The sequence below is a fragment of the Nesterenkonia sp. DZ6 genome (genome assembly GCF_022565835.1).
Taxonomy (GTDB): Bacteria; Actinomycetota; Actinomycetes; order Actinomycetales; family Micrococcaceae; genus Nesterenkonia.
This window is the reverse complement of sequence record NZ_JAJOYW010000001.1, coordinates 457,247-572,589: the sequence shown is the minus strand read 5'-3', so window position 1 is coordinate 572,589 and position 115,343 is coordinate 457,247. Positions and strand designations below refer to the sequence as shown.

The following is a 115,343-nucleotide window of genomic DNA, read 5'->3' as shown; positions in this document are numbered from 1 at the left end:
GACGCGGAGACAGACCCGGAGCCGGGCACGCAGTCAGCCGCGGAGCCAGGCCCGACGCCAGGCGCGGCGTCCGACGCCGGCGCCAGCAGCCCTGCCCAGAGCTGCGGGAAGTCAGGCATGGTCTTCGCGGTGCAGGCGATGTCTTCGACCTCGACGTCGTCGAGCACCAGACCGAGCACCGCGCCGAAGGTGGCCATCCGGTGATCGGCATAGCTGCGCACCAGACCGCCATGGGTCACCGGTGAGGTGACCTCGAACCCGTCCTCGGTCTCCTCCGCAGACCCGCCGAGTCGGCGGATCTCCGTGACCAGGGCCGCGATCCGATCCGTCTCGTGTCCGCGCAGGTGCCCGACCGAGGTGAACAGTGTGGGGCTCTGGCACAGGGCGGCGAGGGCCGCCACCGTGGGGGTCAGCTCGGCGGTGCCGTCCACGGCGCCGGGGGTGCGCAGCTGCCTGCCGCGGACTCGCAGGGTCACCGTGGTGGGGGTCTCCGGGTCCGTCTCGATCTGGGCGCCGAAGGCCGGCAGCAGCTCGGTCCAGCGGCGTCCGATCTGGGCGGAGACGATCGGCCAGCCGCGCATGGTCACCTCTCCGCCGGTGACGGCGGCCGCGCAGAGGAAGGGTCCGGCATTGGAGAGGTCCGGCTCCACGCGGACGCTGAAGGCCCGGATCTCGCCGGGCTCCACCCGCCAGGTGTGCTTCGCGGGGGAGCTGACCTTCACCCCGACCTCGGTCAGCACCTGCAGCGTCATCTCCACATGCTCCAGCGAGGGCACCGATTCTCCGACATGACGCAGCGTGAGTCCGTACGGCATCCGTGCCGCGGTGAGCAGCAGCCCGGAGACGAACTGGGAGGAGGCTGAGGCGTCGATGGTGATCTCTTCCCCGGTGATGCCCGCCGGGGCGTGCACGGTGAACGGCAGATGGCCCTCGCCGCCGGGTGCGGGAGCGCCCGGGCCGGTGATCTCGACGCCGAGATCGCGCAGCCCGTGCTGGACCGCGCCCATCGGGCGGACGCGGGCCTCGGGGTCGCCGTCGAAGTGGACCCGTGCGTCGGTCAGCGCGGCCACGGCTGGCATGAACCGCATCACGGTGCCGGCCAGGCCGCACTCGATGCTCACCGCCCCGGTGGTCGGGGCGGTGACGGAGGAGTCAGCGGTGCCGGGAGAGTCAGCGGCGGAAGAGTCAGGGATGGGGCCGGGGTGAGAGGCGCTGGTGAGGGCCGGAAGCGGGGAGATCCGCACGGCGGGAACCCCGGAGTTCTCCCAGTCCGGGATGTGCTCCACGACGCTGCCCAGGGCCGCCAGCGCATCGAGCATCAGCCGGGAGTCCCGGGACCGCAGCGGGTTGATGACCACGGACGGGCCGTCGGCGAGGGCGGCCAGGAGCAGGTAGCGGTTGGTCAGGGACTTCGACCCGGGAACGGTGACCTCTGCGCGCAGAGGTGCCCCCGCCCGTGGCGCAGGCCACGGCTGCGGGGGCACCGATGCAGCGTGTGTAGATGTAGTGCTCACGTCGCTAGGTTCTACGCTCCGACCTTCTTCTTGGCGCTCTTGACACCCTTGTTGGCACCCTTGGAGGCGTTGGTGATCGCCTTCAGGGCATCCTTCTCGGCGCGCTGGAAGTTCTTCTTAGCGTGCTTCTCGAAGTCGCGCACCTTCTTGGTGGCATCGCTGCCGAGATCATCGGCCCACTTGAAGGTCTTGTCGCCGAACTTGGCGCCCTTCTTGCGGGTGGTCTTGGCCAGGTGCTCGGCGCGCCAGCCCAGCGACGGCTTGCCGTCGAGGTCCACCATGGCCAGGCTCAGGCCGCCCAGGATGGAGGCGTTCTTCAGCAGCGTCTTGCGCTGAGCGGTGACGTCAGAGTCACTCTCGATCTCAGCGTTGCGGTATTCGGCATAGCTGTTGAACTTGTGGACTCCTGCCAGCATCAGGGCCGAGGCGCGGGGGAACCGGCCCAGCGCCAGTGCGGTTCCGGCAACGACCTCGACACCGCCCAGGACCTGGGTGGTGAGCTTGGCGTTGGAGACCAGGGGTTCGGCCTGGGGGAGAAGTGAGCCGATCTCCTCGAGGGTGGACCCGATTCGCGCCGAGGCATCATCGGTGTTGCGCAGGCGGTCGACACCGCTGGCGATGAAGCTCGCGCCCAGCAGTGGGCGGGCGAATTTACGAAGCAGAGACATAGTGTCCTCCTGTAGGAGTGTGGCGCTGAAGCATCGTTCAAGGTCCAATCTACCCAATCAGGGCTGTCACGGGAATCAGCAGGCCCTATGGGCGCTCATCCGACGCGGATGCGGCGCTCATCCGGTGCGGACGTCAGGTGATGAGCAGGAATGCACAGCGCGGCGTCGTCGTTGTGCCCTTTATGACCACGCCGACTCTCACCCCGAAGCGCGTCCGCGCCCCCACACCTGACGCCCGACGACCGGTGTGCGCTGTGCGAGTAGACTCAGAGGTGATGGAAAAGCCCGCAGCCACCGGCACCGACGCTGATTCAAGCAGCGTCGTCGTCGCCGAAGAGACCGAACAGCAGCGTCGCGTGCGTTTTGAGAGCGAGGCTCTCCAGTACGTGGACCAGCTCTACTCAGCTGCCATGCGGATGACGCGCAATCCGCAGGACGCTGAAGACCTCGTGCAGGAGGCCTACACCAAGGCGTACTCCGCATTCCACCAGTACAAGCCCGGCACGAATCTCAAAGCCTGGCTCTACCGGATCCTGACCAACACCTACATCAACATCTACCGGAAGAAGCAGCGCCAGCCCCTGCAGGCCAACACGGACACCGTGGAGGACTGGCAGATGGCCCAGGCCGCAGAGCACACCTCTTCGGGGCTGCGCTCGGCTGAGGCAGAAGCGCTGGATCATCTGCCTGACTCCGACGTCAAGGACGCGCTGCAGCAGATCCCCGAGGAGTTCCGCCTGGCGGTCTACTTCTCCGATGTCGAGGGATTCGCCTATAAAGAGGTCGCCGAGATCATGAACATCCCGATCGGCACGGTGATGTCGCGACTGCACCGCGGCCGGAAGCTGCTGCGCGAACTCCTGAAAGACTATGCCCGCGAACGTGGCTTCAAGAAGCAGGAGGCCAAACCATGAACGACCAAGATCGCAGCCAGGCCACCGAGGTCAGCCCCGGGAAATGGCTTGATGAGAACTGCAGAGACGGTGACTGCACCGAGAAGCAGACCCGCATGGAGCGCATCTATGAGTACGCCGACGGTGCGCTGAGCCGGGAGGACATCGATGAGGTCGAGGCCCACCTGCATGCCTGCCCGGAGTGCGCCGACGACTACGACCTGGAGTGCATCATCCGCACCGTGGTCCGCCGCTCCTGCGCCGAGCGCGCACCGGAGACGCTGAAGGTCACGATCCTGGAGCGGATCAGTCAGATCCGCGTCGAGGCAGGACACCAGCAGGACGACGACCAGTCCTGAGCCGGCACCAGCCCTGAACCTCGGGCTCGCTTCAAGCCCTGAGCACGACAGAACCCCCTGCAGAGATTCTCTGCAGGGGGTTCTGTGTTCTGCGCTGCCGCTTCGAAACGCGTCAGCCGCAGCAAGGGCCTTGGACCACTGAGATCAGGAGTTGGGGCGCTTGCCGTGGTTGGCGTTCTTCTTGCGACGTGCGCTGCGCTTGCGTCCACGCTTGCTCATGATGAACTCCTTTCGTCGGCTGGGGTAATTCTAGGCCACGGGCTCTTGGAGCCCTAACCACGGATACCACCCGCGGTGCAGCACCAGCCAGGCGATCAGACCATAGCCTGCCTGGCCGGGGAGTCCGCCGTTGGCCGCGAGGTCGCTGCGCCACTGTTCGTGGCTGACCAGGGGCGTGTAGGCGTCCACATAGACATGTGAGCGCCGTGAGGCCACGTCCCGGTAGGCCGCGTTGAGCTCGGAGATCCGCTGGTTGCGCTCCGCATCCAGGGTCGGGACCGGCCCGAGCACCAGGCACCGGATGCCCTCCTGGGAGGCCCGGTCCAGGATATTGGCCAGGTTCAGCCGGGATCGGGCGGAGGAGGTGGCGCTGTAGAGGTCCGTGTCGTTCAGCGCGATGACCAGATGACGCTCGGGTGTGCCGCCGTCCGTCGTGGCGCCGGAGAACCGGGCGACGGCCTCGTCCTGCCACCGCTCGGAGAGCGCCTCGGTGCCCTCACCGGGCATGGCCAGGGCGTAGCTCTCCAGGGTGAGTCCCTCGATCGGAGTCTTGGAGATCACCCGACCGAACCACCCCAGCGCCCGGGGGTCACCGACGCCGCTGAGCAGCTCGTCGCCCAGGGCGACGATGCGCACGTGGCGCCGGTGACCGGAGGCTGCGGCTCTGAGATCCTGAGTGGAGTGTTCCATCCGGTTCACAGGTCCAGGTGCGGGAAGGCCTTGCTGAGCAGGCCCTCCAGCTCCTTGGCGTGACGCTTGGCCTGCCCCACCGAGGTGGCGGCAGACTCAGCGCGCGAGACCAGCTTGAGCTCCTGCTTCAGCAGCGGACGCAGGTTCATGCCGAGGAACGGCCATGGACCCTGGTTGACCGGCTCGTCCTGGGCGTAGACGACCTCCTCTGCCGAGGAGTAGCGGTCCAGCTCGGCCTGCAGCTCCTCCACCGGCATCGGGTAGAGCTGCTCGAGCCGCACGATGGCGGTGGCCTCGTCCTTGTGCTTGTTCCGGGTGGCGACGAGGTCGTAGTAGAGCCGGCCTGAGACGATCAGGACGCGCTTGACCTTCGCGGCGTCCACTTCCCGGTCTGGGATCACCTCCTGGAAGGTGCCCGTGGTGAAGTCCTCCACCGAGTTCGCCGCAGCCTTCAGGCGGAGCAGCTGCTTCGGTGAGAAGACGATCAGCGGACGGCGCGGACGCGCCACCGCCTGACGGCGGAGCAGGTGGAAGTAGTTCGCACCCGAAGAGGGCAGCACCACGGTCATGTTGTCCTCGGCGCAGAGCTGCAGGAAACGCTCGGGACGGCCTGACGAATGGTCCGGTCCCTGGCCCTCATAGCCGTGCGGAAGCAGCATGACCACCGAGGAGTTCTGGCCCCACTTCTGCTGGGCGGTGGCGATGAACTCGTCGATGATGATCTGGGCGCCGTTGACGAAGTCGCCGAACTGAGCCTCCCAGAGCACCAGCGCATTCGGGTTCTCCACGGAGTAGCCGTATTCGAAGCCCAGTGCGCCGTATTCGGAGAGCAGCGAGTCATAGATGAAGAACCGTGCCTGATCCTCGGTCAGGTTCTTCAGCGGGTACCACTCGTCGCCGTTGACCCGGTCGTGGAAGACCGCGTGGCGCTGCACGAAGGTGCCGCGGCGCGAGTCCTGACCCGCCAGACGGACCTCGGTGCCCTCCATCAGCAGCGAGCCGAAGGCCGCGATCTCCGCGAAGCCCCAGTCGATGCCGCCTTCGCGGGCCATCTTGGCCCGCTTCTCCAGCAGCGACTTCAGCTTCGGGTGCGGGGTGAAGCTCTCCGGGATGTTGGTGTGGACCTCGCCGATGTGCGCGAGGGAGTCCTCACTGATCTTGGTGTCATCGCCTTCACGGTCCGGGGTGCTGGTCTCGTCCTCGGAGGCGGTCGGGGCCATGCCCCGGGTGCCGGAGGCGTCGGGATCAGCCGTGGAGATCGGCTGGGTCTGGGCCGCGTGGGTCTCGGTGAAGACCCGCTCCAGCCGCTGGCGGAAGTCCCGCAGCGCCTGGTCGGCCTCTTCCTGGGTGATGTCGCCACGTCCGACCAGCGCCTCGGTGTAGAGCCGACGCGTGGTGCGCTTGGCCTCCACCAGGTTGTACATCTTGGGCTGGGTCATCGAGGGATCGTCACCCTCGTTGTGACCGCGTCGGCGGTAGCAGACCAGATCGATCACGACGTCCTTGTTGAACCGCTGGCGGTAGCGGAAGGACAGCTGGGCCACGCGGGCCACCGACTCCGGGTCATCGGCGTTGACGTGGAAGATCGGCGCCTGGATGGCCTTGGCCATATCGGTGGAGTAGGTCATGGACCGAGCCGCCGAGGGGGCGGTGGTGAAGCCCACCTGGTTGTTCACGACCACGTGCACGGTGCCGCCGGTGCGGTAGCCGCGCAGCTGGGACATGTTCAGCGTCTCCGCGACCACGCCCTGGCCGGCGAATGCCGCATCGCCGTGGACCAGCAGCGGCATCACCGAGAAGGAGTTCAGCGCATCCGCGCCCTGGTTGATCCGGTCCTGCTTGGCGCGCACCACACCTTCGAGGACGGGGTTGACCGCCTCCAGGTGTGAGGGGTTCGCGGCCAGGTAGACGCTGGTGGAGTTGCCGCGGTCCGAGGTGAAGGAGCCCCGGGTGCCCAGGTGGTACTTCACGTCGCCCGAGCCGGTGCCGGCCTCGCGGCCCTCGAACTCGCGGAAGACCTGTGCGTGGGTCTTGCCGGCGATGTTGGTGAGCACGTTGATGCGTCCGCGGTGAGCCATGCCGATCGCGACCTCGTCGAGGCCCTCATCGGCCGCCTCGGAGAGGATCGTGTCCAGCAGCGGGATCAGCGATTCGCCGCCCTCGAGCGAGAAGCGCTTCTGCCCGACGAACTTGGTCTGCAGGAAGGTCTCGAACGCCTCGGCCGCATTGAGCCGGCCCAGGATCCGGAACTGCTCGTCCCGGGTGGGCTTCTCGTAGGGATGCTCGATCTCGTCCTGGAACCACTGGCGTTCCTCGGGGGACTGGATGTGCATGTATTCCACGCCGGTGCTGCGGCAATAGGTGTCGCGCAGCACGCCCAGGATGTTGCGCAGCGGCAGCATGGAATTGCCGCCGAAGCCGCCGGTGGGCCATTCGCGGTCGAGGTCCCACAGGGTCAGCCCGTGAGACTCGATGTCGAGGTCCGGGTGGCTGCGCATCTGGTACTCCAGCGGGTCCACCGAGGCCATCAGGTGACCGCGGACCCGGTAGGAGTGGATGAGCTGCTGGATCCTGGCGACCTTGTTGATCTGGTCCTCAGGGTTGACCTGGATGTCGGCGGACCATGCGATGGGCTCATACGGGATCCGCAGGGCTTCGAAGATCTCCTCGTAGAAGCCCTCCTTGCCGAGCAGGTACTGGTGGATGGTCTTGAGGAACTCACCGGACCCGGCGCCCTGGATGACGCGGTGGTCATAGGTGGAGGTCAGCGTGATGACCTTGGAGACGGCGAGGTTGTTCAGCGTCTTCTCCGAGGCGCCCTGGAACTCGGCGGGGTACTCCAGCGCGCCCACGCCCACGATCACGGCCTGGCCCTTGGAGAGCCGAGGCACAGAGTGCACGGTGCCGATGCCGCCGGGGTTGGTCAGCGAGACGGTGGTCCCGGCGTAGTCCCCGGGGGTGAGCTTGTTGTCCCGGGCGCGCTTGACGACGTCGTCGTAGGCGGCCCAGAACTCGGTGAAGCTCATCTCCTCGGCGGCCTTCATGTTCGGCACCACCAGCGCACGGGTGCCGTCGGGGCGGGGCATGTCGATGGCCAGCCCGAAGTTCACATGGGCCGGGTGAACAGCCACCGGCTTGTTGTCCTGCACGTCATAGGTGACGTTCATCGACGGGTGCTTGCGCAGCGCCTTGAGCAGGGCATAGCCGATCACATGGGTGAAGGAGACCTTGCCGCCGCGGGTGCGCCTGAGGTGATTGTTGATCACGGTGCGGTTGTCGATGAGCAGCTTCGCCGGCACCGCGCGCACCGTTGTGGCGGTGGGCACGGTCAGCGAGGCGTCCATGTTCGCCGCGATGGCCTTGGAGATGCCCTTCAGCGGCATCACCTTGTCCTCCTTCTCCTCCTTCGTCGCCGACTCGGCCTTGGCGGCAGAGGGCTCGGAAGGGATGGGAGTGCTGGAGGAGCCTTCGGACTTCTTCGTCGTCGGGGTCCGCGGGGCCACCGGCTTGCTGACCGAGGGGCCCTTCTCGCCGGCCGGCTTCTGCGACTTCTCGGGCTCGGCGGGCTTCGCGGTGGCCGGAGTGGTCTCAGCGGTGGACTCGCGCTGGTTGTCCGCGCTGGGCTTGGAGTCCGCGGCAGGCTTCGCCGGAGACTTGGCGGCCGACTTCTCACCTGAGGCGGTGCTGGCCTTCGCGGCACCGTTGCTGTCGGACCCGGCAGCCTTGCCGGAGCTGGAGCTGCTCTTCGGCTCGGCGGGGGTGGCCGCCGTCGGCGCAGGGGCGGAGGAGGTGCCGGACGGACGGGAATCACCGTCGCCCTCGAGCTGGCGGAAGATCTCAGCCCACTTCCGATCCACCGAATCCGGATCGTCCTTGAACTTGTCGTATATGTCGGCGACCAACCATTCGTTCCCCGGGAATTCCTCGGCAAGACGGCTGGACGTTAGCTCTGGCACTGTGGATACGCCTCTTCCATTGTGTTGTGTAGTTATCCGGCACAGCTTCGTGCACGTGGATCTTCACCTCGTCCAAGCATAGTGACTTTGTGCACCGTGCCGCCACCGGCCACGGTATCGTGTCAGGGGCCGCTGCCTCAGCGCCTGCGCCGCTGAGCTGAACCGGCGGCGAGCATCGTCACCAGCACTACGAAGGGCGCGGATCCCCGTGAGATTCCTGAACGAGCCGATCACCGATCTGACCTACTCCGACGTCTTCCTGGTCCCTTCGCGATCCCACACCCAGTCACGGATGAGCGTCGACCTCTCCGCCGAGGATCCCACGGGCTCCACCATTCCAGTGGTGGCCGCGAACATGACCGCCGTCACGGGGCGTCGCATGGTGGAGACCATGGCGCGCCGCGGCGGACTCGGGGTCCTGCCCCAGGATGTCCCGCTCGAGGTCATCCGGCAGGTGACCGACTGGGTCAAGTCCTGTCATCCGGTGCTGGAGACCGCTCTGAAGGTCCATCCCACAGACACCATGCTCGATGTGCTGCACCTGCTGGACAAGCGCAACCACGACGCCGTCTGCGTGGTCGACGAGGACCTGCGCCTGGCCGGCGTGGTCACCGCCAACGACGGGCTCGGAGTGGACCGCTTCTCCTCCGTGGCGTCGGTGATGCGGATTCCCCCGCTCCGCTTCACAGCCGAGGAGGTGCTCACCGACGCCGGCCTGGAACAGGCCTTCATCGCGATGGACGCCGCCGGCGCCGAGTACGCCCCGGTGACCACCTCCGACGGCACTCTCGCCGGGGCGCTGACCCCGCGCGGGGCGCTGCGCTCCACGCTCTACCGGCCCAACCTCGACGCGAAGTCCCGGCTGAAGGTCGCCGCGGCGGTGGGCATCAACGGCGACGTCGCCGGCAAGACCGAGGCGCTGCTCGGCGCCGGAGTCGATGTGCTGGTGGTCGACACCGCTCACGGGCACCAGCAGAAGATGTTCGAGGCGCTCACCGAGGTGCGCGCGACCGTGGAGGCCTCCGGACTGCAGGTCCCGATCGTGGCCGGCAACGTGGTCACCGCCGACGGCGTGCGCGAGCTCATCGAGGGCGGCGCGGACATCGCCAAGGTCGGAGTCGGACCGGGTGCGATGTGCACCACCCGGATGATGACCGCGGTGGGCCGCCCGCAGTTCTCCGCGGTGCTCGAATGTGCCGCGGCCGCCCGCGAGATGGGCAAGCATGTCTGGGCCGACGGGGGAGTGCGCTACCCGCGCGACATCGCCCTGGCCCTGGCCGCCGGGGCCTCCCAGGTGATGGTCGGATCCTGGTTCGCCGGGACCTATGAGTCGCCCGGCGACATGCTCACCGGGATCGACGGACGGCGCTATAAGGAGAGCTTCGGGATGGCCTCCTCGCGAGCCGTGCAGAACCGCACCGCCACGGAGAGCGCCTTCGCGCGGGCCCGGAAGTCGATCTTCGAAGAGGGCATCTCAACCTCGCAGATGTACCTGGACCCGGCGAAGCCCGGAGTCGAAGACCTGCTGGACTCCATCACGGCCGGGGTGAGGTCCGCGATGACCTATGCCGGAGCCACCTCGCTGCACGAGTTCCGCCAGCGCGCCGTCGCCGGAGTCCAGTCCGCAGCCGGATATGAGGAGGGCAAGCCGCTTTCCGGTTCCTGGTGATCCAGGCGGTAAGCTCTGAGATCTCATGGAGCATCGACAACCTGGCCGCGGCCCGCACCTGATCCACGCCCACCCCCTGATCCACACGCCCGAGGCGCAGCGCCTCGGCCGGGGGTGGCTGCGCTAAGTGGAACTGCTTCTGCTCGGCCTGGGGTTCCTGCTGATCCTGGGCACCGGGTTCTTCGTCGCCGTCGAATTCTCGCTGGTCGCTCTGGACCAGCCCACCGTCCAGCACGCGATCGATCGCGGAGACAAGTCTGCTCCGGCGGTGATGCGGTGCCTGAAGTCGCTCTCCACCCAGCTCTCCTCCTGTCAGCTGGGCATCACCCTGACCACCCTGCTCACCGGCTATGTGGCCGAACCGGCGCTGGGCGCGCTGCTGGCAGCCCCGCTCGAAGCCCTCGGCGTGCCCGAGCAGGCGCTCTCCGCGGTCTCGCTGACCGTGGCGCTGATCATCGCGACCATGGTCACCATGATCATCGGCGAGCTGGTCCCGAAGAACCTCGCTATCGCCGAGGCCTACGGGGTGGCCCGGGTGCTGGCGAAGCCGCAGCTGGTCTTCACCGCCGTCTTCCGCCCGCTGATCAAGGTGCTCAACGGCTTCTCCAACAAGGTTCTCCACCGCTTCGGCCTGGAGGTCAAGGAGGAGCTCTCAGGGGCTCGCACCCCGGAGGAGCTCTCCTCCATGGTGCGCCGCTCCGCGATGCTGGGCACCCTCGACGAGGGCACCGCCACCTTCCTGGACCGCACGCTGCGCTTCTCCGACCAGACCGCCGCCGACGTGATGACCCCGCGCCCGCGGATGGCCAGCGTCGACGCCGACGCCTCCCTGGAAGCCCTCATCGATCTGGCCCGGCAGACCGGGTTCTCCCGCTTCCCGGTCCTGGGAGACAGCGTCGACGACGTCCGCGGGGTGACCCACGTGAAGAAGGCAGTGGCCGTGCCCCGCGAGAAGCGCCACGGCCTGGTCGCCGCCACTGTGATGTCAGAGATCACCCGGGTGCCCGAGACCATCCACCTCGATGCGCTGCTGCCGGTGCTGCGTGAGGCCTCGCTGCAGGTGGCCATCGTGGAGGACGAATACGGCGGCACCTCCGGTGTGGTCACCCTGGAGGACCTGATCGAGGAGATCGTCGGCGAGGTCGCCGATGAACACGACCGGATCGCTCCCGGAGTGCTGCAGAGCGCCTCCGGCGACTGGTTCTTCCCCGGGCTGCTGCGCCCCGACGAGATCAACGCCCAGATCCTGGAGCTCGCCATCCCCGAACATCCCGCCTATGAGACGGTGGCCGGCTTCATGCTGCTCACCCTGGGCCGGGTGGCCGGACTGGGAGACGCCGTCGAGGTCGACGGCGGCAGGCTGGCCGTCGTCGGGGTCGACGGTCGCCGGATCGACCGGCTCTGCTTCACCCCTGACCCACGGGCCCGCGACGCCGCGCTGCAGCACGCCGCCGCCCGGGCCGAGAAGCTGGCCGAGGACCGCGCGGACCATGTCCGTCATGCCCGCGAAAGGGGTGAACGACGATGAACCCCGACCTGATGGGCATCCTCTGGCTGGTGATCCTGCTCGGCGCCAACGCGTTCTTCGTCGGCGGCGAGTTCGCGGTGATGAGCGCCCGGCGGAGCCAGATCGAGCCGAAGGCCGAGGCCGGGTCCGCCCGCGCCAAGACCGCGCTCTACGCGATGGAACACGTCTCGCAGATGCTCGCCATCGCCCAGCTGGGCATCACGGTGTGTTCGCTGCTGATCCTGATGGTCTCCGAGCCTGCGATCCATCACCTGCTGACCGAGCCGCTGACCTCGTTCGGGCTGAGCTACACCGCCGCCAGCGTGATCGCCTTCATCATCGCCCTGGCGCTGGTCTCCTTCCTTCACGTGACCATCGGCGAGATGGTGCCCAAGAACGCCGCCGTCTCCGTGGCGGACCGCGCGGTGCTGCTGCTGGCCCCGCCGCTGGTCTTCCTCTACCGGATCCTGATGCCGCTGATCTGGGTGCTGAATCTCACCGCGAACCTGGTGCTGCGCGCCTTCGGGATCACCCCGCGCGACGAGGTGGTCTCCACCTTCACCCTGGAGGAGATGGAATCGATCGTGGCCGAGTCCAAGCGCGGCGGCACGGTGCGCGACGACGCCGGGATCATCGCCGGTGCCATGGAGTTCAGCGACTACACCGCCGCCGAGGTGATGATCCCGGTCGAAGAGGTGATCACGCTGCCGGCCGACGTCACCCCGCGCAAGGTGGAGAAGGCCGTGGGACGCACCGGGTTCTCCCGCTTCGTCAGCACGGATGATCAGGACGTCTACACCGGCTACGTGCACCTCAAGGACGTGATGAGCCTGCCCGCCTCCGCCTCCGGGGAGCCCATCCCGGTGACCGTGGTGCGCTCCCTGGGCAACATGGGCCTCACCGACGAGATCGAGGAGTGCCTGGCGCAGATGCAGCGCACCGGATCCCACCTGGCCCGCGTGATCGACGCCGAGGGCGTCACCCGCGGCATCCTGTTCCTCGAAGACGTGCTGGAGGTGCTCGTCGGTGAGATCCACGACGCCACCCAGTCCTGGGACTCCCGCCGACGGCACACGGTGAGCGCAGAGGAGAGCTGAGCGCAGAGGAGAGCTGAGCGACAGGTGGAGACGCGGCGCACCACGGCCTAGTTGAGATTTGTTCTCAACAAAGTCTGGCCGTACGCTGGTCTCAGCTGCTCACGCCCCGGCAGCGCCTCCCCACGACGAAAGTACGATCCATGCCCGCGCCACGTCTGCTTCCCTCCGCCGCCCTGCTGGGCGCCACGACCCTGTTGCTCAGCGCCTGCACCGGCTCGGCGGGCTCGCCCGACGAGGACGGCGGCGCCGCGGCAGATCAGGGCGAGACGCTGAGCGTGGTCACCTCCACCGACGTCTACGCCGACCTGGCCCAGCAGATCCTCGGCGACACCGCCGAGGTCACCGCGCTGGTGGACAACGCCGCGGCGGACCCACACTCCTACGAGGCCACCCCGCAGGATCGGCTGACCGTGGACGGCGCCGACGTGATCCTCGCCAACGGCGGCGGGTATGACCCCTTCCTCACCCGTCTGGCCGTCACCTCAGGCAAGGAGGACGCGGTCTATCAGCTCCTCGAGGGCGAGAATGCCCACGCCGAGGAGGACGAAGGGGAAGACGCCGAGGACGACCACGCTGACGACGAGCACGACGACGACCGTGCTGAGGACGATCACGCCGAGGACGACCGTGCTGAGGACGACCACGACGACGACCAGGCTGAGGATGCGCACGAGGGACACGGCCACTCCGACGATTTCGTCAACGAGCACATCTGGTATGACCTCGCCGCGATGAGCGACTTCGCCCGGGACTTCCATGAGCACATGGCCGAGATCTCCCCGGAGAACGCCGAGCTCTACCAGGACAACGCCGCCGCCTTCGCCGAGGAGATCGACGCCATGGATCAGCGGAACCGGGCCATCGACGCCGACGGGATGAGCTTCCTCGCCACCGAGGCCGTCTCGCAGTTCCTGCTCACCGACGCCGGCTTCGAAGACGCCACCGACCCGCAGTTCCTCGCCGCGATCGAACACGGTGACGACGTCTCGGCCCGGATCTACCAGCAGGCGCTGAGCGCCGCCGCCGATCAGGAGATCGATCTGCTCTCCTATAACCCGCAGACCGAGACCAACCAGTCCGCGCAGATCCGAGAGGCCGCCGAGGACGCCGGCGTCGCCGTCCTGGACTTCAACGAGACCATCGGCGACGAGCACGACTCCTACCTGGAGTGGATGGACGCCAACATCACCGCCGTCGAGACTCTGGTCGAGGAGTCGCGTGGCTGACCCGCTGGTGACGCTGCGCGACGCGAGCGTCGGGTTCAGCGGCCGCACCCTCTGGGAGGGTCTGGACCTTGATCTGGCTCCGGGTGAGTTCCTCGCCGTGCTGGGGCCCAACGGGGCCGGGAAGTCGACGTTCCTGAAGGTCCTGCTGGGACTGACCAGACTCACCTCCGGATCGGCAGAGATCGCCGGTGCCCCGGTGCGCCGCGGCAGCAGCCGGGTCGGCTACATCCCGCAGCAGCAGACCATGCCCGAAGAGACCCCGCTGCGCGCCCGTGACATGGTCGCGCTGGGTCTGGACGGGCACCGGTTCGGCATCCGACTGCACCCCCGCGCGCTGCGCCGCCGCGTCGATGAGCTGCTCGAGGCAGTGGGCGCCACCGCCTATGCGGACATGCCGGTGGGGCTGCTCTCCGGCGGGGAGCAGCAGCGACTGCGCGCCGCCCAGGCGCTGGCCTCGAACCCCGCCGTGCTGCTCTGCGACGAGCCGCTGCACTCGCTGGATCTGCACCATCAGCAGGCCGTCACCGAACTCATCCGACGCCAGGCCGTGGAGCGCGGCTCCGCGGTGGTCTTCGTGACCCACGAGATCAACCCGGTGATCGAACACGTCGACCGGGTGCTCTACTTCGCCCGCGGACAATACCGGATCGGCACCACCGCCGAGGTCATGCGCTCCGAGGTGCTCTCCGAGCTGTACGGCTCCTCGGTGGACGTCATCGAGCACAAGGGACGGCTTCTGGTCATGTCCGCCCATGACGAGGGCTGCCACCACCACCCCGAGGAGCTGGCGCTGCCATGATGGAGACGCTGACCGGCTCATTCACCACCGAAGGCTATTGGGAGCTGTTCTCCCTGGTCCGGAACTCGGTGATCACCGCCGGTGTGCTCGGCCTGATGGGCGGCCTGATCGGGGTCTTCATCATGCTCCGCCGGACCGCTCTGGTGGTCCACGGCATCGCCGAGATCTCCTTCGCCGGAGCGGCCCTGGCGCTGCTCATCGGAGTCGACGTCGTCGCCGGTTCAGCGCTGGGCGCCGTCGCAGCCTCGGTGCTGATCGGGGTGCTCAGCCTGAAGGACCGAGACACCTCCGCCGTGACCGGGGTGCTGATGCCTTTCGGACTCGGACTCGGCATCCTCTTCCTCTCGCTCTACCAGGGGCGCAGTGCGAACAAGTTCGGGCTGCTCACCGGGCAGATCGTCGGCGTGGACGACATCCAGACGCAGACCCTGGTGACCGGCGCCGTGGTGATCAGCATGGTGCTGCTGCTGATCTGGCGCCCGCTGATGTTCGCCTCGGTGGACCCGCAGCTGGCCCGGGCCCGCGGGGTCCGGGTCAACCTGCTCTCCATGGTGTTCATGGTGCTGCTCGGCGTCGCGGTGGCGATGTCGGTCCAGGTGGTCGGGGCGCTGCTGGTGCTCGCGCTGCTGGTGGTGCCTGCGGCGGCAGCGCTGAAGGTCACGGTGCGTCCGTATCTGGCAGTGCTGCTCTCGATGCTCTTCGCGCTGATCTCCTCGGTGGGCGGGATCATGCTCGCGATCACCGGCACGGTGCCGATCAGCCCCTACATCACCACGATCTCCTTCATGATCTACGTGGTCTGTGTGCTCGTCGGCCGCGGCGGTCGCAACCGCCGACGTCAAGCCGCAGCCGTGCTGACCGGCTGGCCGCTGACCGCCTGAGCCTCAGCTGCGGGCGATGGCGGCGCAGCTGGCGCAGAGCCCGAAGATCTCCAGCGTGTGCCGGACCTCGGTGAAGTCGTGCTCCTGCGCGAGCGTGGTCGCCCAGTCCTCGATGACGGGGGCCTCGAACTCAACGGTGAGGCCGCAGGAGCGGCACACCAGGTGATGGTGGTGCTCCTCGCGCTCACAGAGCCGGAAGATCGCCTCACCGTCGTCGGGGCGCAGCACGTCGACGAGTCCCTCTTCCTGATGTGACTGCAGCACCCGGTACACCGTGGCCAGGGAGACCTTCTCGCCGCGACCGTCGAGGATCTTGTGCAGATCCTGGGCGCTGACAAAGTCGTCGAGGGAGTGCAGGGCGGCCCAGACGGCACGTTTCTGTCGCGTGGATCGGCCGCGTGCCGGAGGGGTGGAGGTTCTCTCGTTCATGCTCGCTCCAGACTAGCAGTCAGGCTTAGAGTAGATGCATGAGCACAGTCTTCAGCAAGATCATTGCAGGTGAGATCCCGGGCCGCTTCGTCTGGCAGGACGAGACCTGCGTCGGGTTCCTGTCCATCGCCCCGATGGCCTACGGGCACACTCTGGTGGTGCCGCGGCAGGAGGTGGACAAGTGGACCGATGCAGAGGGCTCTCTGATGGCGCACCTGTTCCAGGTGGCGCACCGGATCGGCAAGGCCCAGGTCGAGGCCTTCGGCTCCCAGCGGGCCGGGCTGAGCATCGCCGGCTTCGAGGTGCCGCACCTGCATCTGCATGTCTGGCCGTCGAACTCGATGTCCGATCACAGCTTCGCCCATGCCGACGACGACCCGGACCAGTCCCGGATGGACGAGTCCGCCGAGAAGCTGCGGGTGGCGCTGCGCCTGATGGGCGACGCCGAGCACGTCCCCGCCGAGAAGGACTGACCCACCGGCCCAGCGGCCAAGAAGTCCAGCCGCCAGGACGTCCAGCGGCTCAGAAGCTCAGGGGCGCGAAGTCTTGATCGCGCGGCGGATCCGCTTGACCGAGACCGTCTGCGCGGTGCCCAGCTGTTGGGCAAAGAGGTTCACCCGAAACTCCTCGAGCATCCATTTCACCTGCGCGAGCTCCGCGGGCACCGGCAGCTGCGCCGGGACTGCCTCCAGCGCGGCGTCGTACTCATCCTCCAGCTCCTGGACCGCCGCCATGTCTTGGGCGTCCCGGGTCAGCCCCTGTCCTGACTCCAGCCGATCCAGCCGGGTCTTCATCGCCTGCAGGTAGCGCGGCATATGCTGCAGCTGCGCCTGGCCGGTGGCGGTGACGAAGCCGGGGTGGACCAGCTGCTGGAGCTGGGCGGTCATATCGCTCCGCGCGGCCTTCAGCGCCGGGGAGCTGACCCGCTCCAGGCGTGAGCCGAGCTCTGTGGAGAGGCTCAGGACCTGCGCGAGCACATCGGTGAGCCGCAGCACCGTCTCGATCAGCTCGGCCCGGCAGTTCCGGGCGATCACCTCGAACTCCGCCTCGCGGTAGGGCAGCTGCACGGGCACCAGGTGAGCCAGCGCCGCCGTCGTCGCATCGGAGACCAGCGATTCCACGGTGCCGTGCGGCGACTGGCTGAACGCCAGCCGCTCCCGGTTGCTCAGATGATCCAGCACGTAGCGCTGTGGGGAGGGGAGCACCTCGCGCAGCAGCGCGACGACGCCGGCCCGGTGGACCCGGGCCTGCTCGGCGGCGGAGTCCTGGATCGTGTAGGAGACGCCCTGGGCGGTCTGCTTCGCAGAGTCGGCCCCGGCCCCGGCACCGTCGCCGGAGCCGCCCCCGGCACCGTTGCCGACGCTGCCGGCCGGAGCCAGGGCGGGATAGCCGATGATCTGGCGCCCGGAGACCACCGTGGTGATCTCCTGGGGCAGATCACCGAAGGTCCACGAGGTCTGCTGCTGCCTGCCCGCCGGGACAGAGGCTGCGGGCTTCTGTGGCTTCTTGCCGCGACCGTTACGCGTCTGCGCGGCGGCGCCGGAGGTAGTCGAAGACCCGGACGGAGCCGAAGACCCGGACTGAGCCTGCGATGCAGCGCCGGGGCGACCCGGCTGCGGTGCTGGCTGCCGGCCGTCGGCGGTCTGCTCCTCCGAGAGGCTGCGCCCGATGGCCTCGCGGTTCTCCCCGGAGAACCGGATCTGGAGCTCACGCAGGTCGAAGCCGCTGTCCAGGACCCGGCCGCGCTCACTGATCACCGCGAAGGTGAACCGCAGGTGCTCGGGCAGCGCGCTGGTGTCGAAGACCTCCGGATCGACCACATGTCCCTTGAGCTGGCGCAGCACCGCGGCCAGCGAGCCGGTCAGCGAGTCCACGCCCGGGGTGAAGTCCTGCTCCAGCCCGGCGCGGGCCTTCGCGGCGACGTCGGGGGCGGGGACGAAGTTCTTCCGCACCGGTTTGGGCATGTTGCGGATCAGCGCGGTGATCAGCTCGGTGCGCAGCCCGGGGATCAGCCAGTCGAAGCGCTCGGGCTGGAGCTGGTTCAGGAACACCACCGGGACCCGCACCGTGACGCCGTCGGCCGCCGCGCTGGGGGAGGAGCCGGACTCGGCGGTGTATCGGGTGGGGTTGAACTCGTACTGCAGCTCGAGCGCCAGCCCGTCGTGATCGAAGTGCTCCGGGTAGGAGTCGATGTCCAGCTCGTCGGCCGCCTGCGCCATGAGCTCGACGTCGGTGAGGTCCAGCAGCTCAGGGGTTGTGACGCGCTGGTTCTTCCACCAGGAGTCGAAGTGCCGCTGCGAGACGATGTTCTCCGGGATCCGCGCGTCGAAGAAGTTGAACAGCTCCTCATCCGAGGCGCGCAGGTCCTTGCGGCGAGTGCGGTTCTCGAGCTCGTCGAGCTCGGCGAAGCGCTCCCGGTTGCGCCGGTCGAAGTGGTGCCGGGTGGACCAGTCCCCGTCGACCAGGGCGCGCTGGATGAACAGCTCGCGGCTGTATTCGGGGTCGACCTTGGAGTAGAGCACCTGCCGGTCAGCGATCACCGGGACCCCGAAGAGGGTGACCTTCTCGGTGGCCACCACGGCGCCCTGGCGGGCGGACCAGCGCGGCTCCGAATGGCTGGTCTTCACCAGGTGCGGGGCGAGCTCCTCCACCCACGCGGGGTCGATCTTCGCCACCGAGCGCGCCCAGAGCCGGGAGGTCTCCACCAGCTCGCTGGCCATCACCCAGTCGTGGTTCTTCTTGAACAGGTGCGAACCCGGGAACACCGCGAAGCGGGTCCCGCGGGCACCCTGATAGTCCCGGGTGCGGGGATTGTAGAGACCCACATGGCTGAGCAGCCCGGAGAGCAGCGACTGGTGGATCTGGTCATGCTTAGCCGCAGGATCCACCGCGGGCAGCTTCTTGCCCCGGCGCCCGGAGGAAGCATGACGCCGGCCGGAGCCCTTTCCGCTGAACTCCACCTGATCGGCGATCTCGGTGAGCTGGCTGACCAGCTCCTGCCATTCCCGCACGCGCAGGTAGTTCAGATGTTCGCGGTGACAGAGCTTCCTGAACTGGTTGCCCGAGAGCTCGGTCTGCTTGTCCTGCAGGTAGCGCCAGAGGTTCAGCAGCGCGGAGAAGTCGGAGTTCTCATCCTTGAACCGGGAGTGGAGCTCATCGGCCTGCGCCCGCTTCTCGGCCGGACGCTCCCGGGGATCCTGGATCGAGAGCGCCGCGGTGAGCACCGTGACCTCGGGCAGGCAGTCCCGGCGGGCCGCCTCGACCATCATCCGGGCCATCCGTGGGTCCACCGGCAGCTGGGAGAGCATCCGCCCCACAGGGGTCACCGCGCTGGTGCCGCGACCCTTCCTGCCACCCGCCTGGGATCCTGAGTCGGCTCTGAGGCTCAGCGCGCCGAGCTCGGTGAGCAGCCGGACGGCGTCGTTGACCGCCTTGGAGTCGGGCTTCTGCACGAAGGGGAAGTCCAGCAGATCTTCGGGGGTCCGCGTGATGCCCATGGAGGACATCTGCAGCAGCACCGAGGCCAGGGAGGTGCGAAGGATCTCGGGATCGGTGAAGGCCGGTCGGGAGTCGAAGTCCTCCTGTGAGTACAGCCGGATGGCGATGCCGTCGCTGGTCCGTCCGGACCGGCCGGAGCGCTGATTGGCGCTGGCCTGAGAGATCGCTTCGATGGGCAGCCGCTGCACCTTCGTCCGGGTGGAGTAGCGCGAGATCCTGGCGGTGCCGGTGTCGATCACATACTTGATCCCGGGCACCGTCAGGGAGGTCTCGGCCACATTGGTGGCCAGCACGATCCGGCGGCGGCCGCCGGGGGAGAAGACCCGCTTCTGCTCCGCCATGGAGAGCCGGCCGAAGAGCGGGAGGATCTCCGAGCCGCGCAGCCGTCGGTCCGCCGCGATGGTCTCGGTGAGCGCCTCCGCCGCGTCGCGGATCTCGCGCTCCCCGGGGAAGAAGATCAGCACGTCGCCGTCGGGTTCGGCGCTGAGTTCCAGCACCGCGTCGCTGACCGCGTCGAGGAGATCCCGCTCCTCATCGGCCGCGGCCGGGACCTTGGCACCCGGCTGCGAGCCGCGCTGGGGTGTGCGCTGGGGGATGCGCGAGTCGCCGTCCTCGGTCTCACCGAAATGCTCGGACTCGTCGAAGTCCTCGAGCTCCGCCTCTGGGTTCACCGGGCGGTATCGGATCTCCACCGGATAGGTGCGTCCGGAGACCTCGATGATGGGCACGTCGGAGGTCTCCCGGGTCCAGTTCTCCGGGTCCGGGCTGAAATGCCGGGCGAAGCGCTCCGGGTCGATCGTGGCCGAGGTGACGATCACCTTGAGGTCGGGCCGGGAGGGCAGCAGTCGACGCAGGTAGCCCAGGATCACGTCGATGTTGAGGCTTCGCTCGTGGGCCTCGTCGATGATGATGGCGGAGTAGCGCTGCAGGTTCGGGTCGCGCTGGATCTCCGCGAGCAGGATGCCATCGGTCATCAGCTTCACTGCGGTGGACCCGGAGACCTCGGCGTTGAACCTCACCTGGTAGCCGATGTCGCGCCCCACCGAGGTGCCCAGCTCCTCGGCCAGCCGCTCGGCCACGGTGCGGGCGGCCAGGCGGCGCGGTTGAGTGTGGCCGATCATCCCCTGGTTGTGCAGCCCGAGCTCCAGGACCATCTTCGGCAGCTGGGTGGTCTTGCCGGAGCCGGTCTCCCCGGCGACGACGATGACCTGGTGGTCGGTCAGGGCCTTCAGGATGCGTTCGCGCTCGCCGCTGACCGGAAGCGCAGGGGGATAGGCGAGGTCCTCGGGGGACCAGGACTCGCGGCGGGCTGTTCTGGGCTCAGACATAACCCTCCAATACTAGGGTTGATGCGGGGCGCGGCTGGCAACGCCGGGCGGGCGCAGCCAGGTGAGCCGCCCGGGGGTCCCTGCGGCAGCCCGGCGATTAGGCATCCGGTCCAGATTATGGGTAATATGTTTCTCGCTGCCGGGGAGCGATCGCCGGTTGTGAGACAGGCCCGAAAGAGCCTGAACAGCAGGTATGCGCGAGTGGCGGAATAGGTAGACGCGCTGGCTTCAGGTGCCAGTGCCTTCACGGGCGTGGGGGTTCAAGTCCCCCCTCGCGCACAGAGTATCGAACAACAGCGAAGGCCCCGTCTCCGATGATCACGATCATCGGAGACGGGGCCTTCGCTGTGTCCGGACCTCCTTTTCCTGCATCGGGGCGGGTCCTTGGGCATGGCGCATCCACGGCGCCCGCAAAGAATGTGTCTCTATGTGAACGCAAAGTTGTACATAGTTGAAGATAATGTCTCATAGTGGTGCTCAGCACACTTCGTCCCACTACGAGAGGCGCACCGATGAGCACCGATGAGACGACTGCCGGGCCAGCGGCCCCGGCGCCGAAGAAATCCCCGGGCAAGACCGTGATCGCCGTGGTCGCCGCGACGGCACTGGCCGGGACGGCTGGCTTCGTGGTGGCGAACTCCACGGGAGATGACCCGGCAAGCGGCTCGTCCACCGCATCCGGGGCCGCCGAGACCGGCGACGGCGAGACCGCCACCACGGTCGTGGCCGTGGACATTCCGGGGGAGAATCGCGGGTTCGACGACGTCCACACCGATGAGCCGCTGGTCAGCACCGACTGGCTGGCTGAACGCCTCGATGAGGGAGACCTCCACGAGCAGGACATCGTGCTGCTGGACGTCTCGGAGGACCTGCCCAGTTCCGAGCTCACCCCATACGCCGAGGCGCACATCCCGCAGGCACAGTATGTGGAATGGTCTCAGGAGTTCACCGCGCCGAACACTCGTGAGTTCATCTCCGCCGAAGCGTTCACCGAGCTGGCCCAGTCGCTGGGCATCAATGAGGACTCGACCGTGGTCCTCTACGGGGACAACAACAACTGGTTCGCCGCCTACGCCTCCTGGGTGTTCAACCTCTACGGCGTCGAAGACGTGGTGCTGCTCGACGGAGGTCTGCACAGATGGGAGCTCTATGACGAGCGCAAACTCGTCGAAAAGGTTCCCGCGGTTCCGGCGGGGAACTTCCAGGCCAGTCCGCAGAACCACGACATCCGCGCCTTCCAGCCTGAGGTGCTCGAGGTTGCGGAGCAGAACACCGAGGCCGACGGCGACGCCGTGGCCGCCGTCAACCTGGTCGACATCCGTTCGGCCGAGGAGCACGACGGCGAGGTCGGCGTGGACCCCGACATCTTCCAGGGCGAGGGCGCCGCGGTGTGGGGACACATCCCCGGCTCCGTGAACGTCACCTGGACCCAGATCGTCGACGAGGAGACCGGAGAGTTCCTCCCCGCCGAGGAGATCCGCAGCATCTACGAAGCGGCCGGGGTGGACTTCCAGAACCCGATCATCGCCTACTGCCGGATCGGGGAGCGCGCCTCCCACACCTGGTACGCGCTGAGCCAGATCCTCGGCGAAGAGGTCAAGGTCTACGACGGCTCCTGGTCGGAATGGGGCAACAGCGTCGGGGTGCCGGTGGCGAACAACTCCGGGCAGCGCGCCGGACTCTGGGGCCAGTCCGGAGACTGACCTCTGCCACGTGACCTCTGAGCGTGGAACATCGGAGCGTGGAACATCTCAGGAACCGGGCCCGCCGCGGTGGGCCCGGTTCCCCTGTGCAGGAAGGGAACCTCATGACCGTCGACGTCAGAGCAGACCGAGAGCTGGGCTGGACCCGTGCGGACACCGTCCGCACCACGATCGCGGTCGCAGTCGCAGCGGTGCTGCTGGGACTGGCCTGGTATCTCTCCGCCACGGAGGGGGAGGGGGTCGGTGGCTCCAACGCCGCCCTGATGCTGCTCGTCGGTGCAGGGCTGGGCATCCTGTTCGAGCGCGGCCGGTACTGCTTCTTCTGCGTATTCCGAGACCTCTTCGAGAAGCATGACAGCAGAGGGATGTACGCGATCCTGGTCTCGATCGCTGTCGGCACGATCGGCTACGCGGTGATCTTCTCCACCCGGATTCCCACGCCCACCGCGGACAACGTGCCGACGGACGCGCATATCGCCCCGGTCTCGCTGGCGCTGGTCATCGCCGGACTCGCCTTCGGGCTGGGCATGGTGATCTCCGGGGGCTGCATCGCCGGGCACCTGTACCGTCTCCCGGAGGGTCACCTGCGGTCCATACCGGCCCTGCTCGGCGTCGTCCTGGGCTTCGGTCTCGGGTTCCTCAGCTGGGACACCATGTACTCCCGGTTCATCCTCGGCTCCCCGGCCACCTGGCTGGCGGCGGACAACGGGTACGCGCTCGCGGTGCTGCTGCAGCTCGGCGTGCTGGTGTGCCTGGGGGTCTGGCTGCTGCGCTGGAACCCGCCGGTCCAAGGTCGAGGCGACCGGACGGTGGACGCCACCGAAGTTCGACGGCTCGTGTTCTTCAAGCGCTGGCCGGCGCTGTTCACCGGCTCCAGTGTCGGAATCCTGTCGATTCTGGCCTACTACAAGGACCAGCCGCTGGGGGTCACCCAGCAGATCTCCTCGATGACCCGGACGTCCATGAGCGAGGCCGGCTGGATGGAGCGCCTCATGCCGGGGCTCGACGAGCGCCTGGCCGGATGCGTGGCCATCGTGGTCCACACCATCACCACCAACGGCTGGCTGATCGTCGGGATCGTATTGGCTTCGCTGGCCGTGGCGCTGCCGGGTCGGCGCGTGCGGCTCGAGAAGACCACGGCGTTCAACTCGGTCACCGCCCTCGGCGGAGGAGTGCTGCTGGGCTGGGGTGCGATGATCGGGCTGGGCTGCACCATCGGGGTCCTGCTCTCCGGGACGCAGGCGCTCGCGCTCTCCGGATGGGTGTTCGGCGCGGCGATCGTCCTCGCGGCCGGCCTGGGGTTCCGCTTCGGCCTGCACCGGAAGGCTGCGCCGGGGGTGTTCTGAGCGCCCCGGGATGTGGGTGTGCCTCGCCTAGTCGGCGGACGGGTCCACGGTGCGGCGCCCGCTGTGGTGGCGCAGCGCCTTGCGCGCCGCCTTCGCGTCGGCCTTCTCCGCCTCAAGCTGACGCTTCACATCCGAGGCGTACACATCGACGTATTCCTGGCCAGAGAGCCGCATGATCCGGTACATGATCTCGTCGGCCACGGCGCGCTGGGCGAAGCGATCCTCGGCGTTGTCGTAGTACGACTCGAAGGTCATCGGTTCGCCCACGATCATCCCCACCCGGCCCAGCCGGGGGATGTTCTTCCCGATCGGCTGGACCTTGTCGGTGCCGATCAGGGCGATCGGGATCACCGGAGCGCGGGTGTTCAGCGCCAGCCGCGCGATGCCGAGCTTGCCGCGGTAGAGCCGCCCGTCCGGGCTGCGCGTGCCCTCGGGGTAGATGCCCAGCACCTCTCCGTCGCGCAGCGCCTGCTCCCCGGCGTTCAGCGAGTCCTGGCTGGCCTTGCCGCCTGAGCGGTCCATCGGGATCTGGCCCGAGAGGTCGAAGAACTTCCGCATCCCCCACCCGTAGGCGCCTTGTTTGCCCCAGTAGTCGTCCTTCGCCATGAAGTGCACCTGCCGAGGCACCTTCACCGGCATGAACACCGAATCGGAGAAGGACATGTGGTTCGACGCCAGGATCGCCGGACCTTCGCTGGGGATGTTGTGCAGGCCGCGGACCCAGGGGCGGAACACCGTGTTGACCACCGGGGCCACGACGAATTTCTTGGCGACGCTGTAGAACGACACGGTGTGAGGGGGTCCTTTCAGGCGGCTGAGCTTGGAGACCACTGTAGAGGCAATAGAGTGAAGGAATGGACATGTCCGGCTTCGGAGTTTCCGTCTTCCACGGATTCACCTCCACGCCCGCTTCGATGCGCCCGCTCGCCGACGCGCTGCAGGCGGCAGGCTTCACGGTGGATCTCCCGCTGCTGCCCGGTCACGGCACGAGCTGGGAGGAACTGGCGAGCACCCCGCGCGCTGAGATCATGCGCGCGGCGCTGGCCAGCTACGACCGGCTCGCCGCCCGCTGCCCCCGGGTGGCGACCGTGGGCCTTTCGATGGGAGGGTCGCTGGCGCTGCATGTGGCAGCCCACCGTGGGGTGGAGGCCGTCTCGGTGATCAATCCCGGACTCCGGCTGGCGCCGCTCACCGGACCGAAGGCCTGGGCGCTGGGCCGGATCCGGCCATCGGTGGCGAGCATCGCCGGAGACATCGCCAAGCCCGACGTCGTGGAGGAGGCCTACGCGCAGACCCCGCTGCGCGCCGTCGTCGAGCTCGACCGACTCTTCGCGCAGGTCCGCCGCGAGCTTCCGGTGCTCGCCCGTCGGGGCACGCCGGTGCTGCTGTTCCGCTCAGGCGTGGACAACGTCCTGCCCCCTTCCTCAGCCGATACCCTGGGCAGGGCGCTCTCGGCGGAGCAGCTCGAGGTCGTGGCGCTCACCCGCAGCCAGCACGTGGCGACGCTTGACCATGAGGCCGAGATCATCCACGAGCAGCTGATTGATTTTCTTCACCGACGGCACCACGCCGCCGAGCCCCCTGAGAGGATGGCGCCATGAGCACCTATCGCGACGACGAACCCAGCAGAGTCTTCGGTCGAGGCGGCCGCTCACGGCCGCTGCCCGGCCAGGGAGGTCCGGGCCAGGGTCAGGGCGGCCCGGGTCAGGGTCCCCGGGATCACAGCGTGGATGACTCCGCGCTCGAAGAGATCGACGACTTCCAGCCGCCCAACCCGAAGAACCCGCTCGCCGGCGCCAAGCCTGCCGTGGTGCTCGGGGCGGTGCTCAGCATCGGCGCGATCCTGGCGCTGATCATCGTGCCGTTCCTGCCGCTGAATGCGCCCGGCTGGACCGTGCCTGCGCTGATCGGCGTGGTGCTGGCCGGACTGGTCATCCTCTTCCTGCAGATGCCGCGCAGCCGCACCGGGTCAGGCGACGGCGCACAGGTCTGAGCAAGTTTTCCGCGGGGACACGAATCATCCAGCTACCGTTCAGTAATGAGCTGTGAGACGATGATGTGAGATAGCACACACGATGGAGGAGTCCCCGTGAAGGAAATCGCAACACCGCCCGCAGTCGATGTTCCCGCCGAGCTGAACATCACTGACCTGCTCGAACGTCAGGTCACCGCGGACCCGCAGAACATTCTCTTCGGTCGCCAGCTCACCCCGGGCCAGTGGACCGACGTCAGCGCCGCCGAGTTCCGCGACCAGGTGGTGCAGCTCGCCAAGGGCATCATCGGTTCCGGCGTCGAGGTCGGTGACCGGGTCGCCATCATGGCCCCCACCCGCTACGAGTGGACGCTGCTCGACTTCGCGATCTTCTACGCCGGCGCCGTGACCGTGCCGGTCTACGAGACGTCTTCGCCCTCCCAGGTCGCGTGGATCATCGAAGACGCCGGCGTGAAGCTGCTCGTCGCCGAGACCCCGGCCCACCAGAAGATCGTCGAGCGCGCCGTCGCCCAGGAGAACCTCACGGGTCTGGGCAACGTCTACACCATCGAAGGCTCCGGCCTGGATCAGCTGCGCGCCAAGGGCGCTGAGGTCACCGAGGCGCAGGTCGCCACTCGACGCAGCGCCGCCGTCGGTGCTGACCTCGCGACGATCATCTACACCTCCGGGACCACCGGGCGGCCCAAGGGCTGCGAGCTGACCCACTCGAACTTCACCGAGCTCTCGCTCCAGGCGCTGGGCTCCTCGCTGGGCACGGTGGTCGACAAGAACGCCTCCACGGTGATGTTCATCCCGCTGGCCCACGTCTTCGCCCGCTTCATCTCCGTGCTCGCCGTCGCCGGCGGCTCCCGGGTCGGACACACCTCCGACATCAAGGAGCTGGTGGACGACCTGGGCACCTTCCACCCGACCTTCCTGCTGGCGGTGCCGCGGGTCTTCGAGAAGATCTACAACGCCGCGATGCTCAAGGCCGAGTCCGACGGCAAGGGAGCCATCTTCGAGAAGGCGGCGAACACCGCCATCGAATGGTCCCGCGCCAGGCAGAACGGCAAGGTCCCCTTCACCCTGGGGCTCAAGCACAAGGTCTTCGACAAGCTCGTCTACTCCAAGCTGCGCGCCCGGATGGGCGGACAGGTCGCCCATGCGGTCTCCGGCGGCTCGCCGCTGGGGGAGCGGCTCGGCCACTTCTTCTACGGCGTGGGCGTGCAGATCCTCGAGGGCTACGGGCTGACCGAGACCACGGCGCCGCTGACCGTGAACACCCCTGCGCTGAGCAAGATCGGCACCGTCGGGGCGCCGCTTCCCGGATGCGCGGTGAAGATCGCTGAGGACGGCGAGATCCTCGGCCGCGGCATCTGCGTCTTCCGCGGCTACCACAACCGGCCCGAGCTGAACCAGGAGATCTTCACCGACACCGGCTGGTTCCGCACCGGCGACGTCGGCACCCTGGACTCCGACGGCTGCCTCACCATCACCGGCCGCAAGAAGGAGATCCTGGTCACCGCGACCGGGAAGAACGTCTCACCGGCCCAGCTGGAAGACCTGATGCGCTCCGACGCGATCGTCTCCCAGGCTGTGGTGGTCGGCGACAACCGGCCCTTCGTGGCGGCGCTGATCACCCTGGACGAGGAGACCCTGCCGCAGTGGCTCGAGCGCAAGGGACTGGACCCCAAGACTCCGGTCTCCGAGCTGGCGAAGCACGAGACGATCATCGCCCACGTGCAGTCGGTGGTCGACCGGGCGAACGAGTCGGTCTCCCGCGCCGAATCGATCCGCGACTTCCGGCTGCTGCACACCGACTTCACCATCGAATCCGGCCACCTCACCCCCTCCCTGAAGATCAAGCGACCTGTGGTGATGAAGGACTTCGCCGAAGAGGTCGAGGCGCTCTACACCGAGGCTGCCGCCAAGAAGGGCTGAGCAGCAAGAGACGCTGAAACCTTCAGACGTCGATCGATGCAGAACAGCTGAGGAGCCCGGGGGCGCACACCGCCCCCGGGCTCACTCCGTCCGCATGATGGAATGGCGCTCCGCCATTAGGTGCGCCCGTGCGCGGCGGACTACCCTGAACAGGTGACTACCACGCCAGAGCCCCGAACCGACGCCCCGCTGACCGCCCCCGGAGAGATCCTCCACGTCGGGGCAGCAGACTATCCGGGCCTGGACGAGTGGCGTTCATTGCCGCTGAGCCAGCAGCCGGACTGGCGCAGCCACGAAGACTTCGACTCCGCCTATGCGGAGCTCTCCGCGCACCCTCCGCTGGTCTTCGCCGGGGAGGTCGACAAGCTCAAGCGACGCCTGGCCAAGGTTGCCAACGGTGAGGCGTTCCTGCTCCAGGGCGGCGACTGCGCCGAGACCTTCGACGGCGTCACCGCCGACCGGATCAGTGCCAAGATCAAGACCATCCTGCAGATGGCCGTCGTGCTCACCTACGGCGCCTCGCTGCCGGTGGTGAAGATGGGGCGCATGGCCGGGCAGTACGCCAAGCCGCGCTCCTCCGATGTGGAGACCCGCGACGGCGTGACGCTGCCGACCTTCCGCGGCGAGATCGTCAACGGCTTCGAGTTCACCGAGGAATCCCGCGTGCCCGACCCCAAGCGGATGGTCGCGGCCTACCACAAGTCCGCCGCCACGCTGAACCTGGTCCGGGCCTTCACCGAGGGCGGCTTCGCCGACCTTCGCGCGGTGCAGCAGTGGAACAAGGGATTCATGGAGAACCCCGCCCACGCCCGCTATGAGCAGCTCGCCGGGGAGATCGACCGCGCGGTGCGCTTCATGGAGGCCTGCGGTGCTGACTTCGAAGGACTCAAGCGCACCGAGTTCTACGCCGCCCACGAGGCGCTGCTGCTGGACTACGAGCGCGCACTGACCCGGATCGACTCCCGCACCGGAAAGCCCTACGTGACTTCCGGCCACTTCGTCTGGATCGGCGAGCGGACCCGCGAGCTCGACGGCGCACACATGGACTACCTCTCCCGGGTGCAGAACCCGGTCGGGGTCAAGCTGGGCCCCAGCACCACCCCGGAGACCGTCCTGGCGATCATCGACAAGCTTGATCCCGAGCGGGAGCCCGGACGGCTGACCTTCATCGTGCGGATGGGCGCCTCCAACGTCCGGGAGAAGCTCCCGCCGCTGGTGACCGCGGTGCGCGACTCCGGCGCCAAGGTGGTCTGGGTGACGGACCCGATGCACGGCAACACCATCACGGCCGACAACGGCTACAAGACCCGCCGCTTCGACGACATCCTCGACGAGGTGCGCGGCTTCTTCGAGGTCCACCGCTCGCTGGGCACCTACCCGGGTGGGCTGCACGTGGAGATGACCGGCGACGACGTCGCCGAGTGCCTCGGCGGCTCCGATGTGGTCGACGAATCAGCCTTCGATCAGCGCTATGAGTCCCTGGTGGACCCGCGGCTGAACCACAAGCAGTCCCTGGAGCTGGCGTTCCTGGTGGCGGAGTCCCTCACCCAGGTGAGATAGGCCCCAGCGGCAGGTTCTCGGGACGGGTCGCTGACGCGGGCCACAGGCGAACCGGTCCCAGGCCGCGCGCAGGTCCTCAGCCCCCGAGGCTGGGGATCAGCGCGCTGCTCACGCCGATCCAGCCGGCCAGCAGCACCAGCAGGGCGCTGCCGATCATGATCGCGGCGATCATCAGCCAGACCCGGGTGGCATCGGGGCCGGCAAGCTCGACCGTGGGGCGCTGACGCTCGCGCTTCTCCGTGCGGACCCGTTCCACCGGCCGTCGGGCGCCGACGGAGGGTTGCATGCCGGTCGCCGGCTCTGCGACGCTGAGCCGGGGCGGGCGCAGCTGCAGCCCGCTGGTGGGCACCTCGGTGACCAGCTGGCGATCCTCCTCGGCCAGGCTCGAGGGGCGCCCGTGGGCGGCGTCGCGATGCTCGGCCTCCAGGTGGGTGGTCCGCGCGTTGCCCAGGGCCGCGTCGATGTCCTCGTCCCAGGGCTGCGGGTCGTCGGGCTGCGGCTCGGCCCCGGGAGTCTCGAACTGGGAAGCCGATGCCTGCTGCGCGCCGGTCTCCAGGAAGGCCTCGTCGGAGTCCCCGGGCAGCATCGTGGTGGGCCGCTGGCCGGTGCGCTCGGACGCTCGTGCGGAGACGCCCATGGCGGGGATCGGTCGCGTCGCGGGGCTGCTGAGCGCGCCGTCGAAGTCGAGCTCGGCGTCGCTGAGCAGGCCGCGGGTCTCACGCAGCATCTTCAGCAGCTCATCGGCGTTCTTCGGCCGCAGCGCCACCTCGGGCCGGGTGGCGATGCTGACCAGGTCATCGAGCTCGCCGGCGAGTCCCTGGACCTGAGCCGAGGGGACCGGCACGGTGGAGTTCACGTGCTGGTAGGCGACCCGCACGGGGGAGTCTCCGGTGAAGGGCTGCACGCCGGTGAGCATCTCGTAGAGCAGGATGCCGATGGCGTAGATGTCGGAGCGCTCATCGGCTCCCTCTCCGGAGAGCAGCTCCGGAGAGATATAGGCCACGGTGCCCATCAGCGTCGAGGTCCCGGAGTGGTGGGTCGCGGCGCGGGCCAGCCCCAGATCGGCAAGCTTGATCCGCCCGTCATGGGAGACCAGCACGTTCTCCGGCTTGATGTCTCGGTGGACCAGGCCGGCGCGGTGTGCCGCAGCCAGGCCCTGCAGGATCGAGTCCATGTAGGTCAGCGCGAGCCGAGGCGTCATCGCCCCGTGCTTGAGCAGCGTGCGCAGGGTGGCGCCGGGGACGTACTCCATCACCAGGTAGGCGGTCTCCTGGGCCTGTCCCTGATCGAGCACCTGGACCACATTGGGGTGGGCGATCAGCGCGGAGTTCCGGGCCTCCTGCTCGAATCGCTCCACGACCTTGCGATCCTCCGCCATGTGCGGGAACAGCACCTTCAGGGCGACCTCTCGGCCGAGCCGCTGGTCCTGGGCGCGGTAGACCGTGGACATGCCGCCACGTGCGATGCGCTCATCGATCACATAGCGGTCATCGATCCTGGAACCTATCCACGGGTCAATCTGTTCAGAGCTCACAGCCCCAGGGTATCGAACCTGCCCAACTCCGAGTTGCCGCGGCGCGAGTCGATCCCGGGCCCCGCGCGGGTCTCGACGCTAGACCGTGCGCAGCACCAGGTGTCCGCGCAGCTGGTCGAACTCCTCGAGCACCTCCGCGGAGACGCCGAGATCCACGAGGTGCTGCGTCCGGGCGACGCTCTCGCCGGTGAGCTTCTCGATGCTGCGCTCGACCTCGTCGACGGCTCCAGACTCGGTGAGGATGGCGCGGGCCCGCTCCACCTGCTCCTCGCTCAGCGCCGGGTCTCCCAGCATCTGGCTGAGCTCCTGGGCTCCCGCCGCGGAGGAGCGGAACAGCCCGTAGGCGATGAGCTCGGTGCGCTTGCCCTCACGCAGATCATCACCGACCGGCTTGCCGGTGGTCTCCGGGTCTCCGAAGACCCCGAGCAGATCGTCGCGCAGCTGAAACGCCTCTCCTACCGGCAGCGCCGCCGCGGCGAAGGCGCGGCACAGCTGGTCCGAGCCGCCGGCCAGGGCCGCGCCGAGGACCACCGGGTACTCGGTGGAGTACTTGGCAGCCTTGTAGCGCAGCACCCCGCGGGCCCGACTGACCGCCTCGGTCTCGGTGTCGGCGGGGGTGCGCACCTCCTCCAGCACGTCGAGGTACTGCCCGGTGATGACCTCGGTGTGCATCTGATGGAAGGTCCGCGCGGCGAGCGGACTGCTCGCCAGCCCGTCCTGGGCGGCGGTGGACTGGGCATGGAAGAAGGCCTCCGAGGCCCAGGCGAGGGCGAGGTCGCCGGAGAGGATCGCACCGGTGGTCCCGAAATGACCGCGGTCTCCGCTGAAGCCGGATTCGCGGTGGAGCTGCTCGAAGCGGATGTGCGCGCTGGGCAGACCCCGGCGGGTCGCGGAGCGGTCGATCACGTCGTCGTGGACCAGCGCAGCCGCCTGGAACAGCTCCAGCGCCACCCCCAGCTCGACGACGCCCGCGCCGCGCCCGGAGGCCGCCTGCCAGCCCAGTCGTGCCAGGGCGGGACGCATCTTCTTCCCACCCCGGGTCAGTGACATCAGCGCCGTGACCAAGGGGACCGCGTGTTGGGAGACTGCATGGACCTCTGCGTGCCGCGACTCGAGAAAGCCGGCGCACCTCGCGTTGACCTCGCTGATGAATTCTTCGCGCTTCATGGCGGATAGCCTATCGGTATGGCACCGTCCCCACCGGCTGATTCACGCGTCCTCGCGCATGTGGATATGGATGCCTACTACGTGGAGGTCGAGCTGCTCACCCGCCCCGAGCTGCGCGGGCGCAAGATCATCGTCGCGCAGGACTCGGGTCGCTCCGTGGTGCTCTCGGCCTCCTATGAGGCCCGCGCGGACGGGGTGCGCTCGGCGATGCCGCTGGCCCGGGCGCGCCGGGCCAGTCCCGACGCCGTCGTGATCTCGCCCCACATGGACGTCTACCGAGAGCTCTCGCGGCGGATCATGAGCTATTTCGACACCGTCACCGACGCCGTGGAGCAGCTCAGCGTGGACGAGGCCTTCCTCGATCTCACCGGGGCTCGACGGCGGTTGGGCGGACCCGAGCAGATCGGTCAGAAGATCCGCCGTGAGATCCGTGGGGAGTTCAACCTTCCCGCCACCGTGGGGATCGCCGACCGCAAGTTCATCGCCAAGATCGCCTCCACCCGGGCAAAGCCGGACGGGCTGATGCTGGTCCCGCCGCACCGCCGCCTGGAGTTCCTGCATTCCCTGCCGGTGACCGCGATGTGGGGCGTCGGGGGAAAGACCGCAGAGTCCCTGAAGGCCTTCGGGATCACCACGGTGCTCCAGCTCGCAGAGACCCCGGAACCGGCGCTGCGCCGTCGCTTCGGGGTCACCGGCACGGCATTGCACCGGCTGGCCTGGGGAGAGGACGCCCGCGAGGTCCAGCCGCACCGGATCGAGAAGTCCATCGGGGCCGAAGAGACCTTTGCGGTCGATGTCGAGGATGAAGCGGCGCTGCGCGCAGAGCTGCTGCGACTCAGTCACCGGGTCGCCGCGCGGCTGCGCGAGTCGGGGGTCTCCGCCGAGGGGATCAGCCTGAAGCTGCGCTACAGCGACTTCGAGACGCTGACCCGTTCGTCCACCCTCTCCCATCCCACCCATTCCGCACTGGCCATCTACGCCCGCGTGCTGGGGATGCTGGAACGGCTGGGGGAGCGGCCGCAGCCGGTGCGCCTGGTCGGAGTCCGGGCGGAACGGCTGGTGGATGAGGGAGGCTCGCTGCAGCTGAGCTTCGATCGCACGGAGACGAACTGGCTCGACGCCGAGAGTGCGCTCGACGCGATCGCGAAGAAATTCCCACAGGTCCAGACTGCTCCTGCCTCGCTGCTGCGCGCTCGCCGCGAGGATCCATGACTGGAGGGTTCCTGGGCACCAGCCCAGAGATCGCCGCAGGGCGGACTGCGGGCTAGGTCTGCGGTGACGAAACCGCTAGACTATACACCTAGGCGTATCCAGATCGTCCACCACGCCATACGACGACCGCGAGGAGCTTCACGATGCCACTGTCGGAGCGTGAACAGCGCATGCTCAAGCAGCTCGAAGAACAGCTGCAGTCGGAGGATCCGAGCTTCGCAAGCTCCATGCAGGACTCCCCGACGGGAAAGCTCAACGTGCGCAACATTGTGCTCGGCGCTCTGGTCGCAGTCCTCGGCATCGTCGTCCTGCTGGTCAGCATCTACAACCAGTGGATCCCTGTCGGTGTGATCGGCTTCCTGATCATGGGTGCAGGCGTCTACTACGCCACCACCGGAGGAACCTCCGGAAACTCCCGCGGCAACGGCGGCGGCAACGGCAACGGCGGTGGAGGCGGCGGCGGCGGACCCCGCAGCTCGGCCCCGAGTCCGTCCGGAAACTTCATGACCGGACTCGAACAGCGCTGGGAAGAACGACGCCGGCAGGACTGACTCCTCCAGGCATCACCTGACTTCGAAAGGCCCCTCTCCGGAGGGGCCTTTTTCGTGCCTGATCGCAGCGCCTCCACTTCCCACCATCGGGTACCTCCACTTCCCACCACACAACACCCCCACTTCCCACCCCACAGCACCCCACATCCCGTCACAACGGTCCTCAGGTCCCGCCGCTGCGCCCGTCTCGCCTGGTCAGAGGCGGATCATCCAGGCTCTCGCGACGCTGCTCCGGGTCGCTCCGCACGGCGCGACACCTCACCCGGCGCACCCGGAGCGGGCCTGTCCGGGAGAAGCCCTCCACCGCCCTCCACCTGCACCTGAGTGGTATCACTCCAGGTCAGAGGCTTGAAATCGCCGACGTGGGGGAAGTGTCGGCCGTGCGACGGCAGATTTTGGTTGCAAGTGGGGGGAAGTGGGGTAAAGTGGAGCTCGGTAGAGGGAGAAGGAATGATTCTCCTCAACAAGTGAGGTGGTGAGTGTCCTTTGTTCCTGGGCACATACACGCCTCGCATGGATGAGAAGGCTCGCCTGATCCTTCCCGCGAAGTATCGCGAAGAACTGGCCAACGGCCTGGTCCTCACCCGCGGGCAGGAACGCTGCATCTATGTGTTCAGCACGGAAGAGTTCAAGAACGTCCATCAGCAGATGCGGCAGGCTCCTCTGACCTCACGCCAAGCACGCGACTACATCCGCGTATTCCTCTCCGGAGCCTCTGACGAGATTCCGGACAAGCAGGGCAGGATCACGGTCCCCGCCGCGCTGAGGGAGTACGCCGGACTGGACCGCGATGTCACGGTCATCGGAGCGGGAGACCGCGCCGAGATCTGGGACACCGCAGCCTGGAACGAGTACCTGGAGGCGAAGGAGTCGGAGTTCTCATCCACCGATGGGGACGCCATTCCCGGTCTCTTCTGAGCACCGAAGGCGCTCGACGCGACACGCCGACCGAACAAAGTACGACAAGTGAAGACGGTTCGAACACTTCAAGGGGATCCTTGGGTGAGTTCTTCCGCCGCCCGGCCGCACTCCTGACTTATCTTCCCCGATGTCAGGCAGCAGGCCGGAGCGGAGGAGGAGCTGGTCCAAGGATCCTTTCCCATGACGGAGGCAGTATGGCGCAACGAGAGACAGCAGACCGGCACGTGCCGGTGATGCGAGATCGCTGCATCAGACTGTTGGCCCTCGGAGTGGAGAACATCCGGGCCGCCGGCCACCGTCCCGTGGTCATCGACGCCACCCTGGGCATGGGCGGCCACGCCGAAGCCATGCTTGCGGCCGACTCCGAGGTGCTCGTGCTCGGCCTGGACCGGGATCCCCAGGCGCATGCCCTCGCGGCGCAGCGCCTCTCCGCCTACGGCGACCGCTTTCGCGGCATCCACACGGTCTACGACCGCGTGGACGAGGTCGCCGCAGAGGAGCTGGACTCCGATCAGCGAGTCGCCGGGGTGCTTCTCGACCTCGGGGTCTCCTCGCTGCAGCTGGACGAGGCCTCCCGCGGCTTCGCCTACTCCTACGATGCCCCGCTGGACATGCGCATGGATGCCTCGGAGGATTCCCCCGACGAGTCGGTCGCCGAGCTGCTGGCGCGGATCGAGGTGCCCGAGCTGAGGCGGATCCTGCGCGAATACGGCGAAGAGCGCTTCGCCGGACGCATCGCCTCGGCCATCGTCTCCCGGCGAGAGAGCCGCCCCTTCACCACGACCGCGGACCTCGCCGCCGTGGTGGACCGCGCGGTCCCCGCGGCCTCCAAGCGCACCGGGGGACACCCCGCCAAACGCACCTTCCAGGCCCTGCGCATCGCGGTCAACGAGGAGCTCGAGGTCCTGCAGCGCACCATCCCGAACGCCCTGGACGCCGTGGCGCCGGGCGGTCGGATCGTGGCGATGAGCTATCACTCGTTGGAGGACCGCATCGTGAAGCAGGCCTTCGCTCGACGCACCAAGTCCTCGGCGCCGACGGGGCTGCCCGTGGAGCTCGAAGAGCACAAGCCGACATTCAGATCCCTCACCCGCGGGGCAGAGCTGCCCGACGAGGCCGAGATCGCCGAGAACCCCCGCGCAGCGTCAGCGAAGCTGCGTGCAGTGGAGAAGCTGACCGACTCCAGGAGAACCGCCGCATGAGCGCAGAAGCACATTCCCTCGCCCCGGCCAGCCGCGGGTCACTGGCGCGCAGCCTCTCCTTCCCCGGACGCACCGACGACGCAGGCTCCCCAGCACGCCCCAGTCCGATGCTCCGCGCCCTGCCCAAGCTCCGGGGGCGGCAGAAGGGACTCATCGGCGGGATCATCGCACTGCTCGGGCTCGCGCTGACGATCGTGCTCGCGGTGAACATCCACGTGGCCAACGCGCAGTACACCGTCGTGGACCTGCAGAACCAGCACCTCTCGCTGGTCCAGGCGAACCAGGCGCTGACCGAAGAGGTCCAGCACCTGGAATCGCCGCAGGCGCTCTCCAGCGCCGCCGTCGGACTGGGCATGGTCATGCCTGCCGAGGCCGCGGCCCTGGATCTCGGCAACGGTGAGGTCACCGGCACCGCGGCGCCCGCGGACAGCGGCGACCGTCCCTCCAGCTTCGTGGCCTCGCCCGCAGTTCCCGGAGGCGACTCCGCCGCTGCGCTGAACGTCTCGGATGCCGTGACCGGCGCGCCGTCAGGGATTCTCGGCGGGGGCGCGTTGAACACGCTCATCGAGGCTCCCAGCGGGCAGAATGGCCAGGAGGCATCTGCAGGGACGCAAGACCAGTTCAGCCCTGCTGAACTCAACGGCGGGACCATACCGGCGCCCTCATTCGACTGATCGACTTGTTGGGAGAACGCTGACGCCATGGCAGCCGCTCAGAAGAAACGCGCAGAACGGGTCCTTTCGTTCCGGATGCGCATCGGACTCACCCTGATCCTGGTGATGCTGCTCCTGCTCGGAGGACGCCTCTTCCACGTGCAGGGCCTGGACCCTGCAGGAAACGCCCAGGCGGCGGTCTCCGAACGGCTGCGCAGCGTCCCGCTGCCCGCACACCGCGGGGACATCCTCGACACCGAAGGTCGAGTGCTCGCCGCCTCGGTGAACCGCTATGACCTGGTCGTCGACCAGGCGGTGGTGGAAGACTTCGAGCGCAGCGACGAGGCCACCGGGCTGCGCGAGGAGATCTCGGTGCAGGCCGGGATCGCCGAGCTCGGCGAGGTGCTGGATCGCAGCACCGAGGAGCTCACAGACCTCATCGTGGGCGAGAGCCGCTATTCGGTGGTGGCTCGATCACTGACGCCTGAGCAGAGCGAGCAGGCCGTGGACATCGGGCTCCCCGGCCTCTACGCCGAGCCGGTGTCCCAGCGCAGCTACCCGTCCGGCGCCGTGGCGGGTTCGATCATCGGATTCATGGGCGCTGACGGCCCCCTCGAAGGAATCGAAGCCGCCCAGGACGAGGCGCTCAGCGGCGTCGACGGGGAACGGATCTATGAGGTCGGCGGCGACGGCGTGCGGATTCCGGTGGCCACCTATGAGGAGCTCCCGGCCGAGGACGGCCAGGACGTCCGTCTGACCATCGATCAGGACCTGCAGTGGTTCGCCCAGGAGGCGATCGCGAAGAAGTCGAACCAGTACAACGCAGCCTGGGGCAATGCCACCGTCGTGGACCTCACCACTGGAGAGATCCTGGCCATGGCCGACTCCGAGACGGTCGATCCGGCCGAACCGGGAGAGACCGACGAGCTCTTCCGCCGACCGCTCGCGCTGACCCAGGACTTCGAACCAGGCTCCACCGGCAAGGCCATCACCTTCGCCATGGCGCTCGAGGAGGGGACGCTGAACCCCACCGACGGCTTCACCGTGGACAACCGCTACGAGGTGGACGGCCAGACCATCAGCGACGCCACCCGCCACCCGACCCTGGACATGACGGCCGCAGGCATCTTCGCCCGCTCCTACAACACCGGCACCGTGATGATCGGCGGAGAGATCCCCGAAGAGACCCGTTACGACTACATGCGCCGGGTCGGCCTCGGCGAACCGCTCGACATCGGGCTCGGGACCGAAGCGAACTCGGTGCTGCGGCCCCCCGAGGAATGGGACGCCCGCCAGCACCTGACCACCCAGTTCGGGCAGGGCTACACGACCTCGGTGCTGCACAATGTGCAGGCCTTCCAGACCATGACCAACGGCGGAGTCGACGTCCCGCTGCGCCTGATCGACGCCTACGTCGACGCCGACGGCACCGAGCACCCGGTTCAGACCCAGCCGGGTGAGCGGATCTTCTCCGAGGAGACCTCCGCGGAGATGCTCCGGATGTTCGAAGGCGTGGTGGACTACGGAACCGGCGGCCAGGCCGCCGTCTCCGGATACCGCGTGGGCGGCAAGTCCGGGATCGCGGAGGCAGCCGGTGCTGGCGGAGGGTTCGACGGCCACACCCAGTCCTTCATCGGAATGGCGCCGCTGGATGACCCGCAGTATCTGGTCTCCGTCACCGTGCACCGCCCGCAGGGCTACTGGCGTGACTGGGAGGTCACCGACACGTTCCGTGAGATCATGGCCTACGTGCTTAGCAGTTATGACGAGGCGCCCAGCGGGGCGGAGAGCGAGGCCTACGACGGCTTCGAAGGCGAGAATCAGGATCAGCCCTGGTGAGCGCGGTAGAGGCAGGGCTGAGCGTCGCGCAGCAGGACCGAGTCTTCCGTCCAGACGGCGTGCTCGGCACCAGTGTGGAAGAGCTCGTCGCCGAGCTCGCCAGCACCGGCTATGACCCGCTGGTCACCCCCGTGGGTCGTGCCGCAGGCGAGATCCGGCTCACCGGTGCCGCCATGGACCCCAAGGCCGTAGGCCCCGGGGACCTCTTCGTCGCGGTCTCCGGCTCCCGCGCTCATGGTGCTGACTTCGTGATGACCGCTCTGGACGGCGGGGCGGCAGCGATCCTCACCGACGTCGCCGGCGCCGAGAAGGTCCGTGAACGCGTGGGCTACCGCATCCCGGTCATCGAGGTGCGCCGCGTGCGCGAGGCGGCGGGCCCGTCGGCCGCGCTGATCTACGGCAACACCGCCACCTCCGGGCCGGCGCTCTTCGGGGTCACCGGCACCAATGGCAAGACCACCACCACCTACTTCCTGCGCTCCCTGCTGGACACGCTGCTGCGCCTGCACCAGCGCGCCACCGGCCTGATCGGCACCATCGAGATCGCCTCCGGTGCGGCGACCATCCCCTCGAAGATGACGACGCCGGAGGCCGTGCAGCTGCACAGCCTGATGGCGCTCTTCCGCGAGGCCGACGTCGCCGCCGCCGCGATGGAGGTCTCCTCCCACGCCATCTCCTATCAGCGCACCTCCGGGCTCTTCTACGCCGTGGCGGGCTTCACCAACCTCACCCAGGACCACCTGGACCTGCACGGGTCGATGGAGGAGTACTTCGCGGCCAAGGCGGCGCTGTTCGCCCGTCGCCGCACCCGCAGCAGCGTGGTCATCGTGGATGATCCCTGGGGCTGGCGGATGGCTGAGACCGCAACCGGCCACGTCGTGACGCTTGCCACCGCAGAGGTGCCGGACCCGGCCGCGGACTGGAGCGTCACCGAGGTGACCCCGCATCTGCTCGGCAGCGCCTTCACGCTGCGCAACCGCCACACCGGGGAGAGCATCCGCTCCCGCACCGGGCTGCCCGGCCGGTTCAACGTCGCCAATGCGGCGCTGGCCGCCGTGATGGTGCTCACCGCCGATGAGTCCACCGCGCTCGGAGTCAGTCGCGACGAGATCGTCACCGCGCTCGAGCAGGCCGACCCCTTCACGATCAGCGTCCCAGGCAGGATGCAGGTGATCGGCACCGAGCCCGCCGCGATCGTCGACTTCGCGCACAACCCCGATGCCATGATCCGTACCCTCGAGGCCGCCGCGAGCACCTCGCGCGGGAAGACCATCCTGGTCGTCGGCGCCGCGGGGGAGCGTGACAGCGCCAAGCGCCCGCTGATGGGCGCCATCGCGGTGCGCATGGCCGATCACGTGATCATCAGCGACGACGATCCGCACGGCGAGGACCCCGCGCAGATCCGCGCCGGGCTCCTGGAGGGCGCCCGTGAGGCCCTGGCCGAAGAGGATCTGGACACCACGTTGGAGGAGATCTCGCCGCGACTCGACGCGATCACCCGCGCCGTGGCGGTGGCCGAGCCCGAGGACACCATCATCCTCGCGGGACGCGGACATGAGGTCCACCAGGACTTCGCCGGGACGAAGCACCCGATCGACGACCGGGTGGAGCTGGCCCGGGCGCTGCGCCTGCGCGGATTCCCCACCGCCGACGATGCTCCGCAGACCGAGTCCGCTCCGAACACCGACAAGACCCACAGCCTTTCCACAGCAGAAGGAGGCGACAAGGCATGATCGAACTCTCAGCCGAAGAGATCGCCGAGATCACCGCAGGGACCCTGCGCGGCGTCCCTGACCCCGCCGCGGTCCGCGTGCGCCACGCGGACACCGACTCGCGCAGCATGGTCGCGGACTCGCTGTTCATCGCCAAGCCCGGGGAGACCACCGACGGTCACCGCTTCATCGACGTCGCCCTCGCCGCCGGCGCCACCCTCGTGCTGGCCGAGCGCGAGACCCAGACCCCACACGGAGCCCCGCATCCCAGCGTGATCGTGACCGACGTGGTCACCGCCATGGGACAGATCGCCGCGGCGATCCTCGACCGGGTGCGCGCCCATTCGGCCACCACCGTCATCGGCATCACCGGGTCCGCCGGCAAGACCACCACCAAGGACCTGCTGAAGTCGATCCTCGAGCCCGAGGGCCCCACCGTGGCGCCCCAGGGCTCCTACAACGGCGAGGTCGGAGTCCCGCTGACCATCTTCACCGCTGAGCTGGACACCCGGTACGTGGTCGTGGAGATGGGCGCAGACGCCCCCGGCAACATCCGCGAGCTCGCGGAGATGGTCCGCCCCGACATCGGGGCGGTGCTCATGGTCGGATCCGCCCATGCCGGCAAGTTCGGCGGCGCGGACAAGATCGCCGCCGTCAAGGCGGAGCTCGTCGAGGAGATCAGCGCCACCGGCGCCGTCGTGCTCAACCGCGACGACGCCCAGGTCGCCCCCATGGCGAAGGCCGCGAAGGCTCCGATCACCTGGTTCAGCGAAGACACCGGCCAGGAGACGGGTCCGGACGCCGGTCAGGCCGCCGGCGGTGACCACGCCGCCGGGACCCCGGACCAGGTGCGCGCTGTGGACCTCAGCCTCGACGAGGCCGGGCACCCGAGGTTCCAGCTGCGCTTCACCGAGTCCGGCGAAGAGTTCCCGCTGGTCTCCGGCCTCACCGGCGCCCACCACGTCTCCAACCTCCTTGCCGCGGCGGCCTGCGCGCTGCGCGCAGGCGTCGCCCCTCACGCCATCGCCGAGCGGCTGAACGGGCTCGGCCCGGCGAGCCGCTGGCGGATGGAACGCACCGAGCGCGCCGACGGGGTCACCCTGATCAACGACGCCTACAACGCCAACCCCGAATCCATGCGGGAGGCGCTGCGCACCCTGGCGATGCTCACCAGACCCGGTCAGGGCCGCCCGGCACGCCGCTCGGTGGCCGTGCTCGGCGCGATGCTCGAGCTCGGCGACGTCTCCATCCCCAAGCACACCCAGCTGGGGGAGACCGTGGTGCGGCTGAACATCGACAAGACCCTGGTGGTGGGCGATCTGGCCTACCCGCTCTACCGCGGCGCCATCGCGGAGGGAAGCTGGGGCTCTGAGGTGCACTGGGTCGCCACGGTCGAGGAGGCCGAGGTCTACCTGGACCAGGAGCTCGCTCCCGGTGACATCGTGCTGTTCAAATCCTCCAACAGCGCAGGGCTTAGACTCCTGGGTGACAAGATCGCCGCAAAGGAAGGGGCCCTGTGATCGCTGTAGTCATCGGTGCCGTCTTCGGCCTGGGACTCACCCTCGTCGGGACGCCGTTGTTCATCCGCTTCCTGGTGAAGCGAGGATACGGCCAGTTCATCCGTGACGACGGCCCCACCACCCACCATGTGAAGCGCGGCACGCCCACGATGGGCGGAGCGGTCATCATGATGGCCGTGGTCGCCGCGTACCTGCTGACCCACCTGCTGCTGAGCATCACCGGCGACACCGCCGGACCGACAGCCTCCGGGCTGCTGCTGCTGATGCTGATGGTCGGCATGGGCCTCGTCGGCTTCGCCGATGACTTCGCGAAGATCAGCAGGAAGCAGTCGCTGGGACTGACGCCCTGGCGCAAGATCGCCGGGCTGGTCGCCGTCGGTGTGCTCTTCGCCGTGCTGGCGCTGAACTTCCCCGACGCCGACGGGCTGACCCCTGCCTCGACGAACATCTCCTTCGTCCGCGAGACGGTGCTCGACCTGGCCTTCGCCGGCCCGATCATCGGCATGATCCTCTTCGTGATCTGGGCGAACCTGATCGTCACCGCGACCACCAACGGCGTGAACCTCACCGACGGCCTCGACGGGCTCGCCACGGCGGCCACGGCAATGGTGACGGCCGCCTACACGATCATCTCGATCTGGCAGTTCAACCAGGCCTGCGGCAGCCGCAGCGCCGTGGAGAGCGTCTGCTACCAGGTGCGCGACCCGATGGACATGGCCATGATCGCCGCGATCATCACCGGCGCGCTGATCGGCTTCCTCTGGTGGAACACCTCACCGGCGAAGATCTTCATGGGCGACACCGGCTCCCTCGCCCTCGGCGGCGCTCTGGCCGGCTTCGCGATCCTGACCCATACCCAGCTGCTCTTCGTGATCCTGGGCGGGCTCTTCGTGCTGATCACCCTCTCGGTGATCATCCAGGTCGGCTACTTCAAGTTCTCCGGCGGCAAGCGGGTGTTCCTGATGGCCCCGCTGCAGCACCATTTCGAGCTCAAAGGCTGGGCAGAGGTCACCGTGGTGGTCAGGTTCTGGATCATCGGCGCCCTCGCCGTGGGCATCGGTCTGGCCGTCTTCTACGGCGAATGGGTGATCCGTCAGTGAGCGTGTCCGACTCTCAGGACCCACAGCACGCGCAGCACCAGAATTCCCGGCAGCCGCAGATCCGCCCCGAGCTTCGCGGCTGGGACGGCCCCTGGAAGGGACTGCGCGCGATGGTCACCGGGCTCGGCGTCTCGGGATTCGCCGCCGCCGACACCTTGGCCGAGCTGGGCGCGCGCGTCGTCGTCGTCGATGGAACCGATGCACCCAAGACGCGCCGCGACGCCGAGACGCTGCGGCTGGTCGGGGTGAGTCAGATCCTGCTCGGGGAGGAACACCTCTCCGAGCTGCCGCTGCTCGACGGTGAGCCCGTCGAGCTCGTGGTCACCTCTCCGGGCTGGCGGCCCGACTCCGCGCTGATCAGTGCGGCGCGCACCGCCGGGATCCCGGTCCTCTCCGAGGTGGAGCTGGCCTGGCGGCTCGGACCCCGCCCGGGCGCCACGAAGCCCAGCTGGCTCGTGGTCACCGGCACCAACGGCAAGACCACCACCGTCACGCTGCTGGAGTCGATGCTGATCCACGACGGTCAGCGCGCCATCGCCTGCGGCAACATCGGTGTGCCGGTGCTCGACGCGATCCGCGATCCGGAAGGCTATGACGCCCTGGCCGTGGAGCTCTCCAGCTTCCAGCTCGAATACACCGAGCTGCTCTCCCCGCTGGCCTCAGCGGTGCTCAACATCGCCGAGGACCATGTCGACTGGCACGGCAGCTTCGAGGACTACCGCGCGGCGAAGGCCAAGATCTACGAGAACACCGAGCTGGCCTGCGTCTACAACGCCGACCAGCGGGTCACCGAGGACATGGTCGCCGAGGCCGACGTCCAGGAGGGATGCCGAGCCGTCGGCTTCACCACCGGAGCCCCCGGACCCTCGATGCTCGGCGTGGTCGATGACCTGCTGGTGGACCGAGCGTTCCTGGCCAATCGTGCGCACCAGGCGCTGGAACTGGCGGAACTTGCCGACTTCGGCCCGCTCGCCCCGCAGCACCTCATCGCCAATGCCCTTGCCGCCGCCGCCCTGGCGCGCGCCGCCGGTGCCGCACCGGACGCGATCCGAGCGGCCGTGCAGGCCTACGAGGCCGGTGATCACCGCATCCAGCCGGTGGCGAAGGCCGACGACGTGCTCTGGATCAACGACTCCAAGGCCACCAACCCACATGCCGCCGCGGCCTCGCTGCGCAGCTTCACCGATGTCATCTGGATCGCTGGGGGACTGCCCAAAGGGGTGGTCTACGACGAACTCGTCCGGGAGATCGCCCCACGGCTGCGGCAGGTGATCCTGATCGGCACCGACTCCTCCCAGCTGAGGTCCAGCCTCGAGCGACACGCGCCGGGAGTCCCGGTGATCGGTGGACGCCTGCGGGAGGATGAGAGGCGCAGCGAGTTGGACGCGTCGCTGGCGGGTGAGGACGGGGTGCGCGCGATGCGGACCGCCGTCGCCGAAGCCGCCAAGGCGCTTGCGCCGCACCACACGGTGCTGATGGCCCCGGCCGCCGCCTCGATGGACCAGTTCGCCTCCTACGCAGCCCGCGGGGAAGCATTCATCGAAGCAGTGGCAGAGCTCATGACCGATTGATCGCAGACGTGGAGCCCCGCAGGGGACTTCACCAGGAGGAGGACTGGATGGACAAGCGGAGACCTCGAGTCCCAGCCTCCCCCGAACAGCGCAGGTCCCAGCTTCGCGCCGTGGACGACCAGACCGACCCGGGCGACGAGCCTGTCGAACCGGTGGCTGAGCGGCGCGTGCATCGATCGACTGCGGCCAAGACCTCGGCCCCGAAGACCGCCGCCGCCAAGACCTCCACCGCCAAGACCTCCACCGCCAAGGGCCCCGCCGCGGACACCCGGGACGCCGACACCTCCGACGGCGCCGCAGGTCGGCGCTGGAAGGCGGAGCGGGCGGACTCCCGGCAGAACCGGGTCCAGCGCTTCTGGAGCTTCCTGGAGATCGGGAACCCCTACACCACGTTCTGGCTGATCCTCGGCTCCACCCTCGCCCTCTCGATCATCGGGCTGACCTTCGTGCTGTCCTCGACCTCGGTGGATCCGACCGGGGGAGCCTTCACCACAGCGACCCGCCAGGCCACCTGGGCGGCCATCGGGCTCGTCGGCATGCTGGTCATGATGGTCCTGCCCACCCGCTGGCTGCGCGCCATCGGCTGGTTCCTGATGCTGCTCTCCGCCGTCCTGCTCGCCCTGGTCGCGTTCACCCCGCTGGGCCATACCGGCGGCGGCTCGACGAACTGGCTCCGGATCGGACCGGTCCAGGGACAGCCCTCCGAGGTCGCCAAGCTGGGCCTGGTGATGTGGGGCGCCGCGGTGCTGGCCAAGAAGGGCCGGCTGCTCTCCCAGTTCGCGCACTGGGTCACTCCCTTCGTGGCTCCCGGCGCCCTCTCGGTGCTGGTCCTGGTGCTCGCCGGCGGCGACCTGGGCACCAGCCTGATCATCATCCTGATCGTCGGGACGCTGCTCTTCGCCGCCGGGGTCGCCATGCGGTACTTCGTGATCGCGGCCAGCCTCGCCGCGGTGATGGTGGCGCTGCTGATGCTGGTGACGCCCTACCGCATGATGCGGGTCTGGGCGTGGCTCGGGGTCAACTGCGACCACCCCACCGATCCCTGTCACCAGATGCAGCAGGGCTACTACGCGCTGGCCTCGGGCGGCTTCTGGGGCGTCGGCCTGGGCCAGTCGCGGCAGAAATGGGACTACATCCCCGAGGTCCACAACGACTTCATCTTCACCATCATCGGAGAGGAGCTGGGACTGCTCGGCACCCTCACGGTGCTGGGCCTCTTCGCGGTGCTCGCCGTGGGGATGTTCCGCGTGGCCTACAACACGAACGACCAGTTCACCCGACTGGTCTGCCTCGGGGTCATCGCCTGGATCAACGGTCAGGCCTTCATCAACATCGGCATGGTCACCGGGCTGCTCCCGGTGGTGGGCGTGCCGCTGCCGTTCATCTCCTACGGCGGCTCGGCGCTGACCGTGACCCTGATCGCCGTCGGGGTGGTGCTGAACTTCGCCCGCAGGCAGCGCCTGGACGGCCGACCCCGGCCTCGTCGGAGCAGCTCCCCGTCGAAGGCCACCAAAACCTCCCACCGAAACCCCATGTCCGTCTGATGGCTGCCGAAGGAAAACCCATGAATGAGCTCTCCATAGTTCTCGCAGGCGGGGGAACCGCCGGGCACGTCAGCCCGATGCTGGCAGTCGCCCGGGCCCTCGATCGCCTCGCCCCCGAGGTCCGCCAGACCGTCATCGGCACCGCCGCCGGACTCGAGACCCGGCTGGTCCCCGAGGCCGGCTACCGACTGGAGACCATCGACAAGGTCGCCATGCCCCGGCGGCCCTCCCGTGACATGCTGCGCTTCCCCTCCCGCTTCGGGCAGGCCGTGCGCGACGCCGCCGGGATCCTCCGCGCCGAGCAGGCCGACGTGGTCATGGGCGTCGGCGGGTACGTGTGCACCCCGGTGTTCGTAGCGGCCCGCCGGCTGGGCATCCCCGTGGTCATCCACGAGGCCAACGCTCGTCCCGGTCTGGCGAACAAGCTGGGCCACCGGTTCGCCGCCTTCACCGGCGTCGCCTTCGAAGGCACCCCGCTGAAGGGCTCCGAATGGGTGGGCATGCCGATGGCCCGAGAGATCTCCCAGCTCGACCGCGCCCAGCAGCGGGAACAGGCCCGCAAGACCCTGGGCCTGGATCCGGAGAAGGTCACCCTGGTGATCACCGGCGGCTCCTCCGGGGCGCTGTCGCTGAACAACTCGATCAAGGCGGCGCTGACCGATCTGCTCGGCACCGGGGCCCAGGTGCTGCACCTGACCGGCCGGGACAAGGCGCTCACCGGTGAGCACGGCGCGCTGATCCAAGCCCCCGGCTACCACCAGCGGGAATACCTCGACGGCATGGAGCTCGCCTACGCCGCCGCGGACCTCATCATCGCCCGCGCCGGCGCCGCCACGGTGAGCGAGGTCGCCGCCGTGGGGCTTCCCGCGATCTTCGTGCCGCTGCCGGTGGGCAACGGCGAGCAGGAGCTCAACGCCCGCGAACTTGTCGCCGCAGGCGGCGCCCTGCTGGTCAAGGACGAACATTTCAACAAGTCCTGGATCCGGCGCAACATCGTTCCGCTGCTCGAGGACCCGCAGCTGCTGGCCACCATGGAGCAGCAGTCGGCCTCGCGCGGGATCACCGATGCCGACGATCGGATGGCCCGCGCCACCCTCGTCGCCGCCGGCCACCCGATGAGCAAGTCCGAGACCGCGAAGTGACCCTGCCTCCCATGAATCCTGCTCACGCCGCGGAGCCCACCGCCCGGCCCAGCTCCGCTGAACCTCCCGCCGCCGGACTCGGGCACGTCCACTTCCTGGGGCTCGGCGGAGTGGGCGTCTCCGCCGTCGCACGCCTGATGGCCGCCGACGGCGTGCCGATCTCCGGCACCGACGCCAAGGAGCTCCCCGTGCTCGAGGAGTTCCGTCGCGGCGGCGCCGCCGTGCAGGTGGGCTACCGCGCCGAGAACCTGGCCGCCGCGGAGGAACAGCTGGGCCACCCCATCACCGCGGTGATCGCCTCCTCGATCGCCGCTGCCGGCAATCCCGAATACGACGAGGCCGTGCGCCGCGGCCTGCCGGTGCTGCACCGCTCGCAGGGTCTGGCGGCGCTGATGCGGACCCGCCGCGCCGTCGCCGTCGCGGGCACCCACGGCAAGACCACCACCTCCTCGATGGCCACCGTGCTGCTGGAGCAGGCCGGACTCTCTCCGACCTTCGCCGTCGGCGCCAACGTCGCCGGACTCGGCGTCAACGCCGCGGCGGGCACCGGGGAGTGGTTCATCGCCGAAGCCGACGAGTCCGACGGTTCGCTGCTGAACTACGCCCCAGAGGTCGGTGTGGTCACCAATGTCGAAGCCGACCACCTCGATCACTACGGCACCGCGGAGGCGGTGGAGCAGGTCTTCGTGGACTTCACCGAGCGGATCACCGACGGCGGGGCGCTGATCATCTGCGCCGACGACTCCGGTGCCCGCGAACTGCTGGCGAAGGTGGAGCAGCCGCTGGCCGCCCGCGGCGTGAGCATCACCAGCTACGGCACCCGCGAGGACGCCGACCTTCGGCTGAGCAGCGTCACCCGCGACGGCGGGGTGGTGCGTGAGGGCGCCGAGGAGGCGCTGCTGCGCCTGGCGGTGCCCGGAGTGCACAATCAGCTCAACGCCCTGGCCGCCATCGCGGTGGGGCGCCGAGCCGGACTCTCGCTGGGAACCAGCGTCGCGGCCGTCTCGCACTTCCAAGGCACCTCGCGCCGCTTCGAGCTGCGCGGAGAGGTCTCCGGGGTGCGCGTCTACGACGACTACGCCCATCACCCCACCGAGGTCGCCGCCGTGCTCCAGGCCGCGCGCGCCTCGCTGACCGCTGCTGACGGGCAGGTCCATGTGATCTTCCAGCCGCACCTGTTCAGCCGCACCGCCGCCTTCGCCGCTGACTTCGGGACTGCGCTGACCGCGGCGGACACCGTGGCGGTGCTGGAGATCTACCCGGCCCGGGAGGAGCCCATCGAGGGCGTCACCGCCGCCCTGCTGGGGCACCCGGTGCGCAGCGTCGCCGAAGCCGTCGACGCCGTGGCCTCGGCCGCCCGTCCAGGAGACCTGATCATGACCCTCGGCGCCGGTGACGTCACCGCATTGGGCGCAGACGTCCTCCGCGCGCTCACGGAGCGCCGATGAGGCTGCGGTTCCCCCGCCGCGCCCCGGACCACGACAAGCCCTCCGACGCGGACCACGATGAGTTCTCCGACACGGACGACGATGAGTTCGGTGACGCGTCCCCGCTGGACTTCCCCGAGCCTGCCGCCGTCATCGGCAGGCGGCGCCGGCGCCGACGGATCCTCGCCCTGCTGATCAGCCTCGCGGTGCTGCTCGGCGTGGTGGCCACCCTCTACTTCTCCCCGCTGCTGGTGGTGCGCGCGATCGCGGTTCAGGACAACGACCTGCTCACCGATCAGCGCGCCCAGGAGCTGCTGGCGCCGCTGCACGGCACGCCGCTGGCTCAGGTCAGTCAGCGCGACGTCGAGCGGCTGCTGCAGGACGAGCGCGCGGTCGACGAGGTGATCGTCGCCGCCCGGCTCCCCGAGGGCCTGGACATCGTGGTGATCGAACATCCCCCGGTGGCAGAGGTCCACGTGGGGGAGGAGATCCTCTTCTACAGCCAGGAGGGAGAGCTGATCAGGACCTTCGACGAGTCCCAGGCTGAGGATGCGCAGGGCTACGCCACCCCGGTGATCTCCGCGGAGGCCGCCCTGGAGAACGAGGCGGTCTTCCAGACCATCGTCTCGGTGCTGGGCCAGCTGCCCGAGGGTGCCCGCGAGTCTCTGGAGTCCGCCACCGCGGAGTCTCGGGATTCGGTGCAGCTTGAGCTGCAGGACGGGCGGACCGTCGTCTGGGGCGACGACCAGCGCGGGGACGAGAAGGCCACGGTGCTTGAAGCGATCCTGGGCTCCTCGGCGGGCGAGTTCGAGGGCGTCGAGGTGCTCGACATCTCAACTCCGAGCGCGCCGGTGACGCGCTAGGCGCGTGTGGCGCGTAGGCTTATGACCGAAAAGGACATCAGACAGGGACTGCCTACCTGGGATCCCCTAAGGTTCAAGTAAAGCTTGAACCTTGCTGTTGGTTCGCAGGCAACAGAACAATGTCTCAGGTACGGAGGCTCCCGTCCGCTGAAGAGCCGCTGCGACGTCACGGGCTGCCGCCCATGATTGAACCGATGTACCCGCGAATGACATCGGCACGATCAGGTGGCCCGAGACGGGTGAAGACAGTGAGGAGTCGCGCTGCGGCTCACTCAGCGACGGGGGTCTCCGTACATTTGAGACCAGAGACGAGCAAGGGACACACAACGTGGCATCACCGAACAACTACCTGGCCGTGATCAAGGTCGTCGGCATCGGTGGCGGCGGCGTCAACGCCGTCAACCGCATGATCGACGTCGGTCTCCGTGGCGTGGAATTCATCGCCATCAACACTGACGCGCAGGCGCTGCTGATGAGCGACGCCGACGTGAAGCTCGACGTCGGCCGAGAGCTGACCCGTGGACTGGGAGCCGGTGCCAACCCTGAGGTCGGCCGCCAGGCCGCCGAGGACCACTCCGAGGAGATCGAAGAGGTCATCCGCGGCGCCGACATGGTGTTCGTCACCGCAGGCGAAGGCGGCGGCACCGGAACCGGCGGCGCCCCCGTGGTCGCCCGGATCGCCCGCTCGCTCGGCGCGCTGACCATCGGCGTGGTCACCCGCCCGTTCACCTTTGAGGGCCGCCGGCGCGCCGGCTCGGCCGAAGAGGGCATCGAACAGCTCCGCGACGAGGTCGACACGCTCATCGTGATCCCCAACGACCGGCTGCTCTCGATCTCGGACAAGAACGTCTCGGTCCTGGACGCCTTCCGCTCCGCGGACCAGGTGCTGCTCTCCGGCGTGCAGGGCATCACCGACCTGATCACCACACCGGGTCTGATCAACCTCGACTTCGCCGACGTGAAGTCGGTCATGCAGGGTGCCGGCTCCGCCCTGATGGGCATCGGCTCGGCCAACGGTGAGGACCGTGCGGTGAAGGCCGCGGAGCTCGCCATCGCCTCGCCGCTTCTGGAAGCCTCCATCGACGGCGCACACGGTGTCCTGCTCTCCATCCAGGGCGGCTCGGATCTCGGACTCTTCGAGATCAACGAGGCCGCCAGGCTGGTCCAGGAGGTCGCCCACCCGGAGGCCAACATCATCTTCGGCGCCGTCATCGACGACGCCCTCGGTGACGAGGCTAGGGTGACGGTCATCGCCGCCGGCTTCGACCAGGTCGACGCCACCTCCCGTCCCGCGCAGCCGCTGCAGAACCAGGCGCCTGCTCGCAGCGTCGGCTCCGCAGCCCCGCCCGCGCGCACCGCCCCGCCCGTCCCCGGAACCGTGCCCGGCACGATCCCGATGGGCGGCTCAGGTGCTGCACGCTACGCCGGCTCCCAGGACACCGCACCTCAGCAGCGGTTCGACCCCTCGCGTCGTCGTCATGAGAACGAGGAGCAGCAGGACATCCCGGACATCGTCGAGTCGGACTACACCGGAGGTCGCAACGACGACCTCGATGTGCCTGACTTCCTGAAGTGACCTCGGCCCCCACGAACAAGGGGGCCAGGTCCGCTGTGTCCCCGTCGCCGTTCTGGTGGCGGGGCCACGCCGGTGACTCCGTGCAGCTGGGCTTCACCTCGGTGGATGCCGGGAATCTGGCGCGTCACGCAGGTTCCCAGCAGCGGGTCTCCGAGGATCGCCGCCGTCTCGAGGCGGCGATGGGCGTGCCAGCGGGGTCCCTGCGCTTCCTGAACCAGGTCCACTCCGCAGACGTGCTCGACGCCGAGGCCGCGGCCTCCGCGCAGGAAGGCGTCAGCTCCGCCCCGGTGCCCACCGGGGATGCCTGGGTCTGCGCCGACGGCTCGGTGCCGCTGGCGATCATGGTCGCCGACTGCCTGCCGGTGCTGCTCTACGGGCAGCGCGCCGGCAGCGATCCCGAGCATCAGGTTCCGGTGACAGCTGCGGCCCACGCCGGGCGTCCAGGCCTGCTGGCCGGGGTCCTGGAGAACACCGTGGCCGCCATGCGGGAGCGCGGCGCCGTCGCGATCACCGCGTGGATCGGCCCGGGAGCCTGCGGCGCCTGCTACGAGATTCCAGAACCGATGGTCGCCGAGGTCTCCCGTGACCGTCCCGCCATCGCCTCCACCACCAGCTGGGGCACCAGTGCGCTGAACCTGCGCGCCGAGGCCCAGGCCGTCCTCGCCCAGCAGGGAGTCACCGTCGAGGACCTCGCCGGCTGCACCCTCGAGGACGACTCGCTCTTCTCCCATCGCCGAGAGCCTGACCGCGGACGGTTCGCCGGTGTGATCTGGATGCCAGCATCCTCATCCCGGTCAGGATCCCCGGCAGAGCTCCCGGCTCGATAGGCTCTCCTCGTGCAGACCAGACCAGATCCCGCCGGCCCAGATCCCGCCGGCCCAGACCCCGCTTCCACGGATTCGGCCACCGACCCCGCAGCCCGCGACCCCGCAGCCCAGGACCCGCGGAGCGAGGAGCTCGCAGCGAACCTCGCGGCGGTCCACGCCCGGATCGACCGGGCGATGGCCGCCGTCGGACGCCAGGATCGGCCGAAGCTCATCGTGGTCACCAAGTTCTTCCCCGCCGCGGATGTGCTCAGGCTGTACCGGCTGGGCGTTCGCGACGTCGGCGAGAACCGCGATCAGGAGGCCGCCGCCAAGGCCGCGGAGGTCACACAGCTGCTCGGCGGTGACACGGACGCCCTGCACTGGCATTTCATCGGCCAGCTGCAGTCCAACAAGGCCCGCTCGGTCCTCGGCTACGCCGATCACCTGCACTCGGTGGACCGGTCGTCCCTGCTGAAGGCGCTGGTCAAGGCCGCACCTGCAGCGGATGCGCCGCCGCTGACCTGCCTGATCCAGGTGGACCTGCGTGACCCCGTGCCGGCCGACGGCAGGGGAGGGGCGGACCCCGCGTCGATCCCCGCGCTGGCCGCCGGGATCGCTGAGGCACCGGGGCTTGAGCTCGGCGGACTCATGGCTGTCGCGCCCCTGGATGAGCCGGCCGCACCGGCCTTCGGCCGACTTGCGCAGCTCTCCGCCGAACTGCAGGACGCCCACCCTCAGGCGCACATGATCTCCGCCGGAATGAGCGGTGACCTGGAGGAAGCGGTGGCCCACGGTGCGACACACCTGCGGGTCGGTCGAGATGTCCTGGGTGAGCGTCCGCTTCAGCGATAGTCTCGAGACCGCGCAGTGACAAATCAACCTTTCCTCAGGAGAACCCTCATGGCCGGTGCCTTCAAGAAGACCATGATCTACCTCGGCCTCGCCGACGGAGACGACTACAGCGAGGACAGCTTCTCCAAGGAGCCCTCCTCCACGACCCGCAGCCCCCAGGGCTCGGCCTCCGAGCCCAGCTCGGTGAGCCGCAGCTCCTCCATGGCGGCCTCGGTCCGCGAGACCCCGGCGCCGACGAGCGCCACCTCCTCCGCGCGCGGAAACGAGGTCGTCTCCCTCGGCATCGACCACGCCGACGACAGCTCACACACAGGCCAGTACAACAGCTCCAACTTGGCAGTGGACCCGGACTACCGTGCTCCGGTCACCCCGATCAAGCGAGCCCCCTCATCCCGGGATGAAAGTTCACCGATGCGAAAAATCACCACCGTTCACCCGCGCTCCTACAACGACGCGAAGGTCATCGGCGAGTCCTTCCGGGACAACATCCCGGTGATCATGAACGTCACCGACATGGGCGAGGCCGAGGCCAAGCGACTGGTGGACTTCTCCGCCGGGCTGGTCTTCGGCATGGGCGGATCCATCGAGCGTGTCACCAACAAGGTGTTCCTGCTGACCCCGAAGAACATCGAGGTGCTGGCTGAAGAGCGCGCCGCCGCAGAGACCCCGTCCTCGGCCCAGTTCTTCAACCAGAGCTGAACCAAGTACGCTTCTGAGCTGTGGATCTCTTAACCGCGCCCCTGTACCTGCTGCTGACCATCTACCAGTTCGCTCTGGTGGTCCGCATCGTCTTCGACCTCACCCAGCAGTATGCCCGCAGCTGGCGACCCAAGGGCTTCGCGCTCATGATCGCCGTCGGGGTCTACACCATCACCGACCCGCCGATCCGCTGGATCCAGCGCAAGGTGCCGCCGCTGAACCTGGGCGGAGTGTCCCTGGACATGGGGTTCCTGCTGGTGTTCCTGGTCGTGGTGATCGCGAAGATGGTGCTGCGCGGATTCGCCTGACCCGAAGGTACCTCGCGGGCGAGCGTCCAGCACTGCGCCGTTGGACGGACCTCGACGCGTGAAAGCCGCACTTGAAGGTTGTAGTCGAAGGCAACGAATCGCAATGGGTATCCTGATGGATGACCCAAAGACCAGCTTCACAGCTTCCCCAGCCACTCGATGAGGTGACACCGCATGGCCCTGACCCCCGATGACCTCCTGAACAAGGAATTCCCCGAGACCAAGTTCCGTCCCGGTTACGACAAGGACGAGGTCGATGACTTCCTTGACGAGGTGGTCGTCGAATGGCGGCGCCTGGCCCAGGAGAACGAGGAGCTCACCGCCAAGGTCGCGGCTCTTGAGGAACAGCTCGAGGAGAACCCGGCGAACCTGGAGCCCGATGAGCTCAAGGATGCGGGCCTCTCGGGCTACGCCGGCACCACCTCGACGATGACCGGCTCCGCGGACCCCAGCACCGAAGAGCACGAGCTCAGCGCCGACTCATCGGTCACCGCGCACCCCGAGTACGCGCTCGGAACCCGCCCCGCACAGGAGCGTCCCGTCGCCGCGGAGCCCGCTGCGAGCGACCAGGCCACCTCCGCCACCGGCGTGCTCGCCATGGCGCAGCAGCTGCATGACCAGTACGTCTCCGAGGGGGAGCAGACCCGCGCGGCCTACATCGCCGAGGGCGAGGCCAGGCGCACCGAATACATCACCGAAGGTGAGCAGACCCGCAGCGCCTACATCGCCGAGGGCGAAACCACCCGGGATGCCTACATCGCCGAGGGTGAGACCCGCCGCGACGAGCTGGTCAGCACCGCAGAGGCCACTCACGCCCAGCTGCTGGCCGAGGCCGAGCGCCGCCGCAACGAGATCGTCACCGAGGCCGAGACCCGCGCCGAGAACGTGATCGAAGAGGCGGAGCTGACCTCGACCCGCACGCTGAACGCGCTGGAGCGCAAGAAGGCCGACCTGGAGTCCAAGGTCGGCGAGCTGACCAGCTTCGAGCGGGACTACCGGGCACGGCTCAGGGACTACATCGAAGGTCAGCTGGCAGATCTGAACAGTCGCGGCTCCATCGAGAAGGAAGCCACCGTCAACTGATCCAGCTCCTCGACGCCGAGCGCTCAGGGTGACACCTGACCTGTAGAATCCAACGGTGTCGAAACAGCTCTCAGATGACCATCAGCGGTCCATGCGAACCCCGTCCCGCCGAACTGCGCTCATCGTGGCAGCGGCCCTGGCGGTGTTCGCCTGGGCCGCTGATCAGTTAACGAAGGTGTGGGTCGAAACCACGATGACCCTGGGGGAGCGGACCGAGGTGCTGCCCCCGGTGCTCTACTGGCGCTACCACCTGAACCCGGGTGCCGCATTCTCCATGGGCACCGACTACACCTGGGTGTTCACGCTGATCATGATCGCGGTGCTCGGCTATGTGGTCTTCAAGAGCCGCGACCTCGGCGGCTCCTGGCTCTGGACGCTGGGCCTGGGCGGGCTCGCCGGCGGAGTCGCCGGCAACCTCACCGACAGGATCTTCCGCGACCCCTCCCTGAACGGGGAAGGGATCAGCACCTTCGGTCAGGGCCACGTGGTGGACTTCATCGCCGTGCCGAACTTCGCGATCTTCAACATCGCCGACTCCTTCATCGTGTGCTCGATCATCGCGATCTGCACGATGATGGTCTTCGGGCTGAACCTCGACGGCACCCGGGAACAGAGCGGGAAGACGTCTGACACGGCGAACACCGACACGGCGAACACCGACACCCGGAAATCTGACCACCGGAAGTCTGACCACCGGAAGTCTGACACCGCGACCATCGACGCTGCGGAGACCGACGCATGAGCACCCAGGACATCGCAGTGCCCGCAGAGCTCGACGGCGGCCGCGCCGACGCCGTGCTGGCCACCCTCTTCGAGGTCTCCCGCACGGACACCACCCAGTGGCTCAAGGACGGGCGGGTCACCTGGGCGCAGGACCGCACCCAGGGGCGCTCCGCCGGGCGGACGGTGAAGAAGTCTGACCGGCTTGCCGCCGGCACCGAGCTCGCCGTCGTCGTGCCCGAGAAGCATGACCCCTTGGAGGTGAGGATCGAAGCTGTGGAAGACATGACCCTGTTGCACCAGGACACCGAGATCGTGGTGGTGGACAAGCCCGTCGGCGTGGCCGCGCATCCCTCACCCGGCTGGACCGGGCCCACCGTGATCGGGGGCCTGCTCGCCGCCGGGGTGGAGATCTCCACCTCCGGGGCCCAGGAGCGCCGCGGGATCGTGCACCGCCTCGACGTGGGCACCTCCGGGGTGATGGTGGTGGCCAAGACCGAGCACGCCTACACCCTGCTCAAGGACGCCTTCCGCCAGCGCACCACCCATAAGAGCTACCACGCGCTGGTCCAGGGGCTGCCCGATCCGGTGGACGGGACCATCGACGCCCCCATCGGCAGGCACCCCGGACACGACTGGCGGTTCGCGGTGCTCGACGGCGGCCGTGAGTCCCGCACCCACTACCGGCTGCAGCAGGCCTATGGCCGGGCCAGCCTGATGGACGTCACGCTGGAGACCGGCCGGACCCACCAGATCCGGGTCCACTTCTCCGCGCTGGGCCACCCCTGCGCGGGAGACCTCACCTACGGCGCCGACCCGCAGCTGGCCGCCGATCTCGGACTGACCCGGCAGTGGCTGCACGCGGTGGAGCTCGGGTTCCACCACCCCGGCAACGGCGACTGGGTGAGCTACCGCACCGACTACCCCGCGGACCTCGCCCAGGCCCTCGAGATCCTGGAGAACGGCTGAGCATGGCAACCACCGGCGATTTCGTCCACCTGCACAACCACACCGAGTACTCGATGCTCGACGGCGCCGCGAAGATCGGGGAGCTCTTCGAACAGACCCAGAATCTCGGCATGCCCGCAGTGGCCACCACTGACCATGGGTTCCTCTTCGGCGCCTACGAGTTCTGGAAGACTGCCCAGAACTACGACGTGAAGCCGATCATCGGACTCGAGGCCTACCTGTCTCCGGGCACGCATCGCTCCGACCGCACCCGGGTGAAATGGGGCGACGGGGTCATCGGGGAGAAGGACGTATCCGGCGGCGGCGCTTACACGCACATGACCATGTGGGCGGAGAACACCACCGGGATGCACAACCTCTTCCGGATGGGCTCGCTGGCCTCCCTGGAGGGCTACTTCTACAAGCCGCGGATGGACCGGGAGCTGCTGGAGACCTACGGCAAGGGGATCATCGCCACCACCGGCTGCCCCTCCGGAGAGATCCAGACCCGGCTGCACCTGGGCCAGTACGAGGAGGCGAAGAAGGCCGCCGGGGAGTACCAGGACCTCTTCGGGCGGGAGAACTTCTACTGCGAGCTGATGGACCACGGCCTGGACATTGAGCGCAAGGTCAAACAGGACCTGATCAAGCTCGCCCGCGAGCTGAACATGCCGATGGTCGCCACCAACGACCTGCACTACACCCACCAGCATGACCACAAGGCCCACGGGGCGCTGCTGTGCGTGCAGTCGAACTCCACCCTGGATGACCCGAACCGGTTCAAGTTCGGCTCCGAGGAGTTCTACCTCAAGTCCGCCGCCGAGATGCGCGACCTCTTCCGCGACTTCCCCGACGCCTGCGACAACACCCTGGCCATCGCCGAGCGCTGCCAGGTCGAGTTCAACGAGTCCGCCTCCTATATGCCCCGGTTCCCGGTGCCCGATGGAGAGTCCGAGGAGTCCTGGTTCATCCAGGAGGTCGAGAAGGGTCTGCACTACCGGTTCCCGAACGGCATCCCGGACGAGGTGCGCAAGCAGGCCGAGTACGAGATCGGCGTCATCACCCAGATGGGCTTCCCGGGCTACTTCCTGGTCGTGGCCGACTTCATCACCTGGGCCAAGGAGCAGGGCATCCGAGTGGGTCCGGGCCGCGGTTCCGGGCCCGGCTCGATGGTCGCCTTCGCGATGCGCATCACCGACCTCAACCCGCTGCAGCACGGGCTGATCTTCGAGCGCTTCCTCAACCCCGACCGCGTCTCCATGCCTGACTTCGACGTCGACTTCGATGACCGTCGGCGCTCCGAGGTCATCCAGTACGTGGTCAACAAATACGGCGACGAGCGCGTGGCCATGATCGTCACCTACGGCACGATCAAGTCCAAGCAGGCGCTGAAGGACTCCGCCCGGGTCATGGGGGAGCCCTTCTCCACAGGCGACCAGCTGACCAAGAAGATGCCGCCCGACGCCATGGGCAAGCCGATGCCGCTGGGCGACATCTACGAGTCCAAGTCGGCCCGGTACTCCGAGGCCGCCGAGATGCGGGAGTTCGTCGACTCGGACCCGCGGATGAAGGAGATCTTCAACCTCGCCTCCGGGCTGGAGGGGCTGAAGCGCCAGTGGGGCGTGCACGCGGCAGGGGTGATCATGTCCAGTGACCCGCTGATCGACATCATCCCGATCATGAAGCGCGAGCAGGATGGCGCGATCATCACGCAGTTCGACTATCCGATCTGCGAAAACCTGGGTCTGATCAAGATGGACTTCCTGGGTCTGCGCAACCTCACGATCATCTCCGACTGCCTGGAGAACATTCAGCTCAACAAGGGCATCGAGCTCGACCTGGAGAACCTCGAGCTCACCGACCGGGCCGCCTATGATCTGCTGGCCCGCGGAGACACCCTGGGAGTCTTCCAGCTCGACGGCGGCGGCATGCGCTCGCTGCTGCGACTGATGCGCCCGGACAACTTCGAAGACATCTCGGCCGCCCTGGCGCTCTACCGCCCGGGGCCGATGGGTGCGAACTCGCACACCAACTATGCGCTGCGCAAGAACGGGCATCAGGACGTCAGCCCGATCCACCCGGAGCTGGAGGAGCCGCTGCTCGAGATCCTGGGCACCACCCACGGGCTGATCGTCTACCAGGAGCAGGTCATGGCCATCGCGCAGAAGGTCGCCGGCTACTCGCTGGGCCAGGCCGACATCCTGCGCCGCGCCATGGGCAAGAAGAAGAAGTCCGAGCTGGACAAGCAGTACGTGAACTTCTCTTCCGGCATGGAGTCCCACGGCTACTCCGCCCCGGCGATCAAGGCGCTGTGGGACGTGCTGCTTCCGTTCTCCGACTACGCCTTCAACAAGGCCCACACCGCCGCCTACGGGCTGATCGCGTATTGGACCGCCTATCTCAAGGCCAACTACCGGGCCGAGTACCTGGCCGCCCTGCTCACCTCGGTGGGTGAGAACCGCGACAAGCTCGCGCTCTACCTCTCCGAGTGCCGCCGCATGGGTGTCACGGTGACCTCCCCGAGCATCAACGAGTCCGCGCTGACCTTCACCCCGGTCGGTGACGACACCATCCGCTTCGGCATGGGCGCGGTGCGCAACGTCGGGTCCAACGTGGTCGCCGGGATGGTCTCCGCGCGGGAGGAGAAGGGCCGCTACGAGACCTTCGCCGACTTCCTCAAGAAGGTGCCGATGCAGGTGTGCAACAAGCGCACCGTCGAATCGCTGATCAAGGCCGGCGGATTCGACGAGCTCGGGCACACCCGGCGGGCGCTGGTGACCATCCACGAGCAGGCCATCGACCAGGCGATCTCGGAGAAGAAGGGCTCCCAGGCCTATGAGACCGACCTCTTCGGCAGCGCCGACATGGAGCTCGGAGACTCGCTCTCGGTCAGCGTCCCCGACCTGCCGGAGTGGGAGAAGATGGACAAGCTCTCCTTCGAGCGCGAGATGCTCGGCCTCTATGTCTCTGACCATCCGCTCCAGGGCCTGGAACGGGTCCTGGCCCACCATGCGGATCGCTCCATCTCCTCGGTGATGGGGGAGGACGGCCCGGCCGACGGCGCCGGGATCACGATCGCCGGGATGATCACCTCGCTGCAGCGCCGGGTGGCGAAGTCCTCGGGAAACCCCTACGCACGCGCCGAGATCGAGGACATGGCCGGCACCATCGAGGTGATGTTCTTCGGCAAGACCTATCAGGCGGTCTCGATGATCCTGGCCGAGGATCTGGTGGTCTCGGTGAAGGGTCAGATCGACCGGCGTGAGGACGGCAGCGTCACGCTCAAGGCCATGGACGTGACCGTGCCGGAGATCAATGAGGACGGCAACGCCGGGCCCGTCGTCGTCTCCGTCTCGTCCCAGCGGGCCTCGGAACACCTGGTCATGGAGCTGGGACGGACCCTGCGCGCGCATCGCGGCAACAGCGACGTGCACGTGCGGCTGCTCTCCGGGGACAAGATCGAGCTCATGCGGCTGGGCCACGAGTACCAGGTCAGTCCCTCGCCGGCGCTCTTCGGGGATCTCAAGGTGCTGCTCGGCCCAGGCTGCCTGGAGCTCTGAGCGGACTGCGGCACCCGGTCGGCGCCAGCAGACGCAGGCCGACAGCGTCACAACATCTTGTGGTCGAAGATTTGAAGCACACTATATGTGGTGGGTAGACTCGGGGCATGTACTGCCCCTATTGCCGCCATGACTCCTCCCGAGTCGTCGACTCCCGCATGCTCGATGATGGCTCCGGCATCCGGCGACGTCGGCAGTGCCCGCAGTGCTCCAAGCGGTTCACCACCATGGAGACCACCAGCCTGAACGTGATCAAGCGCTCCGGAGCGGCCGAGCCCTTCGATCGGTCCAAGGTGATCAACGGCGTCCGCAAGGCGTGCCAGGGCAGGCCGGTCTCCAACGATGACCTCGCCGTGCTGGCCCAGGAGGTGGAGGAGAACATCCGCGCCGCGGGCAACGCCGAGGTGGATGCCAACGACGTCGGGCTCGCGATCCTCGGCCCGCTGCGCCGCCTGGACGTGGTCGCCTATATGCGTTTCGCCTCGGTGTACCGCGGGTTCGATTCGCTGCAGGACTTCGAGAACGCGATCGCGGAGCTGCGCCGCGAGGAGCTGCACGGACCTTCAACCTCAGGTGCAACCGTGGTGCAGCCCAGATTCGGATTCCGTTAGACTCAAGTCTGTACCGGTGGCGGTCTCTTCTGGGGAAGGTTGAGAGCGCCACCGGTCTTTTCATCCCCGGTGATGGTCCCGACATGCCGTGCGGTGCAGGACTCACCGCAGGCCCGCGCAGAACCTCCTGCGGGAGACCCCGGACGCACGGATGGTCCGGAGAGAACCCCCTGAACTTTCTCTCCGGACCACCTGCGCCTCCGAGGAGGCCCTTCCATTACACGCCGCGTGCGCAGGCGCCTCGCGCAGATGAAGCAAAACCACGTAGTTCGACCGGTGAAACCCAGTAGAAGATACGGGCCGGTATAGTTGACGGGCATCTGATCCATCAATAGAGGAGCCCACGGTGCACCGCAGTGACCCTTTTGTGGGCAGGCGCGAAGAGATCGAGCTGATCCGCAGGGCTGCTGAGCGCGCGCGGACGGGCACGGCACAGTTCGTGGTCATCGAGGGTTTCACCGGCTCAGGGAAGACCCGTCTGCTGCATCAGGCGATGGAGTCGTATCCGGAATGGGACGAACGCACGATCCTGCTCGACGAGTCCTTCAGCGCCCGCGCCGGATCCGCGATCCGACATCTTCTCGGCGCCGGCTCCACCGGCCCCGACGAGCTGGAGGATCTCCTGGCCGCCAGCTTCGATGCCGGGCAGAACCTGCAGGTGCCCTACCTGGTGAGCGTCAAGAACCTGCACCTGATCGACGAGGTCTCCGCCGATGCGCTCTGGCGCGGGCTGAGTCTCTTCCAGAACGGCCCGGTGCTCGTGGTGCTGAGCACCCAGGGCTCAGTGCGGCCCGAGGTTCAGCGGCTCATCCGGCTCGCTCAGGCCAGCCCGCGCGGCACCTACATCGGCCTGCAGCCGCTGCCGCTGCGGCAGGTGGGTGAGCTGCTGGAGGCGCACTCCGAGCTGCCGATCGCGACCTCGGTGGCGGCTCGGGTGCTGCGCGAGACCGATGGATACCCAGGCCTGGTGGAACAGGTGGGGCGCTGGCTGCGCCGGGTCCCCTCCGGGGCCCGCAGCATCGACCAGGCGTTGGCGGCCACCGTGCGTTCCGCGGACTACAGCGGAATGCACCGAGACGTGATGACCCAGATGAGCGGTCTGGAAGAGCCCGACCGCCGCGCCGTTGCGCTGCTGGCCGCCGCTGACACCTCGCTGAGTCGCAGCCAGCTCGAAGCCGCGGTGGGAGCCGCCGTGGACCCCGCCGCACTGCTGAGCACCGCGCTGCTGAGCTGGGAGGAGCTCACCGGCCGCTATGCGGTGCCGCGTCGCTCGCTGAGCCGCGCGGTGCTCAGCGGCACCGCGGAGCTGGAGCAGGCCCAGCTGCTGCTGGCGCTTGCGGGCGTGCTGGAGGGGGAGGAATCGGTGCGCCACCTGGCCGAAGCTATCCGGCGGGACCCTTCCCTGGGTGAGCAGGAGGAGGTCGTCGCGGCGCTGCACGGCTACGCGCGGCAGGCCGCGAGGCGTCACGAGTTCTGCGAAGCCTTCGACCACGTCATGCTCGCCGTCTCGATGGCCCTCGACGACGAGGAGTCGCTCCACCTGCTCGCCGGACTCGCCGTGCGGACCAATCGGATCTCCGCCCTGCTGGCCCTGGAGCCCGTGATGCGCGCGATGCCGGAGTCGACGTCTCGCTCCGGGATCCTGGCGCTGATCATGCTGGAGCAGTCGGACCTCGAGGGTGCGCTCCAGGAGCTGGAGTCCGTGACCCCGCAGCCCGACCGAGGGCTGCCCATCTATGCCGAGTCCGTCATCGAGGTCAGCGCCCGACTGTACGCCGCGGCGCGCCGCCGCCGCGGCGCCGCGCTGGCGAAACAGGTCTCCTCCGCGCTCGCCGAGGTGCTGGGCCGGGGGGACGGCCTCGACCTGCTCGGTGACATCTGGGATCTCGGCCAGCTGCAGGGCATGGCGTCGCTGAACAGCTTCTGGATCGAGTTCTCCGCGGAGGATCCCGGTGATGCCGCCGCAATGATCGACCACGTCTCGACCGCGCTGAGGAAGCTGCAGGGCCGGGCCGGCGTCGAGCGGTTCGAAGGGGCGCTCTACGCGGTGCGCGGGGGACTGCACCGGCAGATCGGACACATGGGCTGCGCCTATCAGGATCTCAGCGTCGCCGCCGCCCAGGACGGCACCAGCAGCTACGTGATGTATGCCCGTTCCCAGCTGGCGCTGCTGCTGTTCAGCTCTGCCTACTGGGACGAGGCCGCACAGATGGCCGATCGCGCCGCGGGAGAGGGTCTGGCACGCGGGGAGAATGCCGCCTCCCATGTCGCCTACGCCGTGTCGGCGGTGCTCCCCGCCGCCCGCGGGGAGATCGAGACGGTCCGCACCCGGCTGGAGGTGCTGCGCGAGAGCCAGTTCGCTTACCTTCCGCTGGCCACCGGGACCATCGACTGGGTGGAGGCCTCCCTGGCGGCCTCGCAGAACGATTTCCGCGGAGTGGCCCGGAACCTGCTGAGCATGCGCAACGACGGCACCGTGTGGTGGGCGATGGAGCCCCAGGCGATGAGCATGCTCGCCCGGGCGCTGCATGTCAGCGGCTGGGCGGCGATGTTGCCGGCCCTGCTGCGCAGCGCCGAGGGCGAGTCCGGCGTGGTGGACTTCCAGCGCCACCTCACCACCCCCTACCTGCGCGGCTTCGAACGCTGGGGAGCGGGTGCTCCGCTTGAGGCGATGGAGAGCTTCCTCCAGGTGCTGCGCGGCTACGACGCGGCCGAATCGATCCGGCCCACCCAGCCGCCGGGGGAGGGCGGCGGGTTCAGGATCTTCCGAGCGATGCTCAGCATCGACATCGCCACTCTGGTCACGGCCTACCCGCAGGAGCTGTCCCGGCACCGGGCCACCGCGCTGGAGCTGGCCGTGTGGGCAGCCTCGGTGCTCCAGTCCTGCCGCGCCGAGGCGCAGCTGGACCGGGCCAATCAGCTGATGGAGGCGCTGCGCCCGCGGATCTTCGCCGGGGAAGCGGACGGCTTCGGGGTACCGGGACCGGGCGTTCGGGGACACGACGTTTCAGGGCGCGAGGTTTCCGGATCAGGCGTCGCCGGGCCCGAGGCGTCACCGACCAGGACTCCGGCAACCAGGGCGCCGGCAACCAGGACACCAGCGGTGAGGTCAGCCGCGGCAATGTCGAGCGCTGCCAGGACGACCACCACAGGGACCGCGGCGGCGGCCGGGGGAGCGGGCGGCCCGGCGTCCGCGGCGAACCCTCGACGCTCGGCGGGTCAGCTCACCAGCCGGGAACCTGGAGGCCCTCCGGGGAAGTCCGAGCCGGTGCTGAGCCTCCGCGCGGAAGAGGCGCTGCGTGGTCTCTCCCGACGCGAGCGGCAGGTCGCGATGCTGGTTTCGGAGGGACTGACGAACCGCGAGGTCGCCGAGCGGCTGGTGCTCTCGGTGCGCACGGTGGAGTATCACGTGGCCAACGCGATGGCGAAGCTGAAGATCCGTTCTCGCCGCGAGCTCCGCGGGCTTGTCGGCGGCTGAGTCCGGCGGCAGCCACCGCTGGCGTCAGCTGGCGAGTCTGCGCAGCTCGGCGATGGCGGAGGCGGCGTCCTCGGCGGAGTAGACCGCCGAACCGGCGACGAAGGTGTCTGCACCCGCCTCGGCGGCCCGCTGGATCGTCTCGGTGCTGATGCCGCCGTCGACCTGCAGCGCCACGTTCCCGCCCAGGTCATCCACGGCCTGGCGGGCGCGGCGGATCTTCGGCAGGATCAGGTCCAGGAAGCTCTGACCACCGAAGCCTGGCTCCACGGTCATCAGCAGGAGCATGTCCAGCTCTCCGAGCATGTCCAGATACGGCTCGATCCCGGTGGCCGGCTTCAGCGCCATCGCCGATCGGGCGCCCTGGGAGCGCAGCTCGCGGGCGAGCCGGATCGGTGCCTGCGCAGCCTCGGCGTGGAAGGTCACCGATTCGCAGCCGAGTTCGGCGTACTGCGGCGCCCAGGTGTCCGGATCCTCGATCATCAGGTGGATGTCCATGGGCAGCTCGGTGGCCGCGCGCAGGGACTTCACCACCGGCAGTCCGATGGTCAGGTTCGGCACGAAATGGTTGTCCATCACGTCGACGTGTACGGCGTCGGCGGAGCTGATCCGCCTCAGCTCGCTCGCGAGGTTGGCGAAGTCGGCGTTGAGGATGCTGGGGTGGATGCGGGGGCTGATCACAGGGCGATCCTATCGGCCCGGTCATCCGCAGCAGCGTCCGCCTCGGCCGCAGGCGCCTCGGTCTTCGCGTCCACCGGGCGCTGAAGCAGGGCGAAGAACATGGCATCGGTCCCGTGCACATGCGGCCAGAGCTGGACACAGCGTGCGGCGGTCTCGGTGCTGGCGCTGCCCTGTTCATCGCGCAGCAGCGCCGCGCCGGCGTCTTCGGCCGCGGCACGCATCGGCTCGTGGGCGTCGCGCAGCACCAGCTCCGGGTGGCGACGCAGCAGGTCATCGACCTGGATCACGGTCTCGGCCATATGTGGGGAGCAGGTCACATAGGCGAGCAGCCCCCCGGGAGCGAGGACCCCGACGGCGGCGTCGAGGAGCTCCTGCTGGAGTGCAGTGAGCCCGGAGAGGTCCCCGGGGGTGCGCCGCCAGCGGGCCTCCGGGCGGCGTCGCAGAGCACCGAGGCCGGTGCACGGCGCGTCGACCAGGATGCGCTGGAAGCCGGAACCGACCGATGCCTCCGCGATGGTGCGGCCATCGCCGGTGCGCACCGTCCAGGCCTGCGGGTCCACCGCGGCCAGTGCCTTGGTCACGAGCTTCGCGCGGTGGGCGGCGGGCTCATTGGCGAGCACCGAGGCTCCGCGCTGGGCTGCCAGTGCCGCCAGCAGCGCGGCCTTTCCGCCAGGGCCTGCGCAGAGATCGAGCCAGCGCTCCGCGGTGTCTGACTCCCCGGGAAGCTCCGCGTCAGCCAGGGCGCGGGTGACCCACTGGGAGCCGATGTCCTGGACGCGCAGCTGGCCCTCCCGGGTCCCGGGAAGTCGGGCGACGTCGCCGCCGCGGAAGATCGCGGCCCCGGTCAGTGCGGTGGATGCCACGGCGCCGGCCTGCTGTGCACTGCGCAGCCGGTCACCCTCGGCCGGGCTGGTCCCCGGAAGCTCGACCAGATGGACCTCGGGGGCGGCATTGTCGGCGCGCAGCAGCGCCTCGAGCTCGGTGCCGCGGCCGTGCAGGCGCAGTGACTGGCGGAGCGCACGCACCACCCAGGCGGGGTGGGCGTGGGTCAGCGCGAGCGCGTCGTCGCCGCTGAGCTTGCGATCGGCGGAGAGCTTCTCGGTCCATTCGCTCAGGGTCTTGGCGCTGACCTTGCGCAGCACGGCGTTGACCAGCCCGCTGGGGCCGGCGCCGATCTCGGCGCGCACCAGCGCCACGGTCTCATCCACCGCGGCGTGGGTCTCGACCCGCATGTTCAGCAGCTGATGCGCCCCGAGTCGCAGAGCGTCCAGGACTGGGGAGTCGAGCTCGCCCAGCGGACGGTCCACGCAGGCGCTCAGGATCGCGTCGTAGGTGCCGGTGCCGCGCAGCGTGCCGTAGGTCAGTTCGGTGGCGAAGCCGGCATCACGCTTGTCCAGGCGCTTAGCCCTGATCTCGGCGGGAAGCGTCAGGTTGGCGTAGGCGTCGTCGCGGCTGACCGCGCGCAGCACGGTGAAGGCGGTGAGTCGCGCAGGATCAGCGCGACGCTTGCGCTGTGCGGGTGCCGCGGCGCTGAAGCCGCGTGCCGCCGCACCCTTGCCCTGATCCGCCTTGCCCTGACCGGCGGCGCCCTTTCCGCCGCGGTTGCGTTCGCGGCCCTTCTCGTTCCTGCGACTGGGCGGCTGTCCTGCGTCTCGGCCGCTGTGGCTCATCGGGTGCGCTCTTCCGTGGGGGTCGTGGAGGTCGTCGGGGAGGTGGGTGTGGCGGAGGTGTTCGCGGCGTGGTCTGGGAGCACCTGGTCGGGTCGCTCCTGCTCCGGCCCACCCAGCAGCACCTGGCCGTGCAGGCCGCGGTACCAGTCGGCGGCGTTGAGCATCTGCTTGCCGGCGGGCTGGACGCTGGTGAGCACCACGTCGGCACCGTCGCCGGCGCGGAACCCGATCAGCGCTTGGGCGCCGGGCTGCTCGGGGTCGAGCTGGCGCACCTCGCCGATCGGGGGAGCGGCCTGGACGGGCTCCGGCTCGGCCGGCTGCCCGGGCTGTCCGGGCTGTCCGGACGCATGGGCGGCGTCGGCCTGCCCGGCGTCGGTGATGCCCGGCTCGGGGCGGTAGAGCCTCGCGACGCCGAGCTTGATGCGCTGATCAGCGCTCAGCGTCCAGGCGCCGGGCTCGGGAATGGTCGCATTGATCCGGTGCACCAGCTCCGCGGCCGGGCGGCGCGGGTCGATGAAGGCATCATCGGCAGTGAGCTTCGGCGCGTAGCTGGGCTCACCGACCTGCTCCTCAGGCGTGGAGCTGCCAGAAAGAAGGTCAGGCAGCAGCACCATCAGCAGCGAGGCGCCGAGGACCGTCAGCTCCTCCAGGACCGTGCCGGCGGAGGTGGCGTCATCGATCGGAAAGCTGCAGGTGCCGTGGATCGGTCCGGTGTCCATGCCGCGCTCGAGCTGGAACACCGTGGCGGCGGTCTCGGTCTGGCCGGCGAGCATCGTGTGCGGCACCGGCGCTGCGCCGCGGTGCAGCGGCAGTCGGGAATAGTGCAGGTTCACCCAGCCACGGGCGGGGGCCTGAAGCGCAGCAGTTGGCAGCAGGGCGCCATAGGCGACGACGACGCCGAGCGTGGCCTGAACCGCAGTGAGCTCGGCGGTGACCTCGGCGTCGACGGTGTCGGCCTTGATCACCAGGATGCCGGCCTCTTCGGCCACCTGCGCCACCGGGGAGGGGGTCAGCTTCCGGCGTCGTCCCACCGGGGCGTCAGGTCGGGTGAGCACTGCCGCGACCTCGGCGCCCGAGCGCAGCAGCGTCCGCAGCGCCGTGGCGGCGATCTCAGGGGTGCCGGCGAAGATGATCCGGCCGGGCCCGGGGATGGTGCCGCGCGTCTTGGCGCGGGCCGCGGCCAGGGTTTCTTCGGTGAACTGCTGCATGGTCTGTATCGGCCTTTCAGGAGGCGAAGAAGCTGCTGTGGCTGGACTTGCGGGAACCGAGAGTCTGATCGATGGCCTGGCCGTACTCCCGTGAGCGCAGCGCCCGGGCCGCGGCGACCTTGTCTGCGCCGGTGAGTCGATCCACGAAGAGTCGGCCGTCGAGATGATCCACCTCGTGCTGGAAGCACGCGGCCAGCAGTCCGGTGGCTTCGAGTCGGACCGCGGAGCCGTCGGCGTCGGTGCCGGTGAGCAGCACCTCCTGGGCGCGCGTCACCGGGGCGTAGATGTCGGCCACCGAGAGGCATCCCTCGCGGAGCAGGTTCTCGCCCTCGGCAGCGCCGTGCTCAGGCTCCCGCGCGGTGAAGCTTCGCTCCCCGAGCAGCGTCAGCTCGGGGTTGATCACAACTCCACGCTCTCCGACCACGTCGAAGGTGAAGATCCTGCGGCTCACCCCGACCTGCGGAGCCGCCAGACCGATGCCGGCAACGGCGTCCATGGTCTCGAACATGTCAGCGATGAGCTCCGCCGTGCTGTTGTCCACAGTCTTCACGGGGGCCGCGGGGGTGCGCAGCACCGGATCGCCGATCATGCGGATGCTCAGGACAGTCATGGGGGACATTCTGTCATTGTTCAGCGCCGGAGCCGGCTGGGGCGGGCAGCGGCGGCGGCGCGATCGGACGCAGCGCGGTGCCCGCCGACTCGGCGGATCTGCTGTGCTCCCAGACCTGGCGCAGCGCCCAGAACTTGTGCCAGTGCGATTTCAGCACCGCCGGATTGGCCTGGTTCGGCACCACTTCGGCCTCGGAGACCGCGACCGCCAGCAGGATCGGGTCCTCGCCGTAGGGCCAGGGCTTCCATTCGCCGGCCCTGGCGTCGACCAGCATCTCCTCGGCCTGCATGCCAGCGACCAGCTGCATCACCACGGAGTCGCTCAGCGGCTTGGCGCGACCAGCACGGGTCAGTCCCTTGGTCTTGAAGTCGATGATGCAGGTGCGCCCGCCGATGTCGGCGACCAGATCCAATGTGCCGGCATAGCCCAGGGCGTGGTTCCAGACGGTCACCTCGGCGGCCAGCGGGGTCACGTCGTAGAGCTGCCACCATTCGTCGAAGCGGTCGGCGAAGCTGGTCTCGCGGTGCTCGGCGAGCGCCTCGCGGGCCTCATCGGCGCCGTGAGTCAGCCCCAGGGAGTCGAGCGCCACCTGTTCGGCGTAGTGGTGGACTCGATCCCCGCGGGCGGCGGCGGCGTCACGGAAGCGCTCGGCGGCCGAGGAGGCCTGCCGTGCGAGTCGCTTGAGCTCGGCGGGGGAGCCGACGGCGCTGGCCAGCCGCTCGTCTCCGGCGAGCTCTGCGCTGGCCATGTGCCCTGCCCAGCCGGTCAGGTCCTTGTGCTCCTGCGAGATCACCGTGGTGATCGAGGGCACCTCAGGGGTGCCGCTGAGAGAGCGTGAATACATGCGGCCGTGATCTGTGGCGTGCGCGAGGCTTGGCTGTGTCATCGCCTCCAGTCTGCCACCTGGGTCGGACACGGCCCGGAGTGAGTCGGACCGGGGCGCTGCGGGGCTCAGTCGGAGGCCAGGCCGGTGTCCTGCCGGGGCGCGGGGGCCGGTGCCGCGTCCCGATTGGACGTGCGGGCGAGACCTGCGCTATCGTTTCAAGTCGTTGAAACGCCGCGAAAAACTGCGGTCGGGACAGCACTGCGGATGTAGCTCAGCTGGCTAGAGCATCACCTTGCCATGGTGAGGGTCGCGAGTTCGAATCTCGTCATCCGCTCGTAAGATCAAGCACGTGAGGTATGAGAGGATTCATTATGAGTTCCTCTCAAGGTGTGAGGGCCTGATCAGGCCTTACCACTGAATGTCAGCTCAAGACTCGTCAAGTCGGCGGTTGACTGCGGTGGGGTGGCCGAGTGGCGAGGCAGCGGCCTGCAAAGCCGTTAACGCGGGTTCGATTCCCGTCCCCACCTCGCAGGTGCATCCGGTTCGCCGGACGCGGCGGCGACGAGATGCAGTGACACAGCAGAATGATGGATGCAGCACAGAACGACACGCCACGGTGGTGGAGACACCACGCATAGGCGCGATTAGCGCAGCGGTAGCGCGCTTCCCTGACACGGAAGAGGTCACTGGTTCGATCCCAGTATCGCGCACTGAGTGCAGGAAATGCGGCCGTCCTCCGGGACGGCAGGGCATCCTGAACTCATGCGGATGTAGCTCAGCTGGCTAGAGCACCACCTTGCCATGGTGGGGGTCGCGAGTTCGAATCTCGTCATCCGCTCAGATGGGCCGCCCGGCAGGCGGCAGATGAAGAGGGCCCGAGACCACCAGGTCTCGGGCCCTCTTCTCGTCTCGTCCGCGCCGCCGTGATCCTCCACCCGCGTGATGCTCCAGCCGCGGCGACACCTCACCGGCCGCGACGGCTCAGCCGAACCGATATTTCACCCTCAGCGGCATCGATCCCGTGCGAGACGCGCATGTGGCACACTTGGTGCTACACATTTCGTGCTCCGGGATCGGTGAAAGTCCGAACCGGCGGTCATAGTCCGCGACCCGAATCATGCGCAGTCCGCTGCGCATGGCTTGGTTGAACCGGTGGAATTCCGGTACCGACAGTCACAGTCTGGATGGGAGAAGCACGAGAGTCCGTGTGGCTGTTTCCGCGACCCCGCGAGCCCGCCATTCGTTCTCGACCGACGCCACCGCGGCGTCGGCCTCCCCGGAGTGCGTCGACACGCCGGGAAGGACGATGCGGTGCCAGACGAAGCTGTGATGCACCAGGCCCTCGAGGCGGCCCTCCTCGGCGTTCGCGGAGCCAACCCGCTGGTGGGTGCGATCCTGGTCTCCGCCGAGTCTGAGGTCCTGAGCATCGGTCACCACCGCGGGGCCGGCACCTTCCACGCCGAGCGTGACGCACTGGTCTCCTTCTTCCGTGAGCACCCCGGCGGGGCGGACCTCAGCTCCGCCACCCTGTACTCCACGCTCGAGCCCTGCCGACATCAGGGCCGCCAGCCCGCCTGCACCCAGCTGATCATCGACGCTGGCGTGGGACGTGTGGTCCACGGCGCGGCGGACCCCTCGAGCAACGGCGGGGGAGCCGGTGTGCTGCGGCGCGCCGGCATCGACGTCGTCTCCGGGGTGCTGGCGCAGCAGTGCGAGGCGTTGAACCACCGCTGGGTCGCAGCCGCCCGGCAGGCCCGTCCCTTTGTCACCGCCCATCTGGCGCAGACCCTCGACGGGCGCATCGCCGCCGCAGACGGCACCAGCCAGTGGATCACCTCCAAAGCGGCACGAGACCACACCCACATGGTGCGCAGCCGGACCGACGCGATCCTGGTCGGGACCAACACCGTCGCGGTGGATGACCCCCGGCTCACCGCACGCACCCCCTCCGGGGAGCTCGCCCTGCGTCAGCCGCTGCGGGTGGTGATGGGGATCACTCCGGTGCGTCCGGGGATGAAGCTGACCCAGGGTCTTCCCGAGGGTGACGGCTGGCTGCAGCTGCGCACCCGAGACCCGCTGGCGGCCCTGCAGGAGCTCGCGCAGACCACTCACGGCGGCTACCCGATCAAGCATGTCCTGGTCGAAGGCGGTCAGAGCGTGCTCTCGGCCTTCTTCGCCGCCGATCTCGTCGATGAGGTATTCGCCTACCATGCGCCGCTGCTGCTCGGAACAGGCCGTGACAGCATCGGTGACATCGGTGTGAGAACGCTGAGCGAGGCGCCCCGCTTCGCTCTTGACCCCGCGGAGAGCGGGCCGGTGCAGATCATGGACTCCGATGTCTGTGTGCACCTGCAGCCGAAAGGAGATACATGTTCACCGGAATCGTGACTGGTCTGGGAGAGGTCCTTACACGTCGGTTCGATCCGGCCAAGGGCGTGGAGCGGCTGAGCTTCGCGGCCCCGGGACACACCGAGGGGCTCGGGCTCGGCGGCTCGATCGCCGTCAACGGCGTCTGTGTCTCTGCGGTCGCCATCGAGGCCGAGCAGGTCAGCGTGGAGCTGATCCGCGAGACCCTCTCGCGCACCACGCTGGGACAGCTGAAGGTGGGGGACCCGCTGAACCTTGAACGCTGCCTGCCGTCCGGCGCCCGGCTGGACGGGCACGTGGTGCAGGGACACGTCGACGGACTCGCGCAGCTCATCGAGGCAGATCCCCGGGACGGCCGGCACCGCTTCCTGATCAGCCCCGAGCTGGCGCCGTACATCGCGGAGAAGGGCTCGATCGCGATCAACGGGGTCTCGCTGACCGTCACCGCGGTCTCCGCCCCGGGGGCGACCGACCCCTGGTTCGAGGTCGGCCTGATCCCCACCACGCTGGCCGAGACCACCCTGGGCAGCACCGGGATCGGTGAACAGGTCAACATCGAGGTCGACGTGCTGGCGAAGTACGCCCGCCGGATGCTCCAGTTCGACCAGCACCTCGCCGCTGACCGGACAGCCGCCGTCGCCCCTGCCGCCGCGCCGGACGTCGAATCCGCCGATTCCGCCGCCGAGCCGCGTGCGGCCGATGAGCCGCCCACGACCGACCAGAAGCCGGGGTCGGTGCCCGCGATTCCTCAGCCGGAGACCCCTGCTCCGGTGCTGGACCGGATCGACGTCGCGCTCAACGAGCTCGCCGCGGGGCGCCCGGTGGTCGTCGTCGACGACGCCGATCGGGAGAACGAGGGCGACATCATCTTCCCGGCCGCGATGGCCACGAGCGAGCTGATGGCGCTGACCATCCGCTACACCTCCGGCGTGATCTGCACCCCGATGACCGCTGAACGCGCCGAGCACCTGGGACTGCCCCCGATGGTGGTGGACAACGAGGACCCCAAGGGCACCGCGTACACGATCAGCGCCGACGCGACCATCGGGGTCAGCACCGGGATCAGCGCGGCCGACCGGGCGCTCACCGTGAAGGTGCTGGCAGACTCGGCGAGCACCGCGGCGGACCTCAGCCGCCCGGGGCACATCTTCCCGCTGATCGCCGATCCGCAGGGAGTCCTCGGGCGCGACGGCCACACCGAGGCCGCCGTCGACCTCTGCCGGCTCGCCGGGCTCCCCGAGGTCGGCGTCATCGCCGAGCTGACCCACGACGACGGCCGGATGATGCGCCTGCCCGCGCTGCGCAAGTTCGCCGATGAGCACGAGTATGCGCTGATCTCGATCGCCGATCTGATCGTCTACCGCGGCGGCACCCCCAAGCCGGGCACCGCGATGGACTCGGTGGCCGCCAGCTGGGAGGCGCCCGGCGACGAGCTGTCCAAGCTGGTGACCCCCGGACCGGTGGTCACCCTGCCCACCGATCACGGAGTCTTCGCCGCCCAGGTCTGGACCGAGCACGCCACCGGACACGAGCACATGCTCATCTCCGCCCGCTCCGAGGCTCCCGGTGAGGGCAATGAGGCCACCACGCGGCCGCTGATCCGGATGCACTCGGAGTGCGTCACCGGAGACGTGCTGGGCTCCCGGCGCTGCGACTGCGGCACTCAGCTGGCCTCCGCGCTGGAGTCCATCCAGCACGACGGCGGGCACCTGCTGTATCTGCGCGGCCACGAGGGCCGCGGGATCGGTCTGGCCAACAAGATGCGCGCCTATAAGCTCCAGGAGCAGGGCGCGGACACCGTGGAGGCCAACGAGATGCTGGGGCTGGCCGCGGAGCTGCGCGACTTCTCCGGCGCCGCTGCGATCCTCTACGCCGCCGGCATCCGCCGGCTGCGGCTGATGACGAACAACCCGCTCAAGGTGCAGACCCTGCGCAGCGCCGGGCTCGACGTCGAGCTGGCGCCCTCCACCGGGGTGGTGCACGCGACCAACCGCCGGTACCTGGAGACCAAGCGGGACCGGATGAACCACACGCTGGACCACCTCCAGCTGCACGAGCAGTGAGACGTCACGAACCCTGAGATGTCACGAACAGCGAGATGTCACGAACAGTGACACCTGACCGGCAGTGATCCCCATGACACCGACCACCACAGCAGAGGAGCCCGCATGAGCGGCACCGGAACACCCCAGATCGAGACCTCCGAGCTGGCGGCGCTGCGCACCGCTGCCGCCGAGCAGGACCTGCGCGTCGCCGTCGTCGCCTCGCGCTGGCATGAGGTGGTCATGGACGGGCTGATCGCCGGCTCGCGCCGCTTCTGCGCGGAGATCGGTCTTGAGCACGTCACCGTGATCCGGGCTCCCGGCTCCTTCGAGCTGCCGGTGATCGCCTCCCATGCCGCGAGGAGCTTCGACGTCGTCGTCGCCTTGGGCGTGGTGATCCGCGGCGGGACCCCGCATTTCGACTATGTCTGCACCGCCGCCACCGACGGTCTGAGCCAGGTCGCGCTGAGCACCGGCACCCCGGTCGGCTTCGGACTGCTCACCTGCGACGACGAGGCGCAGGCGCTGGACCGCGCCGGTCTGGAGGGCTCCAAGGAGGACAAGGGCTTCGAGGCGGCCCACGCCGCCGTCGCCGCAGCCGTGGAGATCGCCGCGCTGAACCGGTGAGATACCCTGGAGCGGTGAAAACCTTCGATCAGCTCTACGCCGAACTTGCCCAGAAGGCCGAGACCCGTCCGGAGGGTTCAGGCACCGTCGCAGCCCTCGATGCAGGCGTCCATCAGATCGGCAAGAAGGTCGTCGAAGAGGCCGCCGAGGTCTGGATGGCGGCCGAGTATCAGAGTGATGCGGAGACCGCCGAGGAGATCTCCCAGCTGCTCTACCATCTGCAGGTCATGATGATCGCCAAGGGCATCGCTCCCGAGGACGTCTACAAGTACCTCTGAACCTCCCGGGCGAGTTCGCCGACACCGCCGTCACCTGCACACGAAAAGACGAGATCCCTATGCTGCGCATTGCTGTTCCGAACAAGGGCGCCCTCTCCGAGGCCGCCATGGAGATGCTCTCCGAGGCTGGCTACGTCCAGCGCCGCGACCGGCGCGAACTGGTCATGCTCGATGAGGAGAACGGGGTGGAGTTCTTCTACCTGCGGCCCCGCGACATCGCCGTCTACGTCGGCGCCGGCACCCTCGACGTCGGCCTGACCGGCCGCGACCTCTTCCAGGACGCCCGGGTGGACCACGGCGCCGAAGAGGTCCTCGGGCTGGGCTTCGGCAAGTCCACCTTCCGCCTGGCCGGACCCGCCGGACGATTCACCAGCGCCGCAGACCTCGCCGGCACCCGGGTGGCCACCAGCTACGACGGCCTGCTGGCCCAGTGGTTCCAGGACCAGGGCGTGCCCGACGTCGAGGTCGTCCACCTCGACGGCGCGGTCGAGACCTCCGTGCGGCTCGGCGTGGCCGACGCCATCGCCGACGTGGTCGAGACCGGCAACACGCTCAAGGCCGCCGGGATGGAGACCTTCGGCGAGCCGATCATGCGCTCCGAGGCGATCCTGATCTCCGGCCGCGACCAGCACCCCGAGGGCCTGGACCGGCTCATCCGCCGTCTGCAGGGCGTGATGGTCGCCGCCCAGTACGTGATGATGGACTACGACGTGCACCGGGACCTGCTGCCGGCGGCCGCCGCGATCACCCCGGGCCTGGAATCGCCGACCATCTCTCCGCTGGCGGACGAGAACTGGGTGGCCGTGCGCTCGATGGTCCCCGCCAAGAAGACCAACCAGCTGATGGACGAGCTCTACGAGCTCGGCGCCCGCGCGATCCTGGTCTCCTCCATCCACGCCTGCCGCATCTGATCGCGGGACAGCAGATGACACTTTCAATCCGAGTCATCCCCTGTCTCGACGTCGACGCCGGTCGCGTGGTCAAGGGGGTCAACTTCGAGAACCTCCGCGACGCCGGTGACCCGGTGGAGCTGGCCCACCGCTACAACCGGGCCGGCGCCGACGAGCTGACCTTCCTCGACGTCACCGCCTCCTCGGCCGACCGGGAGACCACCTACGACGTGGTCACCCGCACCGCCGAAGAGGTCTTCATCCCGCTCACCGTCGGCGGAGGCATCCGCTCGCCCCAAGATGTGGACCGGCTGCTGCGCACCGGGGCCGACAAGGTCTCGATCAACACCGCCGCGGTGTCCCGCCCCGAGGTGATCAACGAGATCGTCGGCCGCTTCGGCAACCAGGTCCTGGTGCTCTCCCTCGACGCCCGGCGCAGCGACGCCACCGAATCCGGCTTCGAGGTCACCACCCACGGCGGCCGCACCGGCACCGGGATCGACGCGCTGGCGTGGTGCCGCGACGCGGCCGAGCGCGGGGTGGGGGAGATCCTGCTGAACTCCATCGACGCCGACGGCACCCGCGACGGCTTCGACACCGAGATGATCTCCGCGGTGCGCGCGGTGACCCGGGTCCCGCTGATCGCCTCCGGCGGCGCCGGAGTCCCGGCCCACTTCCCGCCCGCCATCGCGGCCGGCGCCGATGCGGTGCTGGCCGCCTCGATGTTCCACTTCGGGCCCGATGACATGATCGCCCAGGTCAAAGACGCCATTCGATCCGCCGGATACCCGGTGAGATGAGGTCCGCATGAGCAGCAGCGAAGAAGCCGAGATGCCACTCCTCCCACGGGCGGTGCGCGAGGCCGTGCGCTTCAACGCCGACGGACTCGTGCCGGTGATCACCCAGGACGCCGAGACCTCCGAGGTGCTGATGCTGGCCTGGATGAACGAGGAGGCGCTGGGGATCACCCTGGCCACCCGACAGGGCGTCTACTTCTCCCGGTCCCGCCAGGAGCTCTGGCGCAAGGGTGCGACCTCCGGCAACGTGCAGCAGGTGGTCTCGCTCGCGCTGGACTGCGACGGCGACACCGTGCTGATGCGGGTCCAGCAGTCCGGACCGGCCTGCCACACCGGCACCACCGCCTGTTTCACCGGACGGGAGATCACCGATGCATGACCTCGGCACCGTGGTCCCCGGAGCGAAGGAGTTCCTCGAGCTGGCCCACGATCACCGGGTGATCCCGGTGTCCATGACGCTGCTCGCCGACTCCCACACCCCGCTGAGCATCTACCGGGCGCTGGCCACCGACGACGCCGGAGCCGCCCGCCCGGGCACCTTCCTGATGGAGTCCGCCGCCCCCGGCGCCGCCTGGTCCCGGCACTCCTTCATCGGCGTGAGCTCCTCCGCCACGCTCAGCGAGAAGGACGGCGCCGCACACTGGATCGGGGAGCCCCCGGTCGGGACTCCGCGCGAGGGCACCACCGCCGCGGTGCTGCGCGACACCCTGGACTTCCTCTCCGGCACCGCCACGCACAGCCCGGACGCCGCCACGCACAGCCCGGACGCCGCCACGCACAGCCCGGACGCCGCCACGCACAGCCCGGACGCCGCCACGCACAGCCCGGACGGCACCGCCGCTGGAGCCGCCGAGGCCGCCGCACGCGCGACCCCGGGTCGGCCCTTCATCGAGGAGCTGCCGCACCTGACTTCGGGCCTGGTCGGCTACGCCGGCTGGGACGTCATCCGACACTGGGAGAAGCTGCCCCACCCGCCCACCGACGACCTCCACGTCCCGGAGATGGCGATGAACCTGGTCTCGGACCTCGCGGTGCATGACAACCGCGACGGCACCGTCACCCTGGTGGCCAACGCGATCAACTTCGACGGCCAGGACACCGGCGCCGAGGGAGCCTACGCCGACGCCGTCGCCCGGCTGCACCGGATGAGCGCGACGCTCGCCGAACCGGTCGCACCGGTGATCTCCACCGCCCAGCCGCACTGGGGTGCGGCCGTGAAGCAGGACCTCACCGACCGGGTCGTCCACGCCTGGGACCAGAACGAATACCTGGCCACCCTGGGCAAGGCCAAGCAGGCCATCATCGACGGCGAGGTCTTCCAGATCGTGGTCTCCCGACGTTTCGAGGTCGAGACCGACGTCGACGCCCTCGCCGTCTATCGGATGCTGCGGCTGCTGAACCCCAGCCCGTACATGTACCTGATGCACTTCGAGACCCCCGACGGCGAGCCCTACCAGCTCGTCGGGGCCTCCCCGGAGGCGCTGGTCACCGTGGAGGACACCACCGTGATCACCCACCCGATCGCCGGCACCCGCCCCCGCGGGGAGACCCCGAGGCAGGATGCTGAGCTCGCCGAGGACCTGCTGGCGGACCAGAAGGAGCGCGCCGAGCACATCATGCTGGTGGACCTGGCGCGCAACGACCTGGCCAAGGTCTGCGTTCCCGGCTCGGTCCAGGTCACCCGGTTCATGGCGGTGGAGCGCTTCAGCCACGTGATGCACCTGACCAGCCACGTGCAGGGCGAACTCGCACCCGAGCACAGCGCCTATGACGTGCTCTCCGCGACCTTCCCCGCCGGCACGCTCTCCGGGGCGCCGAAGCCGCGCGCGCTGCAGCTGCTCGACGCCTGGGAGCCCACCCGGCGCGGGATCTACGGGGGAGTGGTCGGCTACTTCGACCTCTCCGGACGGATGGACGCCGCCATCGCGATCCGCTCCGCGCTGCTGAAGGGCGGTCGGGCCTACGTGCAGGCCGGCGGAGGCATCGTGGCCGATTCCGACGACGACGCCGAACGTGAGGAAACCGTGAACAAGGCCGCCGCACCGCTGCGCGCGGTGCTGGCCGCCGATCGTCTGGAGCACACATGAGCAAGACCACCCCGTCCCCGGAGAACCCCGGCCCCGAAGGCCGCGGCTCCTCGATCGCCTCGCGACTCCGCAGGATCATGACACGTCGCGGCGTGGTGCTGATGTCCCTGCTCGGCGGCGCGCTGCTGCTGATCTCATCCACCATGACCTGGGTGCACGCCTACGGCCTGGGCTCCACCTCCACGGTCCAGGAAGTGGCCATCACCGGCGCCGAGCTGGTCGAGACCGTCACCGCCATGGGCCTGGTCGGGCTCGCCGCAGGCGTCGCGGTCACGATCGCGAAGCGGCTGGGCCGCGTCGTCATCGGCTCGGTGCTCTTCGGCGCCGCCGTCATCGCGCTGCTGGCCATCCGCTCGGTGCTCGCGGACCCGGCCAATGCGGCCTCCGCGGCGCTGGGCGACATCACCGGCACCACCGCCGACGCCGCGCGCTACGAGCTGAGCATGGCCGTCTGGTTGGGCTTCATCGGCGCGCTGCTGCTGCTCATCGCCTCGCTCGCGCTGCTGGTCGTCTCCCATCGCTGGCCGGACCGCAAGTCCCGCAGATACCAGGTCAGCACCGCCGAGGACGGCGCTCAGGGCCAGCTCGACGGTGATGCCCCCGACGGCGGGGCGGTCGAGGCCGGCCAGGAGGGCACCTCACAGACTCAGGCCGCGAAGCGCGGTGACGGCGGCCCCGAGTCCGGACCCGACGAGTTCGACCTCTGGGACGGGCTCTCCGACGGCCAGGACCCCACAGACCCCCGCCGCTGAAACCCCGGCGGCCCTGGTCGCTGAAGGTTTCGCGTCGCGACGTCACCGACGACGAGGCGCATCCATACGTGGCAGAATGGGTCGCAGAATTGAATGAGCACTGCCGCACGTTCTAGAGAGGACCAGAATGGCCAACACCAATGCTCTGCGCGACACCGAGCCAGCTCCCGGCGAGAAGATCGATGATGAGTTCATCCATCACGATCACATCGGCCACGGCTCCACCCCTGCAGCCTGGGCGCTGAGCCTCACCCTCATCGTCGGTTCGATCATCGCCGGGCTCGGCATGGTGCTCGAGGTCTGGGTGTTGGTCTGGATCTCGATCCTCTTCCTCCCGCTGGCGATCATCCTGGGCCTCGTGCTCAAGGCCAAGGGCTACGGCGTGGAGATGGATTCCACAGCGGTGCTCAAGAACGGCGAGAGCGCCCGTGCCCACCAGGGTCCGGCCAGCCCGGACAACACCCGCGGCGGCAAGGACAAGCGGCGGCCAGAAACCGCCGCACGCTGAATGGTGAGCGTCCTCGACTCGATCATTGCAGGGGTCCGCGAAGACCTCCAGGCGCGCCGCGCCTCGGTTCCGCATGAGCAGATCGTCGCAGCGGCGGCCGCTGCGCCTCCCGCGCTCGACGCCCATGCCGCGCTCCTGGCGGGACGCGAGGACCCGCACGGCGTGCGGATCATCGCCGAGGTGAAGCGCTCCTCACCCTCGAAGGGTGCGCTGGCCGAGATCCCCGATCCGGCCAAGCTCGCCCGGTCCTACCAGGACGGCGGGGCCGCAGTGATCAGCGTGCTCACCGAAGGACGGCGCTTCAACGGCAGCCTGGCCGACCTCGACGCGGTGCGCGCCGCCGTGGAGATCCCGGTGCTGCGCAAAGACTTCATGGTCGAGGAGTACCAGTTCTACGAGGCCCGCGCCCACGGCGCGGACCTGGTGCTGCTCATCGTCGCGGCCCTCGACGACGACACGCTGCGTGACTTCCTCGCCCTGACCCACGACCTGGGCATGGAAGCCCTGGTCGAGGCGCACACCGAGGAAGAGATCGCGCGCGCCGTCGCGCTGGGCGCCAAGATCGTCGGAGTCAACGTGCGCAACCTCAAGACCCTGGAGGTCGACGTCGCGCACTACGCCACGATGGCCCAGCACCTGCCCGAGGATGTGGTGCGGATCGCCGAATCCGGCGTGACCTCCGCGCAGGTGGTCGCCGACTACTCCGCCCAGGGCGCCGACGCCGTCCTGGTCGGAGAGGCCCTGGTCAAGGACGGCGAGCCGGAGACGGCGCTGCGCAGCTTCCGCACCGCAAGCCTCGTCTGAGCTTCGTCCACGCAGAGCTTCAGCAGGTCTGAGCATCCGCCCTTCTCGGGCGACGCAGAATTCCACCGGCGCCGTGCTGGATGACCAGAGCGGCGGAGAACATCGAGGAGAGACCATGAGCGCTCCCGCTGAGGAGACACAGAAGTACCGCGACCACGAAGGGCCCTATTTCGGGAACTTCGGCGGACGCTGGATGCCGGAATCGCTCGTCGCCGCCCTTGATGAGGTGGAACAGACCTTCCGTGAGGCGAAGCAGGATCCGGAGTTCCTCGCCGAGGTCCACCGCCTCGGCCGGGACTACACCGGGCGCCCCTCGCTGCTGACCGAGGTCTCACGCTTCGCCGCCGAGGCCGGCCCCGCCCGGATCTTCCTCAAGCGCGAGGACCTCAACCACACCGGCTCGCACAAGATCAACAACGTGCTGGGTCAGGCGCTGCTCGCCAAGCGCATGGGCAAGACCCGGCTGATCGCCGAGACCGGCGCAGGCCAGCACGGCGTCGCCACCGCCACCGCCGCCGCGCTGATGGGCATGGACTGTGTGGTCTACATGGGCTCCGAGGACACCCGCCGGCAGGCGCTGAACGTGGCCCGGATGCGGCTGCTCGGCGCCGAGGTGATCCCGGTGGACCACGGCGCGAAGACGTTGAAGGACGCCATCAACGAGGCGCTGCGCGACTGGGTGGCCTCGGTGGAGCACACCCACTACCTGCTGGGCACCGTGGCCGGCCCGCACCCGTTCCCCGAGATGGTCCGCTGGTTCCACCAGGTGATCGGCGACGAGGCCCGTGAACAGATCCTCGCCATGGAAGGACGCCTGCCCGACGCCGTGGCGGCCTGCGTGGGCGGCGGCTCGAATGCGATGGGCCTCTTCCACGGGTTCCTCGACGATCCCGAGGTGGCGCTCTACGGCTTCGAGGCCGGCGGCGACGGGATCGAGACCGGCCGGCACGCCTCGGCCATCACGCTGGGCCGCTCCGGCGTGCTGCACGGTGCGCGTTCCTTCCTGATGCAGGACGAGGACGGCCAGACCGTGGACTCACATTCGATCTCCGCCGGCCTGGACTACCCCTCGGTCGGTCCTGAGCACGCGTACCTCGCCGAGACCGGACGCGCCATCTACGAGCCGGTGACCGACGCCGAGTGCATGGCCTCCTTCGAGCTGCTCTGCCGCACCGAAGGCATCATCCCTGCCATCGAATCGGCGCACGCGCTGGCCGGTGCGGCCCGGCTCTCCCGCAAATGGGGCGCGGACGGCGAAGGCAAGATCATCATCATCAACCTCTCCGGGCGCGGCGACAAGGACGTGGAGACCGCCGCCGAATGGTTCCGGCTGCTCCCGGGCCAGGCCAACGACCCGATCGCCGAAGCCGAGGCGCAGCAGCGCACCGGCGACAGCGCCTCCGAAGCACCCGAGACGGGAGTCCAGTCATGAGCACCGAAGCCACCCCCGCCCAGTCGAGCGCACCGGTGTCCCAGGCCACCTCCACGACCGCCCCATCCACCATCGCCCCCTCCAAGACCGCGGACGCGATCGAGGCCGCCCGCGCGCAGGGCCGGGCCGCCTTCATCGGCTACCTGCCGGCCGGCTACCCGGACAAGGAGACCTCCATCGCGGCCGCCATCGAGCTGGCTCGCAACGGCGCCGACGTGATCGAGATCGGGGTTCCCTACTCCGATCCGGTCATGGACGGCCCGGTCATCCAGCAGGCCACCACCGAGGTGCTGGCCCGTGGATTCCGGCTGCCCGAGGTCTTCGAGATCGTGGCGGCCGTGGTCGAGGCGACCGACGCCGCGGTGCTGGTGATGACGTACTACAACCTGATCGACCGGATGGGCGCCGACGAGTTCGCCCGGCGTCTGGCCGAGGCCGGCGGCGCCGGCGCGATCACCCCGGACCTGATCCCCGATGAGGGCGGCGACTGGATCGCCGCCACCGAGAAGCATGGACTGGACCGGGTGTTCCTCACCGCTCCGACCTCCTCGGCGGAACGGGTGGCGCAGATCGTCTCGGCCTCCCGCGGCTTCGTCTACGGCGTCTCCGTGATGGGCGTGACCGGAGCCCGCGACCAGGTCTCCGACGCCGCGGAACGCGTGGTCAGCGCGGCCCGCGACGCGGGCGCCGAGCGGGTCTGCGTCGGACTCGGGGTCTCCACCCGGGCCCATGTCGAGGAGATCGGCCGCTACGCCGACGGCGTCATCGTGGGCACCGCACTGGTCGCCGCGCTGCGCGACGGCGGCCCCGCCGCCGTGGCCGCCCTGACCGCCGAGCTCACCGGGGCCGAGACGCCTCGATGACTCCACGGACGCCGGCACGGACTCGGATCCGGGAGAGCTTCAACTCCCGGACCGTCTTCATCCTGGCGGCCGTGGGCTCCGCCGTGGGTCTGGGGAACATCTGGCGCTTCCCCTACGTCACCTACGAGAACGGCGGCGGGGCGTTCCTGATCCCCTACCTGATCGCGCTGCTCACCGCCGGGCTGCCGATCCTGCTCTTCGACTACGCCCTGGGCCACCGGTTCCGCGGGTCCCCGCCGCTGGCCTTCAAGCGGCTGCACCGGCACGCCGAGCCGATCGGCTGGATCCAGGTCGGGATCTGCTTCCTGATCTCCATCTACTACGCGGCCATCATCGCCTGGGCGGCCATGTACACCTGGTATTCCTTCACCCAGGCCTGGGGCGATGATGCCGAGAGCTTCTTCTTCACCGAATACCTCCAGTACGACGGGGCGGGCACCGAAGGCTCCGGGCTCTCACTGGACTTCGTGGCGCAGGTGGGATGGCCGCTGATCGCCGTCTGGATGGTGCTGCTCGTCGCGCTTGGGCTCGGCGTGCGGCGCGGCATCGCCCGGGTCTCCATGTATGGGATACCGGTGCTGTTCGTGATGTTCCTGATCCTGGTCGGCTACTCGCTCACCCTCGACGGAGCGCTCACCGGGCTCAACGCCCTGTTCACCCCCGACTGGTCCGCGCTGACCAGCGGCACCGTCTGGATCCAGGCCTACGGACAGATCTTCTTCAGCCTCTCGGTGGGCTTCGGCATCATGATCACCTACGCCTCCTATCTGCGGCGCAGGTCCAACGCCACCGGCTCGGGACTGGTCGTCGGGTTCGCGAACTCCTCCTTCGAGCTGCTCGCCGCCATCGGGGTCTTCTCCGCACTGGGCTTCATCGCCGTCGCCGCGAACACCGCCGTGGACGAGGTCGCCTCCTCCGGGCTCGGGCTGGCCTTCGTCGCCTTCCCGACCATCATCACCGAGGCCCCGGCCTCCGCCCTGCTCGGCGTGCTCTTCTTCGGCTCGCTGACCCTGGCCGGCATCACCTCGCAGATCTCGGTGCTGGAGGTGGCGATCTCCTCGGTCAAGGACAAGACGGGTTGGTCCCGACCGGTGACGGTCGGCCTCGTCGGAGGATCCAGTGCGCTGATCTCCGTGGTGCTGCTCGGCGGGGTCTCCGGGCTCACGGTGCTCGACGTGATCGACGCGTTCTCCAACAACGTGGGCATCGTCGCCGCAGCCTTCATCGCGGTCGTCGCCGTCACCTGGGGCTTCCGACGCCTCGATGTGCTGGCCGCCGGGATGAACGCCTACGGCTCGATCCGGCTGGGACTGATCTGGAAGTCGCTGATCGGCGTGGTCATCCCGGTGGTCCTGGGCGTGCTCCTGGTGATGGACATCCGCTCCAAGGTCACCGAGGGCTACGGCGGATTCGACACCTGGGTCGTGATGACCTTCGGCTGGGGAGCCCTGGCCTTCGTGGCGGTGGCCGCCGTCGTGATGACCGCTCTGCCCTGGCGAGAAGGCTCCGCGCTGCATGCCGAGGCGCTCGAGGAAGAGCCTGAGACCGAGAACCTCGTCGACCGAGAGGGAGGCATGAGCTGATGGAGACCGACGCACTGATCATGATGATCGTGGCCCTGGCCACGGTCTGGGGCGGCCTCGCAGCCGCCATCGCCCACCTCAGGCGGTACCCGGACCGCTCCTAGGGCCGTTCCTGGGTGCGCCCCGCCCGCTGGTCGCACTGAGCAGGCTCAGGCCATAGACTGCACCGGATCACGAATTCAGCTCGTCCCCAGCTCAGCCGGGGGAGGGTGACCCACCACCGCGAAAGGACACCGTGTCTCTCACTTCAAGTCCGGTCAGCGCCCTGCAGACCGCCGCTGAGGCCACCGCCTCGGCGACGGCGCAGATCAGCGCAGCCTTCCCCTCCCCGCCCACAGACGGGATCGACATCGTCGGCCCGCTGCGGATCGGGTTCTACGGTCTGGCGATCGGTCTGGGCATCCTGGTGGCGTACTTCGTCTCCAGCCGGCTCTGGAAGTCACGCGGCGGCAGTCCCGAGAACGTCTTCGACGCGCTCATCTGGGCCGTGCTGCTGGGCATCGTGGGCGGTCGGCTCTATCACGTGATCACCTCCCCAGACGCGTACTTCGGGGAGAACGGCGACCTCTCGCTGATCCCGCAGGTCTGGCTGGGCGGTCTGGGCATCGTCGGCGCCGTCGCGCTGGGCGCCGTCGGGGTCTGGTTCGCCTGCCGTCGCTACGGGATGAAGTTCGGCGCGTTCGCCGATGTGATCGTGCCCGGCGTGATCCTGGCCCAGGCCATCGGACGCTGGGGCAACTACTTCAACCAGGAGCTCTACGGTGCTCCCACCAACCTTCCCTGGGGTCTGGCGATCGACACCACCCAGCGCCACCAGGCGCCGCCGCTGGGCGCGAGCGAGTCCACCCTGTATCACCCCACCTTCCTCTACGAGAGCATCTGGAACCTGATCGGGTTCTTCCTGCTGATCGCGCTCTACCGCCGCTTCGCCGTGAAGCAGGGCCTGCTCACCTGGACCTACGTGGCCTACTACTCGCTGGGTCGCTTCTGGATCGAGTCGCTGCGCGTGGATGAGATGAACAAGTCCACCCAGTGGATCAACATCTTCGGCATCGAATGGCGCTTGAACATGTGGATGTCGGTGTTCCTGTTCCTGCTGGCGCTGAGCATGCTGATCTGGCTCTGGAGCCGACGCCCGCGCACCGAGGCGGCGCTGGCCGAGGAGATGGAGATCTACCGTCCCGGGCAGGGTCCGCGCGGATCCGAGGACCACGCCGCGCTGGCGGCTGACTCCAGGACCGGAGAGGCAGCCGGCGAGGCCCCGCTGGAGACCGCTGACGTCTCCGCGCAGCCCGGTGCTGGCACCGCGCAGCCCGGTGCTGGCACCGCCGCGACCGGCGTGACCACCGGTGTGACTACCGCTGACACGACCGGTGTGACCACCACCGACACGCCCGCTGACAGCACCGCTCCCGGCGCGGTCGACAGCGGCGAACCGGGTGCTGATCCTGCCGGTTCGACTGAGACGGACAGTCCCAGATCCTGAGATCGGACTTGCCACCGGCAGGTCAGGGTTGGAAGATTGGTCTCATCCCCTGGCGTCAGCGCCAGGGCCACGACGGCGGCGCGCCGACCAATCCGCGCCGTTGCCGTCAAGCGCCGGGACACACCCCCGTATAGCGCGAACGTCACAGTGTGGCTGGGTCACAGGGTGACTGCGTCATGCAGGACCGAAGACCGACGGAGCCTGAGGAGTTCTTCGCAGACCGGGACGCCACAGTCCCGAAGAACTGGGAGAATGAGCTCAGACACCGTGCACCATAGAAGGGGCCGACGATGTCCCCTCCCCATGAAACGTCCGCATGCGGAGGAAGGAAGACCTTCATGTCTACTCTCGGATCACCGGGAACAGGCGCGGCTGCCACGGCAGACCCGCTCCAGATCATGAGTCCCTATCAGCGCTTTGCCGCTTTCCCTGAGAAGTCTGGGCTCTACGACCCCGCCAACGAGCACGAGAACTGCGGCATGGCCGCCGTGGCCACGCTGCGCGGCGAGCCGGGCCACGACATCGTGGACCACGCCCTCGTGGCGCTGCGCAACCTCGAACACCGCGGCGCCGTGGGCGGCGACGTGGGCACCGGCGACGGTGCCGGGCTGCTCACCCAGATCCCGGACGAGTTCTTCCGCGCGGTCACCGAGTTCGAGCTCCCGCCGATGGGGGAGTACCTCGCCGGCACCGCGTTCCTGCCGCAGTCACCCGCCGAGCGCGAGGCGATGTGCGTCAGCTTCGGCGACCTCGCCGAGGAACAGGGCCTGATCGTGCTGGGCTGGCGAGATGTCCCGGTGGACGCCTCGATGATCGGCACCCTGGCCAAGGAGTCGATGCCGTACTTCCGGCAGGTCTTCCTCGGCTTCGCCGCCGAGGACTCCATCGCCTACCAGGAGTCCGGCTCGGGCACGCTGGACCAGCGTGGATGGCGGCTGCGCAAGCGCGGACAGAACCGGCTCGGGGTCTACTTCCCCTCGCTGTCCTCGAAGACCATCACCTATAAGGGGATGCTCACCACCGCGCAGCTGGAGCCCTTCTTCCCGGACCTCTCGGACGAGCGGTACAAGACCACCCTGGGCATCGTCCACTCCCGCTTCTCCACCAACACCTTCCCCTCCTGGCCGCTGGCCCAGCCGCTGCGCAACATCGCGCACAACGGCGAGATCAACACCGTCAAGGGCAACCGCAACTGGATGCGCGCCCGGCAGTCCATGATGGCCTCGGAGCTGCTCGGCGAGGACCCGGAGTCGCTGTTCCCGATCTGCACCCCCGGCGCCTCGGACTCCACCAGCTTCGACGAGGCCGCCGAGCTGCTGATGCTCTCCGGCCGGCCGCTGGCCCAGGCGATGCGGATGATGATCCCCGAGGCCTGGGAGAACCACGAGACCATGGACCCCGATCTCCGGGCGTTCTACCAGTACCACGCGCAGCTCATGGAGGCCTGGGACGGCCCCGCCGCGATCGCCTTCACCGACGGTCAGCAGGTCGGCGCGATGCTCGACCGCAACGGACTGCGCCCGGCCCGCTACTGGGTCACCGACGACGGCCTGGTCGTGATGTCCTCCGAGGTCGGTGTCCTGGACCTGGAGCCCTCTTCCATCGTGCGCAAGGGCCGTGTCGCCCCGGGCATGATGCTGCTGCTCGACACCGTTGAGGGCCGGATCATCGAAGATGCGGAGATCAAGGCCGATCTCGCCTCCTCGGCACCCTGGGCCGACTGGGTCCAGGAGAACCTGGTCAAGCTCGCCGACCTCCCGGAGCGGCTGCACGTCCGCCACCCCTCCGAGTCGGTCCGGCTGCGCCAGCAGACCTTCGGCTACACCCACGAAGAGCTCCGCGTGCTGATCGGGCCGATGGCCACCGCCGGCGCGGAGCCGCTGGGCGCCATGGGCACCGACACCCCCATCGCGGTGCTCGCCGACCGGCCCCGGCTGCTCTTCGACTACTTCATGCAGACCTTCGCCCAGGTGACCAACCCGCCGCTGGACGCCATCCGGGAGGAGCTGGTCACCTCCCTGGCGCTGCACATCGGTCCCAACGGCAACCTGCTCTCCAACGAGCAGGTCCGCTCCCGGCAGGTCGCCCTGGACTTCCCGGTGATCAACAACGACGAGCTCGCCAAGATCGCTAACATCCGCAACGAGGACGGCGCGAAGATCGCACTGAAGGTCCGCGCGCTCTACCGCGCCGGGTCCAGGGAGGAAGAGCTGCGCCAGCGGATCCGCGAGATCTGCGAGAAGGTCTCCGCCGCGGTCAACCGCGGGGTCAGCTACATCGTGATCTCCGACCGCGACTCCAACGCCCAGTGGGCGCCGATCCCGTCGCTGCTGGTGCTCTCCGCGATCCACCACCACCTGCTGAAGTCCGCCAACCGCACCAAGGTCTCGCTGATCGTGGAGGCCGGAGACGTGCGTGAGGTCCACCACGTGGCCTGCCTGATCGGCTACGGCGCCGCAGCGGTGAACCCCTACCTGGCCATGGAGACCGCCGAGGACATGGTCCGCCGCGGCGACCTGACCGCGGTCGACGAGGAGCAGGCGGTGCACAACCTGCTCACCGCGCTGGGCAAGGGCGTGCTGAAGATCATGTCCAAGATGGGCATCTCCACCGTCGCCTCCTACTGCGGCGCGCAGACCTTCGAAGCCGTGGGCCTGGCCCAGAACGTGGTGGACCAGTACTTCTCCGGCACCCACTCGCCCATGGGCGGGGTGGGGCTCGACGTGCTCTCCACCGAGACCCTCGAGCGGCACGCGCGCGCCTACCCGGCCGACGGCAACGACCTCGGCCGGGGCAACGAGCTCGAGATCGGCGGCGAGTACCAGTGGCGCCGCGAAGGCCCGCCGCACCTGTTCAACCCGCAGACCGTCTTCAAGCTGCAGCACTCCACAAAGACCCGCCGCTACGACATCTTCAAGCAGTACTCCAAGGCCATCGATGACCAGTCCGAGGCGCTGCTGACCCTGCGCGGACTCTTCAAGCTCAGCTCCGAGCGCCCGCCGGTGCCCATCGAAGAGGTCGAATCGGTCGCCGAGATCGTCAAACGGTTCAACACCGGGGCGATGAGCTACGGCTCCATCTCCCAGGAGGCCCACGAGACGCTCGCGATCGCGATGAACCGGCTCGGCGCACGCTCGAACACCGGTGAGGGAGGCGAGCACCCGGCCCGGCTGGAGGACCCCGAGCGGCGCTCGGCGGTCAAGCAGATCGCCTCCGGACGCTTCGGCGTCACCAGCCAGTACCTCACCCACGCCGATGACCTGCAGATCAAGATGGCCCAAGGTGCCAAGCCCGGCGAGGGCGGCCAGCTCATGGGCAAGAAGGTCTACCCCTGGGTGGCCGAGACCCGGCACTCCACCCCCGGCGTCGCGCTGGTCTCCCCGCCGCCGCACCACGACATCTACTCCATCGAGGACCTGGCCCAGCTGATCTTCGACCTCAAGCGCGCCAACACCGGCGCCCGGGTCCACGTGAAGCTGGTCTCCCTGCACGGAGTGGGCACCGTGGCGGCCGGCGTGACCAAGGCCAAGGCCGACGTCGTGCTGATCTCCGGGCACGACGGCGGCACCGGCGCCTCGCCGCTGAACTCGCTCAAGCACGCGGGCACCCCCTGGGAGCTCGGGCTGGCCGAGGCGCAGCAGACGCTGATGCTCAACGGGCTGCGCGAACGCGTCACCGTGCAGGTGGACGGTCAGCTCAAGACCGGCCGTGACGTGGTCATCGCGGCGCTGCTCGGTGCCGAGGAGTACGGCTTCGCCACCGCCCCGCTGGTGGTCTCGGGCTGCATCATGATGCGGGTCTGCCACCTGGACACCTGCCCGGTGGGCGTGGCCACGCAGAACCCGGTGCTGCGCGACCGCTATACCGGTCAGGCCGACCACGTGGTGAACTTCTTCGAGTTCGTCGCCCAGGAGGTGCGCGAATACCTGGCCGAACTGGGCTTCCGCACCCTGGACGAGGCGATCGGCCACGTCGACGCCATCGACATGGACGACGCCAAGCGGCACTGGAAGACCACCGGGCTCGACCTCGGCGCCGTGCTGGACAGCTACGACCCCAACGACCCGGTGACCGCCTCGATGCTGCGCCGCACCCGCGGGCAGGACCACGAGCTGGAGAAGCACTTCGACATGGGTCTCATCGAACTCGCCGGTTCGGCCATCTCCCACGGCGAGAAGGTCCACATCGAGAAGAAGGTCATCAACACCGACCGCTCGGTGGGCACCATGCTCGGCCACGAGGTGACCAAGGCGCAGGGGCTGAAGATGCTGGAGAACAACACCATCGTCGTCGAGCTCACCGGTGAGGCGGGCCAGTCCCTCGGGGCCTTCCTTCCCCACGGGATCACCCTGCACCTGGCCGGGGACGCCAACGACTACGTGGGCAAGGGACTCTCCGGCGGGCGGATCATCGCCCACCCGGACCCCTCGGCCCCGCTGGTGGCCGAGAAGAACGTCATCGCCGGCAACGTGATCGGCTACGGCGCCACCGCCGGCGAGATGTTCCTGCGCGGCCAGGTCGGCGAACGCTTCCTGGTGCGCAACTCCGGCGCCACCGCCGTGGTCGAAGGAATCGGCGACCACGGCTGTGAGTACATGACCGGCGGTCAGGCGCTCATCCTGGGACCCACCGGACGCAACTTCGGGGCAGGCATGTCCGGAGGCACCGCGTTCCTGGTGGACTTCGACGAGGAGAAGATCAACTCGCAGGCCCGCATCAACGGGGACCTGCTGCTGCTCGAGCCCGATGAGGAGGATCGCGCCATCATCGGCGACCTGCTGCGCCGCCATCACGAGGAGACCGGCAGCACCGTGGCCGAAGCCCTCCTCGACGACCTTGAGACCACCTATTCGCGCATCACCAAGGTGCTCCCGCGCAACTACGACGCCGTGCTCCGCGCCCGCTCCAGCGCCCTCGACGAGGGCCTGGATCCCGATGGCGACGCAGCATGGCAGAAGATTCTGGAGGCGACCCGTGGCTGATCCGCGTGGATTCCTGAAGCACCGAGAGCGCCAGGACCGGCCCTCTCGCCCCATCCCGGTCCGAATCATGGACTTCAACGAGGTCTATGACCGCAACGAGCGCGGCATCGTACAGACCCAGGCCAGCCGCTGCATGGACTGCGGCATCGCCTTCTGCCACACCGGCTGCCCGCTCGGGAACCTGATCCCGGAGTGGAACGACCTGATCTGGCGCGACCAGTGGGAGGAGGCCTCCTCCCGGCTGCACATGACCAACAACTTCCCGGAGTTCACCGGGCGGATCTGCCCGGCACCCTGTGAGACCTCCTGCGTGCTGGGGATCAACCAGCCCGCAGTGACGATCAAGCAGTCCGAGGTCTCCATCGCCGATGAGGCGATCGCTCGCGGCTACGTCGAACCGGTTCTGCCCCAGCGGCTCACCGGCAAGACCGTCGCCGTGGTGGGCTCCGGCCCGGCAGGCCTCGCCGCCGCCCAGCAGCTCACCCGCGCCGGGCACACCGTGGCCGTCTACGAGCGCGACGACCGGCTCGGCGGGCTGCTGCGCTATGGCATCCCGGACTTCAAGATGGAGAAGCACCACGTGGAGTTCCGCATCGACCAGATGCGCGCCGAGGGCACCCGCTTCTACACCTCCACCGAGATCGGCGCCGACATCACCTGGGACGCCCTGGAGGCCAGCTACGACGCCGTGATCCTGGCCACCGGCGCCATGGTCCCGCGCGACCTGGGCATCACCGGGCGCGAACTCGACGGGGTCCACTTCGCCATGGAGTACCTGGTCCAGTCCAACAAGGCCACCTCCGGAGACGAGGTCGCCGACCAGATCCGCGCCGACGGCAAGCACGTCGTGGTCCTCGGCGGCGGTGACACCGGCGCCGACTGCATCGGCACCGCCCACCGCCACGGAGCGGCCTCGGTGACCACCCTGGCCATCGGCAAGGAGCTCCCCTCGGAGCGTCCCGAGAATGAGCCCTGGCCGATGGACCCGCGGGTCTTCGAACTCACCAGCGCCGACGAGGAGGGCGGGGAGCGCAGCTACCTGGCCTCGACCGTGGAGTTCGTCGCCGATGAGCTCGGCCACGTGCGCGCCCTGAAGGTCGCCGAGACCCAGTACAACCCCGACGGCTCCCGCTCGCCCAAGCCCGACAGTGAGCACGAGATCCCCGCTGACCTGGTGCTGCTCGCCCTGGGATTCACCGGGGCGGAATCTGACACGCTCACCGAGCAGCTCTCCCTCGACTTCGACCGCCGCGGGAACATCACCCGGGCGGAGGACTACCAGACCTCCGTGGAGGGCGTCTTCGCCGTCGGCGACGCCGGACGTGGAGCCTCCCTGGTGGTCTGGGCCATCGCGGAGGGCCGCGCAGCAGCCGCGAAGGTGGATGAATATCTCGAAGGCGCGACCAGGCTTCCGGCCCCGGTCAAGCCCTCGGATCGTGCCATTTCACTCACAGGCTGACTGTTATAGGCTCGAGCACGAACCATCCTGGTCCAGTGTCGTGCCAGTCCATCAACTCGCTTATCAGCACAATAGATAGGACAAGGTGAGACATGAGACACGCCAAGATCGTCGCCACATTCGGCCCCGCCACCGCAGGCTATGAGATGACCCGCAAGCTCGTGGAGGCCGGTGTCGACGTCGCCCGGGTGAACATGAGCCACGGCGACTACAGCGTCCACGAGGACACCTACAACACCGTCCGCGAGGTCTCCAAGGACCTGCGCCAGGCCGTCGGGATCTTCGCCGACCTGCAGGGGCCGAAGATCCGGCTGGGTCGCTTCGCCGAGGGTGAGCACTCCCTCGCCGTCGGCGACCGCTTCACCATCACCATCGATGACATCCAGGGCACCAAGGAGCGCTGCTCCACCACGTTCAAGGGCCTGCCCGGAGACGTCAACGTCGGTGACACGCTGCTCATCGACGACGGCAAGGTCTCGCTGCGCGCGCTGGAGGTCACAGACACCGACGTCGTCACCGAGGTCACCGTGCCCGGCAAGGTCTCCAACAACAAGGGCATCAACCTGCCCGGCGTCGCGGTCTCCGTGCCGGCGATGTCGGAGAAGGACGAGGAGGATCTGCGCTGGGCGCTGCGCACCGGCTTCGACATGGTCGCGCTCTCCTTCGTCCGTGACGCCGCAGACATCGAAGCCGTGCACCGGATCATGGATGAAGAGGGACGCCGCGTCCCGGTCATCGCCAAGGTCGAGAAGCCCCAGGCGGTGGAGGCGCTGCAGGACATCGTCGACGCCTTCGACGCCGTCATGGTCGCCCGCGGCGATCTCGGCGTGGAGCTGCCGCTGGAGGAGGTTCCGCTGGTGCAGAAGCGCGCCGTGGAGCTCGCCCGACGCTGGGCCAAGCCGGTCATCGTCGCCACCCAGGTGCTGGAATCCATGATCGACAGCCCCCGGCCCACCCGCGCCGAGGCCTCCGACTGCGCCAACGCGGTGCTCGACGGCGCGGACGCGGTCATGCTCTCCGGAGAGACCTCCGTGGGTCAGTTCCCGGTGGAGACCGTGGAGACCATGTCCAGGATCATCGAGACCACCGAGACCAAGGGTCTGAGCCGGATCCCCGAGCTGGGCACCAGGCCGAAGACCCGTGGTGGTGCGATCACCCGCGCCGCCAAGGAGATCGCGGACCAGCTCGACATCGAGCACCTGACCACCTTCACCCGCTCGGGAGACTCCGCCCGTCGGCTCTCCCGGCTGCGGCCGAAGCAGAACATCTTCGCCTTCACCCACGTGGAGCACACGCACAACATCCTGACCCTCTCCTGGGGCGTGCAGCCGCGCTGGGTGGAGTTCGCCACCCACACCGACACCATGACCGCCCAGGTGGACAAGCTGCTGCTGGAAGAAGATGCCGCCGAGCTCGGCCAGCTCGTCGTGATCGCCGCCGGGTCTCCTCCAGGACAGGCCGGGACCACCAACATGGTCAAGGTCCACCGGATCGGTGACCTGCACGACGCCAGCGACATCGAGACCCTGCGCCGCGGCGACACCGCCCCGGCGAACAAGGAACCGGTCGGACCCTGGCCCGCGGCCAGCGCCTCAAGCCCGGTCTAGTCGGGCCGGCACGGCCGAGATTCAACGCCCGGGCGCAGGCCCGGGTAAGCTGGTGCCGTCCTCGCCGGGAAGTCTGAGAAGACTGCCCGCGGGGACTGCATGAGCGCCGGGGAGGCCCTGACCTCCTTGGTCCAGCCCGAATGGCGGAATAGGTAGACGCGCCGCACTCAAAATGCGGTACCACTGGTGTGTGGGTTCGAGTCCCACTTCGGGCACCAAGACGACGACGACCAGCCCAGCACGGGGATCATCCCCTCCGGGGGATGCCCCCGGCACGGTGGTCAGGGACCAGAAGGAGAACGGTGAGCGAACAGACTCCGGGCACCGGTGCCCATGAGAGCGGATCCGCAGCGGGCGGCGACGCCGCCACCTCCGACGCGGTCACCTCCGACGCGGCGGCCCAGCACGGCAGCGCGGTGCGCCGTGTGCTGGTCGCCGAGGATGAGACGCTCATCCGGCTCGACATCGTCGAGATCCTCACCGGCGCCGGCTACGACGTGGTCGGTGAGGCCGACAACGGTGAACGCGCCGTGGAGCTGGCCCGCGAGACCGAGCCGGACCTGGTCGTGATGGACGTGAAGATGCCCATCATGGACGGCATCACCGCGGCGCAGCTCATCGCGGAGGAGCGGATCGCCCCGGTGGTCATGCTGACCGCGTTCTCCCAGCGTGACCTGGTCGAATCGGCCCGTGAGGCCGGCGCCATGGCGTACGTGGTCAAGCCGTTCACCGAGAACGATCTGATCCCGGCCATCGAGGTCGCCATGGCGCGCTTCGACGAGATCCGCGCCCTGGAGGACGAGGTCACGTCGCTGGCCGACAAGTTCGAGACCCGCAAGCTCGTGGAGCGGGCCAAGTCCCTGCTCACCACCAAGATGGGCCTCACGGAGCCGGAGGCCTTCCGCTGGATCCAGAAGACCTCGATGGACCGCCGGCTGTCGATGCGCGAAGTCGCCGAGACCGTCGTCGACCAGATGACGGATTCTCCGCCGTACCTCAAGTGAATCTCCCGTTGAGGGACGGATTCTCCGAGTATCTGTGGCTGTTTTCGGCCCTAACTGGTCGGAGAATCCGCCCCTCAACGCGTGGGGGAGGGGTCTGAACGGGCAGTTCAGCCGCGGACGGTGAGGATCAGGGCGTCACCCTGGCCTCCGCCGCCGCACAGGCCCGCGGCTCCGGTGCCGCCGCCACGGCGGGACAGCTCCAAGGCAAGGTGCAGCACCAGGCGCGCCCCGGACATGCCCACCGGGTGGCCCAGCGCGATGGCGCCGCCGTTGACGTTGAGCTTCTCCTCCGAGAGGCCCAGCTTCCGAGCCGACGCCACCCCCACGGCGGCGAACGCCTCATTGATCTCCACCAGGTCCAGTGACTCTGGGTCGATGCCCTGCTTGCGGCACGCCTCAGCGATCGCATGCGCGGGCTGCAGCTGCAGGGAGGAATCCGGTCCGGCCACCATGCCATAGGCGCCGATCTCCGCCAGGGGAGTGAGACCGAGCTCCTGCGCCTTCTCCGGGGTGGTCACGATGACGGCGCAGGCACCGTCAGAGATCTGCGAGGCAGAGGCAGCCGTGATCGTGCCCTCCTTGTCGAAGGCAGGGCGCAGCTTGCCCAGCGATTCCGCCGTCGTGCCCGCTCGGATGCCCTCGTCGCGGCTGACCAGAACCGGGTCACCCTTGCGCTGGGGCACCTCGACGGGCGTGACCTCGTCGTCGAAGACGCCGTTGTCCCACGCCTGCGCGGCGCGTTCATGGGAGAGCGCAGCAAGCTGATCCTGCTCCTGCCGGGAGACCTCCGTCTCCGCCGTGTTGCAGGACTCTGTCAGGGCGCCCATGGTCTGTTGCGTGGCCTGATCGAACAGCGCGTCATAGGCCATCGAGTCCACCAGGGTCGTGTCTCCGTAGGTGAAGCCCTTGCGCGAGCCCGGCAGCAGGTGCGGGGCGTTGGACATCGACTCCATGCCGCCGGCGACCACCAGCTCACATTCACCGGCGCGGATCAGCTGATCCGCGTAGGCGATGGCGCTGAGCCCCGACAGGCATACCTTGTTCACCGTCATCGCGGGCACGCGGGCAGGTATGCCTGCTCCCAGGGCGGCGGTGCGGGCCGGGTTCTGTCCCGCTCCGGCCTGGATCACCTGTCCCATGATCACGTAGTCGACCTGGTCGGTGCGGACCCCGGTCTTCTCCAGGGCGCTGCTGATGGCAGCGGACCCCAACTGGGCGGCGGTGAGCGAGGAGAGCCCGCCCATCAGCTTGCCGATCGGGGTGCGGCTTCCTCCGAGGATCACGGAACCGGGTGTCATAGCTGCTCCTTCATGTTGCGGACGACTCGTGGGTGTTCAGGACCATGCCTAGCATGTGCGGCGGCTCAGTGCAGCTCGACGCCGGTGGCTTCGCGCACCTGCTCCTCACTCACCCCCGGTGCGGTCTCCACCAGCTCCAGGCGCGGGGCGGTCTCGGTGCCCACCACGTCGATGACGGCCAGGTCGGTGATGATCCGGTTCACCACGGACTTGCCGGTCAGCGGCAGGGTGCAGGCCGGCAGGATCTTCGGGGCACCATCCTTCGCCACATGGTCCATCAGGCAGATGACCCGCTCCGCGCCATGGACCAGGTCCATGGCGCCGCCCATGCCCTTGACCATCTTGCCGGGCACCATCCAGTTGGCGAGGTCGCCGTTCTCGGCCACCTGCATGCCGCCGAGCACGGCGACGTCGATCTTGCCGCCGCGGATCATGCCGAAGCTGGTGGAGGAGTCGAAGAACGCCGCCCCGGGAAGCACGGTGACCGTCTCCTTGCCGGCGTTGATCAGATCCGGGTCCACCGCGTCCTCGGTGGGGTAGGGGCCCACGCCGAGGATGCCGTTCTCGGACTGGAGCACTACGGTGCGCTCGGCCGGGATGTGGTTCGGGATCAGGGTCGGCATCCCGATGCCTAAGTTCACGTAGGCGCCGTCGGGGAGCTCCTCGGCGGCGCGGGCGGCCATCTGGTCGCGGGTCCAGCCCGCGTTGATCTCGGTGGTCATGACGTGGTCACTCCTTCTCGTCGCTGCGGACGGTGCGCTTCTCGATGGGCTTGTCGATCTCGGCGCCGACCTCCACGATCCGGTGCACGAAGACCCCGGGCAGGTGGACGGCGTCGGGGTCGATCTCCCCGGGCTCCACGAGCTCCTCCACCTGGGCGATGCAGACCCGGCCCGCCATCGCGGCGTCGGGGCTGAACTGCCGGGCGGCCTTGTTGAACACCAGGTTGCCGTGTCGGTCGCCGCGCTGGGCATGGACCAGGGAGAAGTCGGCGACGATCGACTCCTCCAGGACGAAGTCGAGCGCCCGGCCGTCGTGGACGGTGAAGGGCCTGACCTCCTTGGGCGCAGACTCCTTCGCCACGCCGCCGGAGCCGTCGTAGGTCATCGGGATGCCGCCCTCGGCGACCTGCGTGCCCACTCCGGAGCGGGTGTAGAACGCCGGGATGCCCGCGCCGCCGGCGCGCATCTTCTCCGCGAGAGTGCCCTGCGGGACCAGCTCCAGCTCGAGCTCGCCCTCCAGGTACTGGCGAGCGAACTCCTTGTTCTCGCCCACATAGGACGAGGTCATCTTCACGATCCGGCGGGCCGCCAACAGGATGCCCAGGCCCCAGCCGTCCACGCCGCAGTTGTTGGACGCGACGGAGAGCCCGGAGGCGCCCTGCTCCAGCAGCGCCTCGATGAGCTGGATCGGATTGCCGGAGAGGCCGAAGCCTCCCACGGCGAGCGAGGCTCCGTCAGGGATGTCGGCGACGGCCTCGGCGGCGGTCGCTACGGTCTTGTCGATGGTCATGGGCCCTCCTCAGGGACTTGGGGCGGTTGGGCTTGGGACTGTGAGAGTGCAGGTCTGCTGGATCCTCCGCGTGATGGTCTGCTCAGCTCGCGGTCCATCCTCCGTCGATGGCGTAGGACGTGCCGGTCACCATGCCGGCGGCGTCGGAGACCAGCCACGTGGCCAGGGAGGCCACCTCCTCGGGCTCCACCAGCCGCTTCACGGCGGACTCGGTGAGCATGATCTGCTCGACCACCTGGTCCTCACCGATGCCGTGGATGCGGGCCTGGTCTGCGATCTGCTTCTCCACCAGCGGGGTGCGCACATAGGCGGGGTTGAGGCAGTTGGAGGTCACCCCGTGCTCGGCGCCCTCCAGGGCGGTGACCTTGGAGAGCCCCTCCAGCGCATGCTTGGCAGTCACGTAGGCGGACTTATATGGGCTGGCCCGCAGGCCATGGACCGATGAGATGTTGAGGATCCGGCCGAAGCCGCGCTCGTACATGCCTGGGAGGGCGGCGCGGATCAGCAGGAACGGAGACTCCACCATCAGCCGGTGCATGAACCGCCAGGCCTCGGGGTCGAACTCGTGCAGGGGCGCGACCCGCTGGATGCCGGCGTTGTTGACCAGGATGTCGGCGTCGTGGAGTCCCGTCTCGGCCGTGAGCTCCTCCAGGGCCGCGGTCTCGGCGAGATCCACCGTCCATGAGGTGCCGCCGATCTCTGCTGCCAGGGCCTCGGCGGCTTCGCCGTCGCGGTCGCAGACCGTCACCTGGCCCCCGGCGGCGGCGAAGGCCCGCACACAGGCCGCACCGATGCCGGAGGCCCCGCCGGTGACGACGGCGCGCCGGCCGCTCAGCGCATCGGCCGGGATCGGTGAGCTGCGAGTCGGGTGGGGGTTCATGAGGCTCCTTCAGAAGGGTCGGTATGGAACGGGGCGGAGGGGATGGCGGGGGGGGGCGGGATGGCGTGGGACGGGATGGCGGGGGCCGCGGCGGACGAGGCGCGCCCGTTCCCGTGGATCAGAACCCGCCGACGGCCGAGACCAGCGCGATCAGCGCGGCGACGACCAGCACCGGGATGACAAGCGTCACCATACCGATGTCCTTATAGGACTGACGATGGGTGAGGCCACAGACGATCAGCAGCGTGACGACGGCGCCGGAGTGGGGAAGCGTGTCCAGGCCGCCTGCGGCCATGGCGGTCAATCGGTGCATCATCTCCAGGCTCATGCCTTCGGCCTCGGCCATTCCGCGCAGGTCATCGCCCAGGGCGTTCAGGGCGATGGTCATGCCGCCGGAGGAGGAGCCGGTCAGCCCGGCGGTGATCGAGGTCGTGACCACGGATGTCACCAGCGCGTTGGCGCCCATGCCGAAGACCGAATCACGGATCACGATGAAGGCGGCCACCGAGGCGACGACGGCGCCGTAGCCGACCTCGGAGGCGGTGGAGAAGATCGGCAGCATGGAGCGCTTGACGCCGTCGTTGAATCCGATCTTCAGGATGCTCCACTGTCCGAAGTTCATCGCGACGATCAGTCCGATGGCGACCACGATGCCCACCACCACGGCCCACAGGCCCGCGCGGGAGTCGTAGGTGATGGCCCCGAAGGTGTCCTCCTGCAGATAGGACCAGTCCATGGCCGGGAAGATCAGCAGGGTGCAGGCGAAGTTCACCGCGAAGACGGTCAGCAGCGGCAGGAACGGAACCAGGCGGTTGGGTGGGGCGATCGTGGTGGTCACCGAGGAGCCGTCGTCGGCCGACCCTCCGATGACCTTCTTGGACTCCAGGGACTCGAAGTGCTCGCCCTTGGCGATCAGGCTGCGACGGCGGTGCTCCAGCCACACCATGCCCAGGCCGAAGATCAGGATCCCGCCGAGGACGCCCACCCCCGGGCCGGCGTAGGCATCGGTGCCGAAGAACTGCCCGGGGATGATGTTCTGCACCTGCGGGGAACCGGGCAGGGCGGTCATGGTGAAGGTGAAGATGCCCAGCGCGATGGTGCCGGGGATCAGCCGGCGCGGGATGTCGGCCACCCGGAACAGCTCGCGGGCCAGCGGATACATCACGAACGCGACCACGAAGAGGCTGATCCCTCCGTAGGTCATCAGTGCCGAGGTGATCACCGTGGCGGCGATCGCTCGGCGGCTTCCGATCCAGCCGGTCACGGTGCGCGCGATCGACTCTGCGTATCCGGTCACGGTCATCAGGATCCCGAAGATGGCCCCGACCAGGAAGACCGGGAACCAGCTGCCCACGAAGCCGGCCATCGCCGGCATGAACACCTCGGTGTAGGACGCCAGGATGGGGGCCCCGGAGAACAGCACGCAGACGACTGCGGAGAGCGGAGCGGCCAGGATCACCGGCACGCCGCGGTAGGCGAGGGTGATGAGCAGCAGCAGGGACACGATGATGCCGACGATGCCCAGAATCATGGGGGTCTCCTTGTGGAGGGTGGTGAGCGAGTGACGACCGTCACGGCGTCGTAGATCAGCTTGCACGCTGGAATGTGACGTGGGCTACATCCATCCGTTCAACAGTGGAGCGCCCGTTTCGTAGCTGGCTACGAATGCGTCCCGTGGGGGAGTGTGCCCCGATGTGCTGCGAGCGCCCAGGAGAGCTCGACGAGCGTGTCGAGGTCTCCCAGATCAGCCCCGACCATCTCCTGGAACCTCTGCAGCCGGTAGCGCAGCGTGTTGGCGTGCACCGGGATGCTGCGGGCGGCCAGTGGAATGCTCAGCCGGTGGCGCAGGTAGGCGTCCACGGCCTCGAGCACATGCTCGCCGAATGTGCCGGCCTCGGCCAGGGGCTGCAGGTGGCGCTCCTGCAGCAGGGCGGTGACCTCCGGGCTGGCGTGGACCCCGGCTCGCCAGGAGAGGCGTTCCAGGTCCACCACTCCGGTCTGCCCCACGGCCGCGGCTGCTCGCAGCGCCGTGGAGGCGGACTCGAAGGATCGAGGCAGCCCCTCCAGGGTCACCGCCGGGCCGAGCCCGAGGGTCAGCCGGTCCGGCTCCGCGCTCAGCGGCGGCTCGCCGATGAGGATGCCCACCAGCGTGCTGGCGCGCACGGCCGTGAGCACGCGGATTCCCGCCCGGTCGGCCCAGTCCTGGAGCCGCCGCTGGTGTTCGAGGTCCTCTTCCGGCTGTGAGTGCGCGGCCAGCGCGCGCAGCGGTGCGGCGGTGGGGATGTCGTAGAGGGCGGCGCCGCGGGCCAGCTCGGTCGGCTCCATCCAGGTGGCGACGGCGTCACCGATCCAGGCCGCGCGCCGGGTGGAGTCAGCCAGGGCTCGCGAGACGTCCTTGTCCCGGTAGACGAGCACCGCGCGGGTGGAGAACGCGTCTCCCAGCTCCCACAGCAGGGTGGAGGAGGCCAGGACCTGATCTGCGGGGATGCCGTGGTCCGGGGCGTGGTCCAGCAGCCGGTGCAGGATCACCGACATGCAGGTCCGGAAGCCGGCGAGCACGCTCTCCACGGGCACTCCCTGGGCGTGTCGTTCCGAGGCCAGGGCGTCAGCTTCGGCGACGTCGTCGGAGGAGGGTTCGAAGCCGGCGCGGACCGTGCGGATGCTCAGCGCGATGTTGCGCCGCACCGATGCCTGCAGGGCGGAGGTGGGGACGTCGTGGTAGCCGGGCACCGTGGCGCGAATGTTGCCGATGGTCTCCTCGAGGATGCTGCCGTCCGCCTCGAGAGCGGCCAGCAGCTGGTCCCAGGCGGCCTCGGCGCGACCTTCATCCGCTGTCATGGGGCTCACGATACCGCCGCCCTGCGCCGAGCAGGAGCATGGCGCGGTTCCCGCGCTGGAGCCTGCCGGCGTTCCGGAGCAGGTCTTCTGCAGACGATTTGCTTAGCGTCGTGATCTGAGTCACATTGGGGGTGACGGGGCCGGATCGCCCCACCTTCTGCGCATCTGAACTCAAGGAGCTCACCCTGATGGTTGCCCGATATCCCTCTGCCCCTGAGGCGCTGGATCGTCTGTCCTTCGACGGCATGACCCTCCTCGTCGGAGGGTTCGGTCTCAGCGGCATCCCCGCTGAGCGTGCCGTATGACCACTTCGCGGCAGTCTGCCGCAGGCAACAGCGCCGTACTCGGCAGGGTGATGCGGCCGCTGAACTCCCTGGTGGAGAAGCTGATCCCCTCGGCCCTGGTCTTTGCCATCGTCCTGACCTTCATCGTGGGCATCCTGGCGCTGGTCTTCACCGACGCCGGCCCTGTGCAGGTCGTCGAAGAATGGGGCATCGGCCTGGCTGGGCTGCTGGAGTTCATCACCCAGATGGCCCTCATCCTGTTCCTCGGCTATATCCTGGCCAACACGCGACCCGCCCGAAAGCTGCTCCGCCGCCTGGCCACAGTCCCCAGAACAGCAATCCAGGCCTACCTGTTCGTGTTCTTCATCGCCGCCCTGGCAAGCCTCATCACCTGGGGACTGGGACTGGTGGTCGGCGGTCTGCTGGCACGCGAAGTTGCCCACGTCTTCCGGGAACGCCAGATTCCCGTGCACTTTCCCATGCTGGTGGCCTCGGGGTTCTCAGGATTCGTGGTCTGGCATATGGGCTACTCCGCCTCCGGGCCGCTGACCGCAGCCACCCCAGATTCCTTCGTGGCAGACCAGCTGGGCGCTCCGCTGCCCGTGGGGGAGACGATCTTCTCCACCTGGAACATCATCGCCTGCATCGTCACCATCGCAGTGGTCGCCCTGGCCCTGTATCTGGTGGCGCCCCGGGACAGCAAGTCGGTGGTCCCGCTGGCGGTGGACGCACGCGAGGCCGATGTCGAGATCGACGACGCCGTCGAAACCCCCGCTGACCGCGTGGACGCCTCTCGCATTCCCACGCTGCTGATCGGCCTGATGTTGGTGGCCTATCTGATCATCCACTTCAGCGGCGGCGGCACCCTGACGCTGGATGTAGTCAACTGGAGCTTCCTGGGGCTGATCATGCTGCTGGTCCGCAATCCCTTCGAACTGATCGCCCTGACCAAGCAGGCCGCCTCGAATGTGGGCGAGATCCTGCTGCAGTTCCCGCTGTACGCGGGCATCCTGGGCATCATGGCCGGCACCGGGCTGATGACCGTCATCTCAGAGGCCTTCGTGGCGATCTCCACTGCGCAGACGTTCGCGCTCTTCGCGTTCCTCTCCGCCGGTCTGGTGAACTTCTTCGTGCCCTCCGGGGGCGGACAGATCGCCGTGCAGGCCCCGATCCTGCTCGAGGCCGCAGAGGCGCTCAGCGTGGATCCCGCTATCGCCATCATGGCTGTGGCCTATGGAGACCAGTGGACGAACATGATTCAGCCGTTCTGGGCGCTGCCGCTGCTGGCGATCGCGGGGCTGAAGATGCGCGACATCCTCAGCTACACCACGATCGTGCTCATCGCCTCCGGCATCGTCTTCGGCGCAACCCTGCTCATCGTCTCGATGTGACGGCCCCACGCTAGACGGGGTCAGAGCTCGAAGTAGAACTCGTGATGCGTCGCGCACCCAGGGTTGAACCCTGCTCCACAGTCCGCGCAGGCCTCCGCGACCAGGTACTCCGCGATGCTGAATCGGTGGCGGCAGACCCCGCAGAGCAGGGCGCGCTCGGCCCGGCGCCCCAGCGGCCAGCGGCTGATCGGGTGCGCCTCGGCCTCCTGGTGACACTTCAGACAGGGATACCAGCGGTCGCAGCAGAAGAACCGGAGCGCGACGACGTCCAGCGGCCCCGCGTAGTGCCGGCAGCGGGTCTGCTCATCCACCGCGGCGCCGCGGATCACAGGCTCATCCATGCGCCCGAGGCTATCGGAATCTGCGCCATCCGAACGTTGAGGGGCGGATCCTCCGAGTATCTGACGCGGTTCTCGGCCTGAAATGCTCGGAGAATCCGCCCCTCAACGAACAGGTGGTGCGCCCCTCAATACGCAGGCAGCGCAGCATCCCTCCACCCCAGCGGAATTCTGCATCGTGAGACGGGCGGCGGTGCGAGTGTGCCGGGACACGTTCGCAGGCATAGAATCCAGAGCATGGCTGAGCGCACCGCAGAGACCCCAGAGAACACCCCTGACATCGTCGCGGGCAAGGCACCCTTCACCCCGCCCACCGCGGTCACCGGACCCTCGAGTCCGGAGAAGCCGCGCAGCTGGGAGGTCACCGACGGCTACACCCGCGCCCCGGCGCGCGGGATGCTGCGTGCGGTAGGCATGGGCGACGACGACTTCTCCAAGGCGCAGATCGGCATCGCCAGCTCCTGGAACGAGATCACCCCCTGCAACCTGTCCCTGGACCGCCTGGCCAAGGCCTCCAAGGAAGGTGTGCACGCCGGCGGCGGCTACCCGATGGAATTCGGCACCATCTCGGTCTCCGACGGCATCTCCATGGGCCACGAGGGCATGCACTACTCGCTGGTCTCCCGCGAGGTCATCGCCGACTCCGTGGAGACCGTCATCCAGGCCGAGCGGCTCGACGGCTCGGTGCTGCTCGCCGGCTGCGACAAGTCCCTGCCCGGCATGCTCATGGCCGCGGCCCGGCTCAACCTCTCCAGCGTGTTCCTCTACGCCGGCTCGATCATGCCCGGCGTGGCCCGCTTCGCCGACGGCACCGAGAAGCAGGTCACCCTCATCGACGCCTTCGAAGGTGTGGGCGCCTGCGCCCGCGGCACCATCAGCGAGGCCGACCTCGACGTCATCGAACGCGCCATCTGCCCCGGCGAAGGCGCCTGCGGAGGCATGTACACCGCCAACACCATGGCCTGCATCGGCGAGGCCCTGGGCATGTCGCTTCCCGGCTCCGCCGCCCCGCCCTCGGCCGACCGCCGCCGCGACCACTACGCGCACAAGTCCGGCGAGGCCGTGGTGGAGCTGCTCCGCCAGGGCATCACCACTTCAGACATCCTCACCAAGAAGGCCTTCGAGAACGCCATCGCGGTGACCATGGCCTTCGGCGGCTCCACCAACGCGGTGCTGCACCTGCTGGCCATCGCCCGCGAGGCCGGGGTGGAGCTCGAGCTCGAAGATTTCAACCGCATCGGCGACAAGGTCCCTCACCTCGGTGACCTCAAGCCCTTCGGCCAGTACGTGATGGCCGACGTCGACCGGGTCGGGGGAGTGCCGGTGGTCATGCGCGCACTGCTCGACGCCGGCCTGATCCACGGCGACGCGCTCACCGTGACCGGCAAGACCGTGGCAGAGAACCTCGAATCGATCAACCCGCCGGACATCGACGGCAAGATCATCCGCGCGCTGAACAACCCGATGCACCCCAACGGGGGCATCGCCGTGCTGCACGGTTCACTGGCACCCGAGGGCGCGGTGGTGAAGTCCGCCGGATTCGACGCCGAGGTCTTCGAAGGCACCGCCCGAGTCTTCGAACGCGAGCAGCAGGCGCTCAAGGCGCTCGAGGAGGGCCGGATCCAGGCGGGCGACGTCGTCGTCATCCGCTATGAGGGCCCCAAGGGCGGTCCGGGCATGCGCGAGATGCTGGCCATCACCGGAGCCATCAAGGGCGCCGGGCTGGGCAAGGACGTTCTGCTGATCACCGACGGGCGCTTCTCCGGGGGCACCACCGGTCTGTGCATCGGGCACATCGCTCCCGAAGCGGTCGACGGCGGCCCCATCGCCTTCGTCGCCGACGGTGACCTCATCCGTATCGACATCGCTGGGCGCAGCATCGAGCTCGTCGTGGACGCGGCCGAGCTCGCCACCCGGCAGCAGGACTGGACCCCGCTGCCGCCGTTCATCACCACCGGTGTGCTCGGCAAATACGCCAAGCTGGTCCGCTCCGCCGCAGAGGGCGCCTACTGCGGCTGAGACCGCGCGCGCAGTGTCAGCAACCCGGATTCCCACGATGTGAGACGGGCATCCGGGATGTTGACACTGATCACGGGCCAGGGAAGCATGGACGCCATGCGTCAACTACTAGCGGTAGTACCCGTACCCGCCGCCGGGGGACATGTGAAGTGATTCACACGCCTCAGGTCGGCCGCTCGTCTGCCTCACCGAGGCAGCCGAACGGTTGAACTGGAGCTGACGCATCCGCTCACCCCGGCAGAAGGCCCCATAGGCTTCTCAGCCGGGGTTTTCTCTTGACCGGAGCGGATCCGCCACGGATCAGAGATTTCTTGGATCAGCAATTCGGGAACCAGAGACTGAGGAAAAGATGAGCAATCTGACAGCCACGAGCCCAGCCATGCTGGCCTCCAAAGCATCCAGCAGCGCCGCTGGGACTTCCCCGGACCCGCGCATCTACGGTCCCGGCCGCACGGTGGAGCCGGTAGCGGCCACCGGCGCCGAATCGATCATTCGCAGCCTCGAGTCACTCGGCGTGACAGACGTCTTCGGCATCCCCGGCGGCACCATCCTGCCCACCTATGACCCGCTGATGGACTCCGAGCAGATCAACCACATCCTGGTGCGCCACGAGCAGGGCGGCGGCCACGCCGCCCAGGGCTACGCGATGGTCACCGGTCAGGTGGGCGTCTGCTTCGCCACATCCGGCCCCGGCGCGACGAACCTGGTCACCCCGATGGCCGACGCTCACATGGACTCCGTGCCGATGGTCGCGATCACCGGCCAGGTCAACGCCGCGGTCATCGGCACCGATGCGTTCCAGGAGGCCGACATCGTCGGCATCGCCACCCCGATCACCAAGCACTCCTTCCTGGTCACCGACGCCGACCAGATCCCGAAGGTCATGGCAGAGGCCTTCCACCTGGCCTCCACCGGTCGGCCCGGCCCGGTGCTGGTGGACATCACCAAGTCCGCCCAGGTCGCGCAGACCACCTTCGCCTGGCCGCCGAAGATCGAGCTCAACGGCTACCGTCCGGTCACCCGCGGGCATTCCAAGCAGATCCGCGAGGCCGCGAAGCTGATCCAGGCCGCCTCCCGCCCGGTGTTCTACATCGGCGGCGGCATGATCAAGGCTGAGGCCTCCGAGGAGTTCTACGCGCTGGCCGAGACCGTCGGCGCACCGGTGGTCAACACGCTCATGGCCCGCGGCGCCTTCCCGGATTCGCACCAGCAGAACCTGGGAATGCCCGGGATGCACGGCACGGTCTCCGCCGTCGCCGCGCTGCAGCGCTCGGACCTGCTGATCACCCTCGGCGCGCGCTTCGATGACCGGGTCACCGGGCAGCTGGAGAGCTTCGCCCCGGACGCGAAGGTCATCCACGCCGACATCGACCCCGCCGAGATCTCGAAGAACCGCGCGGCCGACGTGCCGATCGTCGGCTCGCTCAAGGAGATCGTGCCCGAGCTGACCTTCGCCTTCGACGCGCTGGTGACCAAGCACGGACGCACCGACATCAGCGGCTGGTGGAAGCAGCTCAACCGCTTCCGCGAGACCTACCCGCTGGGCTACACCACCCCGGAGGACGGGAAGATCGCCCCGCAGCAGGTCATCGAGAAGATCAACCAGGCCGCCGGTCCCGAGGCCGTCTACGTGGCCGGCGTCGGGCAGCACCAGATGTGGTCCTCGCAGTTCGTCAAGTACGAGCGGCCGCGGCAGTGGCTGAACTCCGGCGGGCTCGGCACCATGGGCTACGCGGTGCCTGCCGCCATGGGCGCCCAGGTGGGCAACCCGGACCGGGTGGTCTGGGCCATCGACGGCGACGGCTGCTTCCAGATGACCAACCAGGAGCTCGCCACCTGCGCGATCAACAAGATCCCGATCAAGGTCGCGGTGATCAACAACTCCTCGCTGGGCATGGTGCGGCAGTGGCAGACCCTCTTCTACGAGTCCCGCTACTCCAACACCCACCTGAACACCTCGGTGTCCGACTCCGGCGGGGAGATCGTTCGGATCCCCGACTTCCTCAAGCTCGCCGAGGCCTACGGCTGCGTGGGGCTGCGCTGTGAGCGTCCCGAGGACATCGACGCCGTGATCGCCGAGGCCATGGCGATCAACGACCGCCCGGTGGTCGTGGACTTCGTGGTCTCGCGGGACTCGATGGTCTGGCCGATGGTCCCTGCAGGGGTCTCCAACAGCGACATCCAGTTCGCGCACAACCTGACCCCGCAGTGGGACGAGGAGGACTAAAGCATGGGCACACATGACATCGTCTCGCCGGAGCAGCGACGCACCCTCTCGGTCCTGGTCGAGGACGTCCCCGGCGTGCTGACCAAGGTCTCCGGACTCTTCGCCCGCCGCGCGTTCAACATCCACTCGCTGGCGGTGGGTCCCTCCGAGCTGCCGGGGCTGAGCCGGATCACCGTGGTGGTCGACGCCGACTCCAAGCTGCTCGAGCAGATCACCAAGCAGCTGAACAAGCTGATCAACGTCATCAAGATCATCGAGCTGGCACCGGAGAACTCGGTCCAGCGCGAACACCTGCTGATCAAGGTGAAGGCCGACTCGCCCACCCGTCTGCAGGTCACCCAGGCCGTCGAGCTCTTCCGCGCCAAGATCGTGGACGTCTCCGTGGACTCACTGACCGTCGAGGCCACCGGCGCGCCTGACAAGCTCAATGCTCTGCTGGAGGTCCTGGAACCCTTCGGAGTCCGCGAGATCGTGCGGTCCGGCGGGCTCGCGATCTCCCGCGGAGCGAAGTCCATGACCGACAGAGCGCTGCGCTGAACACCACCTCAGAACCACTGACCTGTAACCCCACCCCCACCATGAGGAGCCCTCACTGTGACTGATCTCTATTACGACGACGACGCCGACCTGTCCGTGCTCAGCGGCAAGAAGGTCGCTGTCATCGGCTACGGATCGCAGGGCCATGCCCACGCGCTGTCCCTGCGCGACTCAGGCGTCGACGTCGTCGTCGGTCTGAAGGCCGACTCCAGCTCCAAGGCCAAGGCCGAGGAGCAGGGCCTGACCGTGAAGACCGTGGCCGAGGCATCCGCCGAGGCCGACGTCATCATGATCCTGGTCCCGGACCAGCACCAGGCCGCGGTCTACTCCGCCGAGATCGCCCCGCACCTGGTGCCCGGCAACGTGCTGCTGTTCTCCCACGGCTTCAACATCCGCTTCGGCTACATCGAGGCGCCCACCGAGGTCGGCGTCGCGATGGTCGCTCCGAAGGGACCGGGCCACGTGGTCCGCCGCGAGTACGAGGCCGGCCGCGGCGTGCCCGCCCTGATCGCCGTGGAGCAGGACCCCTCCGGCCAGGCCAAGTCCATCGCGCTGGCCTACGCCAAGGGCATCGGCGGCACCCGCGCCGGCGTCATCGAGACCACCTTCACCGAAGAGACCGAGACCGACCTCTTCGGCGAGCAGGCAGTCCTCTGCGGCGGCGCCTCCCAGCTGGTGCAGTACGGCTTCGAGACCCTCACCGAGGCCGGCTACAAGCCCGAGATCGCCTACTTCGAGGTGCTCCACGAGCTCAAGCTGATCGTGGACCTGATGGTCGAGGGCGGGCTGACCAAGCAGCGCTGGTCCATCTCCGACACCGCAGAGTTCGGCGACTACGTCTCCGGCCCCCGCGTGATCTCCCCGGAGGTCAAGGAGAACATGAAGGCAGTCCTCGCCGACATCCAGTCCGGAGCCTTCGCGAAGCGCTTCATGGATGACCAGCGCGACGGCGGCAAGGAGTTCAACGAGCTCCGCAAGAAGAACGAGTCGCACCCGATCGAGTCCACCGGACGCGAGCTGCGCAAGCTCTTCTCCTGGATCCCGCAGGATGATGACTACACCGAGGGCACGACCGCTCGATGAGCTGACACGGTGAGCGGGGCGGGTCATGGCGGCCCGCCCCGCTCACCGTCTTCGCGTGCACCACCCATCACGAAGCCATCCCTAGAAGCGCCCCGAGCAGAAGAAGGACATTGTGAGCACTCACCGCCCCGTCGTCGTACTTGCCGAAGAACTCTCACCCGCCACCGTCGATGCGCTGGGACCGGACTTTGAGATCCGCCAGTCTGACGGCACCGACCGGGAGCGGCTCTTCGCCGATCTCGCCGACGCCGACGCCATCATGGTGCGCTCGGCCACCCAGGTCGACGCCGAGGTGCTCTCCCACGCCAAGCAGCTGAAGGTCGTCGCCCGGGCAGGCGTGGGTCTGGACAATGTCGACATCAAGGCCGCCACCGCGGCCGGTGTGATGGTCGTGAACGCCCCGACCTCGAACATCACCTCCGCCGCGGAGCTCACCTGCGCCCACATCCTGGGCCTGGCCCGGCACATCTCCCCGGCGCACCAGTCGCTGCGCGACGGCGGGTGGAAGCGCTCGAAGTACTCCGGCATGGAGCTCGCGGAGAAGACCCTCGGCGTGATCGGCCTGGGCCGCATCGGCGGTCTCGTGGCCGAGCGGATGAAGGCCTTCGACATGGAGGTCATCGCCTACGACCCCTACGTGACCTCCGCCCGGGCCCACCAGCTCGGCGCCCAGCTGGTCACCCTGGATGAGCTCTACGCGAAGTCCGACGTGATCACCATCCACATGCCGAAGACCCCCGAGACCCTGAACATGCTCAACACCGAGGCCTTCGCGAAGATGAAGGACACCGCGTTCGTGGTCAACGTGGCCCGCGGCGGTCTGATCGACGAGGCCGACCTGGAGCAGGCCCTGGCCGAGGGTGCCATCGGCGGCGCCGCCGTCGACGTTTTCGCCACCGAGCCCTCCACCGACCTGCCCTTCTTCACCCGCGACAACGTGGTGGTCACCCCACACCTGGGCGCCTCCACCGCCGAGGCCCAGGAGAAGGCCGGCGTCTCCGTGGCGAAGTCCGTGCGCCTGGCCCTGGCCGGCGAGCTGGTCCCCGACGCGGTCAACGTCGCCGGCGGCGCCATCGACGAGCTGGTCCGTCCCGGGATCCCGCTGATCGAGAAGCTCGGCCGGATCCTCAACGCCCTGGCCACCGAGGCCTTCACCGATATCGAGACCGAGGCCGCCGGCGAGATCGCCGAGCTCAACGTCTCGGCGCTGCAGCTCGCCGCCCTGAAGGGCCTGTTCACCGACGTCGTCTCGGAGCAGGTCTCCTACGTCAACGCCCCGGTGCTCGCCGAGCAGCGCGGGATCTCCACCCGGCTGACCACCACCACCGAGGTCGAGGACTACCGCAACGCGCTCACCGTGCGCGGCGCCACCAGCTCCGGGACCAACCTGGAGGTCCGCGGCACCCTCACCGGACCCAAGCAGATCCAGAAGATCGTCGGGATCAACGGCTACGACCTGGAGATCGCGCTCACCGAGCACCTGGTGGTGCTCGAATACGCCGACCGCCCCGGCGTCGTCGGCGCCCTGGGCCGGATCCTGGGGGAGCACCAGGTCAACATCGCCGGGATGCAGGTCTCGCAGAACACCAAGGAGGGCCGCGCGCTGGCAGTGCTGGCCATCGACGCCGCGCTGCCCGCCGGGGTGCTGGACGCGATCAACGCCGAGGTCCAGGCCAATCTGGCCGCCGAGGTCGACCTCGAGGACTGAGCCCAGCGCTGATCCGGTGCAGGTCTCGGTGCAGGTCTCGGTGCAGGTCTCGAGGACCGAGTCCTGCACCGGGATCTTCGCCGGGCAACCGCGTGGGGTAAATTCCTAGGGTGACTTCTTCCAAGCCCCCGTTCTACATCACCACTGCGATCTCCTATCCCAATGGGACGCCGCATATCGGCCACGCCTATGAGTACATCGCCTCCGACGCGATGGCGCGCTTCAAGCGCCTCGACGGACACGAGACCTACTTCCTCACCGGCACCGATGAGCACGGGCAGAAGATGCAGCAGTCCGCGGAGAAGGAGGGCATCTCTCCGCGCGAGCTGGCCACCAGGAACTCGGCGGAGTTCAAGCGGGTCGACGACGACGTCCTGGGCGTCTCCTACGACCGCTTCATCCGCACCACTGACGAGGATCACTACGCCGCGTCGACCGCCATCTGGCGACGCATGGTCGAGGCCGGGGACATCTACCTGGACAAGTACGCCGGCTGGTACTCGGTGCGCGACGAGCGGTTCTTCACCGCCGACGAGACCGAGCTCCGCGCCGACGGCGAGCGCTACGCCACCGAGACCGGCACCCCGGTGACCTGGACCGAGGAGGAGTCGTACTTCTTCAGGCTCTCGAAGTACCAGCAGCCGCTGCTCGACTTCTACCGGGACAACCCCGACTTCGGCGGACCGCGCACCCGCTTCAACGAGGTCATCCGGTTCGTGGAGTCGGGTCTGGACGACCTCTCGATCTCCCGGACCACCTTCGACTGGGGCGTCCCGGTGCCGAAGGACCTCACCGCGCCCGAGACCGGCCTGGACCACGTGATGTATGTCTGGGTGGACGCGCTGACCAACTACCTCACCGGCGTCGGCTTCCCCGACACCGAGTCCGAGAGCTTCGCCAAGTTCTGGCCCGCCGACGTCCACGTCATCGGCAAGGACATCTCCCGCTTCCACTGCATCTTCTGGCCGGCGTTCCTGATGAGCGCGCAGCTCGAGCTGCCGAAGCGGGTGATGATCCACGGCTTCCTGCACAACGCCGGGGAGAAGATGTCCAAGTCCGTGGGCAACGTGGTGGCCCCCGCCGACTGGGTCGCCGAATACGGGCTCGACGCCGTGCGGTTCTTCCTGCTGCGCGAGTTCCCCTTCGGCCAGGACGGCTCGTACACCCATGAGGCCGTGCTGGGCCGGAAGAACTCCGATCTGGCGAACAATCTGGGCAACCTCGCCCAGCGCTCGCTGTCGATGATCGCCAAGAACTGTGACGAGATGATCCCGCAGCCGGGTGAGCGCACCGCCGCTGACCGCCGGATCCTGGCCCAGGCCGATGAGCTGCTGGAGATCAGCCGCGAGGCCTATGACATGCAGGACTTCCACCGCGCCCTGGAGCGGACCTGGTTCGTCCTCGGGGAGGCCAACGCCTACTTCGCCGAGCAGGAGCCCTGGAAGCTCAAGAAGACCGACCTCTCCCGGATGAACACGGTGCTCTTCGTGACCGCCGAGGTGGTGCGCAAGGTCGCGCTGCTCGCGCAGCCGGTCATGCCGGAGTCCGCCAGCAGGCTCCTGGACGCGCTGAACGTCGCGGCCGCCGGCGACGCCGGACGGACCAACGCCTCCGGTGCGGGCCCGCGCAGCTTCGAAGCCTTCCACACCGAGCTTCTCCCCGGCACCGTGCTGGCCAAGCCCACGCCGATCTTCCCTCGCCACGAGGAGAAGACCGACTGAGCAGGGGAGATCACCGCCCTGCGGGCAGCAGCGCCACGGTGCGGGCCTGATCTCAGATGCTGAGAGGCTGCGCCGACCCTGTCGTCCTGCCTGGACCCAGCACATAGAGTGACGCTATGGCTCAGAACACATTTGACATCGCAGTAATCGGCGGCGACGGCATCGGACCCGAGGTGGTCGCGGAGGCCCGGAAGGTGCTCGACGCCGCGCTGGCCCCGGAGGGCGCCGAGTTCAACTACACCGAGTACTCCCTGGGCGCCGAGCACTGGCTCGCCACCGGAGAGACCCTCACCCAAGAGACGCTGCAGGCCCTGCGCGGGCACGACGCGATCCTCTTCGGTGCGGTGGGCGCCGACCCGCTGGACACCCGGGTGCCCTCCGGGATCATCGAGCGTGAGCTGCTGCTGGGACTGCGCTTCAACCTCGACCACTGCGTGAACCTGCGCCCCACCCGCTCCTACCCCGGGGTCGTGTCCCCGCTGCGCGGCGTGGACGAGGAGAACCCGATCGACTTCGTCGTCGTCCGCGAGGGCACCGAGGGTCCCTACGCCGGCAACGGCGGGCTGCTGCGCCGCGGCACCGACGCGGAGATCGCCACCGAGGTCTCGGTCAACACCGCCTACGGCGTGCGCCGCGTGGTCCAGGACGCCTTCGTCCGCGCCCAGGCCCGGGACAAGCACCTGACCCTGGTGCACAAGAACAACGTGCTGACCTACTCCGGCGACCTCTGGACCCGGACGACGGCGGCCGTCGCCGAGTCCTTCCCGGACGTGCGCTGGGACTACATGCACGTCGACGCCGCCACCATCCACATGGTCAACAACCCGCAGCGCTTCGACGTGATCGTCACCGACAACCTCTTCGGCGACATCCTCACCGACCTGGCCCCGGCCGTCACCGGCGGCATCGGCCTGGCCGCCTCGGCCTCGATCAACACCGCCGGCACCGCGCCGTCGATGTTCGAACCGGTGCACGGCTCCGCCCCGGACATCGCCGGCAAGGCGATCGCCGACCCCACCGCGGCGGTGCTCTCCGCGGCGCTGATGCTCGATCACCTGGGTCTGAGCGAAGCCGCGGCCCGGGTGGAGGCCGCGGTCCACGCGCAGCTGAGCCAGTGGGCGCAGGACGGGATCTCCGGGCTGAACACCAGCCAGCGCGGCGACGCCTTCGTGGCGCGCCTGTCCGGCCGCACCGCGCCCGTCAGCTGAACCGGGCCCGACCCGCTGAGCCCGGCTGTCCAGTCGAACCGTGCTGGGCGGCCGGGGGAGCGAGTCTCGTAGAGTAGGGCACGAGACTCACTCGCAGCGCGCACCCGCTCGTGCACATCTGAAAGGTCACCATGACGTTCCATCACACCCCCCACCCGACGCCCACCTCGCCCGAGCGGCTGCAGCAGATCCTGGCGAACCCGGGCTTCGGGACGAACTTCACCGACCACACCTCGGTGATCGACTGGACGTCGGAGGGTGGCTGGGGCAACGCCCGGGTGGAGCCCTATGGCCCCATCTCGCTGGACCCGGCGGCGGCGGTGCTGCACTACGCCCAGGAGGTCTTCGAAGGCATGAAGGCCTACCGGCACGCCGACGGGGGGATCTACACCTTCCGCCCGTGGGAGAACGCCCGACGGCTCAACCGCTCGGCCGTGCGGATGGCGCTGCCCGAGCTCCCCGAGGAGCTCTTCATCGAATCTCTGGAGGAGCTGGTCCAGACCGACAAGGACTGGGTCCCCGACGGCGACGGCGAGGCGCTCTACCTGCGGCCCTTCATGTTCGCCTCCGAGGCGTTCCTCGGCGTCCGGCCTGCCAACGCGGTCTCCTACCGGGTCATCGCGTCTCCGGCCGGAAACTACTTCGGCGGCGAGCTCAAGCCGGTGCGCATCTGGGTCTCCCGCGACTACATCCGCGCCGCCCCCGGCGGAACCGGCGCGGCCAAGACCGGCGGCAACTACGCCGGCTCTCTGGCCGCCCAGCAGCAGGCCACCGCCAAGGGCTGCGATCAGGTGCTCTTCCTGGACCCGCTGCGCGAGAACGCCATCGAGGAGCTCGGCGGCATGAACGTCTTCCTGGTGACCGCCGACAACAAGCTCATCACCCCCGCGCTGACCGGCACGATCCTGGAGGGCATCACCCGCGCCTCGGTGATCCAGCTGGCCAAGGACCGCGGCATGGAGGTCCAGGAGCGGCAGGTCACCCTGGAGGAGTGGGACGCCGGCATCACCGACGGCAGCATCACCGAAGCCTTCGCCTGCGGCACCGCCGCGGTCATCACCCCCATCGGGGAGCTGCTGGACGGGGAGCGCAGCATCGCCTCCGCCGGCACCGGAGCGGTCACCCTCTCGATCCGCGAGGAGCTGCTGGGCATCCAGACCGGCACGGTCCAGGATCGCCACGACTGGATGCACCGCCTCGCCTGAGCCGCTGGAGAACGGACCACTGCGGAACGTGCAATGCGCGTGGGCGATAGAGTTGGCCCATGCGCATTGCTCGTTTTGTCACGGACGCCGAACCCTCCTACGGTCTTGTCACCGGGGAAGAGGGCGAAGAAACCATCATCGGGCTCAACGGAGACCCGTTCTATCAAGGGATCCAGCAGACCGAGACCACCCACCGCCTCGAAGACGTGCGGCTGGTCGCCCCGATCATCCCGCGCTCGAAGGTGATCGGAGTGGGTCGCAACTACGCCGACCACGTCAAGGAGATGGGCGGAGAGGTCCCGGTCTCGCCGCTGCTGTTCCTGATCCCCAACACCGCCGTGGTGGGCCCCAACGAGCCGGTCACGCTGCCCTCCTTCTCTGAGGAGATCAGCTACGAGACCGAGCTCGCCGTCGTCATCGGGCGCATCTGCAAGGACGTGCCGGTGGATCGGGTCCAGGAAGTCATCTTCGGCTACACGGTCGCAAACGATCTCACCGCCCGCGATGCACAGCGCACCGACGGCCAGTGGGCCCGCGCCAAGGGCTTCGACGGCTCCACCCCGCTGGGCCCCTGGATCGAGACCGACCTCGAGCCCGAGGGCCTGCGGATCTCCGGACGGCTCAACGGCGAGACCGTCCAGGACGGCTCCACCTCCGAGATGATCTTCGGCGTGGCCGAG

The 115,343-nt window shown here is 68.5% G+C and carries 92 protein-coding genes, 6 tRNA genes and 1 riboswitch (2 of these 99 running past the window's edge); of the genes, 76 read left to right on the top strand and 22 right to left on the bottom strand.

Annotated elements, in window-relative coordinates; translation table 11 throughout:
- Window positions 1-1,514: the 5' portion of a 3-phosphoshikimate 1-carboxyvinyltransferase gene (locus tag LTH93_RS02550; RefSeq protein WP_241469981.1), read on the bottom strand. 16 nt of this gene lie to the left of the window's left edge; the window shows 1,514 of its 1,530 coding nt (coding positions 1-1,514); it begins with the start codon at window positions 1,512-1,514; the stop codon falls past the left edge of the window.
- Between the two features lie 11 nt (window positions 1,515-1,525).
- Entirely contained in the window at window positions 1,526-2,182 is a 657-nt protein-coding gene (locus LTH93_RS02545; RefSeq protein WP_241464291.1) for a DoxX family protein, read from the bottom strand.
- A gap of 275 nt (window positions 2,183-2,457) precedes the next feature.
- On the opposite strand from LTH93_RS02545, the gene LTH93_RS02540 reads away from it, so the two are divergent.
- Complete coding sequence (locus LTH93_RS02540) at window positions 2,458-3,096, top strand: sigma-70 family RNA polymerase sigma factor (protein WP_241464292.1); 639 nt, start codon at window positions 2,458-2,460, stop codon at window positions 3,094-3,096.
- A complete protein-coding gene (rsrA, locus tag LTH93_RS02535; protein WP_241464293.1) occupies window positions 3,093-3,434 on the top strand; it encodes a mycothiol system anti-sigma-R factor in 342 nt (113 codons plus the stop codon). The genes LTH93_RS02540 and rsrA overlap by 4 nt, the downstream gene beginning before the upstream one ends.
- Before the next feature lie 144 nt (window positions 3,435-3,578).
- Here rsrA and LTH93_RS13385 read toward each other — a convergent pair whose 3' ends face one another.
- Genes LTH93_RS13385 through LTH93_RS02525 form a run of 3 tightly spaced genes read right to left on the bottom strand, consistent with a single transcriptional unit; the run spans window position 3,579 to window position 8,299 of the window.
- Entirely contained in the window at window positions 3,579-3,653 is a 75-nt protein-coding gene (locus LTH93_RS13385; RefSeq protein ID WP_369699669.1) for a 50S ribosomal protein bL37, read from the bottom strand.
- Between the two features lie 30 nt (window positions 3,654-3,683).
- Entirely contained in the window at window positions 3,684-4,343 is a 660-nt protein-coding gene (locus tag LTH93_RS02530) for a GDSL-type esterase/lipase family protein (protein WP_241464294.1), read from the bottom strand.
- Between the two features lie 5 nt (window positions 4,344-4,348).
- On the bottom strand, window positions 4,349-8,299 hold the full coding sequence (locus LTH93_RS02525) for a multifunctional oxoglutarate decarboxylase/oxoglutarate dehydrogenase thiamine pyrophosphate-binding subunit/dihydrolipoyllysine-residue succinyltransferase subunit (RefSeq protein WP_441338249.1): 3,951 nt from the start codon (window positions 8,297-8,299) through the stop codon (window positions 4,349-4,351).
- Window positions 8,300-8,507: 208 nt separating this feature from the next.
- On the opposite strand from LTH93_RS02525, the gene LTH93_RS02520 reads away from it, so the two are divergent.
- The 6 genes from LTH93_RS02520 to LTH93_RS02495 all read left to right on the top strand — a co-directional run bounded on the left by LTH93_RS02520 (window position 8,508) and on the right by LTH93_RS02495 (window position 15,478).
- Window positions 8,508-9,968: a GuaB1 family IMP dehydrogenase-related protein gene (locus LTH93_RS02520; RefSeq protein WP_241464296.1), complete on the top strand. Its 1,461-nt coding sequence runs from the start codon at window positions 8,508-8,510 to the stop codon at window positions 9,966-9,968.
- A 127-nt stretch (window positions 9,969-10,095) separates the two neighbouring features.
- Entirely contained in the window at window positions 10,096-11,496 is a 1,401-nt protein-coding gene (locus tag LTH93_RS02515) for a hemolysin family protein (protein WP_241469979.1), read from the top strand.
- Entirely contained in the window at window positions 11,493-12,572 is a 1,080-nt protein-coding gene (locus LTH93_RS02510) for a hemolysin family protein (protein WP_241464298.1), read from the top strand. The genes LTH93_RS02515 and LTH93_RS02510 overlap by 4 nt, the downstream gene beginning before the upstream one ends.
- A gap of 140 nt (window positions 12,573-12,712) precedes the next feature.
- Entirely contained in the window at window positions 12,713-13,798 is a 1,086-nt protein-coding gene (locus tag LTH93_RS02505) for a metal ABC transporter substrate-binding protein (protein WP_241469978.1), read from the top strand.
- Window positions 13,791-14,597, top strand: coding sequence for a metal ABC transporter ATP-binding protein (locus LTH93_RS02500; RefSeq protein WP_241464300.1), 807 nt, complete (start codon window positions 13,791-13,793; stop codon window positions 14,595-14,597). Before LTH93_RS02505 ends, LTH93_RS02500 begins: the two co-directional genes overlap by 8 nt.
- Entirely contained in the window at window positions 14,597-15,478 is an 882-nt protein-coding gene (locus LTH93_RS02495; RefSeq protein ID WP_370642688.1) for a metal ABC transporter permease, read from the top strand. The genes LTH93_RS02500 and LTH93_RS02495 overlap by 1 nt, the downstream gene beginning before the upstream one ends.
- 3 nt (window positions 15,479-15,481) lie before the next feature.
- Here LTH93_RS02495 and LTH93_RS02490 read toward each other — a convergent pair whose 3' ends face one another.
- Entirely contained in the window at window positions 15,482-15,907 is a 426-nt protein-coding gene (locus LTH93_RS02490) for a Fur family transcriptional regulator (protein WP_241469976.1), read from the bottom strand.
- A gap of 38 nt (window positions 15,908-15,945) precedes the next feature.
- Between LTH93_RS02490 and LTH93_RS02485 the strand changes: the two genes are divergently transcribed.
- A complete protein-coding gene (locus LTH93_RS02485; RefSeq protein WP_241464303.1) occupies window positions 15,946-16,380 on the top strand; it encodes an HIT family protein in 435 nt (144 codons plus the stop codon).
- 57 nt (window positions 16,381-16,437) lie between these two features.
- Here the strand turns inward: LTH93_RS02485 and hrpA are convergent, their stop codons facing one another.
- The gene (gene hrpA, locus LTH93_RS02480; protein ID WP_241469975.1) at window positions 16,438-20,733 is read right to left on the bottom strand and encodes an ATP-dependent RNA helicase HrpA; all 4,296 of its coding nucleotides are present in this window, start codon (window positions 20,731-20,733) and stop codon (window positions 16,438-16,440) included.
- A gap of 195 nt (window positions 20,734-20,928) precedes the next feature.
- Here hrpA and LTH93_RS02475 point away from each other — a divergent pair.
- The 3 genes from LTH93_RS02475 to LTH93_RS02465 all read left to right on the top strand — a co-directional run bounded on the left by LTH93_RS02475 (window position 20,929) and on the right by LTH93_RS02465 (window position 23,782).
- Window positions 20,929-21,012 (top strand) — tRNA-Leu (locus tag LTH93_RS02475).
- 233 nt (window positions 21,013-21,245) lie between these two features.
- The gene (locus LTH93_RS02470; protein WP_241469974.1) at window positions 21,246-22,436 is read left to right on the top strand and encodes a sulfurtransferase; all 1,191 of its coding nucleotides are present in this window, start codon (window positions 21,246-21,248) and stop codon (window positions 22,434-22,436) included.
- Window positions 22,437-22,540: 104 nt separating this feature from the next.
- Window positions 22,541-23,782 (top strand): YeeE/YedE family protein, encoded by a 1,242-nt coding sequence (locus tag LTH93_RS02465; RefSeq protein WP_241469973.1) that lies wholly within the window; start codon window positions 22,541-22,543, stop codon window positions 23,780-23,782.
- Window positions 23,783-23,809: 27 nt separating this feature from the next.
- Here the strand turns inward: LTH93_RS02465 and LTH93_RS02460 are convergent, their stop codons facing one another.
- On the bottom strand, window positions 23,810-24,571 hold the full coding sequence (locus LTH93_RS02460; protein ID WP_241469972.1) for a lysophospholipid acyltransferase family protein: 762 nt from the start codon (window positions 24,569-24,571) through the stop codon (window positions 23,810-23,812).
- A gap of 65 nt (window positions 24,572-24,636) precedes the next feature.
- Here LTH93_RS02460 and LTH93_RS02455 point away from each other — a divergent pair, with 65 nt between their 5' ends.
- The 4 genes from LTH93_RS02455 (at window position 24,637) to LTH93_RS02440 (ending at window position 29,255) form a co-directional block, all read left to right on the top strand.
- A complete protein-coding gene (locus LTH93_RS02455; RefSeq protein WP_241464312.1) occupies window positions 24,637-25,383 on the top strand; it encodes an alpha/beta hydrolase in 747 nt (248 codons plus the stop codon).
- Window positions 25,380-25,775 (top strand): hypothetical protein, encoded by a 396-nt coding sequence (locus LTH93_RS02450; RefSeq protein WP_241469971.1) that lies wholly within the window; start codon window positions 25,380-25,382, stop codon window positions 25,773-25,775. The genes LTH93_RS02455 and LTH93_RS02450 overlap by 4 nt, the downstream gene beginning before the upstream one ends.
- Before the next feature lie 96 nt (window positions 25,776-25,871).
- On the top strand, window positions 25,872-27,695 hold the full coding sequence (locus LTH93_RS02445; protein ID WP_241469970.1) for an AMP-dependent synthetase/ligase: 1,824 nt from the start codon (window positions 25,872-25,874) through the stop codon (window positions 27,693-27,695).
- A 189-nt stretch (window positions 27,696-27,884) separates the two neighbouring features.
- Window positions 27,885-29,255: a class II 3-deoxy-7-phosphoheptulonate synthase gene (locus LTH93_RS02440; protein WP_241470357.1), complete on the top strand. Its 1,371-nt coding sequence runs from the start codon at window positions 27,885-27,887 to the stop codon at window positions 29,253-29,255.
- A 76-nt stretch (window positions 29,256-29,331) separates the two neighbouring features.
- On the opposite strand, the gene LTH93_RS02435 is transcribed toward LTH93_RS02440, so the two are convergent.
- Both LTH93_RS02435 and LTH93_RS02430 read right to left on the bottom strand, forming a co-directional pair.
- The gene (locus LTH93_RS02435; RefSeq protein ID WP_241469969.1) at window positions 29,332-30,789 is read right to left on the bottom strand and encodes a protein kinase domain-containing protein; all 1,458 of its coding nucleotides are present in this window, start codon (window positions 30,787-30,789) and stop codon (window positions 29,332-29,334) included.
- Window positions 30,790-30,867: 78 nt separating this feature from the next.
- Window positions 30,868-31,956 carry a polyprenyl synthetase family protein gene (locus LTH93_RS02430; RefSeq protein ID WP_241469968.1) on the bottom strand — a complete coding sequence of 363 codons (1,089 nt, stop codon included), beginning with the start codon at window positions 31,954-31,956 and terminating at the stop codon, window positions 30,868-30,870.
- A gap of 18 nt (window positions 31,957-31,974) precedes the next feature.
- Here LTH93_RS02430 and dinB point away from each other — a divergent pair, with 18 nt between their 5' ends.
- The 25 genes from dinB to LTH93_RS13380 all read left to right on the top strand — a co-directional run bounded on the left by dinB (window position 31,975) and on the right by LTH93_RS13380 (window position 63,854).
- On the top strand, window positions 31,975-33,168 hold the full coding sequence (gene dinB / locus LTH93_RS02425) for a DNA polymerase IV (RefSeq protein WP_241469967.1): 1,194 nt from the start codon (window positions 31,975-31,977) through the stop codon (window positions 33,166-33,168).
- A gap of 143 nt (window positions 33,169-33,311) precedes the next feature.
- Window positions 33,312-33,719 (top strand): DUF3040 domain-containing protein, encoded by a 408-nt coding sequence (locus tag LTH93_RS02420; protein ID WP_241464318.1) that lies wholly within the window; start codon window positions 33,312-33,314, stop codon window positions 33,717-33,719.
- A gap of 486 nt (window positions 33,720-34,205) precedes the next feature.
- Entirely contained in the window at window positions 34,206-34,637 is a 432-nt protein-coding gene (mraZ, locus tag LTH93_RS02415) for a division/cell wall cluster transcriptional repressor MraZ (protein ID WP_241464319.1), read from the top strand.
- Between the two features lie 197 nt (window positions 34,638-34,834).
- Complete coding sequence (rsmH, locus tag LTH93_RS02410) at window positions 34,835-35,842, top strand: 16S rRNA (cytosine(1402)-N(4))-methyltransferase RsmH (protein WP_241464320.1); 1,008 nt, start codon at window positions 34,835-34,837, stop codon at window positions 35,840-35,842.
- Window positions 35,839-36,516, top strand: a complete 678-nt coding sequence (locus tag LTH93_RS02405; protein ID WP_241464321.1) for a hypothetical protein — start codon at window positions 35,839-35,841, stop codon at window positions 36,514-36,516. The genes rsmH and LTH93_RS02405 overlap by 4 nt, the downstream gene beginning before the upstream one ends.
- Window positions 36,517-36,543: 27 nt before the next feature.
- Window positions 36,544-38,334: a peptidoglycan D,D-transpeptidase FtsI family protein gene (locus LTH93_RS02400; protein ID WP_241464322.1), complete on the top strand. Its 1,791-nt coding sequence runs from the start codon at window positions 36,544-36,546 to the stop codon at window positions 38,332-38,334.
- The gene (locus tag LTH93_RS02395) at window positions 38,331-40,067 is read left to right on the top strand and encodes a Mur ligase family protein (protein WP_241469966.1); all 1,737 of its coding nucleotides are present in this window, start codon (window positions 38,331-38,333) and stop codon (window positions 40,065-40,067) included. The genes LTH93_RS02400 and LTH93_RS02395 overlap by 4 nt, the downstream gene beginning before the upstream one ends.
- On the top strand, window positions 40,064-41,566 hold the full coding sequence (locus LTH93_RS02390) for a UDP-N-acetylmuramoyl-tripeptide--D-alanyl-D-alanine ligase (RefSeq protein ID WP_241469965.1): 1,503 nt from the start codon (window positions 40,064-40,066) through the stop codon (window positions 41,564-41,566). The genes LTH93_RS02395 and LTH93_RS02390 overlap by 4 nt, the downstream gene beginning before the upstream one ends.
- Window positions 41,563-42,666 (top strand): phospho-N-acetylmuramoyl-pentapeptide-transferase, encoded by a 1,104-nt coding sequence (mraY, locus tag LTH93_RS02385; RefSeq protein ID WP_241469964.1) that lies wholly within the window; start codon window positions 41,563-41,565, stop codon window positions 42,664-42,666. The genes LTH93_RS02390 and mraY overlap by 4 nt, the downstream gene beginning before the upstream one ends.
- Window positions 42,648-44,237: a UDP-N-acetylmuramoyl-L-alanine--D-glutamate ligase gene (murD, locus tag LTH93_RS02380; RefSeq protein ID WP_370642639.1), complete on the top strand. Its 1,590-nt coding sequence runs from the start codon at window positions 42,648-42,650 to the stop codon at window positions 44,235-44,237. Before mraY ends, murD begins: the two co-directional genes overlap by 19 nt.
- A gap of 47 nt (window positions 44,238-44,284) precedes the next feature.
- Entirely contained in the window at window positions 44,285-45,781 is a 1,497-nt protein-coding gene (gene ftsW, locus LTH93_RS02375; protein ID WP_241469963.1) for a putative lipid II flippase FtsW, read from the top strand.
- A 20-nt stretch (window positions 45,782-45,801) separates the two neighbouring features.
- The gene (gene murG / locus LTH93_RS02370) at window positions 45,802-46,923 is read left to right on the top strand and encodes an undecaprenyldiphospho-muramoylpentapeptide beta-N-acetylglucosaminyltransferase (RefSeq protein WP_241469962.1); all 1,122 of its coding nucleotides are present in this window, start codon (window positions 45,802-45,804) and stop codon (window positions 46,921-46,923) included.
- 11 nt (window positions 46,924-46,934) lie between these two features.
- On the top strand, window positions 46,935-48,371 hold the full coding sequence (murC, locus tag LTH93_RS02365) for a UDP-N-acetylmuramate--L-alanine ligase (protein ID WP_241469961.1): 1,437 nt from the start codon (window positions 46,935-46,937) through the stop codon (window positions 48,369-48,371).
- Window positions 48,368-49,213, top strand: coding sequence for a cell division protein FtsQ/DivIB (locus LTH93_RS02360; protein ID WP_241469960.1), 846 nt, complete (start codon window positions 48,368-48,370; stop codon window positions 49,211-49,213). Before murC ends, LTH93_RS02360 begins: the two co-directional genes overlap by 4 nt.
- A gap of 328 nt (window positions 49,214-49,541) precedes the next feature.
- Complete coding sequence (ftsZ, locus tag LTH93_RS02355; protein ID WP_241464330.1) at window positions 49,542-50,789, top strand: cell division protein FtsZ; 1,248 nt, start codon at window positions 49,542-49,544, stop codon at window positions 50,787-50,789.
- 35 nt (window positions 50,790-50,824) lie between these two features.
- A complete protein-coding gene (locus LTH93_RS02350; RefSeq protein ID WP_241469959.1) occupies window positions 50,825-51,616 on the top strand; it encodes a polyphenol oxidase family protein in 792 nt (263 codons plus the stop codon).
- 9 nt (window positions 51,617-51,625) lie between these two features.
- Complete coding sequence (locus LTH93_RS02345; protein ID WP_241469958.1) at window positions 51,626-52,447, top strand: YggS family pyridoxal phosphate-dependent enzyme; 822 nt, start codon at window positions 51,626-51,628, stop codon at window positions 52,445-52,447.
- A gap of 48 nt (window positions 52,448-52,495) precedes the next feature.
- The gene (locus LTH93_RS02340) at window positions 52,496-53,146 is read left to right on the top strand and encodes a cell division protein SepF (RefSeq protein ID WP_241464333.1); all 651 of its coding nucleotides are present in this window, start codon (window positions 52,496-52,498) and stop codon (window positions 53,144-53,146) included.
- A 20-nt stretch (window positions 53,147-53,166) separates the two neighbouring features.
- Entirely contained in the window at window positions 53,167-53,454 is a 288-nt protein-coding gene (locus LTH93_RS02335; protein ID WP_241464334.1) for a YggT family protein, read from the top strand.
- Window positions 53,455-53,628: 174 nt separating this feature from the next.
- Window positions 53,629-54,537, top strand: coding sequence for a DivIVA domain-containing protein (locus tag LTH93_RS02330; protein WP_241464335.1), 909 nt, complete (start codon window positions 53,629-53,631; stop codon window positions 54,535-54,537).
- 55 nt (window positions 54,538-54,592) lie between these two features.
- Window positions 54,593-55,279, top strand: a complete 687-nt coding sequence (locus LTH93_RS02325) for a signal peptidase II (protein WP_241469957.1) — start codon at window positions 54,593-54,595, stop codon at window positions 55,277-55,279.
- Entirely contained in the window at window positions 55,276-56,226 is a 951-nt protein-coding gene (locus tag LTH93_RS02320; protein WP_241469956.1) for an RluA family pseudouridine synthase, read from the top strand. Before LTH93_RS02325 ends, LTH93_RS02320 begins: the two co-directional genes overlap by 4 nt.
- A gap of 2 nt (window positions 56,227-56,228) precedes the next feature.
- Window positions 56,229-59,765, top strand: coding sequence for a DNA polymerase III subunit alpha (gene dnaE, locus LTH93_RS02315; RefSeq protein WP_241464338.1), 3,537 nt, complete (start codon window positions 56,229-56,231; stop codon window positions 59,763-59,765).
- A gap of 107 nt (window positions 59,766-59,872) precedes the next feature.
- Complete coding sequence (gene nrdR, locus LTH93_RS02310; protein WP_241464339.1) at window positions 59,873-60,376, top strand: transcriptional regulator NrdR; 504 nt, start codon at window positions 59,873-59,875, stop codon at window positions 60,374-60,376.
- 346 nt (window positions 60,377-60,722) lie between these two features.
- On the top strand, window positions 60,723-63,854 hold the full coding sequence (locus LTH93_RS13380; protein ID WP_241469955.1) for a LuxR C-terminal-related transcriptional regulator: 3,132 nt from the start codon (window positions 60,723-60,725) through the stop codon (window positions 63,852-63,854).
- A 24-nt stretch (window positions 63,855-63,878) separates the two neighbouring features.
- Here the strand turns inward: LTH93_RS13380 and rpe are convergent, their stop codons facing one another.
- Genes rpe through LTH93_RS02280 form a run of 5 tightly spaced genes read right to left on the bottom strand, consistent with a single transcriptional unit; the run spans window position 63,879 to window position 68,906 of the window.
- Entirely contained in the window at window positions 63,879-64,532 is a 654-nt protein-coding gene (rpe, locus tag LTH93_RS02300; RefSeq protein ID WP_241464341.1) for a ribulose-phosphate 3-epimerase, read from the bottom strand.
- Window positions 64,529-66,202 (bottom strand): RsmB/NOP family class I SAM-dependent RNA methyltransferase, encoded by a 1,674-nt coding sequence (locus tag LTH93_RS02295; protein ID WP_241469954.1) that lies wholly within the window; start codon window positions 66,200-66,202, stop codon window positions 64,529-64,531. The genes rpe and LTH93_RS02295 overlap by 4 nt, the downstream gene beginning before the upstream one ends.
- Window positions 66,199-67,410, bottom strand: a complete 1,212-nt coding sequence (locus LTH93_RS02290; protein ID WP_241469953.1) for a methionyl-tRNA formyltransferase — start codon at window positions 67,408-67,410, stop codon at window positions 66,199-66,201. The genes LTH93_RS02295 and LTH93_RS02290 overlap by 4 nt, the downstream gene beginning before the upstream one ends.
- A gap of 16 nt (window positions 67,411-67,426) precedes the next feature.
- Entirely contained in the window at window positions 67,427-68,020 is a 594-nt protein-coding gene (gene def / locus LTH93_RS02285) for a peptide deformylase (protein ID WP_241469952.1), read from the bottom strand.
- 13 nt (window positions 68,021-68,033) lie between these two features.
- Window positions 68,034-68,906: a PD-(D/E)XK nuclease family protein gene (locus LTH93_RS02280; protein ID WP_241464345.1), complete on the bottom strand. Its 873-nt coding sequence runs from the start codon at window positions 68,904-68,906 to the stop codon at window positions 68,034-68,036.
- Window positions 68,907-69,106: 200 nt separating this feature from the next.
- Here LTH93_RS02280 and LTH93_RS02275 point away from each other — a divergent pair.
- From LTH93_RS02275 to LTH93_RS02150, 25 genes are all read left to right on the top strand, one after another.
- Window positions 69,107-69,180: transfer RNA gene (locus tag LTH93_RS02275), tRNA-Gly, on the top strand.
- A gap of 122 nt (window positions 69,181-69,302) precedes the next feature.
- A tRNA-Cys gene (locus LTH93_RS02270) sits at window positions 69,303-69,373 on the top strand.
- A 111-nt stretch (window positions 69,374-69,484) separates the two neighbouring features.
- Window positions 69,485-69,556 (top strand) — tRNA-Val (locus LTH93_RS02265).
- A 54-nt stretch (window positions 69,557-69,610) separates the two neighbouring features.
- Window positions 69,611-69,684, top strand: a tRNA-Gly gene (locus tag LTH93_RS02260).
- Window positions 69,685-69,904: 220 nt separating this feature from the next.
- A riboswitch (FMN riboswitch) is annotated at window positions 69,905-70,047 on the top strand.
- Window positions 70,048-70,157: 110 nt separating this feature from the next.
- Window positions 70,158-71,234, top strand: coding sequence for a bifunctional diaminohydroxyphosphoribosylaminopyrimidine deaminase/5-amino-6-(5-phosphoribosylamino)uracil reductase RibD (ribD, locus tag LTH93_RS02255; protein ID WP_241469951.1), 1,077 nt, complete (start codon window positions 70,158-70,160; stop codon window positions 71,232-71,234).
- A complete protein-coding gene (ribB, locus tag LTH93_RS13375; protein ID WP_370642637.1) occupies window positions 71,216-73,276 on the top strand; it encodes a 3,4-dihydroxy-2-butanone-4-phosphate synthase in 2,061 nt (686 codons plus the stop codon). The genes ribD and ribB overlap by 19 nt, the downstream gene beginning before the upstream one ends.
- A gap of 105 nt (window positions 73,277-73,381) precedes the next feature.
- Window positions 73,382-73,882 carry a 6,7-dimethyl-8-ribityllumazine synthase gene (gene ribH / locus LTH93_RS02240; protein ID WP_241464348.1) on the top strand — a complete coding sequence of 167 codons (501 nt, stop codon included), beginning with the start codon at window positions 73,382-73,384 and terminating at the stop codon, window positions 73,880-73,882.
- A gap of 14 nt (window positions 73,883-73,896) precedes the next feature.
- Window positions 73,897-74,160 carry a phosphoribosyl-ATP diphosphatase gene (locus tag LTH93_RS02235; RefSeq protein WP_241464349.1) on the top strand — a complete coding sequence of 88 codons (264 nt, stop codon included), beginning with the start codon at window positions 73,897-73,899 and terminating at the stop codon, window positions 74,158-74,160.
- 59 nt (window positions 74,161-74,219) lie between these two features.
- Window positions 74,220-75,071, top strand: a complete 852-nt coding sequence (hisG, locus tag LTH93_RS02230; protein WP_241464350.1) for an ATP phosphoribosyltransferase — start codon at window positions 74,220-74,222, stop codon at window positions 75,069-75,071.
- A 14-nt stretch (window positions 75,072-75,085) separates the two neighbouring features.
- Complete coding sequence (gene hisF, locus LTH93_RS02225) at window positions 75,086-75,850, top strand: imidazole glycerol phosphate synthase subunit HisF (protein ID WP_241464351.1); 765 nt, start codon at window positions 75,086-75,088, stop codon at window positions 75,848-75,850.
- A gap of 7 nt (window positions 75,851-75,857) precedes the next feature.
- Window positions 75,858-76,226, top strand: a complete 369-nt coding sequence (gene hisI, locus LTH93_RS02220) for a phosphoribosyl-AMP cyclohydrolase (RefSeq protein WP_241469950.1) — start codon at window positions 75,858-75,860, stop codon at window positions 76,224-76,226.
- Window positions 76,219-77,934: a chorismate-binding protein gene (locus tag LTH93_RS02215; RefSeq protein WP_241469949.1), complete on the top strand. Its 1,716-nt coding sequence runs from the start codon at window positions 76,219-76,221 to the stop codon at window positions 77,932-77,934. Before hisI ends, LTH93_RS02215 begins: the two co-directional genes overlap by 8 nt.
- Window positions 77,931-78,686, top strand: a complete 756-nt coding sequence (locus LTH93_RS02210) for a Trp biosynthesis-associated membrane protein (RefSeq protein ID WP_241469948.1) — start codon at window positions 77,931-77,933, stop codon at window positions 78,684-78,686. Before LTH93_RS02215 ends, LTH93_RS02210 begins: the two co-directional genes overlap by 4 nt.
- Window positions 78,687-78,813: 127 nt before the next feature.
- Window positions 78,814-79,194, top strand: a complete 381-nt coding sequence (locus tag LTH93_RS02205) for an HGxxPAAW family protein (protein WP_241464355.1) — start codon at window positions 78,814-78,816, stop codon at window positions 79,192-79,194.
- Window positions 79,195-79,998 (top strand): indole-3-glycerol phosphate synthase TrpC, encoded by an 804-nt coding sequence (trpC, locus tag LTH93_RS02200; protein WP_241469947.1) that lies wholly within the window; start codon window positions 79,195-79,197, stop codon window positions 79,996-79,998. It abuts the gene before it with no gap.
- A 115-nt stretch (window positions 79,999-80,113) separates the two neighbouring features.
- On the top strand, window positions 80,114-81,430 hold the full coding sequence (trpB, locus tag LTH93_RS02195) for a tryptophan synthase subunit beta (protein ID WP_241469946.1): 1,317 nt from the start codon (window positions 80,114-80,116) through the stop codon (window positions 81,428-81,430).
- Complete coding sequence (gene trpA, locus LTH93_RS02190; RefSeq protein ID WP_241469945.1) at window positions 81,427-82,293, top strand: tryptophan synthase subunit alpha; 867 nt, start codon at window positions 81,427-81,429, stop codon at window positions 82,291-82,293. The genes trpB and trpA overlap by 4 nt, the downstream gene beginning before the upstream one ends.
- A complete protein-coding gene (locus tag LTH93_RS02185; protein WP_241464359.1) occupies window positions 82,290-83,876 on the top strand; it encodes a sodium-dependent transporter in 1,587 nt (528 codons plus the stop codon). The genes trpA and LTH93_RS02185 overlap by 4 nt, the downstream gene beginning before the upstream one ends.
- Window positions 83,876-83,980 carry a methionine/alanine import family NSS transporter small subunit gene (locus tag LTH93_RS02180; RefSeq protein WP_241464360.1) on the top strand — a complete coding sequence of 35 codons (105 nt, stop codon included), beginning with the start codon at window positions 83,876-83,878 and terminating at the stop codon, window positions 83,978-83,980. Before LTH93_RS02185 ends, LTH93_RS02180 begins: the two co-directional genes overlap by 1 nt.
- Before the next feature lie 131 nt (window positions 83,981-84,111).
- Complete coding sequence (gene lgt, locus LTH93_RS02175) at window positions 84,112-85,362, top strand: prolipoprotein diacylglyceryl transferase (RefSeq protein ID WP_241469944.1); 1,251 nt, start codon at window positions 84,112-84,114, stop codon at window positions 85,360-85,362.
- A 338-nt stretch (window positions 85,363-85,700) separates the two neighbouring features.
- A complete protein-coding gene (gltB, locus tag LTH93_RS02170) occupies window positions 85,701-90,344 on the top strand; it encodes a glutamate synthase large subunit (protein ID WP_241469943.1) in 4,644 nt (1,547 codons plus the stop codon).
- The gene (locus tag LTH93_RS02165) at window positions 90,337-91,803 is read left to right on the top strand and encodes a glutamate synthase subunit beta (protein ID WP_241469942.1); all 1,467 of its coding nucleotides are present in this window, start codon (window positions 90,337-90,339) and stop codon (window positions 91,801-91,803) included. Before gltB ends, LTH93_RS02165 begins: the two co-directional genes overlap by 8 nt.
- A gap of 92 nt (window positions 91,804-91,895) precedes the next feature.
- Window positions 91,896-93,410: a pyruvate kinase gene (gene pyk / locus LTH93_RS02160; RefSeq protein WP_241464364.1), complete on the top strand. Its 1,515-nt coding sequence runs from the start codon at window positions 91,896-91,898 to the stop codon at window positions 93,408-93,410.
- 134 nt (window positions 93,411-93,544) lie between these two features.
- Window positions 93,545-93,628: transfer RNA gene (locus LTH93_RS02155), tRNA-Leu, on the top strand.
- 84 nt (window positions 93,629-93,712) lie between these two features.
- Entirely contained in the window at window positions 93,713-94,414 is a 702-nt protein-coding gene (locus tag LTH93_RS02150; protein WP_370642634.1) for an ANTAR domain-containing response regulator, read from the top strand.
- Window positions 94,415-94,521: 107 nt separating this feature from the next.
- On the opposite strand, the gene LTH93_RS02145 is transcribed toward LTH93_RS02150, so the two are convergent.
- From LTH93_RS02145 to LTH93_RS02120, 6 genes are all read right to left on the bottom strand, one after another.
- Entirely contained in the window at window positions 94,522-95,712 is a 1,191-nt protein-coding gene (locus LTH93_RS02145) for an acetyl-CoA C-acetyltransferase (protein ID WP_241464365.1), read from the bottom strand.
- A 65-nt stretch (window positions 95,713-95,777) separates the two neighbouring features.
- Complete coding sequence (locus tag LTH93_RS02140) at window positions 95,778-96,434, bottom strand: CoA transferase subunit B (protein WP_241469941.1); 657 nt, start codon at window positions 96,432-96,434, stop codon at window positions 95,778-95,780.
- A 7-nt stretch (window positions 96,435-96,441) separates the two neighbouring features.
- Window positions 96,442-97,224 carry a CoA transferase subunit A gene (locus LTH93_RS02135; RefSeq protein WP_241464367.1) on the bottom strand — a complete coding sequence of 261 codons (783 nt, stop codon included), beginning with the start codon at window positions 97,222-97,224 and terminating at the stop codon, window positions 96,442-96,444.
- Between the two features lie 82 nt (window positions 97,225-97,306).
- Complete coding sequence (locus LTH93_RS02130) at window positions 97,307-98,104, bottom strand: 3-hydroxybutyrate dehydrogenase (protein ID WP_241469940.1); 798 nt, start codon at window positions 98,102-98,104, stop codon at window positions 97,307-97,309.
- A 118-nt stretch (window positions 98,105-98,222) separates the two neighbouring features.
- Window positions 98,223-99,635 carry a GntP family permease gene (locus LTH93_RS02125; protein ID WP_241464369.1) on the bottom strand — a complete coding sequence of 471 codons (1,413 nt, stop codon included), beginning with the start codon at window positions 99,633-99,635 and terminating at the stop codon, window positions 98,223-98,225.
- 128 nt (window positions 99,636-99,763) lie between these two features.
- Window positions 99,764-100,942: a PucR family transcriptional regulator gene (locus LTH93_RS02120; protein ID WP_241469939.1), complete on the bottom strand. Its 1,179-nt coding sequence runs from the start codon at window positions 100,940-100,942 to the stop codon at window positions 99,764-99,766.
- A 301-nt stretch (window positions 100,943-101,243) separates the two neighbouring features.
- Between LTH93_RS02120 and LTH93_RS02115 the strand changes: the two genes are divergently transcribed.
- On the top strand, window positions 101,244-102,617 hold the full coding sequence (locus tag LTH93_RS02115; RefSeq protein ID WP_241464371.1) for a short-chain fatty acid transporter: 1,374 nt from the start codon (window positions 101,244-101,246) through the stop codon (window positions 102,615-102,617).
- A 20-nt stretch (window positions 102,618-102,637) separates the two neighbouring features.
- Here the strand turns inward: LTH93_RS02115 and LTH93_RS02110 are convergent, their stop codons facing one another.
- Window positions 102,638-102,958, bottom strand: coding sequence for a CHY zinc finger protein (locus LTH93_RS02110; protein WP_241469938.1), 321 nt, complete (start codon window positions 102,956-102,958; stop codon window positions 102,638-102,640).
- Window positions 102,959-103,192: 234 nt separating this feature from the next.
- Here LTH93_RS02110 and ilvD point away from each other — a divergent pair, with 234 nt between their 5' ends.
- The 9 genes from ilvD to LTH93_RS02065 form a co-directional block, all read left to right on the top strand.
- On the top strand, window positions 103,193-104,974 hold the full coding sequence (ilvD, locus tag LTH93_RS02105; RefSeq protein ID WP_241464373.1) for a dihydroxy-acid dehydratase: 1,782 nt from the start codon (window positions 103,193-103,195) through the stop codon (window positions 104,972-104,974).
- A 349-nt stretch (window positions 104,975-105,323) separates the two neighbouring features.
- Window positions 105,324-107,201 carry an acetolactate synthase large subunit gene (locus tag LTH93_RS02100; RefSeq protein ID WP_241464374.1) on the top strand — a complete coding sequence of 626 codons (1,878 nt, stop codon included), beginning with the start codon at window positions 105,324-105,326 and terminating at the stop codon, window positions 107,199-107,201.
- Window positions 107,202-107,204: 3 nt separating this feature from the next.
- A complete protein-coding gene (ilvN, locus tag LTH93_RS02095) occupies window positions 107,205-107,738 on the top strand; it encodes an acetolactate synthase small subunit (protein WP_241464375.1) in 534 nt (177 codons plus the stop codon).
- Between the two features lie 57 nt (window positions 107,739-107,795).
- The gene (gene ilvC / locus LTH93_RS02090) at window positions 107,796-108,821 is read left to right on the top strand and encodes a ketol-acid reductoisomerase (RefSeq protein ID WP_241464376.1); all 1,026 of its coding nucleotides are present in this window, start codon (window positions 107,796-107,798) and stop codon (window positions 108,819-108,821) included.
- A 112-nt stretch (window positions 108,822-108,933) separates the two neighbouring features.
- Entirely contained in the window at window positions 108,934-110,529 is a 1,596-nt protein-coding gene (gene serA / locus LTH93_RS02085) for a phosphoglycerate dehydrogenase (RefSeq protein WP_241469937.1), read from the top strand.
- 110 nt (window positions 110,530-110,639) lie between these two features.
- The gene (gene metG, locus LTH93_RS02080; RefSeq protein WP_241469936.1) at window positions 110,640-112,250 is read left to right on the top strand and encodes a methionine--tRNA ligase; all 1,611 of its coding nucleotides are present in this window, start codon (window positions 110,640-110,642) and stop codon (window positions 112,248-112,250) included.
- Window positions 112,251-112,366: 116 nt separating this feature from the next.
- On the top strand, window positions 112,367-113,458 hold the full coding sequence (locus LTH93_RS02075) for a 3-isopropylmalate dehydrogenase (RefSeq protein ID WP_241469935.1): 1,092 nt from the start codon (window positions 112,367-112,369) through the stop codon (window positions 113,456-113,458).
- 131 nt (window positions 113,459-113,589) lie between these two features.
- Window positions 113,590-114,663, top strand: coding sequence for a branched-chain amino acid aminotransferase (locus LTH93_RS02070; protein ID WP_241464380.1), 1,074 nt, complete (start codon window positions 113,590-113,592; stop codon window positions 114,661-114,663).
- A 59-nt stretch (window positions 114,664-114,722) separates the two neighbouring features.
- On the top strand, window positions 114,723-115,343 hold the 5' portion of the coding sequence (locus LTH93_RS02065; protein WP_241469933.1) for a fumarylacetoacetate hydrolase family protein. Its footprint extends 153 nt past the window's final position; the window shows 621 of its 774 coding nt (coding positions 1-621); it begins with the start codon at window positions 114,723-114,725; its stop codon lies beyond the right edge, outside the window.

Excerpts from the sequence above, each read along its gene's own strand:
- LTH93_RS02340 (WP_241464333.1), top strand. The coding sequence starts at position 52,496 with ATGGCCGGTGCCTTCAAGAAGACCATGATCTACCTCGGCCTCGCCGAC.
- hrpA (WP_241469975.1), bottom strand. The coding sequence starts at position 20,733 with ATGTCTGAGCCCAGAACAGCCCGCCGCGAGTCCTGGTCCCCCGAGGAC.
- LTH93_RS02320 (WP_241469956.1), top strand. The coding sequence starts at position 55,276 with ATGAGCACCCAGGACATCGCAGTGCCCGCAGAGCTCGACGGCGGCCGC.
- pyk (WP_241464364.1), top strand. The coding sequence starts at position 91,896 with ATGAGACACGCCAAGATCGTCGCCACATTCGGCCCCGCCACCGCAGGC.
- ftsW (WP_241469963.1), top strand. The coding sequence starts at position 44,285 with ATGGACAAGCGGAGACCTCGAGTCCCAGCCTCCCCCGAACAGCGCAGG.
- trpC (WP_241469947.1), top strand. The coding sequence starts at position 79,195 with ATGGTGAGCGTCCTCGACTCGATCATTGCAGGGGTCCGCGAAGACCTC.
- LTH93_RS02470 (WP_241469974.1), top strand. The coding sequence starts at position 21,246 with ATGAGCACCGATGAGACGACTGCCGGGCCAGCGGCCCCGGCGCCGAAG.
- hisF (WP_241464351.1), top strand. The coding sequence starts at position 75,086 with ATGACACTTTCAATCCGAGTCATCCCCTGTCTCGACGTCGACGCCGGT.
- ilvN (WP_241464375.1), top strand. The coding sequence starts at position 107,205 with ATGGGCACACATGACATCGTCTCGCCGGAGCAGCGACGCACCCTCTCG.
- LTH93_RS02540 (WP_241464292.1), top strand. The coding sequence starts at position 2,458 with ATGGAAAAGCCCGCAGCCACCGGCACCGACGCTGATTCAAGCAGCGTC.
- def (WP_241469952.1), bottom strand. The coding sequence starts at position 68,020 with ATGACTGTCCTGAGCATCCGCATGATCGGCGATCCGGTGCTGCGCACC.
- LTH93_RS02140 (WP_241469941.1), bottom strand. The coding sequence starts at position 96,434 with ATGACCACCGAGATCAACGCGGGCTGGACCCGCGACCAGATGGCCGCC.
- ribB (WP_370642637.1), top strand. The coding sequence starts at position 71,216 with ATGTTCACCGGAATCGTGACTGGTCTGGGAGAGGTCCTTACACGTCGG.
- murG (WP_241469962.1), top strand. The coding sequence starts at position 45,802 with ATGAATGAGCTCTCCATAGTTCTCGCAGGCGGGGGAACCGCCGGGCAC.
- LTH93_RS02405 (WP_241464321.1), top strand. The coding sequence starts at position 35,839 with ATGAGCGCAGAAGCACATTCCCTCGCCCCGGCCAGCCGCGGGTCACTG.
- LTH93_RS02110 (WP_241469938.1), bottom strand. The coding sequence starts at position 102,958 with ATGGATGAGCCTGTGATCCGCGGCGCCGCGGTGGATGAGCAGACCCGC.
- LTH93_RS02115 (WP_241464371.1), top strand. The coding sequence starts at position 101,244 with ATGACCACTTCGCGGCAGTCTGCCGCAGGCAACAGCGCCGTACTCGGC.
- dnaE (WP_241464338.1), top strand. The coding sequence starts at position 56,229 with ATGGCAACCACCGGCGATTTCGTCCACCTGCACAACCACACCGAGTAC.
- LTH93_RS02420 (WP_241464318.1), top strand. The coding sequence starts at position 33,312 with ATGCCACTGTCGGAGCGTGAACAGCGCATGCTCAAGCAGCTCGAAGAA.
- dinB (WP_241469967.1), top strand. The coding sequence starts at position 31,975 with ATGGCACCGTCCCCACCGGCTGATTCACGCGTCCTCGCGCATGTGGAT.
- murC (WP_241469961.1), top strand. The coding sequence starts at position 46,935 with ATGAATCCTGCTCACGCCGCGGAGCCCACCGCCCGGCCCAGCTCCGCT.
- LTH93_RS02125 (WP_241464369.1), bottom strand. The coding sequence starts at position 99,635 with ATGATTCTGGGCATCGTCGGCATCATCGTGTCCCTGCTGCTGCTCATC.
- LTH93_RS02510 (WP_241464298.1), top strand. The coding sequence starts at position 11,493 with ATGAACCCCGACCTGATGGGCATCCTCTGGCTGGTGATCCTGCTCGGC.
- rsrA (WP_241464293.1), top strand. The coding sequence starts at position 3,093 with ATGAACGACCAAGATCGCAGCCAGGCCACCGAGGTCAGCCCCGGGAAA.
- LTH93_RS02360 (WP_241469960.1), top strand. The coding sequence starts at position 48,368 with ATGAGGCTGCGGTTCCCCCGCCGCGCCCCGGACCACGACAAGCCCTCC.
- LTH93_RS02465 (WP_241469973.1), top strand. The coding sequence starts at position 22,541 with ATGACCGTCGACGTCAGAGCAGACCGAGAGCTGGGCTGGACCCGTGCG.
- LTH93_RS02070 (WP_241464380.1), top strand. The coding sequence starts at position 113,590 with ATGACGTTCCATCACACCCCCCACCCGACGCCCACCTCGCCCGAGCGG.
- LTH93_RS02530 (WP_241464294.1), bottom strand. The coding sequence starts at position 4,343 with ATGGAACACTCCACTCAGGATCTCAGAGCCGCAGCCTCCGGTCACCGG.
- rsmH (WP_241464320.1), top strand. The coding sequence starts at position 34,835 with ATGGCGCAACGAGAGACAGCAGACCGGCACGTGCCGGTGATGCGAGAT.
- LTH93_RS02075 (WP_241469935.1), top strand. The coding sequence starts at position 112,367 with ATGGCTCAGAACACATTTGACATCGCAGTAATCGGCGGCGACGGCATC.
- LTH93_RS02210 (WP_241469948.1), top strand. The coding sequence starts at position 77,931 with ATGAGCAAGACCACCCCGTCCCCGGAGAACCCCGGCCCCGAAGGCCGC.
- LTH93_RS02400 (WP_241464322.1), top strand. The coding sequence starts at position 36,544 with ATGGCAGCCGCTCAGAAGAAACGCGCAGAACGGGTCCTTTCGTTCCGG.
- LTH93_RS02295 (WP_241469954.1), bottom strand. The coding sequence starts at position 66,202 with ATGAGCCACAGCGGCCGAGACGCAGGACAGCCGCCCAGTCGCAGGAAC.
- hisG (WP_241464350.1), top strand. The coding sequence starts at position 74,220 with ATGCTGCGCATTGCTGTTCCGAACAAGGGCGCCCTCTCCGAGGCCGCC.
- LTH93_RS02185 (WP_241464359.1), top strand. The coding sequence starts at position 82,290 with ATGACTCCACGGACGCCGGCACGGACTCGGATCCGGGAGAGCTTCAAC.
- ilvD (WP_241464373.1), top strand. The coding sequence starts at position 103,193 with ATGGCTGAGCGCACCGCAGAGACCCCAGAGAACACCCCTGACATCGTC.
- LTH93_RS02290 (WP_241469953.1), bottom strand. The coding sequence starts at position 67,410 with ATGCAGCAGTTCACCGAAGAAACCCTGGCCGCGGCCCGCGCCAAGACG.
- LTH93_RS02215 (WP_241469949.1), top strand. The coding sequence starts at position 76,219 with ATGCATGACCTCGGCACCGTGGTCCCCGGAGCGAAGGAGTTCCTCGAG.
- trpA (WP_241469945.1), top strand. The coding sequence starts at position 81,427 with ATGAGCACCGAAGCCACCCCCGCCCAGTCGAGCGCACCGGTGTCCCAG.
- LTH93_RS02430 (WP_241469968.1), bottom strand. The coding sequence starts at position 31,956 with ATGAAGCGCGAAGAATTCATCAGCGAGGTCAACGCGAGGTGCGCCGGC.
- LTH93_RS02505 (WP_241469978.1), top strand. The coding sequence starts at position 12,713 with ATGCCCGCGCCACGTCTGCTTCCCTCCGCCGCCCTGCTGGGCGCCACG.
- LTH93_RS02280 (WP_241464345.1), bottom strand. The coding sequence starts at position 68,906 with ATGACACAGCCAAGCCTCGCGCACGCCACAGATCACGGCCGCATGTAT.
- LTH93_RS02180 (WP_241464360.1), top strand. The coding sequence starts at position 83,876 with ATGGAGACCGACGCACTGATCATGATGATCGTGGCCCTGGCCACGGTC.
- ribH (WP_241464348.1), top strand. The coding sequence starts at position 73,382 with ATGAGCGGCACCGGAACACCCCAGATCGAGACCTCCGAGCTGGCGGCG.
- hisI (WP_241469950.1), top strand. The coding sequence starts at position 75,858 with ATGAGCAGCAGCGAAGAAGCCGAGATGCCACTCCTCCCACGGGCGGTG.
- trpB (WP_241469946.1), top strand. The coding sequence starts at position 80,114 with ATGAGCGCTCCCGCTGAGGAGACACAGAAGTACCGCGACCACGAAGGG.
- LTH93_RS02495 (WP_370642688.1), top strand. The coding sequence starts at position 14,597 with ATGGAGACGCTGACCGGCTCATTCACCACCGAAGGCTATTGGGAGCTG.
- nrdR (WP_241464339.1), top strand. The coding sequence starts at position 59,873 with ATGTACTGCCCCTATTGCCGCCATGACTCCTCCCGAGTCGTCGACTCC.
- LTH93_RS02135 (WP_241464367.1), bottom strand. The coding sequence starts at position 97,224 with ATGACCATCGACAAGACCGTAGCGACCGCCGCCGAGGCCGTCGCCGAC.
- LTH93_RS02490 (WP_241469976.1), bottom strand. The coding sequence starts at position 15,907 with ATGAACGAGAGAACCTCCACCCCTCCGGCACGCGGCCGATCCACGCGA.
- LTH93_RS02455 (WP_241464312.1), top strand. The coding sequence starts at position 24,637 with ATGGACATGTCCGGCTTCGGAGTTTCCGTCTTCCACGGATTCACCTCC.
- LTH93_RS02145 (WP_241464365.1), bottom strand. The coding sequence starts at position 95,712 with ATGACACCCGGTTCCGTGATCCTCGGAGGAAGCCGCACCCCGATCGGC.
- LTH93_RS02100 (WP_241464374.1), top strand. The coding sequence starts at position 105,324 with ATGAGCAATCTGACAGCCACGAGCCCAGCCATGCTGGCCTCCAAAGCA.
- LTH93_RS02330 (WP_241464335.1), top strand. The coding sequence starts at position 53,629 with ATGGCCCTGACCCCCGATGACCTCCTGAACAAGGAATTCCCCGAGACC.
- LTH93_RS02450 (WP_241469971.1), top strand. The coding sequence starts at position 25,380 with ATGAGCACCTATCGCGACGACGAACCCAGCAGAGTCTTCGGTCGAGGC.
- LTH93_RS02545 (WP_241464291.1), bottom strand. The coding sequence starts at position 2,182 with ATGTCTCTGCTTCGTAAATTCGCCCGCCCACTGCTGGGCGCGAGCTTC.
- LTH93_RS02485 (WP_241464303.1), top strand. The coding sequence starts at position 15,946 with ATGAGCACAGTCTTCAGCAAGATCATTGCAGGTGAGATCCCGGGCCGC.
- LTH93_RS02205 (WP_241464355.1), top strand. The coding sequence starts at position 78,814 with ATGGCCAACACCAATGCTCTGCGCGACACCGAGCCAGCTCCCGGCGAG.
- LTH93_RS02390 (WP_241469965.1), top strand. The coding sequence starts at position 40,064 with ATGATCGAACTCTCAGCCGAAGAGATCGCCGAGATCACCGCAGGGACC.
- LTH93_RS02130 (WP_241469940.1), bottom strand. The coding sequence starts at position 98,104 with ATGAACCCCCACCCGACTCGCAGCTCACCGATCCCGGCCGATGCGCTG.
- gltB (WP_241469943.1), top strand. The coding sequence starts at position 85,701 with ATGTCTACTCTCGGATCACCGGGAACAGGCGCGGCTGCCACGGCAGAC.
- murD (WP_370642639.1), top strand. The coding sequence starts at position 42,648 with ATGGGTGATCCGTCAGTGAGCGTGTCCGACTCTCAGGACCCACAGCAC.
- LTH93_RS02120 (WP_241469939.1), bottom strand. The coding sequence starts at position 100,942 with ATGACAGCGGATGAAGGTCGCGCCGAGGCCGCCTGGGACCAGCTGCTG.